Raw genomic sequence first — 115,343 nt, forward strand, 5'->3', positions numbered from 1 at the left:
ATACTTCCAAATTGACATCTTGGGTTAAAAATGTATATGGTGATGAAACACCGGATTATTTGAATAAAGGTAAACTTTCCGAGTCAACATCCCGTTCTCAAGGGTGGACGGTCCGGAACCAGTTGACTTACGCGCGGGGCTTTGTTGACAAACATTACGTGAATATATTACTTGGGCATGAGGTATCTTCCCAGAAAGGTTATAGCTTTGCCAGTATGCTTCCGGAGTGGAATCCGACATATGGTGTCGGGACATACCCGGATTTAACGGGAATAGAAATCAGTTCAAAAGTGTCCTTCACGAGCTTAGGACGCCATGGAGAATCTCAGGATAGAAGTGTTTCTTTCTTTGCCACGGGGTCTTATAGTTACGAGGATCGTTACATTGTTGCCGGTTCGGCTCGTTTGGATGGTGCGGATATTATCGGTACGAAGAATCGTTTCTCTCCATTATGGAACGTGGGTGGAAAATGGAATTTGCACAATGAATCTTTCATGGAAAATGTGTGGTTTGTTAATCAATTGGCTTTGAGAGTTTCTTATGGATTTACCGGAAGCATAGACCGGAATGCTTTGCCATTTTCGCTTATGATCAGGAATTACTCGAATTATTATTATGATGGAATGGAGTTGATGGATGAATATGTGCCGGGTAATCCTTCGATCAAGTGGCAACGGAAAGAAGATCGTAATTTCGGGTTCGATGCCTCTTTAGTAAATAACCGGATTAATGTAAGCGTGAATTATTATAATAATGACACGAGAAATTTGTTGGATGACAAGATACTGGGGTATTCATCCGGGAAGAAGAGTATCAAGGCAAACGTGGCATCGTTGAGAAATACCGGTTGGGAGTTTTCAGTTAAAACTTTGAATATCCGAACGGATGATTTTAGCTGGACGACCTCTTTTAATTTCGCGACCAATAAAAGTGTTGTGACGGAAACTTATTACAAGAGCGTGGATGAACTGCCCGTGAGTGTACATTCCAACATGAGCTATTTGTACAGTTTGTATATTGAGGATGAACCGGTGTCTGCGTTTTATGGTTTTAAATATGCAGGCGTGGATCCGGCAACAGGGGGAGCTTTGGCTTATATCGATCGCTTGGATGAGGAGGGGAATCAGTTGGGAAGTTTGTACAAGGACGGACGGTACGTGGTGAATATGGATGCAAATCCGACAGGCCAAGAGAAGATGTTAGCCAGAGTATTTTTAGGTGAAAAATATCCGCCTTATACCGGAGGTTTCAGTACTTCATTTACTTATAAAAGCCTCAGTCTTTCTACTAATTTTTCTTTTATGGCGGGGCATCTTATTCCATCATTCCAAAGTATGACGAGTAGCGGAGATATTTATGCTACTTCACAGAATGTATTGGCAATGGAAGCTAATCGGTGGAGGAAACCGGGAGATATTACGGATAAGCCTAAATATCAGTCGGATAACTCTTCTTATTTATATGATATTTATGATTTTAGGTTTGAAAAAGGGAATTATCTGAAATGCACGAATATTTCTTTGGGGTATAATCTTTCACCTCGTCTTTGTTCTTTGTTGCGTTTGACTCGGATGCGTCTGAATTTTAATGTGTCTAATGCGTTCACGTTAACCAAATACAGGGGGATCGATCCCGAGAATAGAGGAGCTTTCGGGTATCCTAGTGCAAGAAGGTATAATTTTTCGGTTTCTATTGGTATATAAAATGAAAATGACTATGAAGAGAATATTATTATTTATATTGGCAATAGGTCTTTTTATGACCGGGTGTAAAGATTTTTTGGATATGCCGCCAAAGAATGTAAAAGTTATTTATACAACTGAGGACGTGAAGGAAGCTATGAGCTTATTTCTAGTTGGAACGACAAAATCGAATGCGGGAGGATATAGTCCAAAGTCGTTAGACAACCTTGTTTATTATGGGGGAGGAAGAATTATTTATCCTTTTTCCCGGTACGTGAATATTTGTGCGGCGATGGCATCCGATGACGTCGAGATGTTGGGGTTCGTGAACGAAAATATGAGTAGTCCAGCCCGTGGAGGCTCTACTTATGCGAGAGAGTTTAGTGAAATTAGAAACTGGGAGAGTTATCGGTTCGCGAATCAGACTTGGAAAGCGGCTTTTCTGGCGGTGGGATATTTGAATAACGTGTTAAATGATTTGAGTAAGGTGCCGGATTATGACAAAACAGAACACGAAAGGATTTCTGGGGAAGCGAGGGTGATTCGGGCATATTATCTTTTTAGGTTAAATGCTCTTTTTGCTCCTTATGACAATAATAATTACGGTATTCCGATGACGCTTGATGCCGAAGTGACTAGCGGTAGTTCCAGATGGAAGCAAACAGATATTTACAAGACTTTGATTCATGAATTGACGGAGGTATTGGAATACGAAACGGTGCCTAAGGTTTCGTGGAATATATTCTATAACGAGCGAATTATTAAAGCAATTCTGGCGCAAATTTACCAATATAAAGCAGAATCATGTGCCGGAGAACCCGATGATTGGAGTAAGGCGGAAACTTATGCCCGGGAGGCTCGTGACGGAGCTCGGATTGAAAACACTGTAGACGAACAAAAGGAGTTGAATTATGCTCCGGCGGATAAAGCTTATTATACGTTAGATAAACCTCATTTGTTTGCTTTGTTAAGAATCGCTCACCCGGGAGACGGGGGGAATAATTACGCTCCTTGGGGTATACCCTCTGATCCGCAACAAAAGGTAAATCCGGAATTGTTTGCGATGTATGATGCAGAAGATATTCGTGTTTCAGTTTTTTTCAAAGTCGTAAATAACTCTCCTTGTTGGGTAAAATTGCAGAGCCGCGGTAGCGTGGATGTTTGTAGTGAGTCCCATCCTTTGTTCCGGTTTTCGGATTTACTTTTGATTGAAGCCGAGGCTAAGGCTCGGCAAAATGATCCGGAAGCTCTTTCACTGTTGAATGAGTTCAAGAGTAGTAAGATACCGGGATATGCCGGTTATCAAGGCAATGATGTATTGGATGAGATTTTACGGGAACGGCGTAAGGAGTTTGCTTTGGAAGAGCAGATGCGGTGGTTGGATATGAAGCGCTTGGGTGTATCGGTGAGTCGGGAAGCTTTGGACGATGATAATAAAGTTCAAGTTTACACGTTAGAAGCAAATGATTACAGGTATGCATTGCCTATTCCGGAGGAATCGGAATTGATGTATAATAATATTTCTCAAAACCCGGGTTGGCCGGCAAGTAAAGAAGATTAAATTGTTGTGATATGAAAAAGATTTTACAATATATATTGATGTCAATTCTTTTTTGTGCTTGTGCAAAAGAGAAAACTACAATTTGGGATTTTGAAGCATCCGTGGATGATATTTCGAGAATCGAATTGCGGGCAGATCATAAAACGCTTTTGCCAAACGGGGAGGCAAAAATGGAGTTTTATCCGTTTGTTTATGGTAAAAAGAACGTGATGAAGTATGGAAAAGATGAAGAGGGGGAGTATATCTCAGAAATGGTTGAGGAAGAGTATCTGATTCCGGATGACCAGTTGCCGAAAGGATGCGTTAAGGTATATGATCAGGCGGGGAATGAAATAAAAGAAAATGTTTATTCTACAACAACGGAGATTCCGGGGACGGTTTTAAATTTTTATGCGAAGGCAGGTGCGATTGAAAGTAATCGTTTGCCGATAACAATCCGGGATTTACCGGATGAATCGTACGATGAAATCGTCGTTCCAGTGATATTCCATATGTTGCTGCCGCCCGCATCGGCCGGTCCGACGTATGACATTTCTCAAGAATATATGGAAAAAGTTTTGGAGGGGGTAAATAATATATTTAATAGACGGATAACGACAGATCCGAATGGAGGAAACGTGAAATTGACATTTAAATTGGCAGTTTATGATCCTTCCGGGGTGAAATTGCAGGAGGCGGGAAAGAATGTGATAAATTTGTCGGAGTCTAATATAAAATATATAGAGGATCAAAGTACCAGTACTGCAAGTTATGTCACTGGATATGATAAATTTATCGTGAGATATAAAAGTACGTGCATTTGGAATCCTGAAAGATATTTGAATATCTGGTTGACAAGATTTTCAATGTATTCAGATGAAGCCGGGACGTATTCTTATGAAACTGCATCGCCTACTGTGATGCACTCAGATTATGATATTGAGTCTATTCCCGGATTGTCTGATGTACAAACAAAAGATAGATTTACTTTATCCGATGTAACGAGTTGTTTGGAGGTTGGTGTGCTTGTAAATTATATGACTTTTTTAAACCCGTCGGTACAAGGGACAAATACATTTACACTAGCAACTGTATTGGCTGAATATTATGGTTTGTTATCAACGAATACACGTTATTATAAGAATTTGAATTCTGATGGGGATATTGATTATTGCCCCGACACGTATACTTCTTATGCTAATTATTATCCTTTGGTGTTCAAAGCAAATAATTTAGAAGGTCAACCAGAGGAACTCGAATTGGAATGGTTTACCTCATTTAACGTGATAGACCGGTATAGTCGTAAAAATTCCGTGAGTATTGATCAAGCATTGCGGATGCGTAAAGTGTTGAAACAATGTCCGTCCCGTTGGGCATATAAATCCGATTGGGCGTTTACCGGGAAGTAATAATTTTAATAGTGTGTGTGAATCTCCCTCCTGTCAAACGGACAGGAGGGGAGATTTTTACTAAAAATCGAAGTTATGAAAAAGAATTGGTATGTATTAATATTCTTCCTAATTATAGGATGTTATGGAGGAAATGAAGAGTTTTTGAATGAAGAAAAGGAAATAGAAGAATTGCAAGGTTCTATTTCTCGTTCTATTAATTTGTGGTCTGATTCGTGTGATATTTGTAGTGCTTTTAATAAGACATATGGTCAGTATAGGGAAATAATGGATGAAGGATACAAAGTTTATAAGGAAAAAAAAGGATGTTGTAAAGATTGTTTCAATCTTGATTTTAACAAGTATGTAGAGTTTCATAATAATTCATATGGCGATAGGATTAATGCACAAATAAAGGCTATTGAGTATACTGGAAAAATGACGTGTCCACAATGTGAAGTATTTATGGATGTTAGAAATTCAATCACGTCTGCATTGTATTCATGGTTGAGGAATATTGAATGGTCAGTGGGCTGCGCCCTAGAGGTTGCGGGCATTAGAAAATGTAAGAATTGGCAAGAAACTCCAAAGGATTCGACGGGTGGAGGTGGAGGAGCACATGATTTTAAACTTCCCGATATTGTGGGAACATATAAATATACTTTAAACCGAAGTACGCAAAAATTATTGGAAGAAATTGGTGGAGATGTTGAAACAACTTGGTTGATGAATGAATTTGACGAATATTTGTTAAGGATTTGTTATGCTTTTCAACAAAGTGATGATCCGATTAGTGCGAATAGAGTTAAACACTTGGGTGGTCAGATAGATTCTGAAGGTAGATTTTATTTGGTCGCTTTTAAAACTTTATATGATTATTTATCAGAAGCTTATTTTGAGCCGGAGTTGTTAACGATTTCAGAATTACAGGCTAAAGGGCGTGATTATCGTGCTATTGTTATAGAGAAAAGTGTTGTGACTTCATCTTATGATGATAACATATTTGGTGACCTTTGGGGATATTTAGGATTTGTCAGTGATAGAACAACTTCATTAACTGAATTTTATTGTTGGAGATTTTAATGTGAGATTTGGCTTTATGTTAAAATAGCGATATTGTGGAAGATAATGTTTATGAGTAAAATGATATTGTTTTTTGCAAATATATAAAATTGTACCTTCAAAAGAACGTTTTTGGGCATAAATTGTTCCTTTGAAGGTACAGTTTTAATGTGATAACGGTGTTATCGAGTATAAAAATCTATTTGCTTCTTAATCGCACGGGTGCAAACCGGACAGAAGTCGTTGCCGGATAGGGTGTTCATCAGACAGTCGGGAACGGGACGGTAGACTCCTTTTTCAACGTAACCGCCGCCTTCATAGACACCGAGTTTTTTCAGGTTTTGGCGATCGATAGGAGTCGGGACCGGGGTATCCTTGTCGAGCATGTCTTTCCATTTTTTGTTGAAATTGACAAGGGTGGTTAAGTTGGGTTCCCAAGGTTCGACGCCTTTGGGGTACATGTCGTTGTAAGAACTGCCGATTTCGACATATTCGTCGCCCAGACCGGCAAAAAGATGTCCGAACTCGTGGACGTAAACTTTGGCGGCGTGCAGGTTACCGTTGATGCTGATGCCGTAGTGATTGTAAATAGCGCCTCCGCCGTATTTCTGGGTATTGGCTATGATATAAATAAAGTCGTAAGGCACATTGGCGGCAAGGTCCCGCAGACTTTTGTGGTCGTAAGTCATGATATACCGTTCGGAATCGAAGGTATAGAATGACGAATTCAATACCGTGTTTTTCCAGATGTATTCACCGGGGATGTCAACGCCGGATTCCTGTGAAGGGGCGAGTACGGCACGGACGTTAAAGCGGTTGCGATTTTCTTTATAAGGGGAGAAACTGAATAACCCTTCCACGAAGCGTTGGCAATCTGCTTTGAATTGTTCCATTTCTTCCGCAGTGTATCCTTCGGGAAGAAGTACGATGTCTACTTTATGGGCGGGATTGCCGATGTAGAGCACGTCGAACGCGGGGTATTGTAAGCGACGGTCCTTTTTGATAAAATAGCTGTCAACATCCACGGTGTATTCGAATTTCTTCACGAGTTTGCCTTTCTTGTTCCGGCTGCATATCTCGATGCGAACGTCATTTTTCGGGAAGGGCATTACGACAGTTTCCAGACAACAACGGCGTGTTGTCTTCGCCTCGTCGGTGGTTTGCCATTCGCCGAAAAGGGTGCAGTACCCGCGGGAATAGATAAGTTGGTTGGTGGCTGCGTCGTACACGTTCACGTAGTAATTCCCGTAGAACATGGTGTCAATTAAATTAACCTTAGAACCACCCCAGTAGGGTTCTTCGAGAAGTTCCTCGAAATAAATTTCTTCATTCTGACTATCGCCACAATGGGCATAATCCATGCGTAATGTTTTGTTGTGGAAATACTTGTCGAATTGAGCCCACGAGAAGTTCGCTTGTAAGAGCAATACCATGCAGGCGATAAGAGTTATTCCTTGTTTCATAGACTTGTTATTTTTTAATATAAATTTTGTACAAAGATAGTTTTTTACTATTTTTCGACACAGAAAAACTGTGTAAAATATACTATTTAGTATGCTAGGGGACGAGTTATTGATAGAACAGTTAAACCGGAAGGAGGTTAAGGCTTTTAAAGAGTTGTTTGACCGCTTCTATCGTTATCTCGTTTTGTATGCCATGAAGTGGGTGGAAAGACAGGAAGAGGCAGAGGATATAGTGCAGGATTTGTTCGTGCAAATATGGGAACGGGACACTTGCTACAGTTCTTATTACGGTTTCAAGAATTTCTTGTATAATTCGGTAAAGAATGCTTGTTTGGATTTCCTGAAACATCGAGAAGTGGAGGGAAAATATATAAAATACACGCTTCGGCATACGGAACCCGGGGAAGAGCCCGAGTTGGAGCTAATGAAGGATGAGGTGTACCGTCGTCTTTATCAGGTGCTGGACGAACTGCCTAAACGGTGTAGGGAAGTATTCAAGTATTATCTGGAGGGGAAAAAGAATAGCGAGATTGCAGAAATTCTCCAAATATCAGAGCTGACCGTGAAGACTCAAAAACGGAATGCGATGAGTTATATCCGTGAGAAATTGGGGACAGCGTATCTGTTATATGTTTTATTTCAATCCGGTTGCATGTAGTTTGGAAATTTCTTTGAAAAAAACTTCATTTTTTTATACTCCTTTTTTTAGCTGTTGTCGTCTTTGGTGTAAAATAACATCAGAGATATGAAGCATTACGATGATAATATAATACGACTTATTCAACTTTACCTCGTGGGTGGCTTATCGAAGGAGGAAGAGGTGAAGTTGGAGGAATGGTTGCGGCAGGATCCTTCACGGGAAAAATTCATGCGAGAAATCCGTGAGGGGCAAAACGTGGGACAGAATTTTAGTACTTTCGAGAATGTGAATAAAGACTTGGCATGGGGAAGTGTCGTTCGGAAAGGGAAAATCGAGATAAACAGATCGCGTCGCTTGGGGTGGTACAAGTTTGTGGCTGCCGTGATGGTACCGTTAATGATTATCGGTGCCGCGTATTATATGAGAAACTATACAGCCTCGGATCAGCAGCAAAGTGTAGAAATCGCCGAGATTACCCCGGGCAAGGGGAAAGCTATTCTTCGCCTGAATGATAACCGGGTGATAGAATTGTCAACCGAACAGGAAAAGCAATTGGATGTTGCCAAAGGAGTTGCCGTGAAGAGTGATGCCTCGGGAATGGTGTATCCGGAACAGGTTGCCGCGGGAGTAACGGAGTATAACGTGTTGGAGGTTCCTCGCGGCGGGGAATACACGGTGACTTTATCCGACGGGACAGTGGTGTATCTGAATTCGGGAAGTACATTGCGTTATCCGGTTGCTTTTGGTGCGGATTTGCGAGAGGTTTCTTTTTCCGGGGAAGCATATTTTGAGGTGGCGAAAGATGCGGAACGTCCGTTTTACGTTGTGGTGGATGACATGAAGATTAAGGTTTACGGTACTTCGTTTAACGTGAATACTCATTACACCGGAAAGGTGCAGACTGTTTTGGTGGAAGGAAAGATCGGGATAGAAACACCGGTTTCCGGGAAGGAATACGAGGTGAGCCCGGGGCAAATGGCATTGTATAACAGTCAGGAGCAGACGATGAATATTAATAGTGTTGATGTTCGTCCTTACGTGGCTTGGAAAGATCGGGTTTTCGCTTTCGAGAAAATGAGCCTTGAGGATATCATGACCACGCTTTCCTTGTGGTATGATGTGGACGTGTTTTACCAAACGTCTAGTTTGAGAAGCCTGCATTTTACAGGGCATTTGGGACGGTATGAAGATATATCCACTATTTTGGATGCGATTTCGGGGGTTACGCGAGTAAACTTTACAGTGAAAGGACGCACGGTTATCGTGTCGGAATAAAAACAGCGGGAAGTGTTGCGAGCACTTCCCGTCATAAATGATAATTACACAATAGGCTTATGTTGCGAGCATTACCTATTGAGAATACTAACATTAAAGTACAAAAGTATGGAAAAAAAACGATTATGTTCTCGGGTTTATTTACCTCGCGGGCAAAAAATGTGGAAGATTATGAAAATTTTTATTTTATTCATGTGTTGCTTCACCTTCACTCTTTCAGCCAAGAGCCTTGCTCAACAAGAAAAAGTGAATCTTGACTTGCGGGAGGTATCGGTAGACATGTTGTTCAGTGAGATTCAACGACAGACTAACCTGCATTTTATTTTCAATAACGAGCAGACGGTGAACTTGGACAAGTTGACCGTAAAAGCCAAGGATGAAACGGTGACTTCCGTGTTAGACCGTGTTTTTAAAGGAACCGGTTTCACGTACACGTTCCGGGATAAGATTATCATGGTTCGTTATGCGGGTGTTCCTGCGGAACAACAGCAAGAGAAGTTTATGGAAATAAAAGGTGTCGTGAAAGACACGAAAGGAGAGCCGGTTCCGGGTGTAACGGTGCTTATCGTCGGTACCCAGTTGGGATGTGCGACGGACGAGAAAGGTGAGTTTCAATTGAAAATTGCAGAACAAGACAGTGTAAAACTGCAATTCTCGTTTATCGGAATGAAGACCAAGGATGTCATGTTCAAGAAAGGCGACAAGAGTCTGAATATCATGATGGAAGATGAAGCCGAGAGTTTGGGTGAAATTGTCGTGACGGGGTATCAACAGATCGAGAAACGGAATTTGACCAGTTCCGTGGTGACGGTAAAAACCAGTGATTTGAAGACTATCGGGGCATCCAGTATCGAACAGATGTTGCAGGGTGTTGTTCCGGGATTGTCTGTTGTGAATACTTCTGCAGGACCGGGTGCGGCTCCGAAGATTCGGATTAGAGGTTCTTCAACGATATCCGGAAATGCAGAACCCTTATGGGTATTGGATGGTGTTATTCTGGAAAATTCTGTACCTGTTTCTGCTGCAGATTTGAATAGTCCGGATGTGATGAATATGTTTAATACTGTTATTGGTGGTGTAAGTCCTAATGATATAGAAACTATCACGGTGTTAAAAGATGCTTCGGCAACTGCAATTTACGGTACTCGTGCTGCCAACGGGGTTATTGTAATAACTACTAAACGCGGTAAAAGAAATAGTTTTAATATTTCCTACCAACATACATCAGCGGTAAGTATTCGCCCGAGTTATAATGATTTTGATTTATTGAATTCAAAAGAAAGGATCGAATTAACCAGACAATACTCGGAAGACGGACTCTGGATCATGGGAACTTGCGGTTTGGAAGGATTATTGCAAGCTTACGCCCTAGGAGATGTGTCAATAGAGGATTTGAATCGGGAAACCCGGGCAATGGAAAAAAGAAATACAGATTGGTTTAAAATATTGTTTCGTAATGCATATACTCAGACTCATGATTTAAGTATTTCCGGAGGATCGGAAAAGACAGATTACTATATTTCTTTAGGTTATAATGGAGAAGATGGGGTGGATAAATCCACTAATTATCAGAATTATAATGGAATGTTGAAAATAAATAGTGAGTTGTTTCAAGGTGTAAACTTAGGGGCTTTATTACAATTGAGTCGTAGAGATCGGGAGAATTATCATAGTGCTATTGATCCTTTTGAATATGCTGTTTCTGCTTCTCGAGCAATTCCGGAACGGGATGATTCCGGTTTGTATTATTACCAGAGTACCCAAAGAGGAATGTTGTTGTTCAACGTGTTGAATGAACTGAATAACACTCACAGCGAAAGTACACAGACGGATGTTAAGGGGATCGTTGATTTATCAGTTAATCTTTACCGAGGTTTGAAATATAAAGGATTGTACAGTTATTCATCTTCCCATTCCACGGCTATAGATTATGCAACAGAATACAGTAACTATATAGCTCAAATCAGAGGATATAATTATGGAGATACTTCTGATAAAGATTTGATTAAAAACTCCGTATTGCCTAATGGAGGAGAATTTAATGAGACTGTTTATGAACAGAGAACTTCTTTAGTCCGCAATAGCTTGGAGTATCGTGGGACATTAGTTCAAGATTTGAATATTGATGTAATGCTTGGACAAGAATTTCGGACAACGAAATATAAAGGGATGGCAACAAATTCTTATGGCTATTATAAAGATAGAGGGGAAATTTTTTATGAGCCTTCATTAAGTTCAACAACGGGGCATTTGAAACGAAATAAGGTTACTCGTGATTTGTTGGAAAGATCGAATATTTCTTATTACGGCGTTTTGTCTTTGATGTATAAAGATCGTTATGTGTTGAATGGTAATATTCGTTTTGACGGGTCAAATCTTTTTGGTTCCAATCCGAAATATAGGTATTTACCTTTATGGTCTGTATCTGGGAAATGGACAGTAAGCGAGGAGGATTTCTTGAAAGAGGAAGATTGGTTAAGTAATTTGGCATTGCGTGCTTCATTCGGGTTGAGAGGGAATATCGTGGAAGACAGTAGTCCTTTATTAATAGCTTCTGCTTTACCGCCTAATCCTAATACCGGATTATTGGAAATGGAAATACAACAGGCTCCTGATCGTGATTTGAAATGGGAAACGACATCTTCATTGAATATTGGGTTGGAATTAGGACTATTTAAGAACAGGTTAATGCTGGATGTAGACTATTACTTGGACAAGAGTGAAGATTTAATTGCCTATTTGGATGTTTCTTCTGTAACCGGTTTTAGCGGACGTAACGTGAATTATGCAGACATGCGTAATCATGGTGTGGATATATCTCTGACCGGTAGGTTAATACAGAAGAATAATTGGGATTGGGTATTGGCGTTAAACCTAGGATACGTGAAAAATAAGGTAACAAAATCTTACGTGACGCCTCAAGCAAAAAATTTGGTGAGAAGTACATATACCCCGGGTGATGTGATGGAAGGAAAAGCGATGAATGCCATGTTCTCGTATCATTTTGCCGGACTGGATGAGGGAGGAACCCCGACGTTCTATGCTGCAGACGGGAATATTTACGGTGTGGATGATGCTGAATTCCTGAGTATTCCGATGGATGTGGCGGGTTTAAAATACGAAGGCGAGCGTGATCCGATTTTGACGGGAGGAATAAACACCAATCTTCGCTATAAGAATCTGAGTCTATCCATGTTGTTTGCTTTCGGCTTGAAGAATGTGGTTCGTTTACCCCAGTTAGCCTATGATAACTATCCGGACGGAGAACAGAATGCAAACAAATCCATTATGAACCGTTGGCGTCCCGGGCAGGATAACACAGGGAAAACAATTCCTCGTTTGAACACGGGAAGTAATTACGTAACTGTCGGAACTGAAGATGTATATGTGATCGATATGTATAACAAGAGTCAAGAGGCTGTCGTGCCGGGAGATTATCTGCGTTTTAGGAATTTAATGCTGGAGTATCAGTTGCCTAGAAAGTGGTTGGATAAGATTGTATTGGGCGGTCGTACTATGGGAAATGTTGCGTTGAAATTTCAAGCCCAGAATTTGTTTGTGGTGGCGAATAAAAAATTGAAAGGATATGATCCGGAGACCGTAAATTACACGACAAATGGTTATGGAGCATTGCCTTTGCCCCGAACATTTACATTTGGCTTGAACGTTAATTTTTAAAGCGAAGAGTTATGAGAAAAAATAGTTTATATAATTTGTTGTTGGTGGGGGTATTGTGTTGTGCTTGTAATAGTTATCTGAACGAAATACCACAGAATAAATTAAAGCCGACGACCATTGATGATTACGAACAATTGCTGAACAGGGGATATATTTCGAAACAAATTATGCCGTATTTGGACGTTTTGTCTGATGATGCGACTTTGGTTCCGGAGTTTTCTGCTACATTGAGTAATACTCGTGCTGCTGATATTTACGCGAGTGCTTACACGTGGAGTAGCAGTCACGAAACATCGATGCCGGATGGAGATAAAGCATTTGAAGCATTTTATAGTAGTGCTTATTATGCCAACGTGGTGCTTGAAAATATAGATGAGGCAACCGGTATTAATACAGACGAGGAAAAAACAAAAGAGTTGCAGGGAAATTTGAAGGGGGAGGCTTATGTTTTGAGGGCTTATTCGTATTTCAATTTAGTTAATTTGTATGCTCCTGCATATAATCCGTCAACTTGTGCGACCGATCCGGGAATTCCTATTAACTTGACAACAGATGTGGATAGAAAGCCTTATTTGCGTAGCACGGTGGAAAAAGTATATGTACTTATAGAGGAAGACTTGAAAGAAGGTATTCGTTTAATGGAGGAAAATCCATATGACAGAGGTACGAAACTCCGTTTTAATGCTCTTTCTGCCAGAGCTTTGCTGGCTAGAGTTTACTTGTACATGCAGAAATGGGATTTGGCGATTGAACAAGCGAATCTCGTGTTAAAGGAGAATTCGAGTTTATTTGATTTGAATGTGGCATATCTGCAAAATCCGTCGATAAATGCCAGCGATGTTTTAAGTGCTTATTATATGTCAGATCAAATGGCTGGGAAAGATTATTTAGCCGTGGATAATTCGAATGTGTTGTTTGTAAGCGGAATTACCGAAAATATCATGGCTTTTGCGGCGCGTAGTTACATGACTGCTTTTGCTGTTAATGAGGATTTGCATAATTTGTATGAGGATGGTGATATACGTCAAAATTATTTTATAAGACAAGTCCGGGAGTTTGGTGACGATGGAATGGTGTACAAATATATTTTTGCCAAGAATCGATATATAGATTATCCTATTGGTAATTTTACGTTTGAAATAAACGGATCTACAGGGTATTCGCGTGTAATCCGGACTGAAGAAATGTATCTGATCTTGGCAGAGGCTTACGCTCATAAGAGTGGCGGACTCGGAAATGCAATTGCCGCTTTAAATACATTGCGACAGGCAAAATACATTGCGGAAGATTATAATGAATTGCGGGAGGAAGATTATACACAGAACACTATTCTTGATAGAGTTTGGTTGGAAAGAAGGTTGGAACTCTGTTTCGAGGGACACCGTTGGTTCGATCTGCGGCGTACAACCCGTCCGGTCATGGAGCGTAGAGGTTATGGAACACAGCAAGCGTCATTGATAGAAAATGATCCTCGTTATGTGTTGCAGATTCCTCAAAAAGAGCTGAATGTTAATCCTGAAATAGGTATTAATCCTAGATAAATACTATAGATATGAAAAGTAAATATATATTGTTATTAGGAATGATCGTTTCATTCATTGCATGTCATGACGAAGATTCTTTGAAATCGGAATACGAGTATGACGGACCAATCCCGGCAATTGCTGACGGACCTTCCGAGGCGCAGAAACTGTGTTATAGTTTGTATCAGAAGTATGATTTGCATACTTATTATACTTTGGCCGGTGACGAAGCATTACGAACTCCGGTGGGGTGGACTCAGACGGCTATGTTTGAGTATTATGCCGAATATTATAACCCGGATATTTATCCGATGCAGGCTGCGGACGAGATGACTTCGGAATCTTTTTTGAAGTTAATGATAAAGTTTCTCGATCTTTTGCCGGAGGATTTAGCAAAAAGTATTTCTAAACGCCATGTTTTGGTAAAGTGTAATCTTGTGCAAGACGACTATTATCTTCCTTGGCCATTGACTATTGCTTACACGGATGAAGCTCAACAGGGAATTATTTATTGGGGGGATATGACTGATGAAATCGGAGAGCAATTGGATTTGTGGAAATATAGTATAACTTCTGCTTATTTTGAAACGAGGACATCAACATATTTTCATAACTATTTGCCTGTGCCGAGTGAATTTGCAAATGTAAGTGCCGGAAAATATTTATATGATTATACAACGGACGAGGAGCAATCAGAAGTATTTGATAATCTGTTCACGGAAGATGGTGATTTGAATATGGATTTTCTCATGAGCAATGGTTTTGTGGATCCTTTTGGAATGATTAAATCCGGCTCCGATAAATATCAGTTTCTTGATATGACAACTTATGCGACGTGGATTGTTAATAATCCTTTAGAGGAAAGACAAAATGCATTGGATAATTATCCATTGGTTAAATTGAAATATGATTTAACGATAAAGTACTATAAAGAGAATTTGAAGCTTGACTTGGAAACTTTTGGCAAATCCTGGTTAACGGTAACTATTGACTAGATGCAAGAGCGGGTTTTCCTATTTTTGATTTAAAACAAATACGGTAATGTTGTTGCGAATGAGAAATAAGATACAGGAGATCAATATATTGATGGAATTTTTAAGTAATAAATTTGAAAAATGAATGGAATGAAAATACTGTATGGGATTATTTGTTTAGGTTTGTTTGTTGCATGTCAACAAGAGGTTGGTTACCGAATTTCCGGTTCAGTACCGGGAACTCCTGACGGGATAAAGGCATATTTATATGATTGGGATACCCCGGTGGATTCTGCCGTGGTGAAAGATGGTAAATTTGTATTGAAAGGGAAAGTGGATGTTCCTGTGCGTTATCAGTTATGGATTGATCTGTCGCCTGAATTGAAAGAGGATTATGAGAAAGATTTACGTGGAACGGATATCTTCATAGATAATACGAATATTCGCTACGATAGCCCCTCTATTGATTCTTTGCCTTCAAGATTGAGTTTCAAGAGGAAAGTGAAAGGAATGGTGACTATTACCGGTTCTCCTGCGCATGATTTGTATATGGGCTTCCAGAAAGAATTGGAGCCGTACGGGGTAAAGCATAATGAAGCATGGAATAAGTACTTGAAGGTTTACCATCTCCCGGCTCTCGACGGCGTGTTTAACACCCGCGAGGGAATCGCTTTGGTGCGGGAGATGCAGGATGCTCAAAAGGGAATGGAACAAATGCAGATGAATTTTGTGAAAACCCATTCTAATTCGCCCGTGGCGGTAGATGTCGCACAAAATATAGTATTTGGCGGGACTCTCTCGAAAGCGGATATGGATAATTTGTTGGCAATTATTGATGCTTCCTTGCATGAAACTCCGGCGTACAAGCAATTGAAAGAGTTCGTTGAGACTCTCTATCCTACAGCTATTGGAGAGAAATACACGGATATTAACTTGTTGGACGAGAACGGCAAGGAGGTGAAGTTGTCCGATTACGTGAAGCCCGGGCAATACAATATGGTGGAGTTTTGGGCTTCTTGGTGCGGTCCCTGTCGGGGAGAAATACCTCACTTGCGCCACGTGTACGATGTCTATGGAAAGGGGAATGACGGGTTGAATATGATCAGTGTTTCGATTGATGAACGGGATAAAGATTGGAAAAAGGCTCTTCAAGAGGAAGGTATGAAATGGATACAGTTGAATGATAATAAGGGATGGTCGGGTGACGTGGTAACAAAATATAAAGTGAATGGAGTCCCTTTCTGTTTGATCCTTGATAAAGAAGGAAAGATTATCGCTCGTGAAGTGCGAGGGTCAGAATTGGATATTGTATTGATCGACCATTTGGGAGATCGTTATGAAAAATAATAGTTTCTCGTAAACATGCAGCGGAAAACCCTTCCCGGTTCTAAAAGAGAACATTGGGAAGGGTTTTGTTTTTATTCCTTGTAATATACCCGTTTTACGCGGTGGGAAATACCCGTGAGAATTTCATAAGGGATGGTTCCCAGTTGTTCCGCCAATTCGGTGACGGGGATGTGTTTCCCGAATATTTCCACTTCATCACCGATGGTGGCATCCGTGTCGGTGACGTCGATCATGCAGGTATCCATACAGATATTCCCGATGATGGGTACCCGTTTTCCTTTCACGAAGACGTGTCCGACACGATTGCTCAAGTGGCGGTTCAGACCGTCGGCGTATCCCACGGTAATGACCGCGATACGGGAGGGACGGGTGGTAAAGCTTTTACGACCGTACCCGATGGATTGTCCTTCCGGTACTTCCCGGATAGAGGAGATGTATGTCTTGAAACTGCTCACGGGTTGGAGGGGGGCATTGGTGGCACTGATCCCGTGTAGTCCGATGCCGAGGCGCACCATGTCAAAATGGTATTGCGGAAAACGTTCGATACCTGCGGAGTTCAAGATATGACGCCATATCTTGTAATCGAATCGGGCTTGTATATGTTCCGTCATACGCTCGAATAACTGGATTTGACCGAGCGTGAATTTGTCGTGTATCGTTTCGTCACTTCCGGCGAGGTGCGAGAAGATCGACCGGATATAGACGGAGCGTTCCGAGCGGAAGAAGTCCAACAACCGGGGTAAATCTCTCTCGTCAAAACCGGAGCGGTTCATGCCCGTGTTCAGTTTGATATGCACGGGAAAACGTTTGATGCCGTGTTTTGCCAGTGAACGGTTGAAGTCTTCAAGAATATCCAAGGCATATATTTCCGGTTCGAGGTTGAACATGATCATATTGTCGAACGCCTCCCGTTCGGGATTCATCACGGCGATAGGAATGGTGATTCCCGCGGCACGTAATTCAATGCCCTCGTCCGCGAATGCCACCATGAGATAATCCACCCGATGGTATTGCAATAGAGAGGCAATTTCCCGGGAGCCGCTTCCGTACGAGAACGCTTTCACCATGACGGCGATGTGCGCGTCGGTCAGGGAACGGAAATGATTCAGGTTATGAACCATGGCGTCCAGATCGACTTCCAGTATCGTACCGTGGGATTGTTTTTGCAGGAATCCGGCGATAAACTCGAATTGGAATACCCGTGCCCCCTTAATCAGAATGACCTGTTCTTTGAAATTCTCCCGTTCTTCTTGGCGCAGGAAATGTTCCGTGTCCTCGTAAAAGCGGGAATTGGGGGCGAAGTCATGGCGGTGGTCACTTAAATGTTTCCCGATACCGATAAATAGTGAAACATTGGCTTGTCGTAGCGTTTCGGCAATGGAAGGATATAAATCGTCGGCTTCTTTGCCGGAATCCATGAAATCGGAAAGGATGACTACCCGTTCTTTCGAGGTGTCTTGTGTAGCCAGAATGTTTAAGGCTAACTGAAACGAGGAAGGATCCGAGTTATAGTAGTCATTCACGAGCGTACAATTGTTGATGCCTTCCTTGATTTCAAGGCGCATGGCTATTGCCGAAAGTTGAGCTACCCGGGAAACGATGATTTCGGGGGCGTATTTTTTCAGCAGTAAAACGCAGACTGCGTTCATGCAGTTCTCGAATGACGCGATGTCGGCGAACGGGATGTCGAGAATGAACGACTGTTGCCCGTGTGTAACTTTTACTTCCCGGTGGTCGAGAGCAATATTCATGGTCTGCACCTGTACGTCAGCTTCAATTTCTTCGCTCCACGTGAAGAATGAAGTGGTGGTGGGTACTTGTGTGCGGATGAATTGCATGACATTTCCCGCTTGTCCGATCACCCACCGGCACGTGGTGAACAGGCGGGCTTTTTCTGCCAGTTTCTCTTCCCGGGAAGAGAAATTCTCGTCGTGGGCATCACCCAGATGCGTGAATATCCCGATATCCGGACGAATCATATGTTGGAGTCGTTGCATTTCTCCCTTTTGGGATATACCTGCCTCGATAATGGCGATGTCTGCTTTCGTGTCGATTCCCAGCAAAGAGAGCGGCACGCCGACTTGCGAGTTGTAACTCCGGGGACTGCGATACACGGCGTGGTCGTTAGCCAATAATTGATATAACCACTCTTTCACGACAGTTTTGCCGTTACTTCCCGTGATACCGATCACTTCCGCCCGTGATTGTTGGCGATGAAAGGCAGCCAGTTGTTGTAGGGCAGTCAGGACATCTTTAACTAGGATGAAATTCGCTTCCGGAAGATGGTCGAATTCTGCCCGGTATTCACTGATAACGAAAGCCCTTATTCCATCAGAGTAAAGCGTTTGTATGTAATCGTGACCGTTGTGGTTATTCCCTTTTAGTGCAAAGAACAGCGTATGCTCCGGGGTGATGATAGAACGGCTGTCAATGCTGTATTCCGTGATTTCGACCGGAATACCTTGTCGTAATTCTCCTTCTATGATGTCGGCAATCTCTTTCATAATTGAAAATTGAAAATACACCAACAAAGCTACGGATTTTAGGTTTTAGATTTTAGATTTTAGAGGGGAAAATTTCTAGCGTTCGTGTAGGTGCATGAATGGGCTTCAATTAGAGTAATGGGGCGAAAAGACGGGCGAGGGATTCGCGGATTTTATCTCTTTTTGGACGGAATTTCCATTGATGGAGGCTGACTTCGTGGCTTTCTTTCAAGTCGTTGAGGAAGTCGGAGCCGAGTTGGCGACTGACGTTACGGTCGTAGAGGATGAGGTTGACCTCGAAGTTTTGCTCGAAGCTGCGGATGTCCATGTTGGCGGTACCGACGGAGGACACGAGCCCGTCCATGACGATTACTTTGCTATGGTTGAATCCTTTGCGATACTGGAATACCCGGACGCCGGCTTCCAGCAGTTCTTCGATATAGGAACGGGTGCACCAGTAGGTCAGCAGGGAATCCGATTTGTACGGTATCATGATACGGACATCGACTCCGCTCATGGCGGCGGTTTTCAGCGAGTTGATGGTGGTTTCCCCCGGCATGAAATAAGGCGTGGAGATGAAAACGTATTTTTTCGCCATGTTGATAAGCGTGAAATAAGCCTGTTGGATGGAAGTCCAGTCGCTGTCGGGTCCGGAAGCCACGGTTTGAATCACCACGTTGCCGTCCGCCTTTTTGTTCGGGAGGTATTCCGCCTTGTTCAGTAGAAGTTCCTGCCGCACGAAATACCAGTCGAAAAGGAACACGACTTGAAGCGAGGTAACGGCTTCTCCTTTGACTTTCAGATGGGTGTCGCGCCAGATTCCTATGCCGGGTAACCCGTACAGGTAACGGTCCGCGAAGTTCAGACCGCCGATGAATCCGGTGTCACCGTCAATGACGATGATCTTGCGGTGATTGCGGTAGTTTGCCTTGTTGGTGAACAAGGGAAAACGCACGGGAAGGAACGGGTAAACCTGTATGCCTGCTTCCCGCATTTCACGGATATAGCTTTTGGGTAATTGCCATGAACCTACGTCGTCGAAAATCACTCTGACCTCAACGCCTTCTTTCGCTTTTTGGATTAAGAGGCTCTTCAATTTGTCGCCGAGTTCTCCTTTCTCGATGATATAATATTCAAGATGGATGTATTTTTTAGCTTTGGCTATGGCTTTGAAAATAGAACCGAAAGTTTCTTCCCCGTTGTTCAGAATCTCTGCCGTGTTGTTGCGGGAGAGAAGTGCTTTGCTGTTATTGAGGAGCAAGGTCATCAAGGGCTTCACGGCTTCCATGTCGGCTTTCTTTAGTAGTTCGGCTTTCTGGATGCGTTGTTTTTGGTCTTCGCTCATGTACTGCAACCACTTGAAGTCACCTAATCCTTTCATGGAGAACATCTTGACCTTGCGATAGTTCATGCCGAAATAGATATAGAACAATAACCCGAAACCGGGTGCGAGCACGAGCACGAGTATCCACGCCAGAGTACGTACCGGATTTCTGTTTTCCAGTATAATCGTGTAAATGATAGCCAAAATAGCCAATATATATAACACGACACCCACGTCTGCCACTATGTTTACCCAGTTCGCCAAATTAATTTTCAATTTTCAATTTTCAATTTTCAATTAAACCGTATCTTTGTTTTATGAATACGATGTTTAATTTACAGCAATACGCATTACAGGAACTAAAAGATACCTACAATGAGCATGAAATAAAATATTTGTGTTCACATCTTTTTTGTAAGATGTTGCATTGTACAAATATAGAAATACATCTTAATAAATACGAATTATTGGAGAAAAGGTTTGTTGATAATTTTGTGGCGATGGTGGCGGAATTGAAGACAAACAAACCGGTTCAGTACGTGTTGGGAGAAACAGAGTTTTTGGGTGTTGATATTCAGTTGAATAACGAAACGTTGATTCCGCGTCCCGAGACGGAGGAGTTGGTGATGTGGGTTGCTGGAAGTGGTTTACGCGCGGGAGCCAAGGTACTCGACGTGGGAACCGGAAGCGGATGTATTATTATAACCTTGGGTAAAATGATACAGGGATTGGAGTTGCATGGTGCGGATATTTCCGCGGAGGCAATCCGTCAGGCGAGAGAGAATGCCCGGATAAACGGGGTAGAGGTGCATTTCTATGAAAGGGATATTTTGCGGCATGAAACGTGGGATTGGCCGGATTTTGACGTCATCGTGAGTAATCCTCCTTACGTACGAATTTCGGAGAAAGCTTTGATGCATGAGCGGGTGTTGGGGTATGAGCCGCATCGGGCGCTTTTCGTGGCGGATGAAGACCCGTTGGTATTTTATCGGGTAATAGCGGAATTCGGGCGTTCGCATTTGAAATCCGGAGGACTCCTGTTTTTCGAGATCAATGAGGCTTTCGGGAAAGAGATGCTCGATTTACTTTCGGGTATGGGATACCGGGAAGTGGAGTTACGGAAAGATATTCATGACAGGGACAGGATGATAAAAGCGAAATGGACGAAGTGATTCAATGATTTACGATTTTAAATTTGATTAAGTGGACGCGAAGAAGGCTTTAAATATAGTGGCGGGGCAATGCAGTAAGAAAGAATATTGCAGTGCTGACGTGTTGGCTAAATTGCGGCGTTGGGAGTTGCCGGAGAAAGATATCGCGGAGATTATGGCATTTCTGGTGAAGAATAGATTTTTGGATGATACCCGTTTTGCCGAGGCCTATGCCCGGGATAAGTTCCGTTTTAATCGCTGGGGAAAACTGAAGATCGCGCAAATGCTGCGCCGGAAACAAGTTGCAGATAGTGTTATTGGGCAAGCGCTTGCCGCGTTACCGGAGGAAGATACGGATGCCACCTGTATGGAGTTATTGCGTCAGAAGAACAAGAGTATAAAGGACGAGGAGCCTTATAAGCGAAAAGCTAAACTCATTCGTTTTGCCCTGAGCCGGGGCTTCGAGTACGAAACGGTTAACCGGTGTTTATCCCATCTCGCTCACTTTCTCTAGGGCGTCCATGTCCGTGATCTTGATTTGCTTGCCGGAGAGTTCCACGATACCTTCCGAGGCAAAGTTGGATAGCGTGCGGATGGCATTGGAGGTGGTCATGTTCGACAAGTTGGCGATATCTTCCCGCGAGAGGCAGATTTTTAACGTGCTGTTGTCATCCTCGAACCCGTAGGTATCTTTCAGCACGAGTAGGGCTTCTGCCAAACGCCCGCGGATGTGCTTTTGGGTGAGGGTTACCGTGCGACGGTTGGAGAATCCCAAGTCCGTGGCAAGTGCCCGGATAACGTTCATGGCAACATCCGAGTTGCTGCGCACGATACCGAATACCAGTTCGGTTTTCATGATACAGACGATAGAATCTTCAAGGGCTTCAGCCGAGGCAATATGGTTTTCCTCGGCGAAGAAAGCCCGATAGCCGATGAAACCCACGGGCTTTGCCATGCGAACGATTTGTTCCCTGCCGGCGATTCCTTTTTTCATGATCTTGGCTTTTCCGGTGATAAGACAAAGCAACCCGAAAGGTTTATTGCCTTCCTCGTATATCAGATCGCCTTTCCGATACATTTTGCAAATGGTGGTCTGGCGAATGATACTTTTACTGCTTTCGTCAAGATTGGCAAAAAGAGAGTTGGGACTGTCAATGCAAATGTTGCAATATTTTTTATGTAATTCTTTGTCTTTAATCGTTCTCATGGCTTGTTCTTTGTCTGTCGTTTACAATTTAGCTGTGAGTGGCATCCGACGCCCGCTTCCGAAGGATTTCTTGCTTACTTTGAGGATCGGGGGACACTGTGCCCGCTTGTATTCGTTGCGATTTACCAGTGCGAGAGTCTTCTCCACGAGCGCGGGGGCGAATCCTTGTTTGATGATATCTTGCTTGGATTGATTGTCTTCGATGTATAATTTTAGAATCGCGTCCAGAATATCATATTCGGGGAGCGAGTCTTGATCTTTTTGATCGGGATGGAGTTCTGCCGAGGGGGCTTTTGTGATGGTGTTTTCGGGTATGAGTTCCCGTTCCCGGTTGATATATCGGGACAGTTTGTACACTTCGGTTTTATACACGTCGCCTAACACGGAAAGAGAACCGCACATATCCCCGTACAAGGTGCCGTAGCCAACAGCAGCCTCGCTTTTGTTCGAGGTGTTGAGCAAAATATGCCCGAATTTATTGGAGATTGCCATCACGAGTGTTCCCCGGATACGGGCTTGCAGGTTTTCTTCCGCCACGTTGAACGGTGCGTCTTTAAAGACGGGTTGCAAGGTGGAAAGGAATGCGTCGTATATCTCTTTTATCGCGAGAGTTTCATGTGCTATTCCCAGATTCCTTGCCAAATCGACGGCATCCTTCACGGAATGGTCGGTTGAGAAGCGGGAAGGCATCAGTATGCCTAACACGTTTTCTTTCCCGAGAGCCTCGACTGCTAACGCGGCAACGAGAGCGGAATCAATTCCGCCGGAAAGACCTAAAACGGCTTTGCTGAACCCGTTTTTACGGAAGAAATCCTTGATGCCCGACACGAGAGCGTCATGAATCAGTGCGATAGAATCCCGTGCAGCCTCTTTTACCGGGGCGAGGTTTTCCAAAGCGTTGGTATCGATGAGTATGAAATCTTCATCAAAGGCGGCTCCTTTGGTTACAAGTACGCCTTTTTTGTTGAAAACGAGAGTGTTCCCGTCGAATATGATAGAGCTGTTGGCTCCCGTGTGATTTAACGCTATCACGGGGCATTTGTGCTCCCGGGCGATGGAAGAGAATACTTCTTTGCGATAGGCATAGCTTTCTGTGGTGAACGGTGTGGGGCCCACGTGAAGGATTAGCGTGTCGGTCTTTTCGATGACGTTTGATTCGTATTCGTCGAAAAGGACACGGATGTTTTGATTCATGTACCGCAAGGGAGAATTCGATTCGTCCGCGATAAAATAGCGGCTCTCGTCAAAAATATCGTAGTCGCTTAGCACGGTTTTGTTGACACCGCCCCGTACTTCACGGTCATACATGAAGAACATGGCGTTGTAAAGTACCCCGTCTTCCAAGTCGAGATTGGGGCAACCCACTAGAGCGGCGATATTTGTACATTGTCCGGCAATTTTTTCGATACTGATGCGACATTCATTCACGAAATATTCTTTCTCGAACAGGTCTTGCGGGTATGCACCGCATATCGCGTGTTCGGGAAACACGACCAGGTCTGCTTTTTTTGATTTCGCTTTTTGTATGGCGGCAATGATAAGGTCCCTGTTTTTGGAGATGTCGCCGATATGATAGTTTATTTGAGGTATTGCTATTTTCATTGTATCCTGCACGTTATATCCCTCGTGGGGATGGTTGATAAATTAAAATGATAACTCTTTGGCAGCTCACTTTGTTATTTGTCGCAAAAGTACGAATTTTGCACAAGATAATAAATAAGTTATTCATGAAGTTTGTTGATAATGGATAAAAAAGAGTTGCGTAAGCAGATAAAGGTTTTAAAAAATCAATATTCCCCGGAACAGAAGGTCGAGATGTCCCGTCCGATTTGGAATGAACTGGAACAAAATGTTTTTTTTAAGGAGGCGCATACCCTTTTGGCGTATTGGTCGATGGATGACGAGGTGTTTACTCATGATTACGTGGTCAAGTGGGCGGGCGAGAAGAGAATTTTGCTTCCTTGCGTGAAAGGGGATGTTCTTGAATTGCGGGTGTTCGAGGGTATGGAATCTTTGAAAGCGGGAGAGTCCTTCGGGATACTGGAACCCGTGGGAGAATTGTACACGGATTACGATTCCATTGATATGATTGTCGTGCCGGGTGTCGCTTTTGACCGGCAAGGAAACCGCTTGGGGCGGGGACGGGGATACTATGACAAGATATTGAAAGAAACTCGCGCGGCAAAGAAGGTCGGTATTTGTTTCGATTTCCAGTTCGTGGAGGAAGTGCCTGTCGATGAGTTGGACGTGCGCATGGATTTGGTTGTACACGGGTAAAGGGCAAGAGGAGGTAAACCTAATACGATAGGTTGTCGATAGATGTCGTGTAATCTTATAGAGAACCCACTGTAATCCTACCCAAGAACTAGGGTAATAAGTACATGTTGCCGATGTTGCTTTGTATTAATTCCGGTGTTTCTATATTGGAGATAATAGGAACGCCGGGGGAAGAACGGGGCAAGACCGGAGATAGGGTAGGATTACGGTATTTCTTGGGTAGGATTACGGTGGGTTCTCTTTAGGCTATGATACAAAAATGGCTGCATCAATTTTGACGCAGCCATTGATTTTCCTTTTTTATGATGATTAAGCTTCTTTCGGAGCTCCTACAGGACAAACGCCAGCGCAAGCCCCGCATGAGATACATTCATCAGCATTGATTTGGTAGTGGTCATCACCCATAGAGATTGCTCCTACCGGGCATTCTGGTTCACATGCTCCACAAGAAATACAATCATCAGTTATTACGTAAGCCATTTCTAAAATTTTTTTTGTTAATAATGCCGCAAAAATATAATCTATAATTGAAACAAAAAATTTTTTTCAGGATAAAAAGGGTTATTTCCCCTTATTTATACCCATTGTAAAATGGAATAGTCCATAAGGTCTATAAGGTCAGTAAAGTTCATAAGGTCATAGGGGGGGGCGAGGGCAAAAGCGCTTCAACGCTTTTGCCCTGATTTGAGTTGTGGTTTCGAGAAATATTTTATACCTTTGCGGCGCATTTTAGAGTACGGGGGAATTTTAAACGTGTAATGGGAACGCGGATATGGCTTAGAACCCCGGGGCAACAATCCGTGTTTGAGTAGCACAACAATTTTAGTAATATGCAAGTATTTGAATTAAAAGGAGAAGTAAGAAGCGACGTAGGTAAGAAAGCTACTAAAGCAGTAAGAAACGAAGAAAAAGTTCCGTGTGTTCTTTACGGTGGTGAGTCTAACGTTCATTTCGCTGTAAAAGAGCGGGATTTAAAGAAACTTCTCTATACTCCTAACGTGTATTTGGTGAATCTCGTTCTTGACGGTAAGTCTTATGATGCTGTGATGAGAGATATTCAATTCCACCCGGTATCTGATAAAGTATTACACATTGATTTTTACCAGACGTTTGAGGATAAACCGGTGGTAATTGAAGTGCCTGTTAAGACGACGGGACATGCTGCCGGAGTTCAAGCCGGAGGTAAATTGGCATTGATTACCCGTAAGTTGAAAGTGAAGGCTCTTCCGAAAGCTGTGCCGGATGAAATTACGCTTGACGTTACTTCATTGGGTGTCGGTAAAGCTATCAAGGTACAGGATATCCATATCGAAGGTATTGATATCGTGAACGCGAAGAGTGTTGTTGTTGCTCAAGTGAAATTGACAAGAGCTGCAAGGGCTGCACAAAGCGCTCAATAGTCGTTTGAAAAAGTAGAAAGATGAAATATCTTATTGTGGGATTAGGGAACATTGGTCCCGAATACCAGAATACACGACATAACATCGGATTTAGAGTGTTGGACGCCTTTGCTAAGGCGTCCAATGCTGTTTTTGAAGATATGCGTTACGGGGCAGTAGCCACGGTGAAGTTGAAGGGGCGGACTCTGATACTGTTGAAGCCGAATACGTACATGAACCTTAGCGGGAAAGCCGTGAGTTACTGGATGCAGAAGGAGAAGATTGATTTATCGAATCTTTTTGTAGTTGTTGATGATTTGGCCTTGCCTTTCGGAACAATACGCCTGAGAAGTAAAGGTAGTGACGGGGGGCATAACGGGTTGAAGAGTATCAACCAATTGTTGGGAACACAGGCGTATACCCGTTTGCGGTTTGGCATCGGTGACAATTTTCCCAAGGGAAGACAGGTGGATTACGTGTTGGGGGAATGGAGCGATGGAGAGGAAGAGCGATTGCCTGCCATGTTAAAACATTGTGGCGAGGTGATTGAAAATTTTGTTTTTATCGGGGTGGATAAAACGATGAGTCTGTTTAATAATTTACGATTTGAGATTTAAGATTTACGATTTTAAATCGTAAGTTTACAACTTGAGTATTGTAATTTAAAGATATAGACAGTGGAGAAGGTTAGAATAGATAAATGGTTATGGGCAGTCCGGATTTTCAAGACCCGTTCATTGGCTGCCGAGGCTTGTGGAAAGGGACACGTGTCTATCGGGGATGCGCACGTGAAGGCTTCTCGTGAAGTGAAAGTCGGGGACACGGTAAAGGTGCGGGTCCCCCCGATTGAAAGGGAATATCTGGTGAAGCAAGTAACGGATAAACGGATGTCTGCACAATTGGCAGTCGATTTCGTGGAAGAAACCACTCCACAGGAAAGGTTGGATATCCTGCGAGGTACTCACATGCAATTCGAGGCTCGTGATAGAGGAACGGGACGCCCGACAAAACGGGATCGCAGGTTGATTGATAAACTTAAAGAACTTTAAATTGTAGATTTTAAATTTTAAATTGCGTTTGTGAGATATGCAATCTAAAATCTAAAATCTAAAATCCAAAATTAGTATGTTAGTTGCGCGGGAAAAAAGAAAGAGTAATGTGGCTGAATATATTTTGTATATGTGGCAGTTGGAGGATATGCTGAGAGCGATGCAGATGGATATTCGGCAAGTGGAACGGAATGTGGTCAGCCAGTTTCAAGTAGATGAGGACACCCGGAAGGAGATCAGGGAGTGGTATGATAACTTGATTGAGATGATGAAGAGGGAAGAGGTGGTAAAAGGAGGGCATCTACAAGTAGTCAAGAATATGGTGAATGAATTGACGGAGTTGCATTACTACCTGTTGCATGAATCGCAAGATATGAAATACAAGCAATTGTTCATGATGACCGCGAACAATTTGTTGGATTACCGCCGGAAAACTAACTTACCGGAAGAGGTGTCCGACGTGGAATTGGCACTTCATGCTCTTTATGGACATTTGATGTTGCGTTTACAAAAAAAAGAGATAAATTCGCAGACGGCCATGGCTATGGAATCGTTTAGCCGGATGATTGCTTATCTGGCGGCGAAATACAAGGCGATAGAAGAGAATGAAGAAAAGATGTTTGATTAATCACAATAGAATGAAGAGAATATTATTTATCACGATAGCTGTTTTGTTTGTCCTGAACGCACGGGCAGAAGAGGGAACCAAGGAATTTAAACAGAGTTTTCCGGCGGCTTCCTTTAATGAATTGATCGTGTCCAATCGTTACGGGAATATCGATATACGTCAGGAAGGAGAGGAGTTTGCTATTACCGCGAGCGTGTGGGTGGAGGCAAAGAATAAAGCCAAGGTGGATGAAATACTTGAGTATATCGCGATAACAGCCAAGGAACGGGGAGCGGCATTGAACGTGGAAACCGTGTTTAAAAAGGATATGAGTTTGAAACAGACGTTCTCCGGCGTTACGGTTAGCGTGGATTATCATATTAAAGTTCCGAAAGGAAAGAAGGTGCGTTTATTAAGTACGGATGGCGGCATCTCTATGAGCGATTTCACGGGAGATTTGAGTGTAGAGATCGTGTCGGGAAATTTTAAGGCAAACACGGTGTTGGGTGGCGAGTTTTCTGTGAAGCAATCCAAGGGGGAATTTGAAGTGGAGAAAGTAGCCGTGTTTAATGGTGAATTCAAATCCTGTAAGGTAAAGATTGGTGAGGGTACGGATATGAAATTGGATTGTAATTCCACGGGGTTGCAGTTGATGGAAGCGAATAATCTCACGCTGAAGACTTCCGGGGGTACTTGTTACTTGGGGATGATCGAGAATTTGAGCGGGAATTCTTTTTACACGAAATACGAGGTGCAGGATATCGGCGGTAGCCTATGGATGGATACGCGTTGGGGAGAATTGAACGTGAGGAATATCAATCTTTCATTCTCTTCGGTAGAGGTAAAGAGTTCTTCAACAAAGGTGGGTTTGACTTTCATGGAGGGGTGCGGGTATGCGCTTGAAATCAACAGGAATAAGAATTTGAAAGTTGAGTTACCGCAAGGTGTTGTTTTGGAAACCAAACCGACGACGAATAAAAATGCTGTTTTGGAAACAGGTTTTGTCGGCGATAAGAAGTTTTCGGGAAGAGTGAATTTGAATATGTCGGGGGGAAGTCTTTTTATTCAGTAAAATGTATCAAACACATATATTTCCAAATGGATTGCGCTTGATCCATAATTATGTTCCGAATAAAGCCGCCTATTGCGGGCTGATTATTAACGTGGGAAGCCGGGATGAACAGGCGGGGGAGTTCGGGATGGCTCATTTTATCGAGCACGTTATTTTCAAGGGAACAGAGAAGCGAAAAGCCTATCATATATTGAGCCGTCTGGAAGACGTGGGGGGCGAGTTGAACGCGTACACGACCAAAGAGGATACCTGCGTGTATGCCACGTTTATGGCGAAAGATTACGAGCGGGCGTTGGAGTTGTTTGCGGATATCGTGTTTCATTCCGTTTTTCCGGAGAAGGAGATCGAGAAGGAGAAAGATGTCGTGCTGGATGAGATTAACTCGTACAAGGATAATCCCGGGGAATTGATTTTCGATGATTTCGAGGAGCTGGTTTATTCCGGTTACCCGATCGGGCGGAATATCTTGGGTGACGAGGCTTCCGTGGAACAAATATCCCGTGAAATGGTACTTGATTTCGTGCGACGGAATTATTTCCCGAATCGCATGGTGATCAGTTCGGTGGGAGATATTGCCTTTGACAAGTTGGTGCGTTTGGTGGAGAAGTATTTTGCCGGTTACGAGAGCGGTCCTTCCTTGCAGACACGGGTAAAGCCTGAAATTTATACTCCCCGGTTCGTGGAGTTGGACAAGGATACGCACCAGTGTCATTGTATTATCGGGAATATCGCTTATGATTACACGCAGGATAATCGGTTGGCATTGTCTTTACTGATCAATCTGTTGGGTGGGGCGGGAATGAACACTCGTCTTAATTTGAATATACGGGAACGCCACGGGCTTGCCTATAATATCGAGGCTTCCTATACGCCTTACTCGGACACGGGGATCGCTATGATCTATTTCGGGTGCGACCCGGAGCACGCGGAATGGTGCCTGAGTTTGTGCAAGAAGGAGATGCGCTCTTTGTACGAGGAGAGGTTGGGACCCGTGCAATTGAAGCGCGCGAAGGCGCAAATGGTTGGGCAGTTGGCTATTTCTTCCGAGAATTACGAGAATCTGATGTTGTCTATCGGAAAGAGTTTTCTGATCTATGATAAGGTGGACAGTCTGGAAGATATTTACACCCAAGTGGATGAGATTACGTCGGAAGTATTGTTGCAAGTGGCGAAAGACATATTTGATATAGAAAAGCAATCGATTTTATTATATAAATAGGAGGTTGTATGTTGGAACTGAACGCAGAATTGGAGCAATATATTTTGGCACACAGCGAACCGGAGAGCGACGTGTTGGCTGAGTTGTCCCGTGCGACTCATCTGCAAGTGTTGCGCCCGAGAATGTTGTCGGGAAACCTGCAAGGGCAATTTCTGAAGATGATGTGCAAGATGCTCGGTGCCCGGAGGGTGTTGGAGATCGGGACTTACACGGGGTATGCGGCGATTTCTATGGCATACGGTTTGGCGGAAGGGGGCGTGGTGCATACGATTGACGTGAATGACGAATTGGAGGATTTCACACGAGGGTTTATCGAGAAAAGCGGCTTGCAGGAACGTGTCGTTTTTCACGTGGGAGATGCTTGCGAGATTATTCCCCGTCTGAATGAAACTTTTGATTTGGTGTTTATTGACGCGGATAAAAGGGAATACTCGGAATATTATCGTCTGGTATTTGATAAAGTCCGGGTGGGAGGGTTAATCATTGCTGATGACGTGTTGTGGGATGGTAAAGTCGCCGATCCTAATGTGAAACCGGATGCCCAAACGAAAGGTATTCTGGATTTTAACGATATGATACAAGCTGACCCCCGGGTGGAAAATCTATTACTTCCTATTCGGCATGGGTTGATGGTGATAAGAAAATCTGAAATCTGAAATCTAAAATCTAAAATTAAAAGCTATCTTTGTTCAATCATCCGATTGAAAGTTGGAATGTGCATTTTCAATTTTCAATTTTCAATTTTCAATTATTATGAAGCAGTACTTAGATTTGTTGGATAGAATTTTGAAAGAGGGGACTGTAAAAGAAGACCGCACGGGTACGGGGACTATCAACGTGTTCGGACACCAGATGCGTTTCAACTTGGAAGAGGGTTTCCCCTTGTTGACCACGAAGAAATTACACTTGAAATCTATTATATACGAATTGCTGTGGTTCCTGCAAGGCGACACGAACGTGAAGTATTTGCAAGAACATGGCGTGAAGATTTGGAATGAATGGGCTGACGAGAACGGAGATTTGGGACATATCTACGGTTATCAATGGCGTTCATGGCCTAAAGCTGACGGAACTTTCTTGGATCAGATCACGCAAGTCGTGGAAGGAATAAAGAATACGCCTGATTCGCGGCGGCTGATCGTTAGTGCATGGAATGCTGGAGATATCGAGAACATGGCATTGCCGCCTTGTCATGCCTTGTTTCAATTTTTTGTGGCGGACGGTAAGCTTTCCTGTCAACTCTATCAACGGAGTGCGGATACATTTTTGGGGGTACCTTTTAATATCGCTTCTTATGCCCTGCTGACCATGATGATCGCACAGGTTTGCGGTTTGAAGCCCGGTGAGTTCGTGCATACGTTGGGTGATACTCATATTTATTTGAATCATATTGAACAGGTAAAATTGCAATTATCGCGTGAACCTCGTCGTTTGCCCCGTATGGTAATCAACCCGGAGGTGAAAAGTATCTTTGACTTTCAATACGAGGATTTCGAGTTGCAAGGCTATGATCCGCATCCGCATATAAAGGGGGCGATATCTGTTTAATTGAAAATTGAAAGTGGAAAATTGAAAATGAAATCATTTACGGTTAAAAATGGGTTAGTGGGAGAAAATCGTAAATTTAAAATGTAAAATTAGAATGGTTTTATCAATTATAGTAGCTGCGGCAGAGAATAATGTTATCGGTAGGGATAATGGGTTGGTGTGGAGGTTGTCGGCTGATTTGAAACGTTTTAAAGCGTTGACAACGGGACACACGATTTTGATGGGACGCAAGACTTACGAGTCCGTGGGGAAGGCATTGCCTAACCGGAGAAATATCGTGATTTCACGGAACCCGGATTATAAAGCGGAAGGTTGTGAGGTCGTTCGGAGTGTGGAGGAGGCTTTGGAATTGACAAAGGGGGAAGATGAGGTTTTCGTGACCGGAGGAGGTACTATTTACAAGGAATTGTGGGGTAAGGCGGATCGATTGTATCTTACTGTCGTGCATCAGGAGTGCGAGGGGGATACGTTAATTCCTTCTGTGGATCCGAATCAATGGAAAGAAGTATTCCGGGAAGCTCACGAGGCGGACGAGAAGAACGAGTTTGATTACACCTTTATTAATTACGAGCGGATAAAGTAATGGATTACCGGATCAACCCGAAATACAAATCACTGGAGAAAGCCATTCTTGATATTCCCCGTCGATTCGAGGTGGAGGGGGAGGTGATCGAGGATAACCGGAATGTAATCAAAATACTGGATGTAGAAGGGGTGCGTGTGAATGTGAAATCATTCAAGGTGCCGAATGTAATCAACCAATTTGCTTACGCGTATATCCGGAAAGGAAAGGCTCAACGTTCTTATGAATATGCCAATTTGTTCCGGGAAAAAGGTATCGGGACGCCCGAACCGGTGGCGTATATCGTGAAACGGAATGCGTGGGGGGTTACCCGGAGTTATTATATTTCTTTGCAGGTGGACTATGATTATTTGTTTCGGGATTTGCGGGAGAAACGTCCGGCTGATCTGGAATTTATATTGAGAGAGTTTACCCGATTTACACATTATTTTCATTCACAATCAGTCTATTTCGTGGATCATTCCCCGGGCAACACGTTAATAAAGCGCACGAGTAATGGTGTGGAATTTAGCTTGGTTGATTTGAATCGGGTGAAATTCATGCATATATCTCCATTCGTGGGGTTAAAGAATTTCTATCGGTTGAATGCTACGGATGATATGATAGAGATTATCGCGGATGAATATGCCCGTTTGACTCATTCGGATTCCAAGGAGATGATTCGTTTGCTCAAGGAATGGACTCATGCTCATGATGAACGGGTGCGTAAGCGGAAAGAGAAAAGAAATAAGGTGCGTTCTAACGCACCCTCTAGTCTGTAAGGTCCGTAAAGTCCATAAGGTCGAACCTCCAGTTCCTAAAGTCGAAAAAAAATGATTTGGATTGTTCCCGGGTATATTTTTGACCTTCTGACTTTATAGACTTTACGGACTTTATGGACTAGAGTGCGTTTTATGCCCTCTTAATTTTCCCGAATTTCTTGATACTCGTGTATTTTCGCCAAAGATTTAATTTCCGTTTTGCTGGCACCCCGTGGCGAGCGATATAATCCCGTGCGGCTTCAAGCATCCGATGTCCGACTTTGCCGTCGAGATAGGGATCGTAATTTTCAATGATCCATTTGCGTTTGGCGATATATTCTTCGTCGTGTAATACTTTTTCCAAAGCCTCGGGGAGTTCTTCCGGGTTTTGTATGTCTAGCCAATAGATGTCTTTCGCTATGGTCTTGTAGGTGATAACCGGTTTATCCAGTAGTAGAAACTCGTAAACGGTGGAAGAGGTATCGCTGATCATCACGTCGGACATGATCTGGTATTTCGTGATATTGTGATCTTCTACCCAAAGCATATTGTCGTGTTGCGCGGCAAGCTCTTTGTACTCCTGCATCCACTCGGCTTTTGTCAAGGGGTGGAATTTCAAGATTAATAGCACGTCTTTCTCTTTTGCCAATTTTACTAACCCTTCTTTGATGAAAGGCAGCGAGGTCAGTGACGGTGAAAAAGTCGGGGCATACAGCACGAGTTTGTTTTTACCGTGTTTTTCCAGCAACGCTTTTTTCTCGGCATCGAAAGTATGAAGATTTTCGTAAATCCAATCTTGACGAGGCCAGCCTGTTTCCACGACTTCGAAATCCTTGTATTTCTTGGCAAGAGCGGTGAAGCCTTTCGTGAATAAGGGACCTTGGGTAAAATACGTGTCGAAATAGCGGCGTATGACCCAATGGTCTTTCTTTTCAGTCGCGTAACCGTGGAATATTTGTATTTTCACTCCCGGCAGGTAATAAGGCACGATATTGCAGGGGACAAAGATAGCTTCGGGGGAGAAATCATAAATCTCTTGGATGCTGTTTGTCCATTTTACTTCGTCCTTTAACGGAAATTCGGGGATGTTTTTTTCTTGAACAAACCACAAAATGGAGTGTCCCCCTTCTCTGTTTGCCTCTGCCTCGATAGGTTGCAGAATATTGATGGCGTATTTTTGCTCACAGAATAATACGATGCGCATTACTGTAGATGTTTAGGTATTCGATTGATAGCGTCTTGAAAATCTTCCACGGTGTCGAGTTCCATGGAGAAATAGTTACTCGTGTCCACGGGATAAAAATAGTGTCCTCGCGTGATCAGGCGTTCGAAAGCAAGTTCGTAGAATACATTATCCAGTCCCTCGTTTACGATCATTTGTTCCAATTCCGTGTAGAGAGCTGAAAGATAAGCGTTCGATATTTTTTCGATACCGATAGATTCGCCGATAGCTTTCTCGATGGAACAGGTTTTGCTGATCTCCGTGATTTGATTCTTCTCGTTCACGATGACTTTGATTTCTTCCTCGCCCAGTTTATGGCTGTCTAATGCCAGACAGTCATTATACGGGGCGTCCTGTAAAGTTTTGATCATACGCGGGTCGTACAGAATATCACTGTCCAGCAGGATGATTTCTTTTTCTTGCAGAACTTCCGGTTTTGCCAACCATAACGAGTATATATTGTTGGTTGACGCGTAGACTTCATTGTAAATGAATCTCACGGGGAGATTCGGATAGGTCGTTTGCACGAAATTTTCGATCATCTCTTTTAAATAGCCCGTGACAATCACAATTTCATCGATACCGTTGACTAACAGACCGTCGATAGCTCTTTGCAGTAGGGTGCGATTGCCGATTTTTAGCAAACATTTCGGGCGGTCGTTCGTGAGAGGGCGTAATCGGGAAGCAATTCCCGCGGCGAGGATAACAGCTTTCATACGTTTCTTTAAAAAACAGAACCACATGACCGGTCTGTCATGTGGTTCTGTATATGGAATTATTTAGAATTTAGCATAACTTCTTTGATCGTATCTATGACCAAGCGATTCTGTTTTTGAGTTCCCAAGGTGATACGCATATGGGTATTGATGTCTTCCTCGTTCATGAATTTGACAATCAATCCTTTTGCTTTTAAGGCTTCTTGAAGTTTAGCTTTCATGGCAATAGGATATTTCACAAGAATAAAGTTGGCTTCTGATTTATACACTTTGAAGCCGTCGAGCACGTTTAATTCTTTCATGTATAATTCCCGGTCTTCTGCCATCAAGTCTGCTATATGTTGATAGTAGTCACTTGCCTTGAACACGGCAACTCCAATTTCTTCCGTGATTCGGTTGTAGCCGAGATATTTCGTACTATAGTTCAAGAACACGGATAAGTCTGCGCCCATGAAAGCGAATCCAAGACGTAAACCCGGCAGTCCGTAAAATTTGGATAGCGTGCGGATTATCAAAAGATTCGGGAATTCTTCAATCAACGGTTTGATATAGCTGGTATCCTTGTTCGCGAAAGAAGCGTAAGCTTCGTCAATCACGATCACCGTTTCACGGGGAATGAAAGAAAGTATCTCATGTAATTCTTCCTTTGTCAAAGAGTTGCCCGTCGGGTTATTGGGGGATGCCATAAGCACCATTTCCGGCTTTTCTTTTTCTACCGATTCGCGAATACTTTGAATATCGTACTTGAAAGTGTTGCCTTCCTCGAACAACGGGTAAAAAATGGTTCTTCCGTTTACTTCGTCGGCGATGGATTTGTAGTACCACCACGAGAACTTAGGAATAAGCAGCGTTTTTTGTTTCGTACCGCCAGCCAAGAAACAGTGTACCACTTGTTTCAGAATGTCTTCACCCCCGTATCCTAGGATTACTTGTTTTTCCGGAATCCCGTACAATTCAGAGATGTAATCGGATAGAATGCTTTTTTTACCCTCGTCGTAAATGCGGGTGTAGAAGCATAATTTATTCGGATCAAAGTTTTTCAGCACTTCGCCGATTTCGGGTGCCGGTCCGTAATTGTATTCATTACGGTCGAGGTAAGTTATTTCTTTCTTCATCAATACAATAAATATATCTTAGACTTTTTTATTCGTCCGGTTTGTTTATAAATAGATATCAATAAACGATCCTTTAATGATAGCCAAAAGTAACTAATTTTTGGAGTATCTCCTACAAACCATTTTTATTTTTTTGTGCTAGTAATCAGTTACTATCATAATATCATGGAATTGTGGTCGTATGCCTTGGAGGAAAATTAAATAACGATCATTTTTTTAAACTAAAATATGGTGTTGAAAATGCAGGTTTCTGTTATTGTTTCTACTTATAATCAGCCGGAATGGTTAGAAAAAGTATTATGGGGATATAATATACAAAGTTTTAAAGAATTTGAGTTGATTGTCGCGGATGATGGATCCGGTAAAGCTACGCGGGAAGTATTGGAACGGTTGACTCCCCGGCTATCTTACCCGCTAAAGCACGTGTGGCATGAGGATAGAGGATTCCGAAAATGTGAAATATTGAATAAAGCGATTTTGGCGGCGAGTACGGATTATTTGGTTTTTACTGATGGAGATTGTATCCCGAGGAATGATTTTATCGAGAAGCACATGAAATTCAGGAAGAAAGGGTACTTCCTTTCAGGTGGGTGTCGCAGGTTGTCGATGGATACTTCCCGTGAGATACATTTGCGGGATATCGAGTCACAGGCTTGTTTTAATATCCGCTGGCTAAAACAGCATGGGATGAGAAATTCTTTCCGTAATAATAAATTGACTCGTTCTTCTTTTAAAGCCTTTCTCTTGAATTTCTTGACAACAACGAAGGCTACATGGAACGGGGGCAACGCTTCCGGCTGGCGGGAGGATATTATCCGGGTGAATGGTTTTGACGAGAGAATGGAGTATGGCGGAGAGGATCGGGAGTTCGGGGAAAGATTGGTAAATGCCGGAATCCGGGGATTGCAAATACGTTATTCGGCTATTTGCTTGCATCTGGATCATGCACGGGGCTATGTGAATGAGAGTGCCTTGCGAAAAAATAAAAAGATTCGGAAGGATACCGTGTGTTTAAAACATGTCCGGACAAATTTTGGAATAGTAAAATCCGAAGATTCGATTTGTTAAATATCTAATCGTGTGTTTTATTGTTCAAAATTGGAATACTTTTTGCTATATTTGTAAATGTAACAAACCATAAAGAGCGGGACATGGTATTTGCAGAATTAAGTTATCAAATTTTTGAGAGGGCAACCTTGTGTTATCATGTGGCTGATAGCACGGATGCCGACATCAAGAATCCATACAAGTTAGAATCTATAGAGTATTATCTGTTCCAAAAGAATTGGGTTGATGCTATTCAATGGCACTTGGAGGATATCATACGCGATCCGGATATTGAGCCTGAATTTGCATTGCAAATCAAGCGTCGAATTGACGAGTCGAATCAAAAACGTACGGATTTGGTGGAGTTGCTGGATGAATATTTTTGGAAGAAGTATGAAAATGTGATCTTGTTGCCTCATGCCACGATAAACACGGAAAGTCCGGCTTGGGCTTTAGACCGTTTATCTATTTTGTGTTTGAAGATATATCACATGGAACAGGAAACGCAACGGGTAGACGTGAGTCAAGGGCACGTGCGTAGATGTGAGAATAAAATGCATATATTATTGGAACAGAAACGTGATTTGATTGTTGCAATCGATCTGTTACTGGAGGATATTGAAGCCGGGAGAAAATACATGAAAGTTTACAAGCAGATGAAAATGTATAACGATCCGGAATTGAATCCTGTATTATATGGAAAAGAGATTTCACGATGCGTGTAAGAAAAGTTTTGGTGATTCGCTTCCGGCGGATAGGCGATGCCGTGTTATCTGTTGTGATATGCAGCACGATAAGGAAGAGTTTTCCTGAGGCGGAGATCCATTATGTCGTGAATGATTATCTGGAACCTTTATTTCAAGATCACCCGGATGTTGACCGGGTAATCACGTTTTCCAGTCGGGAAAACGATCATTTTTTCACGTACGTGAAGAAAGTCTTCCGGTTGATGCGCGAAGAACATTATGACGTGATCGTAGATACTCGCTCCACGTTGAAAACATTATGGTTTAGTATTCTCTCTCCGGGAACAAAATATCGTATCGGTACGCGGAAATATTATAATCTTTTCTTTCATAATTACCGGATAAGGAATCATCAAGATGAAAGTTTGGATGAAGTATCCCGTAATTTGTTGTTGGTTAAGCCGCTGGAGAAAGAAGCACCTTTGGTGTATGATGCGGATTTTCGTTTGCAAGTAACGGAAGGAGAAAAGGAAGAATTTAAAAGATACATGATCGAGCAAGGGATTGATTTTTCCCGTTTGGTTATATTATGTACCCCTTTTACCCGCGTGGTGGATAAAAAGTGGGATATCCGGAAGATGAAGGAAGTGTTGTCCCGTTTGGTCTGGAAATACGATGCTCAATTGATTTTTAATTACTCGAAAGAAGAGAAAGCGGATGCTTTAAGTTTATTTGATGAAATGGGACAGGACAAGCATATCTTCGTGAACGTGGAAGCTGATACATTGCGGAAGTTGGTAGCCATGATCTCGTTATCTGATTTCTTTTTCGGGAATGAAGGCGGTCCTCGTCATATGGCGCAGGCTTGCGGAGTTCCCGGTCTGGCTATATACCCGCCTTGGGTGAACATGCAAAAGTGGCTGCCTTCCCGTGACGAACGCTATCAAGGGGTGAGTCCTTTGGATTTTATGCCTGAATCGGAAAGGGGTATGCTTTCGGATAAAGAGATATTCGATCGTCTTACCGAAGATCAGGTGTGGGGGCGGTTGGATTCCATGTTAAGAAAAATGATGAAGGATATTTAGATACCGTATTATTCATTATCTTTGGTGCCGTAATTGTGGTAAGTAAAATGAATAATATGAAGAATGTATACGTGATAGGGGTTTTCGACCTGTTTCATTTCGGTCATGTCGAGTTGCTAAGACGCGCGAGGGCGTTAGGTGATCGTTTGATCGTGGCTATTAATGGAGATGATATGGTTGCTTCTTACAAACGCAGGCCTTTTTTGTCCGAGCATGATCGACTGGAAGTCGTGAAAGCGTGTCGTTACGTGGACGAGGCTTTTATCATTCGGGAATACGATAATAAAGAATATATCAAGAAATACGGGATTAATGTTATCGTGCATGGTGATGATTGGGATGGAGAGGGGTATCTGAAACAGATTCGGGTGACACCGGAATTTCTGGAAGAGCATCATGTGGAGATGGTGTATTTACCTTACACGAAAGGAATAAGCACGTCGGAATTGGTTGAAAAGATAAGAAGCACGAAATAATGTATTCTAAAATTATAAATGTACCCATAGTTCTTGAGATCGGGGAGAATATTTTCATTCATATGGATGAGATATTGCAGCGTAATCATATTTTTTTCAAGGAGAAAATTTTAGTGACCTCCCCGGAGTTGAAAGAACTTTACAAACAGCAGATAGAGCAATTATCGTTTGATGAGATCATGCTTATTCAAGGCGGTTCTTATGAAGAAGCCCGCAAGGTGATGGGAAATATCACAAATAAGGATGCACTTTTGGTTGCTTTCGGGGGCGGAAGTGTTATTGATGCCGTGAAAATGATTTCGAACGACTTGAATCTAAGTTATATTACAGCACCTTCCACGTTGTCAAACGATGCCATTTATTCACCAATCGCTCGGCTTGTTCAAAACGGGAAAAAGCAAAGTTTCGGGGTAAAGGCTCCGTTAGGTATTATAGCGGATATTGAGATTATAAGGAGATCGCCTAGAAAATTGTTATTGGCAGGGGTGGGGGATTTGGTGTCTAATGCCAGTGCCGTGAAGGATTGGAGATTGGCGAATGCGGAAAAAGGCGAATATATTAATAATTTCGCTTTGACTTTGGCAACTCTCAGTGGTAATTCCGTGATGTCTTACACGATAGACGATATCGGAACGAATCGGTTTATCGGGGATCTGGCGAATGGACTGGTGATTTCGGGATTGGCGATGGTATTGGCGAATAGTTCACGTCCGGCGAGTGGTGGGGAACATCTGGTCAGTCATGCGATTGATGATCTTTACCCGATGCGAACGACTTTACACGGGTTGCAAGTGGCTTGGGGGCATTTGTTGTTAGAACGGGATTATCGCCAAGATGATGATGACTTCGAGAAATTGCGGCTATTCTTTGACCGAATGAAGATCACAGACGAATTGGAGCATGACCTTCACTTTTCGAGTGATGAGATCGCTCGGATTATTGCCCGGGCAAAAACTATCCGGGACAGATACACGATTTTATCTAAATTTTAGCCAGTTCTAAAAGTTTGTCCGCTATTCTTTCGGAAACTTTTCCGTCAACTTCTCCGACGACATAACGGGATAATTCTTCTCGCTTGGTTTTATTTTTGTCCGGATTTGCTAAGTTTTCACGGACATATTGTACCATTTCCTTGTAGTTTTTCGGGGTATCCCCGACTTCCCACAAGTAGAATTTCGAGATATCCAGTCGTTTGCGCACCTTGTGTGGGAATAATCTGTCTATCGGGCGATAGTGTAGAAACATATTGATAATAGCAGGTTTGCCTACCCCCGAAAATTCAAATACCGCACTTGACATATCGGAAATCAATAAGTCTGCGGCATGAAGAAACGGAAGAATATTGGTTTCGTTGAAATTTGCCAGATACACGTTGGGCGAGGTTGCCCATGTTTGTAACAAGTGCAAATCTTTCCGGTATTTTTTACGCAGGAAAAGATGCGAATGCGGTTTTAAAATAATGTTGTATTCGGCAAAGTCCTCGGGGAATTTCTTTCCCATTTTCAATACGGAAGAGGGATAGAATGTCGGGGCGTAAAGTATTGTTTTTTTGTTGGTATCCAAGTGGCGTTCTTGAAGAAATCTTTTCCGGTCATCGTCTGTCAACTTGAAATAGTTGTCCAGTTTGGAATAACCGGAAACATAAAAGATTGATTTTTTCTCGGGGTAGAGTTCGATCAAGTATTCTTCCAAGAATTTGCCATCAAGGAAACGTACATCGACTTCATTAAGTCCCGGTTCGATATTCATAGTCTTACCGCCCCATACTCCATGATTAATAAAAGCGGATTTATCGAATTGTGTATGTATATGGTGAGGAGTATTCCCGAACACGAGCGTGTTACAGAAACAATCTTCTTCTTCAAGTATATAAGTGAAGTTATTTTGCTTGCAATAATTGATAGATTCTTCCCTTTGGTTTATCTCATCACGATCTCTCGTCTTTGGAATAATCACGACATAGGGAACTTCACGTTTGATAAGTTCTCTGATAACGGGTTCAAATTGCGGAGAGTAGTATAATTTTTCGAGATAGAAGCCAATCACGTAGTTTTTCATATTTTATGATACTGTTTACACTAAATAAACCTTCGTTTAATTAATACGCAAATGTATCATTTTTTTACTTTAAACAAATGTATAATGAGATTTTTTTTCTTCACATAATCAATGACTTATATTGTTAGAATAATTATTCCTCGATGAGGCATGTAAATATCATTAAACGAACGTTTATTGATATTATAATGAAGAGAATTATTATTAGGATGCCCAATTTTATAGGTGATTCTATTAACACGATCCCAGCTATTGAAATGGTTGTACAATCTTTTCCTCAAGCTCGGATTACTTTACTAGGACCTTTTTTCCTGCAGGAACTTTTCGAGAATGATCCTCGAATTGACAGTTTTATAGTTTCCGACAAGAGAAAAAAGCATTATTTTAAAAATGTACTCGTTATATATAAAAATAAATATGACTTGGGGATTCTATTTACTAACACTTTTGTTTCAGCATTGATTTTCAAACTGGCATTCGTGAAACAAATTGTCGGTTATCAGAGTGAAGGTAGGGGGATGTTGTTAAACTTTAGATGTCCATTGAATCGTAATGTGCACTATATTAATCGATATGCAATGCTTGTTAATTCTTTTTTGAACAATAAGTTTACGTATTTACCTCCTTTAAAATTATATTATAAACAAGAAAGAAATTTTAATTTCGATAATGATAAGGCTGTCGTAGGATTGTATTTGGGAGGAACGAATAAACGATACAGAAGATATCCAGAGGACCACTCTCTGGCGTTGTTATATCTTCTTAAAGATTATAATATGATTCTTATCGGGGATTCAAATGATGCTATTGTACAATCGTCTTATGCGCACCATGCTAATATGGATAATCTTTTAGATTTTTCGGGTAAAACTTCTGTTGGAGAGTTAATTACGACTATTGCAAATTTGGATTTATTAATTACAATAGACTCTGCCGCGATGCACATTGCTTCGGCCGTAGGGACAAAATTTATAGCACTAATGGGATTATCGACAAGTCCGACATCAACGGTTGTTCCTAAGACTAATTTAGGTGTAATTCTGAAGATTGAAAATAATATGATAGATGAAGCTTGTTATATTCAAAATATTACACCGGAAATTGTTTATCAAAATGTGCGATTGATATTGGATAAGCAGAAAGATTAACGAGATGCAAAATAAAGAGCATATTTTACAGGATTTGGTAAAGATTATCATTCCGATTTATAAAATAGATTTGAATCATTATGAAATGATATCTCTAGGGCAACTTGTACAAGTTCTTAAAGATTATCCCAAGGTTATCATTAAACCGTTCGGTCTTGATATAGAACCAATTCTTGATAAGTTTGAAAATCAATTCCATGTCCAAGATTTTGATGATCATTATTTTTCAGATATTGCCGGATATAATCGTTTGATGTTGACTCCCGAATTTTATAAACAATTTATTGATACAAAGTATATATTGATATATCAGCTGGATGCTTTTGTTTTTAGAGATGAACTGAATTATTGGTGTAAGCTCGATTATGATTACATTGGTGCGCCTTGGTTGTGCAAGTTGAAGTATGAACGGGGATTTATGAAATTATTCTTGAGAACAAGAGGTTTAATTTACTCACTCTTAAAAATAAAACACCGACAGCAATGTTTTTATCGGGTTGGCAATGGAGGTTTTTCTTTGCGCAAGACCGAAGTTTTTTATAAAATAGCAATAGAGAAACAAGAGGTTATTCGGAATTATCTTAAGCATGTTTCTAAAAGTAGTCAATTTAACGAAGATGTATTTTGGGGCTTGGAAGCTACGAAGGATAAAAAATTTCTTGTTCCGACTTGGCAAGAAGCTTTGTTTTTTTCATTTGATTTATTTCCGGAAATAGCTTATTGTAAAAATGGCAAGAGACTTCCGTTCGGTTGCCATCGCTGGAATAAAGAGTTGGATTTTTGGAATAAATATATTGAACTGTGAATGACAAACATCTGTTACTTGATGGTAAATTGTTGTTTCTAATAAATATTTAAGATTGCGTTGATTTCGTGATAATTGTTTTTTCCATTTGGACAAAAATATCACTATAGAAATAGAATAAACTTAACATGAATAATATCATTAGTCTCGTGTTGTTTAAAGCTAACAAGATAGATGTATTGTTCATGATAAAGATTATTGTGGTAAGCGAAATGATTAGGCATGAAAATCTTTTATTTTTCCACATGCGATAAAATGGGACTGCAAAAAGAAATATTATTATTCCGAGGCCGATGATTCCGCCTTGTATCCAGTAATGTATAAACGAGTTGTGTACATTTGTAAACACATCAAGTCCGGCATCAGAATTCACTAACCAATCTTTTACACGATTTTTTGCATATATGCCTAATCCCCAAATAGCAAATTCGTCGGCATGTATAAAACTTTCTCGAATAAAACCAATGCGAGGAGCTATTGTCCCTCCAGTATATATACCTTTTTTGACATTTTCGACTTCTCTTATGATTTCTTCCGTACGTTCTCCGTATTTCTCGTTTGAAGAGTTAAATACTAGTAATCCTCCAATGAACAGTAATAAACCTACCAATATTGCGAGATGTGTGCGTAATGAACTTTGTTTGAAGATATATAAATTCGCTATCATAAATCCTATGAAAAAAGCTAATATTCCGGCTTTCGTTACTGTAAATGATAGGAAAATCACGAGGAAAAGAAACATTATTCCGTACAAAATTTTCATACCACGGTGTTGCTTAATGAAAATCATGAAATATGAAATTAATGCAGTCAAAGCAATATATAGCGTTTGTGGCTCCAAGAATAAGTTACCACCTAAGAAAGACCATTTATTATCACCAAAACGACTTGAGTACAAGAATTCTATTGCTGTTCGTGGGTTTGTAAGTGCTCTTGCTTGAAGAAGGTCATAGGTAATATAAATGTTCATTAATAAACATCCGATACAAAAAAATAAGAGGAAAAGCTCTAGTAAACGAGGAGTTAACCATTTCCTTAAAGTAGTTATATAGACGGGAACTAAAATGAAGTTCAGTAGAATATCTTCAAATACTCCATAATAAGGTTTGTCTGTAATTTCACTCCTCCATTCCATGAATAAAGTTTGCAAGGATATGTATAAAAAATAAATTACAAATATCAAAATATACCCTTTTCCTTCTTTTACATTTTGTATAAACATATTCCAGTTCGTAATTGCACAAAAAAGAATAACTGAAAGTAGGAAGTAATTGAATGTTTTTCCATACAATGGGGCAAGACTTCCTAATAAGAGTCCTATAGATAAAAAGCATATTTTTTGTATCTTTTCCATGACCAAGGGGATACCAATAAATTGAATTTTAAATTCTACGGTTTAGAACATATTATATGTTCTGGGACATCAAAGGTAATGAATAGTTGTGGCTTTATAGATATTTTCTTGATGTAATTTATCAAATCTGTTGATCTTATTTGAAATGAATCTGACTATTTTGACTTGGAGAAGTTGATATATTCCCAATTTTTTATCGTCCCGATATTATAAAGAGAATATATCTTGTATATTTGTATGCCGAATGTATAATATGAGTTGGATGGTGAAGTTTCAGAAATATTTTTTTCTTTCTGTTGCTTTCCTGTTGGGAAGTATTATACCCTTGTATGGTAATGTTTTCAACTTCCTATTGTTGATATTGGTTATATTCATGTTATGGAAGCGGAAAAGCAAAGTGTGGGAGAGTTTACTGGCGGAACGATTGTATATCGGGGTGAATGTTGTATTTTTGCTTTATTTTATAGTACACACCGTGGCTGTATTATTGAAAGGAAATCCGATAGCGGAGCCTAGTTATGGGACGTTTGAGGCTTTAATACTTAATTTCGTGTTAATTCCGGTGTGGGTTGCGACGTGGCGAGAATGGATTACTCCCGGCTTGATTAAAAAATTCCTTTTGTATTTCTGTTCGGGGTGCTTGTTGCTAAATATATATATATTATTTCTTGTGGTTGGAAACAAACTATTTACATCTCCGGGTGAGGCCTTGGAATATTTGTATAACAATCGTTTCGGAGAAAATAGATATGTATTAGGGAGTAAATATTGGTTAGAAGTTCAAGCGATGCTTTTAGCTGTTTCTGCATTGGTTGTTTATTTCTTACTAATAATAGAAAAAGCGTGGAAAAAGAGAGGACTTTTGTTGTGTATGTTTGGGGTGCTTGTGGTGTTTTTGTCCTTTACCGTCACTAAATCTGCTATATTGGGTTTCTTGTTAGGTTTTATCGTGATGAATTTTTATTTGTTCCGAAAACTTTCTTTCAAGCGACAATTTTTGTTTGTTGGCGGTGCTTTGGTTTTCGTGTTGAGCTTAACTTTATTGATGGATTTAAATAAATATGAAGAACGGATACATGAAGTGGGAATTGAGGTGCAAAATGTACGTGAAGGGAAGTTTGTAGGTGGAACAGTTGCTCCGCGGCTTGCGTTTATAAAGGAGAGTTTCAGGCACTGGGATGAGTTTGCCTTGTGGGGATTAGGTGTAACTACAAAACACCGAATAAAGGCATGGTATGAAGCTTCGGATTTGAATATTGCGGTTTTTAATAATGTGAATAATACTTTCCTTCAATATTGGATTACGGCAGGATTGGTAGGTTTAGCTGTCATGATCTTTTTGTTTTTTGCACCACTTTATCGAATGATTAAAAGAAAGAGGTTTTCATTCTTAATCCTGTCTGTATTATTGGTCTTTCTTGTTGTCAGTAATTCGTGTGTCACTTTATCGTGGGCAAATTCACGGGCATTGATGTTGATATTTCTTGCCATGTTTTATTTCTACGGGGATATGTTCTCCCAATTGGAAAACGATATTCCCCAAGAAGAAAAGCCTTCTATTTGATAAGCTTTCCTTTGCGGCTGAGTTTGATCGTGAAGCCGAAATTGTTTTTGAAAAGTTTGCCTAAGTCACTGTATAAGCCTGTTTCTATTGTAAACGGTAATTTGCGGAAAGGAAGAGTCACTTCCAATGCACCGGAGAACTGATCTTTATTGAATTTGTTTCCGTATGTCCCGTAGTTTTTTGAATACGAGAGTAATAATTTGTAAGGAGTTGTTTGCCATGCCATACCTTTTATCCCGACGTGGTGTCCAATGATACGGTTATTGATGATTCTAGTAAGGTTATCGCTTAAACCGGGTGTCATGAACGGGCTGCCGATAACTTGTCCGTATAGAGTCCATCCGTTGGCGTATTCACCGTTATTAAAATAGTTATCACATCCTCCGAGTACTTTCCTCCCGTAGAAATGACTGTTCGGGTCTTGTTTCGCTATTTCTTCCGGTGTTGCAGGTCTGTCATGGCGAGAGCCGGATTGATATTTGGTATAATAGAATTCATATATGACGTCGGATATCCATTGTTGCGGATTTTTTGAACCGTAATAGAAACAATAAGTTCCGTCCGGGAAGGAGCGAAAATCTGTCCCCGAGCCATCTTCGAAAGGGATATCGTGGTAAAATGATAATATGTAATTATCGGCAAGATAATTAATTCTTAGATGTTCCCGTCCCAAATGATTTCCCAAGGCATTGATAGAATCGCTGGTTGTGGCTCCCGCACCGCCGCCATCGGCAAAAATGATGCGGCCGTAATCACTGAAAGAGCCGGGTTGTTTTCCTAGAGTGGGATGTTTGCCTGCCCATTGTGCCCAATGTTCCAATCCGGCAATGATTTCCCAACGGCGATGAGGGGTGATTTTCACGTAAAGAGATTTGTTGTGCAAGCGAATATCTTTCACGTAACTATTGTCAGTCATCATATAATCAGCCCAATTAAATTGGAAAGCGATGATTCCTTTTGTGCCGGGAATATCTATAAAATCACTTCTAAGGTTATAACCCGGGAAAGTTCGGGAATTTCCGGAACGGACAAAATCCCCGTTGGTAGAAGAAACACCGTTATATTCTTCTTCCGGTTGAATCATGCCCAGATCGAGCCGAAGTTTACGCCAGCGGGCACTTACAAAAAGTTGGTCTAAAATAATTTTATTTCCCGGACTGGAGAGATATCCCCCCGCGGATACGCCATAGGCGAATTGAATCTTGTGTTTGTTCGTGAAATCGGAATAGAACCCTAGTTCCAATAAGGTTCCGTTCCCGTTAGGCATAAGTCCATGCCGATTGCTGACAGCCCAAAAGGGTAATGTCTTCTGTGTGGAAGCGAATCCCGATAAAGATGCGTTATAAACTACATCTCGTTTTTGTCCTTGGCCTGAAAAAGAAAACAGGGTTACAAGGATACATACCAAAAAAATCCTCATGTCGCCGATTTATGCACGTCTATTATTAATCTTCAGCGACAAATGTATCTCTTTCTAGCCTAAAAGGCGTCGTTCGATCAAAGAAATATCTTCTTTATAGGTTAATTTAACATTAGAAGGTGAGCCTTGGATAATTTTGATAGAGATCTCCGGTAAATAGCGTTTCACGACACCACAATCGTCCGTGCTGAAAAAACAGGGATCTGTAAGTGCCTTATTATAAGCTTCTCGTAACGTGTTTGCTAGGAAGCCTTGTGGCGTTTGTACTTGAAATAGGGTAGAACGATCGGGGATGGCGTTCACGAATTGTTTCGTGGCATCACTTTGCAAAATGGTATCAGTGGCAGGAATGGCTGTCGTGCAGGCTTCACAATTGTCGAGAGCCTCAATCGTGTCACTGATCATTTGTTGGGTGACTAATAATCGCACGGCATCGTGAATGATGAATTTGCAATTCGTGTCTTGATAGGCGTTTAAGGCGGCTAAAGTGGAATGGTAACGTTCTTTGCCACCCGGGATAATCATTCTTACTTTGCCAAATCTTTCCTTGGTAACAATCTCTTGAGTTTCATTCAAGTAATCTTTATGGACAACAATAATGATTTCGTCAATAAGTTCGTTTTGCTCGAATACTCCGAGTGTATGAGCCAATACTGTTTTCCCTGCAATGGTGATAAATTGCTTCGGGAGTTCGCTGCCTAATCGTCGACCGGAACCACCGGCCAGAATTACTCCAATGCTCTTCATTATAATTGAAAATTGAAAATGAGAGTTTCTCAATCTTTAAGAGGTTTGACAAAGGTAGATTTAATCGGCAATTATAGAATCCGTTAATTCGAATTCCAGTTCGCCGCCGTTTATGATTTCATCATACGTAATCCATGTGCGATCCAAGGGGTCTCCGTTCAATGAAACTCTTTTCACGTAAATGTATTGATCGTTTTCCCTATTGGCTTTTATCACGAAACGGCGATCTTGCCCGAGTTTGATAATTACTTTCTTGAATAAGGGCGTCCCTAACTGGTATTTGGTGTCACAAGGATTGACCGGATAGAATCCTAGGGCAGAGAATACATACCACGCGGACATTTGACCACAATCCTCGTTACCGCACAGACCGTCGGGACGATCCGTGTAAAGTTCCCGGCGAATTTTGTCTATATAGTATTGAGTCTTGTATGGTTTGTCCGTGTAATTGAACAAATAAGCCACGTGGTGAGAAGGTTCATTTCCTTGGGCGTATTGTCCGATTAATCCGCTGATGTCGGGAGAAGCGTTGCTGCCCTCGATGACGGAAGGCAGGGTGAACAAGCTGTCTAATTTTCGGGCGAAAGCTTCTTTGCCGCCGTGTAAAGAGATAAAGCCGTCGATATCATGGGGAACAAACCACGAGTATTGCCAAGCATTTCCTTCCGTGTAATCGTCGTTGCGATGCGTGGACGAGAAAGGGGAGAAAGGAGTTCTCCAACTGCCGTCCGCTAATTTGCCCCGCATCAATCCGGTTGAAGGATCGAAGAGGTTCTTGTAATTTTTAGATGATTCCATGAAAAAGAGATAATCGTTTTCTTTCCCCAAGGCTTTTGCCATTTGCGCGATACACCAGTCGTCATAAGCAAATTCAAGGGTTTTGGATACTGATTCTTTTTCCAGATCACACGGGATATAATTGTATTCCCGGAAAAGTCCCAGTCCGTGTCCTTTGGAAAGGGATGTTTCTTTCATCGCCTCGTATGCTTTTTCCACGTCATACCCCCGGATTCCTTTTAAATAGGCTTCCGTGATAACCGGAATGGCGTGATTGCCTATCATGCAGTGGCTCTCGTTACCCATTAGTTCCCAGTTAGGTAACAACCCGTGAATCTCGTAATGCCGGATGAAAGAGTTGATCATATCATTCACCCGATCTTTTTGAGTAATGGTAAAGAGAGGGTGTGATGCCCGGAATGTATCCCACAAGGAGAATACCGTGTATTGATTTTCTTTCCCCACGCTATGAATTTCTCCGTCCGGTCCTTTATAATTCCCGTGTGCATCAGAGAACAAATAAGGGGCAAGGTACGTGTGATAGAGAGCCGTGTAGAATGTGCGCGTTTCCTCTTTTGTGCCGCCCTCGACTTTGATACGCGATAAAGCCCGTTTCCATTGTTGTTTGGCTTCTCTGCGCACTTTATCAAAGCTCCAGTGCGGGAGTTCTTGATCAAGGTTTGCCGCGGCTCCCTCGCAGTTTGCAGATGAAATGCTGACTTTGACCAATATTTTGTTGGTTACCGTACCGAAATCAATCCATGCATATCCTTTATCGGAAACGATTTTTTGTCCGTTTCTCAATAATTGCAACGTGTCAACACCCGCCCAGATGTCAACATCCTGCGAGAATTCCATGAAAAAATAGACATTGTGTTCCCGTGCCCAACCGGTGGATTTTCGATAGCCTTGTATCGTGCGGTTATTGATTTTCTTGATAGAGGTCATTACCGTGCGATCCCAATTTCTTGCCGTGGTTAAATCCAGTGTCAGCCCGTGGACAGCATTAGACGGGTATTGATAGGCGTGCATTCCACAACGGTTGGTGACCGATAATTCGGTTTTTATACCGTTGTCGAAAGTTACGCTATAATATCCGGGTTCGGCTGTCTCGTTGGCATGAGAGTATTTGGCGTACCCGGAAGTGATGAAGTCGATGGCTTTTTCTCCCGGTTGCGGGCGTCTTGTGACGGGTAGAAGTCGGATATCCTGCAAATCGCCGATACCGGTTCCGCTTAAATGTGAATGTGAGAACGAGGATATGATGCTATCACTGTAATGATAGCCGGAACACCACTCCCAACCGCTGCGCGGATTATCCGGGCTCAGTTGAATCCCCCCGAAAGGTACTGCCGCACCGGGGAAGCAATGTCCTTGTCCGGCAGTCCCGATAAATGGATCAACGTAGTCCGTTACTCGTGTTTCTTTTTCTTTTCGACAGGATGTAAAGAACCCGGTAAAACAAAGCAGGAGTAGAAGGAGTCGTGTTTTCATGATATTCGTTTCTAGGCGTTTAATTCATTCCATACAAGCGCGGATGCCCCGTAAATGGCGGCATTCGTGGGTAGTGACGATCGAAGTATTTTTACTTTTTGCTTGAATACATACAACATATTGGCTTCCATTTGTTCCTGCGTGGTCTTGAACAACCATTCACCGGCGTTTGCCACGCCGCCTTGCAGGAATATGGCTTCCGGGCTGATTATGGCAACCAGATTTGCCAATGCTTTGCCCAATTGTTCCCCGGTGATTTTGAAAGCTTCAAGAGCGATGGGATCTCCTTTTTGAGCGGCATCGTATACTTTCTTTGCCGTGATTTCCGTGTAAGGAATATCCCGGAGTGTGCTGGGGGTATTTTCAAGAGCGAGCAACTCGCAAGCTGTGCGTTTGATTCCGGTAGCGGACGCGTAGGTTTCCAAACATCCCCGACGACCGCAATTACAGTACCTGTCACCGCCGCACACGAGCGTATGTCCTACTTCACCGGCCAGACCGTCGTGCCCGTAAACGAGTTTTCCGTTCACCACGATTCCACTACCCAGTCCGGTTCCCAGCGTGATAATCACGAAATCTTTCATGCCTTTCGCCCCACCGTACACCATTTCCCCGATAGCTGCGGCTTTCGCGTCATTCGTGATAAAGGAGGGTACGTTGAATTGTCTTACAAGCAATTCAACCATGGGAATCGTGCCTTTCCATGATAGATTGGCTGCGTTCTCGATCGTACCGTTGAAATAATTACCATTCGGGGCACCGACACCGATACCGACCAGTTTAACGTCCAGTTTGGAGAGTTCTTTTTTTACCACTTTATGTAAGTCCAGAACGAAATCTTGTGGAGTATTGTATGCCGTGGTGGATAAAGATCCGTCTGCCAGACAATTCCCATTTTTATCAATGATTCCGAAAGCGATGTTGGTACCGCCAATGTCAATACCTAAAGAGACAGTAGTTTGCATAAATAATATATAAATTTGACAACAACATGATTTGCATTTTTAACGCGGTTAAAGGTAATAAAAAAATAAGAGACCGATGGGGCGATCTCTTATTTAATTACTAACTACTAACCTAAACATACAAACTTATGAAAAAAAACTGTGTCTTCTATCTGTTTTCTACATTACAAAGATAGGGGGTATTCTATGATTTAATAGTTAATAGTTCGTTAATCTTTTGTGTATATAGATTTAAATCTAATAAACGAAATGCAATAAAAACACGATCAAATTTAGAGTTTCAAATAGAAATCTTTTGTTAATCGAGCGTAACTCTCGTGATAAACGTGACGTTCAGTTTCTAGTGTAATTGTTTCATTTACAATATCTTTTTGTCGCTTGGAAATTTCCATGAGCTTACGCTTCGGGGGCTTGTTCGGGGTTGGGCAAATTGTTGTAAATTTGTTAATAAACCATTTGTGCGATTGCGCTAGTGTTATAAAATGCTCCGCTTCGGGAATCGGTAAGATGATACAAATTTTTCCTTCCGGGGATAGTAGTTTTTCGGAAACATTTAATATGTCCTCGTGCGAGAGGGTCGAGCAATGGCGTGCCATTGTTTTACTTCGTTCCGGGTTTTGGGTGGAGTTGATAAAGAATGGCGGGTTGCACGTGATGATATCATACAGGTAATCCTGTTTGAAATCTTGTACCCGTCCTTGGAAAACTTGAATTTTCTCTTTCCACGGGCAATCTTGCACGTTTTCTTTTGCTTGCTTGCAGGCGGCAGGATCGATTTCTATGGCGTCTATTTGTAATTCCGGGTTTCGTTGGGCTGCCATGATAGCTATAAGTCCTGTCCCGGTCCCGATGTCCAGCAAACGGTGCGTGTCGGTTAAATCTGCCCACGCTCCTAAAAGAACACCGTCTGTGCCGACTTTCATCGCGCATCTGTCTTGACGGAGCGTGAACTGTTTAAATTGGAAGTAATCGTTTGCCATAATTAGTTGCCTTTGCAAGGCTTAAAGTTTATAAGGTTCATAAACTTTATGAACCTTATAAACTTTATAAACTATTTTTCTTCTTCTTTCTTCTCCTCTTCTTCTTCGAGGTTTAGCATGTTTTTCTCCAATAGTAAGTTGTACCATTGAATCATTTTGCGCATGTCTGACACGTAAACCCGGTCTGCATCATATTCCGGAACGACGGATTCAATGTAATTCGTGATAACATTGGAGGCTTCCTTGTGATTGATTGTCGGCTTGCCTTCTTCTTTTTTGTAGATTCGTTTGAATACTTCTTTTAAAGGCATGTCTTCATCTTCCGTGTATATGGAAATATCTTCAAGAGAAATAATTTTCGCGTTAGAATAAGCAGGAAAGCGTTTTCCGTCAAGTAATGATTCTACGATTAAAGCATTCGATGTATTGCTAATTAATTTGTATAATCCCGGTTTTCCTGAGATGGATAAAATTTCTTTCAACATATTGCTTTCTTTTTGTGTTTAAATGAGGGACAAAAATACGAATCAATGTTTAAAACTAAAAACAATGAATTGTTTATTTTTTTCTCACTCTCGTGCAACGTTTGAATAAAAAAGTGCATCTTGCCTGTGAAAAAGGATAATAAACGTGACTAATGGACGAAGCGTGGGTGATAGAGGAATGCCGGAAAGGTAATCCGAAAGCACAAAAGTCTCTGTATGAATATTTCGCTCCCAGAATGATGGGCGTGTGTATCCGTTATGCCGGGAATCGAGATGCGGCAGGAGATTTATTGCAGGATGGCTTCGTGAAGGTTTTCACGCGATTGAATGAATATATGGCGGTTGGTAGTTTCGAGGGGTGGATGCGGAAAATATTTATCAATTGCGCATTGGAGAGGATTCGTAAGGAGAGGATTTTTTCCAGAGTAGTAGAAGGGGAGATTGATGTGGAGGATACGATACCTTCGGTATTAGAGACGTTGACGGAAATGGAGATGTTGCAAATGATCCGGTTATTGCCCGAGGGCTACCGTACGGTGTTTAATTTATTTGCAATCGAAGGATTCTCGCATAAGGAAATCGGGGAGATGCTTCATATCACGGAAGGTACTTCCCGGTCACAATATGCCAGAGCCCGACAGTGTTTACAGGAAATGATCAGAAAGATGTATTGATTATGGATAAAAGAGAGCGATTTGACGATATTTTCCGGGAGCGGTTATACGATTTGAAGTATAACCCGACGGAAGCCGCTTGGGAAGGGATTGCCGCCCGTCTTCCACGTCGTCGTTTTGTCCATAAGCGGGTGTACCGGGTGGTTGCCGTGGCGGCGGTTTTATTGCTTGTGGTTAGCGGGAGCATTTTATATTTGTGGCACGAGGGTGAAGATAATTTTTCTCCCGTTACCGTGTTACAAAACGAGAAAATGAGTCCCGTACCGTTAATCACGAGCGAGAAGAAGATTGTATTAGTCGCGGAGGCTGCTGGAATAAGGGAATTGAAGCCGGTGTCTTGCAAGGAAAATAGTGTATCGCGGGAATTTGTACAAGCGTGTAGTCCGATAAATAGAAACTTGGTGGCTTTGCAACACGAGGGCGAATCCGCGATGATATTAGCCGATTGTGATGTTACTCCTTCGATAAAGAAGAAGGCACGTAAGTGGCGAATTGGAGTGGGAAGCGGCAATTTAGGATTGGCAGGCGTTTCTTTGAATAATGTAGATAATATGGCTCCGTCGCAAGATTTGGGAAACAATACGGATCCTGAAGATAACGATAGACAGCCATTGTCCAGGGCAACATCGACACCCCGTTATGAACCGGAAAAGTCGACTCGGGTAAAACATTTAATGCCTGTATCCATAGGTCTTTCTGTGTCTTATCCGTTAAATGAACGTTGGAGTTTTCAAACCGGATTGACATACACGTATTTACGTTCAAAATGGAAACATGAATCAAGTAGTCGGGTTGTTCAAAAACAATCGCTGCATTTTATCGGGATACCTGTTTCGGTAAATTATAGACTCACGAATTGGTTACGTCCATATTGTTATTTCAATGCCGGAGTATTGGCAGAGGTAAATGTCGCGGGGCGACTTAAAAACTCGTATGGACATGAAGATATACGTGTGCCGGGAATATTGTGGACAACATATACACGCGTGGGAATTGCTTATCCGCTAATCCGTTTTGTTTCGATCTACGCGGAGGGTGGAATGTGTTACTATTTTAATTACAGGGGAACAATTGAAACCGTTCGTTCCGAGAATGCATTCAATTTTACGGGACAACTGGGGTTGCGGTTAAACTTTTAAACACGAGAATATGAAACGATTAAAAAGTTATATGACAGGTGCTTGGAAATGGTTGCTTTCCTCTTTGTGGATTGTATTTGGATTTACGGCTTGTGAAGAAGAATATGAAGCATCTATGTATGGTTCTCCTCATGCCACTTTTGTTATTAAGGGAAAAGTTGAAAATAGTGCTAAACAGGGCTTGCCTAGAGTTCAAATTGTAATACCTTTGTATGAGGTTCGTGATACAGTGGAAGGTGTGCCCGTGAAAAAGGAGTATGGCGATACGTTATATACAGACCAAAGAGGACAATTTTTTTGGGAACGTGTAGATTACCCGGGAGGGAAGGATTTTGAATTACGATTTTACGATATATACCCGCGGGAAGGTTGTGATGCGTGTCAAGCAGATACTTTAAAGGTTAGTTTCTCTCGGGATGAACTGATAAAGGGTGAAGATGATGGCAATTCATGGTATTTCGGACGTGCCGATAAAAATATAACCGTTGTGCTGGAAGAAAAACGGGATGAATGATAATATTAAAAGTAAGGAAAATGAAACGCTTAAAAAGTTATTTAGATAAAAGTTGGAGTGGGCTGCTCTCTTCTTTATTGGCAGTATTAGGATTTTCCGGTTGTGGAGGTTCTGCCGATTCACCGGAGGATATACCTCTTATGTATGGAACCCCGACAGCTTCCTTCTCTATTAAAGGTAAAGTACAGAATTCTGCCGGGCATGCATTGCCGGGTGTCCGGGTTGTTATTCCTAAGGTGGAATTCTATCAGGTTGCCACGGAGAGTTTTATCCCGGACTACCCGATAATCACGGAAGAAAGACGTGATACCTTGTATACCGACGAGGAAGGGCGTTTCGGGCGTAGGTTTTATGATTTCCCGACGGATACCGTGCGGTATGAATTACAATTTTACGATGTGAACCCGCTGGCGGGAGTGCCTGCCTGCGAGCCGGATACGTTAAAAGTAACTTTTACACGTGACGAGTTACAACGGGATAAGAATGATAACGAGTGGAACCGGGGAAATGTAGTGAAAGAGATTACCGTAACCTTGAAAGAGAAGGCAGATGAGTAATAAACCGGGTTTACGGCAACGTTTAGGATTAGAGGCTTTTAGGGCTAAGCGGCAACAGCAGAAGGAATCGCACGAGCTGCGTACTTTATTTTGGGAATGTACGTTGCGTTGTAATGTTGCCTGTCGGCATTGCGGGAGTGATTGCCGTGCATGCGTCGAACAGGCGGATATGCCGAAAGAAGATTTTTTACGGGTGATAGATTCTATTACTCCACACGTGGATACGCACCGTGTGTTTATTATATTCACGGGCGGGGAACCTTTGATGCGAAAAGATCTGGAGATTTGCGGACGTGAATTGTATCGGCGGGAGTATCCTTGGGGAATTGTGACGAATGGTTTGCATCTTTCCCGTCAGCGTCTGGATTCTTTATTGCAAGCCGGAATGCATTCAATCACCGTCAGTCTTGATGGATTTGAAGATGCTCACAACTGGCTCCGTTGTCACCCGCTAAGTTTTCAACGGGCGACCGAGGCGATTCGGATGCTTACCGGGGAGGAGGAGATTATTTGGGATGTCGTGACTTGCGTGAATCAAAATAATATAGAGCAGTTGCCTGCTTTTCGTGATTTTCTTATCGGGATAGGGGTGAGGCGTTGGCGTATATTCACGATATTTCCGGTTGGACGAGCCGCAGAAGTTCCTGAATTACAATTATCCGACAAGCAATTTACCGGGTTGCTGGATTTTATTGTATCTACCCGTCAAGAAGGCAAAATACAACTGAATTTCGCTTGTGAAGGTTTTCTGGGAAGATATGAAATGAAAGCCCGCGACTATTTCTACCATTGCAACGCGGGTATCTCCGTTGCTTCTGTCCGAGTGGACGGTTCTATTTCCGGATGTCCCAGCATCCGGGCAAATTATAATCAAGGTAATATTTATCGAGATGATTTCATGCAAGTGTGGAATGAACGCTTTGTTCCTTTCCGTGACAGGGAATGGGCTCGTCAAGGAGAATGTGCCGATTGTTCCATGTTCCGCTATTGCGAGGGAAACGGGATGCACCTGCACGACGAGGCAGGCAGGCTTCTCGTGTGCCATTACAGGAGAATTGAATAAAATTCATTTTCAACTTTCAATTCTCCATTTTCAATTGTTTTACATTCCCCGTTGTTTCTTGATTTTCTCGTATGCCTCGTTGATGGCCATAAATTTTTTCTCGGCTGCTTTTCGGATATCTTCTCCCATGTACCCTACTTTATCCGGGTGGTTTTCTCTTGCCATTTGCCGATAGGCTTTTTTCACCTCTTCATCCGTGGCGGAAGGTGTTATGCCCAGCACTTGATAAGCCGAATCCGAATCATCGTAATACATGGCTTTGATAGACTGATACGTGGTCGTGTCTATGCCCAGAAGAGCGGATATTCTATCCAGTAAGGCTATTTCGCGGTTGCATACATTACCGTCTGCTTTTGCCAGCCCGAACAGGAAATACAGTAATTGTGTACGCGAGTAGATATTCATGTTCGCGCGTATTTGCATGGCGACTTGATCTACAGCGATCTCCTTGTTTAATAAATCCTTGATGATTGCCACGGCTTCCCGTTCGCCTTCCGCGCCGAAGTTATCACGGAAGAATCGTTTGACGTATTCCAGTTCGCCTTTTGTCACTTTCCCGTCCGCTTTCATGAGGCCTGTCGCCAGCACGACGAGGCTGAAAAGAAAATCACCTCTGCCCGTCGGACCGGACGCGGGGTTTTGTGATTGCTGTTGATTCGTGATCACGGTTGCGGTATCAAATGTCGATCCGATGAAGAAACCGAACAACGCTCCTATGGGGCCTCCCATCGCGAATCCTAATCCCGCTCCTATCCATTTTCCGTATTTTGCCATAATATATTATTGTTTTTTATTCGGGTTGTTTAGTTGTTGAATGATATCGTGTATTTGTTTTACGATCCGATCGTCGTCATTGTTGTAAATGACAAAATCCGATTTTGGCAATTTCTCGCTGTCGGGCATTTGGTTGTTGATACGTTCCATCACTTTCTCCCGGCTGGTAGAGTCCCTCGCGACAACTCGCCGGATGCGGGTTTCCATATCCGTTGAGAGCAAAATAATGTAATCGAAAAGAGATTCAAGCTTGGATTCGAAGAGGATTGCCGATTCGAAAAATACCAGTTTGCTCTTTTGTACCGAGCACCAGTCGCGGAAATCTTGGGTTACAACCGGATGAACAACGCGGTTCACTTCCGTGATGGCACGCTTGTCGTTGAAGATGATAGAAGCAAGTTGTTGTTTATTCAATCCGCCCTCGGGCAAATAGATATTCTCCCCGAAACGTTGTATCAAGGCTTGCCGGATATCTTGATTCCGGTTCATGAGCGAAGAGGCTCTCCGGTCGCTGATGTACACGGGATATCCCAAGATTTCGATTATCTTCGCGATAGTGGATTTGCCGCTACCGATACCCCCTGTCAATCCGATTTTAAGCATGGTTTTATTTTTTCTTTTCGATTAAATATTCAACCGATTCGGGCATGAGCACGAGAGATTTGATATGCGCGGGTTGCTTGTCCACGTTGATTTTGAGGGCTGCCGGGTTGCTTGCAATCTGGTCGTAATCCACCGAGAACGAGAAACTGGTATCCGATACCGATTCGTAACGGCTGAGCCCGATATCAAACGTGAAATCTATATTCTGGGGAAACAGGCGAATCAATAGCGAATCCGGTAAATTTTTCACTTTTATCGTTGCCTTTTTCTTGGCTTCAGTGAAACGCTCCACTTCTACTTTCACTTTTGCCCCGCTCTCCGAGATTTGTGTTCCGGGAATTTCTTCGAAGGAAACACTTTTAGTCACCTCTTTGGATAAGTCCTTTAGTTTTAATGGCGTGGTGTACACTCCTTTCAAGGTATCAAGAATCGTGGCAGGTCCGCTGATATCCACGTGATCGGGTGTCACGGAAATGTCGTTTTTCAACATGTACTGTCTTTTGAGCGTGTAATCGACTCGCGGGATGACAGGGACTTTCTTGCTTCCGAATTGCGAGAACTGGAACGTGATGGTTTCCGGTTTTATATTAATTAATTTGATATCGGAATTGAGTTGTGCGCTGATTCGCTCTTTAATATCAACCGTGCTGATCGTGTATTCCAGCATATCTTTGCGCTCAAGGAGCGAACTCACGTTGATCGCGATGGGTAAAAAAGAGGTACCGATGCTGTAACGCAACAGCGTGAAACCGTGCGCCCTGATTTCTAATGTCATGTTCTTGGGAGGCTCCGAAACGAGTAGTTTACCCTTGGGGAGATCCGTGTATCTTATCGGGTAAGTGAGTTCCGTGGTGTACTCTTTATTCAGCGTGTTGAGAAACCATAGAACCGTGGCAATAATAAGGCAAACCCCATAAGTGAGCACGTTGCGTTTTATATGCAGATCGTGATGGGATTTAAAGAAATTGACAATCTTGTCTATGATGCCGCTCATCTGGAATATCGTTTATAAAATTGACAAGTTCATAAAGTTCATAATCTCGTTACTTTAGAGACTTTATGAACCTTATGAACTTTATAAACTATTTAGCCGCGGGAACGTCTGTCATGTCTTTCACGACAGCTTCCTTGCTTACTTTTAATCTGGCTTGACTTTCAACCTCGATGATCACGGTGAAATCGTTGATCTCCACGATTTTCCCGAAGATTCCCCCGGTCGTCATGATTTTGTCGCCTTTCTTTAGTTCATCCCGGTATTTTTTCAATTCCTTTTGTCTTTTCATCTGCGGTCTGATCATGAAGAACCAGAAAACAACCACGATAAGAATAAGGAAAATGAATTGCATGCTTGCGCCACCGCCCTGAGTAGCTGTCTCTTGTAATGTCAGCATAAAAATTGTGTTCATAAATCTACTTTTTTATTGAGTTTTTATATTTGCAATTATTTTTAGTTCCACTACTTTTTCCGGAACGTTTGCAAAGATATTAATTACTTTGTATTGTTTACCATATCTGCCCGAAGAGTTGAATTCAACTTCAATTTTTCCTTCTCCGCCGGGGGGGATTGGTTTTTTGTCGTACTTCGGAATCGTGCAACCGCAACTGCTTTCCACGTTCAGGATCACGAGACTTTTTTTACCCGTGTTTTTGAAATGAAACGTGTGTGTCACGATCTCGCCTTCCGCCATATCCCCGAAATTGAAAGATTTATCTTTTATTTCAAATTTTGCCGTGGCGGTAGAGTCGTTTACCGCGGTTCGTGTGCTTGCCGGACTCTCGTTTTGTTGTTTGTCTTTTACTTTCCCCTCGCAGGAGCAGAGCAAGAGCGCGATGCCCGAAAACACGTAAAATATTCTTTTCAGCATATTTTTCATTTTGCCAACGAAAGTACGATATAATTTTAAAAAATGAGGTGCTTCATCGAATAATTTTTATCCCGGATATTTTTCATCGTTTCGATACCTATATCGAGATGCTCCCGGACAAAGTTTTGCGTGACCGCCTTGTCCGACTCCGTGGTTTTTATGCCGTCCGAAATCATGGGACTGTCCGAAATCAGCAGTAATGCTCCCGTCGGGATGCGATTGGCAAATCCCACTGTAAAGATCGTGGCTGTTTCCATGTCTATCCCTAGAGCTCTGGTTCCCACGAGATACTCTTTGAAGTGCTCGTCAAATTCCCATACCCGTCGGTTCGTGGTGTAAATAACTCCCGTGTAATATTGCTTGCCGTGCCTCGTGATCGCTTTCGAGCAGGCTTTCTGGATGCTGAAGGCGGGAAGTGACGGTATTTCCCGCGGCAGATAATCATCCGAGGTACCTTCGCCCTTGATCGCCGCGATGGGGAGAACGTAATCTCCCACGTGGTGTTTGGTTTTTAATCCCCCGCATTTCCCGAGGAATAGAACGGCTTCCGGTTCGATAGCCGTGAGCAGGTCTAACACGGTAGCGGCGTTAGGACTCCCCATGCCGAAATTGATCATGGTAATCCCGTCGCACGATACGTTGGGCATATTTTTGTCTTCACCCAAGATCGGGGCGTTGTATTTTTCCGCGAACAGTTCAAGGTAATAATCGAAATTCGTGAGCAGAATGTGCTTCGAGAAGTCCTTTAACGGACGTCCCGTGTAACGTGGTAACCAATCGTCTACAATATCTTTCTTTGTTTTCATCAAACTTTTAGTTTTTGCCTTTTAGTTTTTACCTTTTATCTTTACTTTTGTTGCCTTAAAAGTAAGATTTTATTACCGAATGACAAAGAAAATACCGGCTGAAAATTCTCGGGCAGGCATAGAGGATTTGAAAGAAATTCGAATTGAAGATTATACTTATGATCTTCCGGAGGGGCGTATCGCCAAGTTTCCCTTGGAGCGACGCGAGGCTTCGAAATTGTTGATATACGAGGACGGGGAGATTGGCGAAAGGCATTTTTATGATGTACCCGCGATGCTGGAACCGGACATGATGCTGGTATTCAATAACACGAAAGTGATTTATGCCCGTGTGCTTTTTCAAAAAACGACGGGTGCCGTCATCGAGGTTTTTTGCCTCGAACCCCATTCGCCTGCCGATTACGTGCAGAGTTTCGCTTCTTATGGGCGATGCGAGTGGAAGTGCATGGTCGGGAATCTGAAAAAATGGAAAGAGGGGACGATATATTGCCATTATCAAGTGAACGGGGTTGATTACCGGTTGGCTGCCACGCTAAAATCACGGGAAGAGAACGACGTGATTGTCGAGTTCACGTGGGATGCTTCGCTTAGTTTTAGCGAGGTGCTGGAGTGTTGCGGGCGTATACCTATTCCCCCTTATTTGAACCGGGACTCCGGGGAGGATGATAAAATCCGTTACCAGACGGTTTATTCCAAGAACGAGGGTTCGGTTGCTGCCCCTACAGCCGGGTTACATTTTAGTGTCCCTGTGCTGGATGCTTTGCGGGAGAAAGGAGTCGCAATAGAAGAGTTGACACTGCACGTGGGGGCCGGGACTTTCCGCCCGGTGAAAAGCGAAACTATCGGTGGGCATGATATGCACACGGAACATATATCCGTGCGTCGGGAAGTCATATCGCGTTTGTACCATCACCCGGAAAAGATTGTTGCGGTGGGAACAACTTCCGTGCGGACACTGGAAAGCCTTTACTGGATGGGGGTAAAGCGGTTGACGGGAGTCGATGATTTCAATTCTTTGGAACAATGGGAAGTCTATTCTTTACCAGCATCTTACAGTGTACGGGAAGCCATGGGAGCGTTGTTGACGTGGTTTGACGAGCACGACACGGAATTATTGAAAGCGAAGACCACGATTATTATCGTGCCCGGTTATACTTATCGGGTGATCTCGGCGATGTTTACTAATTTCCACCAACCGCAAAGTACTCTGTTGTTGCTCGTTGCGGCGGCTATCGGTGAGGATTGGCGGAAAGTGTACGACTACGCGTTAGCGCGTGATTTCCGTTTCCTGAGTTACGGGGACAGCAGTTTTTTGAAAGTACGGACAACTAAAAGCGTGGAATAAAATGAAAAGTTTGAACCTTCCTTCTTTTGATTACAAGGTGAAGAAGCAGAACGGACAGATTTGGATATTCGATATTATCCGAAAGCGTTACGTTGTGCTGACCCCGGAGGAATGGGTAAGACAACATTTTATTCATTTTCTGGTAGCGTGTAAGCATTACCCCGCTCAATTGATCGCCGTGGAGAAGGAAATACAAGTATGCGGGATGAAGCGCCGCTTTGACGTGGTGTGTTACGATCGTCAAGCCAATCCCTATCTTATCGTGGAGTGCAAAGCTCCTTCCGTGGCATTATCACAGGTCGTTTTCGATCAAGCTTTTCAATATAATTTATCTATTGCAGCCCGTTTCGTTGCTATAACAAACGGTTGTGAGCATTTCTGCGGTGAGGTTGCCCGGGAAAACGGCTTTCGGATCGTTCTGGAGATTCCTGATTTCGGGGTGTAGACAATTATTGTTTTGACAGAACATGCCCACGGCATTATAAATGAAATGCCGTGAGTATGTAACATGTCCTTTTTTGTACGAAATTGCAACCAACTTGGAGGCGAACTCTACTGTTTTTCAATAGAAAGGCTGCATGCCATCCCCATGTCATTAAACCAACGATTAATGACAGTCAAATATAGATAATTTTTGCGAGAATCCTACAAAACAGCCTATTATTATTTTATATTGGTAATCAAATACTCGCGTACTTACAACATTATTATTATCTTTTAGCAACAAGCGGCAAATTGATAATTATTAATCGTTCGTTTAAAGCGATTTTTGAACTATTCTTACACTGTTATTAGTGTGTTCCCCACGTGTTCAGTTATTTTGTAATAATTATTAATGATGCTACAAGTGTTTAGGTTGATATCAAATCTTTTGTAATTCTCGTGGAAGTATCATGATTTTTCAGCTGCAATAGGAGTTTCATGGAAGTATGATAGGAGTATGATAGAAGTATCTCCCAGTGAACTATAAAAGAAACGATTCGAATATAGCTGCGATGCAACTGATTATCTTATATATATGGTAGGATTATAACCTCCCCTCTTCATAAGAGGGGAGGTGGAAAGAGGAAATGTTTTTTATATCCTACTTTAATTCTTTCGTGTCGTTTTTGAAATAATTGTCCAGTAATCGGAAGGCAGCGGCGAAAGAACTTTCTTCATTGCTTAATACTTTTTCTTCAGCCTGTTTGATTTGTTCTTTTTGGCTTTGGTAGAAACGGTTTCTTAATTGCTCGTCTATGGTTTCGTACATCCAATATTTGGCTTGTTCGCTGCGTCGCGTGTCGAAATACTTGTTTTGCTGGGTAGCGCTACAGTATTGAAGTATATTTTCCCATATTTCCTTGATTCCGGTTTTCTCGTAAGCGGAACAGGTCATCACCTTGGGTTCCACTCCCGATTCGTGGGGAGGGAACAAGTGTAGGGCGTTTTGTAATTGCACTTTTGCCAACTCGGCACGGGTGATGTTGTTACCGTCTGCCTTGTTGATAATGATGCTGTCCGCCATTTCCATGATACCTCTTTTGATGCCTTGCAATTCATCTCCGGCCCCGGCGATTTGTACCAGCAGAAAGAAATCGACCATGGAATGAACGGCTGTTTCGCTCTGACCGACTCCCACGGTTTCAATCAGTATAATATCGAATCCGGCAGCCTCGCACAGAAGCATGGCTTCTCGGGTTTTGCGGGCAACCCCGCCTAATGACCCTGCTGAGGGGGAAGGGCGGATATAAGCACGAGGGTCGCATGCCAATTCTTCCATGCGGGTTTTGTCACCTAGTATACTTCCTTTCGAACGTTCGCTGCTGGGGTCGATGGCAAGTACCGCGATTTTGTGTCCTTCGTTGGTGAGGAATTTACCGAAAGCCTCGATAAAGGTACTTTTCCCCGCACCGGGAACCCCCGTGATGCCGATACGCACGGATTTGCCCGTGTTCGGGAGGCAGCGGTTAATGACATCTTGTGCCATTGCCTGATGATCTACGCGGGCACTTTCCACGAGGGTGATCGCTTGGCTTAATATGTTGATATCCCCTTTTTGGATACCGGAAAGGTAATCATCCACGGATAAGACTTTTTTCTTTAGATGTTTCAATCTTTCCGCGATTGCTGGGTTCACCGGGTCCGGTTGTTCTATTCCCTTGTTGACGGCTAATCCTTCATAGCACGCTTCATTTTCAGGATGTTCTATATCTTGTTGCATATCGTTTTTGATTTTATCCTTGACAAAGATAGAGTTAATGTTGAGAAGTTACAAGCAAAAATGTGGATATGGTTTGATGTTTTCGTGAGAGATGATATTTTATTTTTGCACGGGGGAAAAACACGAGATGCTGAAGTATGAAAATGACATATTGTGACGGAGTAATAGTTTTTTCTTATATTTGTGATATTATTAATTGGTGTGTACTATGCACGAGAAGAATTATTTGCAGGAATTGAATCAGCGGGAAGATAAGGGCTGGAGGGCTTTTTATTCCGATTATTATGTGGCGTTATGTTCTTATGCCAATAGATTTTTGCGTATCCCTTCCGATGCCGAGGATGTAGTTCAAGAAACATGTGTCAAAATTTGGGAATCTGACAATAAATTCGCGACCATGAAAGAATTTACATGGTACGTGTATAAGTCCGTGTACACGAATGCAATGTGTCATTTGCGGACAAAGAACCTTCACCGGAAGTTGCTGCAAAATTTGGAGCAGGAAGAGGTTGTTATGCCTGAGGCGGATTTTATATTGACTATTCGGGAAGAGTTGATTCGGCAATTGCACGTGTATATAGAGGAGTTACCTAAAGAGGCGCAGAAGATTCTGAAGCTAAGTTTGGAAGGTATGTCCGGTAACGAGATTGCGGAAAAATTGAATATTAGCGTGCACACGGTGAAATCGCAGAAGAATAGAAGTTTTAAATATTTGCGGGAAAGATTGTCGCAATCTTATTATATATCATTGCTTTACGCTATTTTGTTCGAATCTTATTTTTAGAATAATCAAAAAATGTCACTTTTTTTTGCGTACCAAATTCGTTTCCATGCATTATATAGACAAAATGTGAAATACAGGTATGTATGGAAAATGAATTTAGTTATATTATTGAACTGTTTAGGAAATCGTATGGCGGGATTTTAACCCCGGGGGAACGGGAGGAGTTGGAACGGTTGTTGGAAAACGAGCAATTGCGACATGTTTGGGAAGAACTCGAACGGGGTGATTTGGCACGGGAAAGTGTGAGGAACGGGGATTTGTTTTCTTGTCAACGGGGATTTTCGGAATTCAAACGTCTTCGAAAAGTACGCAAATACAGGAAATTACGACAATATGTAGCTATAGGAGTCTCGGCGGCAGCCATTCTTCTCGCGGTAAATATGGTGTTCACGTGGTTGCCTTCTTTGAAGAAGAATGTAAAACAGAATTTGTTCGCCACGGTTCCGGATATATTTCCCGAGAGGAATAAGGCTTATTTGCTTTTGGGTTCCGGGGATACGGTGCGTGTGACGGGTGATAAAAAAGTATTTCAAGATAAGAACGGGGCACAGATCAAGTATGATAACGGTGCTTTGGCTTATTCTGCCGGGGAGGAGCCGGAAGAGGCCGTGTACAATACGCTGATGGTTCCCGTGGGAGGGGAGAGTATGGTGACGCTTGCGGATGGTTCTAAAGTGTGGTTGAATGCAGATACAAGGTTGAGATACCCGACTCATTTCACGGGGGACGAGCGGAGAGTGGAGCTGGAGGGAGAGGCCTATTTTGAGGTGAAACCGGGGAGCAGTCCTTTTATCGTTCACACGAGCGAGGGGGATGTCCGGGTGTTGGGGACTTCTTTCGGTGTTCGTTTTTTTGAAAAAGAAGGTATGTTGACCACGCTGGTATCCGGTAAGGTGCTTTACCGGGGACGGGACAGTGTTGTACTGGAACCGGGAGAACAGGTTGTTGTCACGGTAACGGGGGAGGTTCGAAAACGGGAAGTGGATGTGGACGAGTACGTGGGGTGGAAGAACGGGACGTACGTGTTTGACCGTCGTTCTTTGGAGGAGATCATGCGTGATCTGGAGCGTTGGTACGGGGTTAAGGTCGTGTTCGTGCAACCGGAATTGGGTGCGTTACCTTTCACGGGGTATATAAAACGATATGATAAGATCAATACTTTCTTGAAATTGCTGGAAAGTACGGGAGAGTTGAGTTATAAAATAGAAGGTAAGAATATAATGTTGTATAAAAAATAAAACGGAAAGGGGAGATTTCGTTTTCCTAGGACTGATCTCCTTGCTTTCCGCAATTTTATTACTAATTAAATAATTCGCAATTTATGGAAAAAAAACGTATCGAACAAACAATTCGAAAACCATTGCTATGTCGGCATCGAAAAATTTTGAATGTTATGAAGTGGAAGATTTTGTTTATATTCTTTTTCAGTGTAAAATTGTCCGCGAGTAGTTTCTCGCAAGATGTGAAAGTTACGCTGGAACTGGAGCAGGTGAGCGTAAAGGAGTTCCTGAAAACTGTTCAGCAGCAGACGGGAATAAATTTTCTTTATAATGCCAATCTGATAGAGAGTATTGACCGGGTAAACGTGTACGCGAGGGATAAGGAGTTACGGCTTGTTTTGCAGGAAACTTTGAGTCCGATGGGATTAGTGTTTGTTTTCCAAGAGGGAACGGTTATTATCAAGAAAGCGGAGGAAAAGAAGCAACCCAAGCAGAAGTTTGTGGTCGGGGTGGTTCGGGATGAAGTAAAGAATCCTCTGCCGGGTGTGACCGTGCAACTGAAAGGGTTGAACGTGGGTACAGCCACGGATGCCCGTGGGTTTTACAGGATATATTTGCTCGACACGACGCGCAGTGCGGCATTGGTGTTTTCTTTCGTGGGTATGGAAACCAAGGTGGTGCAATATAACGGGAGAGATACGATTGATGTTGTCTTGAAGGAGGATGCCAAGAATATAGATGAGGTTGTTGTCACGGGGTACCAAACGTTGAAGAAGCGTTCACAAGCGGGCTCGATCAGTACGGTGAAAGCGGAAGATTTGTTGTTGAACGGTTCGCAGACGTTGGAACAGGCGTTGCAAGGGAAGGTGCCGGGTATGATGGTGATGAATAGAAGCGGTTTGACGGGAACCCGGCAACGGGTGAGAGTGAGGGGTACTTCCACTTTGCTGGGGAATGCCGAGCCGGTATGGGTGGTGGACGGTATTATTCAGGAAGATCCCCTGCCATTTAAGTCGAATGATTTTAATAATCTGAATCAAGATAACATGGATATGATCAGGAACTTTGTGGGAGGCGCGATTTCTTGGTTGAACCCGAATGATATTGAAACGGTCACGGTGCTGAAAGATGCCGTGTCAACGGCTATTTACGGCGTGAAGGCGGCGAACGGCGTGATCGTGATTTCCACGAAGAAGGGAAAAGCGGGGCGGATGTCTGTAAGTTATACCGGTAATATGTCGGTTACTCCCCGGATGACTTATAACAGGTTGGAATTGATGAATTCCCAAGAGCGAGTGGCGGTGTCAAGAGAGGCTTACGAGAAAGGATTGGTTTTGGCGGATGGAGGAAATTATGATATTGGCTATACCGCTTTGGCTCTCGCTTACAAGAAACAACAGATTTCGTTGGATGAGTTTACAAAGGGAGCCAAGGAATTGGAAAAGAATAACACGGATTATTTTGATATTTTGTTCCGTAATGCTTTTAGCCATAATCATACGGTGAGTATATCCGGAGGTTCGGATAAATCAACTTATCACGCTTCTATCGGGATTAGTGATGTGAATAACACGGCGAAAGGAAATGACCAGCTTCAGTATATGGCAAATATTTCGGCTGGAACAATTATGTGGGATTGTTTGTCTGTTAATTTTGCATTAGGCGCCAGTTATGCAGAAACAAATGCTTTCGTGGGGGAAGACCCGTATTCTTATGCTAGCAAGACGAATCGGGCGATTAAATGTTATAACGAGGATGGAAGTCTTTTTTATTATAAGCATGAAGGGGATAGATTTTTATATAATATTGTGAATGAATTGGAGCAGAGTGGAAATAAGAATGCTTTGTCTACGTTTAATTCTAGTTTAGCTTTGCGATGGGCTATTATCGATGGTTTGAGTTATAATTTTTCGTTAGGTTACAGTGTTTCTAACTCTACGGGGAATTCGTGGTACACGGAGCAATCACATTATATTTCCAAATTGAGGGGTTATAATTTCGAGGAGTATGCGGAAGGTACGGATAAGTACAAGCAATCGGGATTGCCTCATGGGGGTGAGTTGAATTCGACGCAAAATAAGAATGTGAATTGGACGATGAGAAACCAGATTGATTTCACGAAAGTGTTTAACAAGGTGCATTCGGTGAGTGTTGCTGCGGGACAAGAGATGAGAAGCGTGAAACAAGATGGATTCGAAAAGAAGGAGTACGGTTATTTGCATAGCCGGGGAAAGTTGTTCGTGAATATCCCGATAACGATAAATGGGACAGCTAATAGTTTGGTAAGAAATGCCCCAAAGGTTAAGGATACGGAGGAGAATTACATGTCGTTTTACGGGACGTTGAGTTACATGTACGACAATCGTTATGCGTTGAATGCTAGTGTGAGAATGGATGCGTCGAACCGGTTCGGGCAGGATAAGAGTACCCGTTATTTACCGATTTGGTCGGTTGGTGCCAGATGGAATTTAGGTAGCGAGCATTTCTTGGAGCATCAGAATTTGTTGAGTGACATGGTATTTCGTTTTTCTTATGGCTGGCAAGGAAATGTTGTCACGAGCGTAAGTCCGGATTTAATTGCTAAGATTAACGTGTCGGATTCGGACGGATATGTTTTGACGGTAGAGAATTTACCAGCTCCTGATTTGAAATGGGAGAAGGTGCAGAATTTGACATTGGGTATCGATTACAGTTTATTTAGCAATAAAATTCACGGGAGCTTCGATTATTATAGGAAAAAAACGAAAGATATGATTGTAAACCGGGAGGTTCCTTACGTGAATGGAGTAGAGGCACGTCCAATAAATGGAGGTGAGATGACAAATTCAGGATGGGATTTGGGTGTTAGTTTTATTCCTGTTAGGACGAAGGATTTGACGGTATCGGTTGGTTTAACTACCGGTAAAGTGTATAATGAGGTGAAGTCCAAGATTGATCCCACTGGAGCTTGGGATGAGGCGGTGAGTGGAAATTTGAATCAAAAGGGGTATCCTGTTTCCAGTTTTTGGGCTTTCCGTTTTGTTGGTTTGGATCCGGTGCATGGGGGACCGTTGTTTGATATGGAAGGGGCAGAGTTGGAAGATGCTTCGAGGGATGCTACTCTTTACATGGATTATGCCGGTAAGATGGAACCGGATTTTACAGCCGGATTGTCGTTGAATGTTAGTTACAAGACATTTACGTTATCAACGAGTTTTTACTTGAGTTTGGGAAATCAACAATTTTTGGCACCGATTATGACTTCTACGTATGATGGTATACCCAGTGAATACGAGAATATGTCGAAAGAATGGATAAAACGGTGGCGTCAACCGGGAGATGAGAAGAAAACAAGTGTACCTTCGTTACCAGACAAGGTGACTAGTGCAAAACAGATGACGTTTGGAGATAAGGAGTTTTATCCTTACGAAATGTATGGTTACTCGACAGCTCGCGTGGTGGATGCGTGGTTTTTGAAGTGTAGTAATATCGCTCTGTCTTACACGGTGCCAAACAAGAGGTTGCCGAGTATATTACAAAATTTGAGTGTGAATTGTTCGATTACGAATCCTTTTGAGATTGTGAGTAAGGATTTTATGGGACGAGATCCAGAAGTGGCGTTGGGAAGTCAACCTTTGTCCACAACTGTATCTTTGGGTGTTAGTGTAAGTTTCTAAATTAATAATAACGAGTATGAAAATAAGTACACTGCTGATATTGGGATTTGTCTCACTGTTTTTAAGTGGGTGTGATGGTTTTTTGGAAGAGAAGAGTCAGGATGAAGTGCGTCCTTCTACCGTGACGGATATGGAGAAAATTTTACTGGGGGACGCTTATTTTTCAAAGGCTGATGGTTTGTTATTCAATTACGGTACGGATATTTTCTCGGATGATATGATGAATAATGCCGTTATTGATAGTAAGGATCAACGAAAGAAGGATTTGGCTCCTCGTTTCCGCTGGGAAAGAGATATGTTTGACGAATCTTGTGGTTATGAAGATTTGAGTTTCTGGAAGATTCCTTACGAGCGTATAAAAGGGTGTAATTTGGTTATTGAATATATGCCTAATATGCAGGGGGATGAGAGGAAACGGGAGCATATTATTGGTGAAGCTCACGTGTTGAGGGGGTATTATTATATGTTTTTGGTGAATTGTTTCGGGTGGGCTTATAATTACGGTGATCCGGTGGAAAATTTAGGTGTGCCATTGAAGTTGATTTCCGGGGTGACGGAAGAGTTGTTCACGCGTAATACGGTAGCGGAGGTGTACGAGCAAATAGAGAAGGACTTGTTAAAGGGGATTCAGTTGATGGAGGAAAATACTATGGAGTTTTATTTTAATCGTTTGAATGCTGCGGCGGGATACGCTTTGCTGACTAGAATGTACGTATATATGGGAGATTGGGATAACGTGGTGAGGTATGCTAATAAGGTGTTGAAAATGAGACCGGAATTATTGAATTTGAGTAAGCAACAAGTAAACCCGTGGTCTTCTTTCTCGGTTTATGTAGATGTTTGTCCCACAGAGATTTTGTGGGGAATGTCTTGGGATGCGGAGAATAGTTATAATACATGGGGAGATGTAGCACCGTATACTCCATCGAATGATTTGATCGCTGTATTCCAGCAAGATGTGGATAGAGGAGTAGTAGATATACGCGGGGATTGGAAAAATAACCTAAATGCTTATTTAAAGGGAGGGAATATGAAGGTATGGCCCTCTGGTGGAATGCGTTCAATGTGTACGTGGGTGGATAAAGGTCGTATGTCATCGTTAGCGTATAATGGTGGTATTCGTACGGGAGAGATGTATATTAGCCGCGCTGAAGCGTATTGTCAGAAGTATTTGAAATCTGGTAACACGAGCGATGCAGAGAAAGCATTGGAAGATTTGAATACTTTACGGTATAATCGTTTTTACGAGGGATATGTTGAGAAGAAAATGTCTGATTTTGCGAGTGCGGAAGAGTTGTTGAGTTTTTGTTGGAGAGAGCGTCGGAGGGAATTGTGTGGCGAAGGTAATCACCGTTGGTTTGATTTGAAACGTCAGGGAATGCCGGAAATCAAGCATGTTTTCGTGGATAATACCACAGGTGAAGGGACTACTTACACCTTAATGAAGGAGGATAAGCGTTATTTGTTGCCGATACCCCGTAAGGAGATTGATAGATGTCCTACATTGAAACAGAATCAATATTAATGAATGAAGATATGTTATGAAAATGAAGTATATTTTTTTAGGATTAGTATGGTTGTCCGTTATAGGATGTTATGATGAAGACGATATTGTGGTAGATGATAAGCAGGAGTTGACGTACGCATTGGGAGTTGGGCATGATTATGATGAGATTTTGCACGAATGGCATAATAAGTACGGTTTTTACCCGTTGTATGTATTTACGGACAGAGATATTTATTGGAATAATACGATATGGGATAATCCTAATCTGGATGTTTGGAAAGGGAAATGTTTAGGACGTCCGGGAGATCCGGATTATGTCGGTAAACAGGTTGATTTGCTCGGAAAGGTCTTTATGGAGATTTATCCTGATGAATTGTTGAAGCATTTCCCGTTGAAGATGTTGTTGTGTCGAGATTTGTACGAAACGAAATATGCCGTAACCTATGATCCGGTTGCTGGGGCTTGGCTTCCTGGGTATGATTCGACAGCTATATGGACATATCGGGGCTATGATTTTATAGCGGTAAACGGAGCAAGCAAGCAGATGGAGGAGATGACGATGGATGATAAGTGTGATTTGCAAACTTCGTTGAATGCAACTTTCTTGGAATATTTGGGAGTGAAAGGAGTACTTACCGCTCCCGAGGAATTTTTTGAAGTATCGGATTATTGGTACGAATATCTTAGGGGAGATGATCTTTTTGAACAAGGGTATATCATGGATGTGTTGGTGGATGGGGATGAGGAGGAATCTCAAAAGGCAGATTTTGCCTCGTATATAAAGTTGGCCGCTTATAATATGGCAACTTTGAAAAATTCTCCGGATAAAAGTTTGGACGGAGATTCGCGGCCTTCGTGGGTAGGAGCTTTGAATCCAGAGGAGCGGGACGTGAACGGGCTGTGCGGGAGGAAATATGAAATCGTGATACGTTATTTGAAAAGTTTGGGGATCGATACGGGTAAATTGCAGTATCCGGTTCTGGATTAGACGAGTGTTTTTGTTTAAATGATCGTGTTATCCCGGAGGGCGGTTGTCCGTCGGGATAACATTTAGAGAGTGTTGTATGTAAATTTTTATGTATGTTGGAAGATGCTATAATAAAAGTGGAACATTTGTCGCATCGTTATGATGTCCAGTGGGCGGTGCGGGATGTTAATTTTGAGATTACTCAAAAGGGGATATACGGTTTGTTGGGTTCCAACGGTGCCGGAAAGTCTACTATCATGAATATTATATGTGGTGTGATAAAACCCACGGAAGGCGTTGTGCTGGTCAAAGGAACGGATATAACGAGAGATCCCACGGGGGTAAAATGTCATATCGGTTTTTTACCCCAGAAACCGCCTTTGTATGATGAATTAACCGTGGAGGAGTATTTGACTCATGCCGCCGAGTTGCGATGTGTTCCCGATAGGGAAGTGAAAGAGGCCGTGTCCGATGTTATGGGGTTATGTGCTATATCTCATTTCCGGAAACGGTTGATCAAGAATCTTTCCGGAGGGTATCAGCAACGCGTGGGAATAGCGCAGGCGATTATTCATAAGCCGGATATCGTTATTTTTGATGAACCTACCAATGGATTGGACCCGAACCAGATACTGGATATCCGTCGATTGATTAAAGGAATCGCGGAGGAACATACGGTCATCCTTTCAACCCATATATTGTCGGAGGTGCAGGCTATTTGTGATTATATTTTTATGATTGACGCGGGACAGGTCGTGTTTACCGGTAGCGTGAATGATTTTGATAATTATATTCTTCCCAGCACGATATATGTAGATTTCACGGAGGAAATACCCGGGGATAAATTGAAGCATATACCGGGAGTGTTGCAGGTGGAACACGTGGAAAAGAATCGTTACCGGATACGTTTTTCCGATGCTAACGAGGTGATGGAGCATCTCGTGGAAGAGGCTGCCGCTAATTGTTGGCATATGTGTGAGATGAGGTTGGAGAAAATTTCTCTTGATCATGTTTTTGCCGAATTGTCTAAAAAGAAACGTTAGTCAAAATTAAAGAAGAAAATTATGGGTATTATATATAAAATAGCACGGGCTGAATTACGAATGCTTTTCTTTTCACCGATAGCGTGGCTTTTGTTGTTGTGTTTTGCCGTGCAGAGCGGGATGCAGTATATCTATATGTTTGATTATCTCATGTATTCCATGAAAGAGTACGGGGGCGTGTGGGATGCCACGAAATCTCTTTTCGTGAACCAGAACGGGATATGGTATTACGTGCAGGGTTTTCTGTATTTTTATATTCCTTTATTGACAATGGGGATTGTAAGTAAGGAGTTTAACAGTGGTTCTATCCGGTTGTTGTATTCCTCTCCGATCAGTAGCACACAGATCATACTCGGGAAATATTTCGCGTTGGTTTTTTACGGGATGATCATGATGGGGGTACTGGTGCTATATGCCTTAATAGGGTGGGGAACGATTGAAAATTTTGAAGGAGGTCTGGTGTGGAGCGGTTTGTTAGGATTGTTCCTGTTGACATGTACTTATTTGGCTGTCGGTTTGTTCGTATCGAGTTTGACTTCTTACCAGATTATCGCGGCTGTCGGTACGTTTATGGTATTGATGTTATTGAGTATGATCGGTAGATTCGGTCAGCAATATGATTTTGTTCGGGAGATTACTTACTGGTTGTCGATTAACGGGCGTGCCGATACATTTTTGAACGGCATGTTGTGTAGTGAGGATTTACTTTATTTTCCTGTTGTTAGTGCCACATTTCTGGCTCTGGCGGTAATTCGGTTAAACGCGATTCGGCAAAAGCAGCGTTTCGTGATTACCTTGGGTAAAAACGCGATAGTGCTGGGGATTGTCGCGCTCGTGGCGTATGGCTCGTCGCAGCCGGCGTTGACCGTGTATTACGATGCTACCAGTACGAAAGAAAATACGTTGACGCCCGCCAGTCAAGAGGTGGTGAAAGAAGTGAAAGGGGGGATGACGATTACCGCGTACGTGAATATTCTGGACCCAAGTTATTGGGAATATAAATATCCGGATTTTATTATGGAGAATATACGTTATTTCCGTAATTATACCCGGTTCAAGCCGGATATTAAATTGAAAACGGTTTATTATTATGCAGAGCCGGATGAGGATAAAAGGAAAGAAGATCGTGACGGTACGGTCACCCGGGCGAAAGCGATTCGGATTTGTGAACAGTATGACTTGGATAGCAATCGTTTAAAGACGAGGGAGGAGATTGATCAAATGGTTGACCTGTCAGAAGAGGGATACACGTTTATCCGTCAGATTGTCCGGGATAACGGGCAAAAAGACTGGTTGCGGACTTATAATGAAGGTATTTCCCGACAACCGACGGAAGCGGAAATCACGGTGGCTTTCAAACGAATGGTGATGCCTTTGCCTAAAATCGGATTTGTTACGGGGCACACGGAGCGAGGGATGTATGACAGGACTCCTTATGGCTATCAGTTTATTGCCAGTAACAGGAAAGTGCAGTTGTCCGTTTGGAATCAAGGGTTTGATGTCATGGAGATTACCTTGGAGCGGGAGGTGCCGGAAGATGTTGATATAATGATTATCGCGGATCCGAGAGATGTTTTTTCCGAAACGGAGGAAGCTGTTTTGCAGGCTTATCTGGATCGGGGTGGGAATTTGTTCTTTTTGGGAGAACCCCGGCGGAGGGAAATGCAGAACCCGATGTTGCGGAAATTGTTCGGCGTGGAATTAACCCCGATGTTAGCACAGAATGATATTCGGAATAAAGCATTACCGTCTAATGTACTTTTCTGTTTGCCGACCGGGGAGGCTAAAAGGAAAATGTATTATTTGAACCGTTCAAATCAGGTTATGCCCACGGCTGCGGGAGTGGAGCAAGTCGAGGATAAAGGGTATGATATGTTTCCGATCTTGCAGACCGATACGCTCACTCCTTGTTGGACGGAACTTGAAACGACCGACTTCGTGGATGATACTATTCGTTTTAATCCTTCAATAGGGGAGATTTCGAAAGAGTTTTCGACAGTTGTCGGGTTGACGAGAATGGTCGCCGGAAAAGAGCAAAGAATAATTATATCCGGTGATGCGGATGTGTTTGCCAACAACGAGTTTACAGCCAAGAGAGGCGTATCTAATAATAACACGTATTTGTTATTGGGAGGTTGTTACTGGATGTCTTACAATAAAGCCCCGATAGATGTTCGCCGTCCGAGAGCAAAGGATAACAGCGTATGTTTGTCGGTAAGAGGGTATTCAGTGATTCGTTGGGGTATCCGTTGGGGTATTCCCGTGCTCGTGGTGTTGGGAGGTATTTTCATGTGGGTGAGAAGAAAAAGCAGGTAAATTAGTTTAATATTAAGGTGTTATGGAAGATTGTATTGTAAAAGTAGAACATGTTTCTCATCGTTATACCGTGCAATGGGCTGTTAATGATATTAGTTTCGAGATACCCCGCAACGGGATATACGGGATGTTGGGTTCCAATGGGGCGGGCAAGTCTACTTTAATGAATATATTATGTGGAGTATTGCGCCAGACCAAGGGGGACGTGTTCATTAATGGCGTGAATATGCGTGAACATCCGATAGAGGCTAAAAAGCATATCGGTTTCATGCCTCAACAACCTCCTTTGTATAATGACATAACGGTGGAAGAGTATTTATCTTACGCTGCCGATTTGCGGCATATACCGCAAAGGAAGGTGAAGGAAGCCGTGGAACGGGTGTTGGCCTTGTGTGATATTACGCATTTCCGGAATCGGTTGATTAAAAATCTTTCCGGGGGATACCAGCAACGCGTGAGCATTGCTCAAGCTCTTGTTCATAAACCGGCTTTGGTGATATTTGATGAACCGACGAATGGACTGGATCCCAATCAAATACTTGAAATCAGAAATTTGATCAAGACGATCGCTAAAGATTGTACGGTGATTCTTTCCACTCATATCTTGAAAGAGATACAAGCTATTTGTGATCATATTTTGATGATTGGACAGGGGAAGTTAGTTTTTTCCGGTACCGTAGAGGAGTTTGATAATTATATCGAGCCTGATACACTTTTAGTTACCCTTAGAAATGCACCCTCGGTAAGCGAGTTGTTAGAGATTGAAGGGGTGAAAGAGGTGGAAGAAATAGGGAGTGCTTCTTTCAGAATTTATTTTACCCAAGCTCAGGAGGTGATGGACCGATTGATTGCACGGAGTGCAACCCAACATTGGGCGATGACTGAAATCCGGTTGGAGAAGAGTTCTTTAGAGAGAATTTTTGCTGAATTGTCCCAAAGTGTTCAATAAATTAAAATGTCAATTATGAAAATGATATGGAAAATAGCGAAAAAGGAATTGCAGTTGTTATTCTTTTCGCCTGTCGCATGGTTTTTGTTGGTTGTATTCACGATTCAAGCGGGGATGGTTTTCGTGGGGAATTACCACAATTACATGAAAAGTAACGAGTTCGGGAGCGGAGTCCAATTTATGGTTTCTTTTTCTTTGTTCGTGAGAGCCTTGTGGGGGCAGGTTTCCGCTTACCTATACTTTTACATCCCGTTGTTGACGATGGGGTTAGTCAGTAAGGAATTAAGTAGCGGATCAATCAAATTGCTGTACTCTTCTCCCGTGTCGAACACGCAGATTATCTTGGGAAAGTTTTTTTCGATGGTGGGATTCGCGTTTGTGATGTGCTTGATGTTAAGCGTTTACGTGATCGTGGCATGGTGTACCGTGCAGGACTTCGAGTGGGCGGTGGTTTTGACCGGTTTGCTCGGACTTTTTTTGTTGACGTGTACCTATGCCGCCGTGGGAATTTTTGTATCCAGTCTGACTTCTTATCAGTTTGTTGCGGCTGTCGGGACGTTTATCGTGTTGATGTTCTTGAGTTTGATCGGGGGATGGTGGCAAGAATATGATTTTGTTCGGGATGTCACCTACTGGTTGTGTATCAACGGACGGGTAAACACGTTTATAATGGGTATGATATGTAGTGAAGATGTATTGTATTTCCCTTTGGTAACAGCTTTGTTTCTGGCATTGACAATCATTCGTTTAAATGCCGTGCGGCAAAAGATAAAGTTTTCGGTAACTATGGGGAAAAATATTGTTGTCATACTGATAGCATGCTTGTTGGGATATTTCTCTTCCCGTCCGAAATTAATGGCTTATTATGATACTTCTTCAACCAAATGGAATACGTTGACGGAGGAGAGCCTGCGTATTGTCGAACAATTGGATGGGGATCTGTTTATCACGGCTTATGTCAACGTGCTGGACCCAAATTATTATAGTTACGCTTTTCCCCGTTTTATCCAACGGAACCGGAGGATTTTTGAACGTTATGAACGGTTTAAACCGGAGACAAAATTGAAAGTTATTTATTATTACGATACGATTACGGAGGCTGACGGGGGATGTCGTTTATTCAAGGAGAACAAGGGAAAGAGTATGTGGGAATTGGCTAAAAAAGTTTGTGAAGATACAGGTATGGATAGTACTCGTTTGAAGACTCCCGAGGAGATAAGAAAAATGCTGGATCTGACTGGTGAACGAACTTTTGTTTGGCAGATTGTTCGGGAGAACGGGCAAAAGACTTGGTTGCGTACGTTTGATGATCCGATGGATATATTCCCTCATGAATCGGAAATTAGTGCCGCTTTGAAACGGGTGGCTTCCCCGTTACCCAAGATCGGATTCGTGACAGGATACGGAATGCGTTCTATTTATGATTCTTCTCTGCGGGGGTATGATCGGTATTTTACGGTAAAATATGCCCGCTTGGGAATGATAAATCAAGGATTCGATGTGGAGGAAGTGGATTTGCATCAGGAGATCCCCGCGGATATCAATGTATTGACCATAGCTGACATGCGGGAACCTTTTTCGGAAAAGGAATTGGGGGCATTGAAAAATTACGTGGATCGAGGTGGAAATTTATTTATTTTGGCAGAGCCCAGACGTCGCGAGGTGATGAATTTGTTTTTGAAGGATTTGTTTGGTGTCGAATTGACCGAAGGTGTGTTGGTACAACATCGGAAACCGGAACAACGTCCGGAAGAGTTGTTTTGTTTAATGACCGGGGAAGCGGCAACGTTAAGTTATCATTACGGTTCTTTGTCTTACGCGCTGATGCCGACAACGACCGGTATTGAGATGGTTGAACCGAAAGGATTTGTAATGACACCGATATTGAAAACGGACACGCTGGCGAACGAATTGAAAAAGAGAGAAAACCGATCATATCGAGTGTGGAATGAATTGGAGTCATTAAATTATGAAGATGAACCGTTGAAGTACAACCCGGCGGCGGGCGAGGTGGCTAAGGAATACTATACGGCAGTCGCTTTGTCCCGTAAACTGGGAGAACGGGAACAACGGGTGGTTATTATGGGAGATTCCGATTGTATCAGTAACGGAGACAGTCAACGTTGTGGTGGTGTGACTTTGTTACATGGGACGTATCATTATCTTTCTCATAATGAGATGCCGGTAGATACCAGAAGATCAATGACGACCGATACGGTTGTTCATATTAATAAAACGAGTTTTAAAGTATTGAGGACAGGTCTGATGATTCTTTATCCTTTATTTTTCTTGGGGATGGGGCTTTTCTTTTGGATCAGAAGGAGGGGAAGATAGTTTATGGATTCATCGTATAAAAAATGAGTGTTTATGAGAGTGATATTTTTATTTATAATATGTTTTGTATCATTGGTCTGTCGCGGACAGGAGGAATTTACCATTTCCGGTACGCTGAAAGGTTTTACCGATGGAAATATTTTTATTTTGAAACCCAACGGGAACGAGTGGGACACTCTGGCGGTTGCGAGAATGGAAAAAGGAAGTTTTGAGTTACGAGGGAAAGAGAGTGGCATAGCCATGGCAGATTTGGTGATCGCCGGACAAGGGGAACAGAAGTTTATGCTTGAAAAGGGGCAGTTTATTGTTCGTGGAGAGAAAGGGAATATAAGTATCGAAGGTGGGGAGGCTCAGAAATTGTATAACTGTTTTCAAGCAATTTCTTCGGCAATGACTCGGAAGGAAGATTTGCTGACTAAAAAATATTATGCCGCGAAAGAAAATAAAGATGAGAGGGTTATGAAACAGCTTCTGGATGATCTCGAGCAATTGCTCTTGGAGTGGCATATGAAGGAAAATGATTTGATTAAGGCAAATCCGGATGCTTACGTGTCGGCTTTTGTGATCTATACAGCGATGAATACGATGCATTTTGAGAATTTTATGCTTGTGTCATTGAAAAAACATTTGAATTACGAGTTGTTGCGGGAGAAATTTATGCTGTTGGGAGAACAAGGGAAAAAAACGGAATATGGAAGAATTGTTGCGGATTATATCGCGGAACAGGAGCGGGTTGTGATAGGTGCGTTAGCCCCGGATTTTGAGATTACGACGCCGGACGGGGAGAGTATATCTCTTTATGCTTTGGACGGGAAAGTCAAGTTAATTGATTTTTGGGCTTCATGGTGTGGTCCTTGCAGGCAGGAGAATCCTAATGTCGTGAAAATTTATAATAAATTTCGAGGTAAGGGATTAGAAATTCTGGGAATATCCTTGGATTCCGATAAAAAAGAGTGGACGGATGCAATTCGAAAGGATGGGTTGAGATGGAAACATGGGGCTGAGCTGAAAGGTTGGAAATCGTCAGTCGTGCAATTATATAAAGTGAGAAGTGTACCTTGTACGATCTTGTTGGATGAAAATAATCGGATTGTAGCCAAGAATTTACGAGGCAAAGAATTGGAAAAGAAAATAGAAGAGTTATTGAAAAACGAGTGACAAGCATTCGTGCTTGTGTAAGATAAACTTCAAAGATTTATTTATGAGAATGTTAGATGATGTTTATTCACGTTTGAAAAGCGTGAAAAGAGGGGGTGTCGTGTTTTTAGCGTGCACGTGTATCCTTGTTTCGAGTACGTTGGACGGGATGTCACAACGAAAGACATGGTCTTTGCGTGCATGTATCGAGCACGCCAGAGAGCATAATCTCCAAGTAGAGTATGCCCGGGTATCATTGGAAAATACTTTGGTCGAATCTTCCCGGGCGAAAGCTCAACGTCTGCCGTCGCTTGATTTTTCTTCAACTCAAGGTTGGGGACACCAGAAAAAGGCGGGTACAAACGGGACGTTGAAATCGTCAAGTGCCTACACTGGTAGTTACTCGCTGAACGGGAATATGACATTCTACCAAGGGGGGAAACTCTCCCGTTCCATCCGGCAGCAAGAGCTGTTGGAAAAAGCGGTGACACAAGATGTGCTTGTCGCCCAAAATGATATCGAGCTATCGGTGACGAAGGCGTACCTGCAAATCCTGTACGCGAACGAGACTTTAAAAACGGACAAGCAGACGCTGGAAAGCTCCGGTGAGCAACTGGCACGGTCGCAAGCCTTGCTTGATGCGGGTTCTATCAGCGCGAGCGATTTCGCGCAAATGGAAGCGCAGTATAGTAGTGACCGGTATCGGGTAGTACAAGCCGAGAACGATCTGGCTTTTTTCAAGTTGCAATTAAAGCAACTTTTAGAACTGGAACCGGAAGAGGAATTTGACGTCGTGTTCCCGGAACTGGAGGAGGAAAACGTGCTTGTCTTGATTCCCGGTCTTCAAGATGTTTACCGGGAAGCGTTACGGTTGATGCCGGAGGTGAAAAGCAGCCAGTTGAACGTAGAGTCGGCAATCGTGGGTGAAAAGATAGCCCGGGGGGATTACTTGCCGAGTGTCTCTCTCTCGGCTTCCGTTTCCACCGGGCACGATTCCAAGGGTAGCGGTTCCTATTTCTCTCAAATAGACGATCGTTTGGTTGAGAACATCGGGATTAATATCAGTATCCCGATCACGAACCGGAAGAAAGCCCGTTTGAATGTTTCAAAAGCAAGACTTCAAACCGAACAGTCACGTTTAGACGAGCAGAATACCCGTAAAAATTTGTTGCAAACGGTGGAATCATTACATCAGGATGTTGTTGCCGCCCAAAGCCGGTACATGGCAGCCAACCAACGGGTAAAATCGGCTTACACGAGTTACCGGCAGGTACAGGAGGAATTTGATGCGGGGATGAAGAACCCGGTTGATTTGCTGGTGGAGAAGAACAATTACCTGTCCGCGTTGCAGGAACAGATACAAGCGAAATACCAAGCGGTTCTCGCTTTCAAGTTGTTGAATTTTTACAGGAATGAACCGATTGATATATAATAAAATAATTGAAAATGAAAAAGATAGTTGTAACAATAGTGATTGCCGTGGGGATTATTTTGTTGTTTTTCTCCTTTCGGCCGAGAGAGAAAGAAACGGTGAATTACGAGGTGTTCGAGGTTAAAAAAGGGGATATTCGTAATACTGTTACTGCCACCGGTACGATAGAGCCGATCACGCAGGTAGAAGTCGGGACACAGGTTTCCGGCACGATAGCCCGTATTCTCGCGGATTATAATTCGGAAGTGAAAAAGGGACAGCTTATCGCTGAACTGGATAAAACCGTGCTGGAATCGGAATACGAGTCACAGTTGGCAACCCATTATTCCAACCAGAACGAGTATGACTACCAGAAGAAAAATCACGAGCGTCTGGCGGGATTGCACGCCAAGAATCTGGTTAGCGATTCGGATTTTGAAACCTCTGAATACCAGTACGAGAAAGCCCGCCGGGCTTTGGAGAAATCTCGTTCTGATTTATTGAAAGCGAAGACGAACCTGAATTATTGCATGATATACTCGCCGATAGACGGGGTGGTTATTTCCCGAGCGGTGGACGAGGGGCAGACGGTGGCGGCGATGTTCAACACGCCGAAGTTATTCGTGATAGCGAATGATTTGCGAAAGATGCGGGTTATTGCCGACGTTGACGAGGCTGATATCGGTCAGGTGAAAGAGGGGCAGAAAGTGATCTTCACCGTGGACGCCTTCCCGGACGAACATTTCGAGGGTTCCGTGACGCAGGTGCGTTTGGAACCGATCGTGACGTCGAACGTGGTTACTTACGAGGTGGTGATTGACGCGCCGAATCCGGATTTGAAGTTGAAACCGGGTTTGACGGCGAGTATCACGGTGTTAACGCACGAGAAAGCGGATGTTTTGATGATTCCCTTGCGTGCCTTGCGCTTCCAGCCGGAAGAAGAAACGGTGGAAATAGTGGTACAAGCCGGAACGGCAGGGAGAAAATCTGTTTGGATACAGACGGCCGAGGGATTAAAAAGTAAAAACGTGCTTACCGGGATTTCGGATGGAATTTACACGGAAGTCACGGAGGGTTTGCAAACGGGTGAGAAGGTGATTACCGGGATACATTTATCCGCTAAAGCAACTGAATCCATAAAGTCGAAGCCGGGTGGAAATCCCTTGATGCCTAACATGACCGGACAGCGGCCACATTAGTCGTATCTAATTGTATCATAGTTATATGAATCTACAAGTGAAAGATATAATCAAAATAGAAAATCTTTGTCGGGATTTCGAGGTGGGCTCGGAAACTGTACACGCCTTGAGAGAGGTATCTTTCTCGATTCGGGCGGGAGAATTCGTGACAATCATGGGAACAAGCGGCTCGGGCAAATCCACGTTGTTGAATATGCTGGGTTGTCTGGATATTCCCACGTCCGGCGAGTATTACTTGGACGGGAAGCCCGTGCGGGAAATGGGGAAAAATGACAGGGCTTCTTACAGGAACTTGAAAATAGGATTTATTTTTCAATCCTACAACCTGTTACCCAAGACTACGGCACTGGAAAACGTGGAATTACCCTTGTTGTATAACCCGTCCATTTCCAAACGGGTAAGAAAGGAAAAAGCGTTGAACGCCTTGAAAGCGGTAGGCCTGGAGAACCGGGTGAATCATCGCTCCAACCAGATGTCCGGGGGACAGCAACAACGGGTGGCAATCGCCCGTGCCATGGTGAACGATCCTGTTATTTTGCTTGCCGATGAGGCGACGGGTAACTTGGATACCCGCACCTCGTACGAGATTCTGGCTTTATTCCAGCACCTGCACGCCGAGGGGAGAACGATTATCTTCGTGACGCATAACCCTGAAATAGCGGAGTTCAGTAGTCGCAACATATTACTCCGTGACGGTCGGGTTGTCGAGGACAAGAAAAACTCGAGAATCGGTTCCGCCCGGCAAGTGTTGGAGGCGTTACCCAAAGAAATTGATTAATTCACGATTTATGAATTACGATTTACGATTAATAAAAGCGTTGGTTAGGGAGGATGATAATCATAAATCTGAAATCATAAATCATAAATCTAAAATGAATAGATGAATTACGGGAATTTAATAATTATAGCCCTTCGGGCTTTGAGTAATAATAAATTACGTGGGTTCTTGACGATGTTGGGTATCATTATCGGGGTGAGCTCGGTAATTTCGATGCTTGCCATCGGTGAAGGCTCGAAGTATAGTATAGAGAAACAAATAGAAGAACTGGGGGCTAACATGGTGGTTATCAACCCGACGAATGCCATGGTGGGAGGAATCCGCCAGAACGGCGTGATCGTTCAGACTTTAAAGTTGGAAGATTACCGGGCAATCGTTTCGGAAGTTCCTTATTTGGAAAACTGTTCTCCTTACGTGACGAAATCCGGGCAAGCCATTTACGGGGCGAGTAACACGCCGACCTCGATTTACGGGATCAACGAGGATTACATGGATATTCGCCGCTTGACGGTCAACCGGGGGGAAATGTTTAGTGATCAGGACATGAAGAATGCCGCCAAAGTGTGCGTGGTGGGGCAGACGATCGTGGATAACCTGTTCAAGAACGGGGAAGAGCCTCTCGGGCAGATTATCCGCTTTGATAAAGTGCCTTTTCGTATTGTTGGTGTTTTGGCTCCTAAAGGTTATAATTCCATGGGGCGGGATCAGGATGATATCATCGTGGCTCCTTTCACGACAATACAGAAAAGATTGTTGGCAATCCCTTACATGCACGGTATTTACGTTTCCGTGATTGACGAGCGATACACGAACAAGATGATACAGGAAATCACGGGAGTATTGCGACAGACGCATCGTATTCCCGTGGGGCAGGAGGATGATTTCACCGTTCGTTCGCTGGAAGAGATGAGTAAGGTACTGACGATGGCGACCAAGGTTTTAACTATTCTTTTGGCTTGTATCGGGGGAATCTCCTTGCTTGTCGGTGGCATCGGAATCATGAATATCATGTATGTTTCGGTCACGGAACGTACTCGTGAAATCGGTTTACGAATGTCTATCGGTGCCAAGGGGCGGCATATCTTGTTCCAGTTCTTGATAGAGTCAATTATTATCAGTGTTTCGGGTGGAATTATCGGCGTGGGGTTGGGGATCGGTGTATCATTGGTATTGCGTTCCCTGTTGGGATGGCCGGTATCCGTGTTATTGTACTCAGTGGTGATTTCGTTTATCGTTTGTACGTTCACGGGTGTTTTCTTCGGTTGGTATCCCGCCCGCAAGGCATCCCGGTTGAACCCGATAGATGCTATTCGTTACGAGTGATTCATGTTATAAATTTAAAGTGATGGAAAATATACCTTTTTTAGGAACCGCTATCGCGAGCATGACGCTGGCACTCGTGTTTTACTCGATTGGTACATGGGCGGAACGAGTGCAAAACGAGTTACGATTGTGGCATATTGTCTTTTTCCTGTTGGGATTGACTGCCGATACGTTCGGTACGACAATAATGTCCGATATCGCCGGAGAGGCGGGGAATGAAAATATCCTGCATAGTGTAACCGGATTATTTGCTTTAATTTTGATGGCAATCCATGCGGGATGGGCAATCTTGACTTACTGGAAAGGAAGCCAAAAAGCTAAACAGAATTTCAGTAGATTTAGTGTTCTTGTTTGGGCGTTTTGGCTGATCCCTTACGTGTTAGGGATTGTGCTGGGTATGAAGCATTAATAGGGAGAATGTTACTTATCCCGAGCATAATCGCAGTATACTGGGAGCTTATATGCTAATATCCCGGTTGGTTTTAGGGATATTTTTGATGAAAATTCCAGTATAAGTTTACTTAGGTTTCCGGTAAACTTTTTTTTAGGCACGGTGAGTATGCGATAAGAGTCCGTTGAGATAAGGGAGTAATAAGGGAACAAAGACGTTTCACCTTCGATACAAAGACGTTTCAAAGACGTTCACGAGCGGCTTTGCACCGGCTTTGAAGCGGTTTTGTACCGGTTTTAATCCCTTTCTTTAACAGTATTACTTCGGATTTTCTCTAGAAAAAGTTTACTACTGTAAACCAAAGTAAACCGATGGTAGAAAATGATAATCGTATAACATTGAAAATACAACTAATTGACTGAATAGCTAAGTGTCAAAAGAGACTGCCCATTTTTGGACAGCCTCGTGGTTGGTTGCATTTATTTGTCGGGGAAGGTGGGTCTGAATTTGATCACCTTGCGTGATTCCAGTTGTTCCCGTTCTTTGGTATAAAGATTATATGTAACGCGAGGGGGGAGTTCATACGAGAAGAACGCCCCGAATCCCATTAACGTTATTCGTTGTCCTGTTTGCAGAGCTTCGGTGATGCAATCTATCGTGGCTTGCACCGCTTTCAGTGCCTCGCCCTTCGAGAGCCCGGTTCGGTCTGCTACTAATAATGAAAGTTCTCGTTTATTCATATCTTGTTTTTCTATATCGAATTATTTTGAAGATTTATCTCTTACGCATCGTACTCCCCCTGTTTCGTTGGAATTATTAATCAGGAATAGCATTTCTGCCGCAGACGTAACAGAGAAACCATGCCGATAGCCCCCTGTCGGGTTCATGGAAAAGCGGGTTCTTGACATGTGATTACTCCATTCCCAACCGCCATCATTTTTTACACGTGACAGCATAAGAGCTAGTTCTCGTTGATTTGGTACACGCCAACCGGGTGGACAAGGTGACTTGCCGGAGTTGACGGCATCACGGATTTCAATCCAATTGGCACTCTTGCTTAGTAACAAGTGTGAGCCCGGGTTTACTTCAAAATTCCACCATGGTAAGTTGTCTGCCTGCCGTTCGTGGTGTTCGGGCAGTTCTTCTTCCTGCGAGTAAGCACGGATGGATTTTTCGTCTAGGTACTCGAGGGAGAGTACATGGGTGGTGGCGTCGTATGTGGCAAAATCTTGGGGTATTGTTGTGGCATCATCCGGAGCAATACCGAGATTACGTACACAGCGGTAATTAAATGTTTTACTTTTGTTATAGGAAGTTACTGTATTCATCTCACCGATAGAGGAGCCTTCGGAAGACCATAGTACGGTGGGGTTGTCCCAGTATTCATAACGGGGGAACCAGTCTGAACCTATATTTACACTGTAACGTCCCGGTACGGTGCTGCTGACATACCAGTCTTCAATCCACGTGGAGCCTTTGAAAAGGCGGGCGTCGGCGTCAAATGAATTTTCTCCGATCCAAAGGTCTGTCAATTGATCGATGGCAGCTAAGTACCAGCGTACTTCATCGGCATCAATTTCCCCGTCTCCGTCTAGATCCCGATTTCGTTGCATGCAATTGTAGCGGGCGTAATTGTATGCTGTTTTCATTTCATTGGTTGTCGGTTCAATATAAGTATCCCAACGGGGATTTGTACTTGTATTCCATAATTTTGTAGTATTGGAACGACCGTTTCGAGAATCATTATAGGTGGGTGTGGGTTTCTCTGAATTGGCGGTTTTTTCCTTCCAGAACGGGCATTTATCTGTTTCCTGTACACATTCTGTTCCCCATGCCGTTTGCAACCCTTCGCCTGCCGAGATGTTATACATCGTTTGAATGGATTTTTGCCGGAACGAAGTAACGGCGACGTGCCTCACGCTTTCCCCGTCCGGGCTGTATCTCGTGTTGGAGAGGATATTCATGATTCGTTCCGGTTGATTGACAAATTTTTTCCATAAAGTTGTGCTGTTGTCTCCTGTTTCCGGGTTTTGTGTGTAATAATTTTCCTCGATAAAAGCCGTGAATGTAATTTTAAACCCTCCGTCGAAAAGAGTTCCCTTGTTACTGTTATTGTTTGCAATATATATTTCTTTGTTTCTTTTTAGAATCCGTACAAGTTGAGCCACGTTTATAAGTTTGGCGTTTGTTATTTGACAATCCAAAGCCTCGATTTCCTCGTCTGTATAGCTTTTCGCATCTCCGGGGTATTTTTGGAATTTGGTATCATAACCGGAACCATTTTTGGTGTTAAGTAAAAACTTGATCCATTTGTAGTCTTGAGGATTTTGCTCCGGCATCCCTTCGCTGAAAGCGGTTTTTACATACCACGTTAAACTCGGGTCTATTTGTGCTTGAGTGAAAGTAATGCATCTCGTTTCATAATGGGCATCTAAGTTAATGATATTGTCGGCAATAGTAATCTCGCCTTCTGCACCGGGTTGGTTCTCTTTTCCATCGTTAACTTCAACAATGATACTTTCGGCACTGTTGATGGTAACCGTGTACGTGTAATGTACATTGCGGTTGGTGTTAAAATCCTCGGCGCCATTCACGAACCCCAAGTGTATCGTGTACACGACATTCGCGGAAACTTCTTGTATTTCACCATATTTGTACGTGATGTTTCCTTTTAGTATCACATACGTGGAGTTGGGGTCAGCGTATTCGTATGCCCCGTTGGTTACGGTTTGTCCGGGTTTGCCGTCCGTCACGGGGTTCTTGAGTTGTTTTTCCCGGTAATTATATTGTTCCTCCGGGGTCAGAGGGGTGCCGTCCTCTGTCATTGTTGGAATGGATTTGATGGGTGATTTGCGATTTTCTGCCACGTAAAAAGAAAAGGTCTTCCCAAAATTGTCACCTTCACCCTCGTAGTTTGCCCACGATGTTTCGAAATAGTCCGTGTCAGCGCCTTCTGGATCGGATGCATTGGGTAGTAAATAGACCTTTTTGGAGGCTTTGACAACTTTCCATTCCGTGGGAGTGAAGGTGATTCCTTTTTTGGTTTGGATGTTGAACGTGATTTTGGCATCGACGCGTTTCAGAATGATATTGCCGCTTATTTCGCCCCCGACGGGGATGTCCACTTTTTTAGGATTCCCGGATGCATCTTCGTGGGTGCCACTCATGAGAAAGGCTGTTCCCCGGGCAATCGTTTCTTGTTGCAAAGAGGCTGTTAGTGCTTGTAATTCCTCCAGATTACTTATCTCGTCCAACACGGCGGGGGTGATATCTCTCATGGCGTTAGTTGAAACGTTAGCGATATTCGCGATTGCCCAAATCGTTTTCCCGCTTCCGGATACGGTTTCGATAGTAACTTTGCCGCTCGTGAGTGTGTTGTTGATGTCATCCTTTTCCATTTTATCCTGTAAGTTCCCGTATTCGAAAAATTGGCTTTTAGACAGAGAACCATCGGCATTAAAAATGAAAACGTACAGGTTGTTCACCTTGTGTTCATCTTTGACGGGCGAGGTTGCTCTGGATAGTTGTGACGAGTTAGCTACCCCGAAGTTTAAATTTACTTTGGTAGGTTGCCCCTCGATGACTTGTGCGTTTTTTTCCAATATATCGTCTGAACAACCGGTTAGGAAAAGAATACCGGCATACGCTAGATATATTAAATGGTAGATGGTTTTCATGGTTATATATTTTATTTAATCAAACGGGGGAATCGTTACAGGGGTGTTTGTCCAATCGTCAACAATGTATGAAAGTCCTACATTGCTAGGGGTAATCGTCATTTTTATATTTACCTGCGTGTTGCGGGTTATTGATGTCAGGTTTAACGGAAGCGGTTCGTAGGTGTATCCGTCGACAACGATGGCCACCGTGTATGCATCGGTATCCGTGCCGGTATTCTCGTAAATATATACCGTTTTCATGAATGAGGTTCCGGCTTGAACGACTTGATTTATATTATTCATGTTTAATGGATGATAATTCAGATCTGCCGGTCGTGATTCTTGGGGGAATAAAAATGTTTTATCCGGTACGAACGTCCCCAGTTTGATTTGTTCGAGCGTGATGTCTTTGTCGCTCTTGTTCGTGAACATGAAATTTAACTTGACAACGGAACGGATGATGGAGAAATTTAATTCTTGCCCGTTAGTCCGTATCGATTGATTCAAGAATTGTTGTGCGATGGGGAATGGTGGCTCAATGATTCCGTTTGCGGTTGTCATGACGTGTCGAGTCAGTAGGTCGAACGATGGTGTTTGCCCGACATTGTAGGGTGTCCAATCCGTAATCCCTGATTTATCGGCATTGGCGATGATATAGAAATCCGCATTTCCCACGGGTACATCGAATATTGTGAACGTGCGGGAGGAGAGTGAGGCATTGTAGCTTAGTTCGGGATAATATTCATTTTTTACGACCGTGCCGTTTTGAGCGATGATTACACGGATGGATTGAATACCTTCACCCGAATCGGTGTCGTAAGTTTCGCTAACGGAACGCGTGTTGAATGTCAACACCACGGAAACCTTTTCTTCTTCTTGTGCCTTGTCTTTGATGCAGGATGTCAGCAAAAGAATAAACGCGAATATGATGAAGTTGAATCTGTTTTTCATAACAAGTTCTTCTATATGATTAATGGAAATCTGGTGTCACGTCATTGATATACCACTCGGGCAAGCGGATTTCCACTTGCAATGGAGTGAATTCAATAAGGAGCGGGAGCAGGGCTTCCTGTTTGTAAATATCCACTTTAGGATTTTCACGCAGGAATTCCGCAATGCTTTTGGAGGCAATGACGTTGCCCTCTCGGTTCAGAACTTCTATTACCATTGCACATCCACCTTTGTACCTGAATATGTTTAAGTCTGTTGATTGCATGACGTGAGTGTTTTCATCGAACACGAATTCCGGGTGATGGGCGCATAATTCTCCGCACGATTCGTTGGTGAAGTTCGTGTGTGGATAGACGTTTTTTAGCACGACGGAAACGGACGGATTAGCTGCACGTCCCGTTCCGGCGTATCCCACTCCCCGGACTTCCACGGATACTTTCAGGTGGGAACTTTTGAATTCTACCGTGTGGTCTGACCAACGGTCTTTAAGTACCTCGATGACATGGCAGCCCATGTAAAGGGGGTCTTGACCGGGCACTTTATCTTTGTCTTGGTTGGGGTGCATTGCCATGATATTTTGCAATGAACCGCATTGAATATCTTTTATTGTTGTGCGTTCACCCGCGTTGCCTACCGCGACGAGGTGGTATTGACCGGACGGTAAGTTTAGTTTGGTTCCTTGATGTTTTTTTAGGGTACTTTGATTTAATACTTTGGTGGTTACCAAGTGGTGGTCGGCATCGAAAACATACAGGTCAACCTTGTTGATTTTAGTATGAAATATATCTTCTTGACCATCCCCTTTATATATAAAGGTAAGGCGTGTTTTCTCGCAATCATCAAGATCTTCTTTTATGCAGCTTGTATTCACACTGATAATTAATAGAAGCAGTAATATTTTCTCAAAACGTTTCATCTTGTTGTACTGTATGTATGTAAAATTTGAAAAAGGAACGCCCCTTCGCCTCGTGGGGCGTTCCCGGGAGTATCTTTGGCGTGTGGTGCCGAAGATATTAGTGTCTTATTTCCATTCAACGGTTACATCCTGGATAACCCAAGGTTCAACCACAATCGTGGCGTTAACCGCGATTAAGGTATTACCGGTGATATCTCCGGTGATATTTTCATCTGTTACTTCTAATTTGGTGATTCGATATAGCTTCCCGGCTTCGAATTTGAAATTTTCTTCTCCGTTATATTTCGAAACTACGGCAAAACGAATCGGTGAGCATGTGCCTGTTTTTAAGGTTGCCTCGGTAAAGGCTAATGTGATGATTGGTTTGTTGTTGTCTGCATTTACAAAGAAGTTGTATGCATAGCATTTTTCTGTTGTAGGGAAGGTGGCGCCAAAAATTGTTGCAGGTGTTTCTAAAAAGTCTCCCATGGACAATACTTCGGCTGCGGCTAAAACAGTTTCCGCATCATCTGATTCAATGACTTGTGAGTTACTCGCTGTTACGGTGTTATTCGCTAATGCTCCATTTTCGCAGTATCCATTCAGGAAAATTCCGGCGAAATTAAGAGTGGCATATTTGGAAGTTTCCGTTGTTGCCGGTTGGGTGGGATTTTCTGTTTGCATTAGTTTGATCCCGGATGCTTCAATACGGGCCACGATGGGTTTAACGGTAACTGTTGTTTTGTAGAGGTCATATTGAAGAGTTTCTCCCGGTTTTGTTGTTACATTGGCAGGTGTTAGTGTTGTTGAAGAGCCGTAGCAAGTAACATTTGTTTCTTTGGCGGTTTCCGCCGTGGCGGTGGAGTTATAGGCGGAGTTGTTATTGATGATAACTTCCACTCCGGTACAGCTTGTCGGTACATCAAAGAACGTGAACTTATTGGCATCCACAACGCTTGTGAAAGTTTTTTCGATATCTGTTCCCAATAACTTCACGTAAATGTGAGAGGGGGTAATTGCTAATGTCCCTCCATGCTCTCCGGTCGTGGGAGTCTGTTCAGCTCTCGACAATTCGGGATTTACGATGTTTAAAGAGATTGCTTTCAGACCGCTGGGAGTGGCTTCTTCTTTGTCATTGTTGCAGGCAAATAGTCCTAGACTGGCAACTGCGATTAATAAGTACTTGTTTAATTTCATAATCTAAAAATTTAATGTAATTTGATGTCAATTCAATCTTTTATGGTTCTTGTATATATGTTTCTAGTTTTTGAAGATTCTCTCGAGCCTCGTTATCGCCTTGTGTAGCGGCTTTGACGAGGTACTGTTTGGCAAGTTCCCATTGTTCGTCCCGGGCATAAACCACGCCGAGCGCACCCCACGTGTCCGGATCGGCTTTGGCTTTTTCAAGACGGTTGATTGCTGCCCGGATATTGCCTTTTTGCAAATCGAGCCGGGCGGCATTACTCGCTGCGATTCCGTTCTCCGGATAGGCCTCGGCTGCCGTGTGGATAATTTGTTCTTGGAGGACAGGGTCGTTCCCGTATGCTTGGGCTACGAGGTATATCTCGTACAGGCTTAATAGTTTCGGGTTGGTTTTAATTACTTGTTTCGCCTCTTCCAAGTTGAAATTTCGGACTTCGTATTGTACGCGATAGTCGTTTTTCCGTAACGGAGGATAGCATTCATTTAGCAATCGTTTGTAGATTTCCCCGTCATTATCCAGTTTTTTGAAGCTTTCTTCACATTTATCCGGAGCTGTACAATTATCGATGATAGCGAGCACTTTGTTCTGGTGCAGGAGTTTCGGGCGTTTTTCTACCTCTTCGCGCAGTCCTTGCCAGTCTTCACCTTTCCAGTCTGCGTGAATCTGTTCCGGAGCGATTTTGAGTTCGTCTTGCAGGTATCGGGCAAGTGCTTCGGCTCTGGCCTTGGAGATGGTGAGATTATATTCGCGGCTACCTTCCGGGGAGGCGTATCCCGTGATGTAGATAGCCTTGATCATGGCGTTCTTATCATCTTGGACTTCTGTTATAGATTGTTTGATGGCAGCCAGTTCTTTATGATTGTTTTTGTATTCCGGTAGAATTTTCCGGCTGTCTTGACGGAACTGTAATCTGGCTTCGCGGCTCTTTTCCCTTGTTTTGATGATTTCCTTTTTCGGTTGTTTGAAATCGAGGGTAAATATCGGCAAGGGCGAAGCGAGGCAAGACGAAGCGATGATATCTGTCGCACCTTGATTGTAACCGGCTGCCATGCAATCGGTACACCCGCTTACTTCTTCCCGGATGATTAATTTGCTGCCTCTCATCCATTGTTGGAAAGGGATTGAGGCGGTGTAGTTTATTTCCTGTTTTTCCCGGTTGTAACGGCGTATAACAGTTTGTGCCTTGTAAGGATAAGGTTGCCCTGTGAGCCGCTCTACGCGTTGATGCACCAGAGCGCGTGTACGCCCGTTGATGATAATAGCCGGTAATTCCTGACTCTTGCTTTCGTCTTTCGAAATAATGACAGGAATCAGCCGGATGCTGTGTTGTCTGCGGACTTTTATTTGGCTCACATCGAGATTTATACAGACGTCCACATCGGCTTTATTTTTTTTCATTTCGTTATTCAATACCCGAATATTTCTCAGGTATTCTTTCTGACTCCACGCGCTGCCACTTCCTAAAAGCAATATTAGTATGGTATATATCATTCTTTTCATGGTCGTGTCTTCTATTATTTAATGAGGTATATAATGGATATGGCGACTTTGGTGATTCCCCAGTAGTTTTTATGTCCCTTGTATTTCCACTCGCCACATTTTTCGCAATTATATTTGTCATAGTTCACGCGGATGTAACCGCCCCCGATGCAGGTTTCAAGGTTTAGGCGTTTGCTTAACAACCATTGATAACCGTAAGTTAATCCTCCTCCGTAGAATCCTCCCTCGTACCTTTGATGTTTCAGCCCGGGGAGTAGCCCGAACGGAAGTTTTACATTGCCGGCATTGAGTTGTCCGCCAAGCAGATGTGTGCCGAAAAAATGACCGTTGAAATTCTCGCAAAGCCAATAGCGAAATTCGGGTTGAACTAGCCAATGTTTCCACTTTTTATTATTAGAAAAGGACCATGGGTTATAATTCCCTGATAAATCAAATGTGGTCTTTTTACCTAATTTGAATTCTATGCCGATATTGGCGGTTGCAGTAGCCCAATAGACAGCATTTGTCTTTATCCCGACTTTTTGAGAGAAAGTTTGCCCGCTACTAAAAAGTAATAGACCTGTTACTAATAATAACCATCTTTTCATTTCCTGTATTTTTAATCTAATGAATTTTGCGATTATCTTCTGGACGATTTTGATGCAACCGAAAAAATGACCATACTGCCTTGTGATATGTATAAATACATATCATTGCAAATAATAAACTTTCGGTAAACATATAGCTGATTCTCATATAGTTAAATTAAATAAATTTTAAACACCGCATTATTAAAATCATTCCGACTCTTTGTAAGAGGCGGAATAGATAGTTGTTTTTGTTTTAATGCACTGTAAATTATATATTTATGAATTTGAATAGAAGTGTTGATTCCGGTATTGTAAACAATCTGGTATTTATTGGATTGTTTGAGAATATAATGATTTTGTAATACACTATATTTCAGTGTAATATATAGTAATGATGAATTTCATGATATTAAATCATGAAACTATATTGCAAACGTGTTGATACATAGTAGATAATGATTGTTTGCTGCTCTTTTTTTTACAGTTGTATCAAGAAAAGTTAGGTTAAATAATATTAAATCACAAGAGTATTTATCATATAATGATGAAAAATATTTATTTTTACACCACAGAAAAGGAATATTCCGCCTCTTACAAAGAGGCGGAATGTTAATATATATGAAGAGCAAAATGTTGCTGTAAAAGAATGGAAAGCAGGCTACAGGGCGATAATCTCTTCATTTGCCTTATCTATCACGGAATGGTCAAGTGATGCAAGATAGATATTTGTTGTATGTGTGGATGTATGTCCCATGCCTTGACTGATGACCGATAAAGGAATCCCCTTGTGATGTGCAATTGTGGCCCATGAATGACGCGCAACATAGGATGTTAGTGCAGGAGATATCTGAAGGATATCTGATAATATTTTGAGTCGTTTATTGTATAAACGTTGTGCGCTTTCATACTGACGATGAATGGGAATATGAGTTTTGGTTATGATGGGTAACAAATAATGTTTATCGGTTATTGCCGAGTATTTTTTTATGATATCTAAAATTTCCGGGACAAGCTTGATTGTTAATGTTTGGCGTGTCTTATGTCTGGTGTATACGAGATAATTATCTTGTATAGAAGATTTCAATAAGAAAGCCATATCAATAAAAGCCATACCGCGAGTGTAGAAGCTAAAAAGGAATAGATCACGGGCAAATGAAAGACTCTTGTTGCTGGATAGATGCAGTTCTATTAACTGTTGAATTACAGATGCATTAACCGCCCTTTTTTTTGTTTTGGGTATACCGGTATAGACGAAACGAAACGGATTTTCATCTTTTAACAGGTGATCCTCAACCAGAGCTTTGTTATAGACAGCGCGCAAAGTTCTCATGTAAAAAGAAATCGTGTTTGGTTGGATGTTTTTTTGTTTGAGGTAGTTTTCAAATTTCTTAATCATGTTTGAGTTTATATCCTTGAAGTAAATTTCCGACCGTTCACAAAAAGATTGAAATGTATGTAAGGTGGTTTGATAATTTCGTGCCGTATGATTTTTTCCTCGTTGGAGCAGTTCCTTGATTTGTTTTTGCATAAAGGGGAAGAAATTGCCACTCTGACGGTTATTATAGTGTGAAAGAATGTCGTTTGTCGTGAAAGAATGTCGTTGCTCAAGTTGATAAATGATGGAGTGTAATAATTGTTTTGATTTAAGAATTTCTTGTTGGACTTCTTTTAAATAATTGAATCGCGTATTATCGTTTTGTAATATGATCTCTTCATTTAAAGGTTCCCATTCATGAGAATACAATTTGTAAGGGAGGGTGATTGTTTTCACTCGTCTTTGGTGAATAAGTTGAATATAGAGAGAGGCTTGTTTCCCTAGTTTTATTGATGTCCTGAGTTTGAATTTTATTGATGCCATGGTTATTACTTGTATTAGTTAATATGTATACGGGAAAATAATTGTACTGATTTGATAATCAGGTTAATTTTGTTGAAAAGATGCTTTTTGAAAGCATAAAAAAAAGCTTGGGGTTACCCAAGCTTTTAGAAATATGTCGTTTAGACTTTATTTTTTCGCATGCATAATTGCAGCCTGCGCCGCAGCCAAGCGGGCGATTGGAACGCGGAAGGGTGAACAAGACACGTAGTCCATTCCCACTTTGTCGCAGAAGATGACGGAAGAGGGTTCTCCCCCGTGCTCTCCACAGATTCCGAGTTTCAGTTTGCTGTTAGCTGAACGTCCTTTTTCGGCACCCATTTGAACTAATTGACCAACACCTTCTTGATCCAGTACGGCGAACGGATCGGTTTTCAGAATGCCTTTCTTGATGTATTCGGGTAAGAATTTACCGGCGTCATCACGAGAGTATCCGAATGTCATCTGAGTCAAGTCATTCGTACCGAACGAGAAGAACTCGGCAACTTCGGCGATCTGATCGGCTGTCAAAGCAGCGCGAGGTATTTCGATCATGGTTCCTACCATATAATCTACCTTGATGCCCTTTTCAGCGAATACTACGTCGGCAGTGCAACGGATGATGTTAGTTTGTTGTTTCAATTCTTTCACGGTACCAACCAGCGGAACCATGATTTCCGGTTTCGGGTTCAAGCCTTTCAATTTGAGGTTACAAGCGGCTTCGATGATGGCACGAGCCTGCATCTCGGTGATTTCCGGGTAGGTAATACCCAAACGGCAACCGCGGTGACCTAACATCGGGTTGAACTCGTGTAGGGCGTCTACTTTTTCTTTCACCACTTCTACAGAGATACCCATTTTCTCTGCCATGTATTTTTGTGATTCCGGCTCATTGGGAGTAAACTCGTGCAATGGCGGGTCTAACAAACGAATGGTAACACCAAATCCGTCCATGGCTTCAAGGATTCCCTCGAAGTCGCTTCTTTGCATCGGGAGGATTTTTGCCAATGCGATACGGCGTTCCTCGACAGTGTCCGAAAGGATCATCTCGCGCATAGCGTCGATACGGTCACCTTCGAAGAACATGTGTTCCGTGCGGCACAGACCGACACCTCTAGCCCCGAAATCACGAGCGACTTGCGCATCGTGGGGAGTATCGGCATTTGTTCTCACGTACATACGCGTGTGTTTCTCTGCCAGTTCCATGATAGCCTTGAAATCCTTGTCCAAAGATGCTTCTGCTGTAGCCACTTTACCCAAGTAAACTTCTCCCGTGGAGCCGTTCAATGAAATCCAGTCACCTTCATTGATGGTAATGCCTTTCACTGTGAACGTGCGTTTGTGGTAGTCTACCACGATTTCTCCGGCACCGGATACGCAGCATTTACCCATACCGCGGGCAACCACGGCAGCGTGGGAGGTCATACCCCCGCGAGCGGTAAGGATACCTTCGGATACGTTCATACCGCGCAAGTCTTCCGGAGAAGTCTCCAGACGAACCAGAATTACTTTTTCTCCTTTGGCTTTCCATTCTTCTGCCTCGTCGGCGAAGAATACGACACGTCCTGTCGCGGCACCCGGGGACGCAGGTAATCCTTTGGTTAATACTTTTGCTTTTGATTGTGCTTCTTTGTCGAATACCGGGTGAAGCAATTCATCCAGTTTGGCTGCTTCCAGACGGAGTAGTGCAGTCTTCTCGTCGATCATTCCTTGTGCCAACATATCGACGGCCATTTTTACCATGGCAGTACCGGTACGTTTCCCGTTACGGGTTTGCAACATCCATAATTTACCGTCTTGGATGGTAAATTCAAGGTCTTGCATATCGTGGAAATAGTCTTCCAGTTTTTGTTGAACGGCGTCCAACTCCGCGTAAGCGGTCGGCATAGCCTCTTCCAATGAAGGATATTTGGATTTACGATCTGCCTCGGAGATATTTTGCATTTTTGCCCAACGGCGAGAGCCCTCGATCGTGATTTCCTGCGGGGTACGGATACCTGCAACCACGTCTTCTCCTTGTGCGTTGATCAAGTATTCACCGTTGAAGATGTCTTCTCCGGTAGCGGCGTCACGAGTGAAGGCAACCCCGGTAGCGGAATTGTCACCCATGTTCCCGTAAACCATAGCCTGCACGTTCACGGCAGTTCCCCATTCCTCCGGGATTTGATTCAATTGACGATACAGGACGGCACGTTCCGTCATCCATGAGTCGAACACGGCACAGATTGCTCCCCATAATTGCTCCCACGGGCAGGTTGGGAAATCTTTACCGGTTTTTGCTTTAACGACACTTTTGAAGCGGCGAACCAGTTCTTGCAGGTCTTCGGCGGTGAAGTCCGTGTCGTTGGTAATATTTTTTTCTGCTTTTAATTTATCGATCTCGACTTCGAACGGGTTGTGTTCTCCTTTTCCGGCAGCAACGCCCATTACCACATCTCCGTACATTTGCACGAAGCGACGATAGGAATCCCAAGCGAATCTGGCATTACCCGATTTCTCGGCAACGATTTTAACGGCGTCGTCATTCATACCCAAGTTAAGCACCGTGTCCATCATACCCGGCATGGATACTCGGGCTCCCGAACGCACGGAAACCAAAAGAGGGAATGCTTCTCCCTTTGATCCGAATTTGGCGTTCATTAACTTCTCGGTGGCCTCGATACCGGCTTTCACGTCATTTTCGATTAATTTGATAACAGAGTCGCGTCCTTCTTGGTTGTAAAGGGTACAAACTTCTGTCGTGATAGTGAATCCTGCAGGTACAGGAACTCCGATGAGATTCATTTCGGCAAGATTGGCGCCCTTACCTCCAAGCAGGTTTTTCATGTCTGCTTTTCCTTCTGCTTTTCCGTCGCCAAAGGTGTAAACGTACTTCGTACTCATAGTTCTGTTAGATTTTTTGCGTTTACCTCCTGACATTCAGGAGAATTTGTTTATATGATCATTCTTTGTTAAATATTCCTATCTTAGGGGTGCAAAGATAGTTTTTTTTCTTGAATAATGGAATAGAAGATTTTAGTTAAAATTTACGCGAACGTTTGTTATTATTCATAAAGTGAAAGAAAATGATTGTCGTGAATAAAAAATAGTGTCCGATGTTAAATTCTAAACAAATAAATGTTTATTTTCGCGGGCTGTTAATTATTGCGATAAACTAATGTTCGAACGAGATCAAAAACGATATAATGACTACCCGACCTATTTCCGAACGCTTTTTGGCGAAAGGGTTCAGAAATTGTCGATCGACGGGGGATTTACCTGTCCTAACCGGGACGGGAGTAAGGGTATCGGGGGATGCTCGTTTTGCAATAATGACAGTTTTAATCCTGATTATTGCCGTGCCGTGGAGGGTATTACCCGACAGATCGAGGAAGGTATCCGTTTTTTTGGCCACAAGTACAATAAACAAAAATATCTAGCTTATTTTCAGGCATATTCGAACACGTACGCGCCGTTGGAAGTGTTGAAACAACGGTACGAGGAGGCTTTGGCGCATCCGATGATAGCGGGGCTTGTGATTGGCACGCGACCGGATACGGTGAATGATGAAGTGTTGGATTACTTGGAACTATTGGCCCGGGAATATTATGTTTGCGTGGAGTACGGGGTGGAGTCGGTAAACGATGAAGTGTTGCAAAGGGTGAACCGGGGACATGGTTTCGCGGCTTCCGAAAGGGCGATACGTGGCACGGCGGGACGGGGAATTGCCATTGGCGCTCATTTGATATTCGGTTTGCCGGGAGAGAGCCGGGAGTCTATGTTGGAGGGAGCCGTACGGTTGTGTGAGTTACCGATACAAGTGTTGAAATTGCATCAGTTGCAGATCGTGAAAGATACCCGTATGGCGGAGGAGTACGCCGAGAAGCCGTCGGCATTCCAATTATATACACAAGAAGAATATTTGGATTTCGTGGTGGAGGTGATTGAACGGATACGTCCGGATGTGTATTTGGAGCGATTTGTTAATCAGTCCCCTCCGGAATATTTAATTGCTCCCAAGTGGGGAATTAAAAATTTCGAGTTCACGGCGAAGTTGGATAAACGGTTGAGGGAGTTGGATACGTGGCAGGGGAAAGAAAGATAAAAGTTAAAAACTAAAAAAATGAGAAGATTCTGTGAATGCCGATGGAATGATTCAGTGATGATGAAAAAAGAGTGTAAGAATTGTGCGGTCGGAATCTAAAATTTAAAATCTAAAATGGATAAGGTTGGACAGGAAAAAGTGTATGAAACGTTGGCGGCATTGGGAATAGAGTATGATTACGAGGAACATCCTGCAGCTCCGACAATAGAGATCGCGAAACAGTATTGGAAAAATTTGGACAGTACGCATTGTAAAAATCTGTTTTTCCGGAATCACAAGGGGAATAGGCATTATCTGATTATTTTGCATTGCGACCACGCGATGGCGATTCATGATATGGAGAAGATATTGAAACAAGGGAAACTGAGTTTCGCTTCTGAAGTGCGTATGGAGAAATACTTGGGGGTGCGTCCCGGTTCTGTAAGCCCTTTCGGGTTGCTGAATGACGAGGAGCATCACGTGTATGTCTTTCTGGATAAACATTTGCAGGAAGCAAAGAAGTTATCCTTCCACCCAAACGATAACCACGCGTCTTTAGCGATAAAACTGGAAGATTTTGTCCGTTACATGGATTACACGGGTAACTCTTACGAATGGATAGAATTATATTAATTATGGAAAGAATCATTTTCAATTTTCAACTTTCAATTTTCAATTAACATGATGAGTGTAGCACAAGCAGTAGAAGGAATCATAAAACATAAACCTTATTTGTCGGAGGCTTTGGCATCCGGGATCATTAATATTTCGGCATTGGCGAGGCAGATTCAGCCGGAATTGGAGAACGTGTTGGGGAAACCGCTTAACGCGGGAGCGATCGTGATGGCATTGAATAGATTGGCTCCTTACCTGCAGGTGCGGGAGCAGGTGCAATTGAAAAAGTTGCTGAACAACATGGGGGATATTATTTTGCGGAGTAACCTGTGCGATTACACGTTTAAAAATTCCAACACGTTGGTTGATTGTCATATCCGGGTACTGAAATCCATATCCCGCCGGGAGGAAGTGTTTTACACGATGGTGCAGGGTGTTTTTGAAACCAACCTTGTCGTGAGTGAGGTGATGGGGGAGCTTGTGGACGAGTATTTCAAGGAGGAACAATGTATTTTCAAGCAGAACGGTCTTTCGTCCGTGACGTTGAAATTGCCCAAGGGAAATATCCTGCAACCGGGTTTTTATTATTGCATCATGAAAGAGTTGTCGTGGGAGGGTATCAACCTGACTGAAGTTATTTCTTCAACGAACGAATTTACCGTGGTGGTGGATAACTCTTTAATAGATAAAACGTTTGTGGTTTTAAAAAATATCAGCCGGAAGTAATTGAAAATTGAAAATTGAAAATTGAAAATGAAATGCAATGTGTTTTCCGTTAAAAATACTAATTTTGCGGGGAATGAATAAATTAGGAGTAAAGAAATAATTTTCAATTGATAATTATGTTTGAGAATCTATCAGATAGGTTAGAGAAATCGTTTAAGATTTTAAAAGGGCAGGGAAAGATTACCGAAATTAACGTGGCAGAAACGTTAAAGGAGGTAAGACGTTCATTGTTGGATGCCGACGTGAACTATAAGATTGCGAAGGAGTTTACCAACACGGTGAAAGAAAAGGCTTTGGGAATGAATGTGTTGACTGCCGTGAAGCCGGGACAAATGATGGTGAAGATTGTTCACGATGAGTTGATCCGGTTGATGGGCGGTACCCATGTCGATATTAATATAAAAGGGAATCCTGCGATTATTTTGATGTCAGGTCTTCAAGGTTCCGGTAAAACGACGTTTTCCGGTAAATTGGCGAACCTGTTGAAAACGAAACGGGGGAAACATCCTTTACTGGTTGCCTGCGACGTGTACCGTCCGGCTGCTATCGAGCAGTTGAAAGTGTTGGGAGAGCAGATTGGGGTGCCGGTATACAGCGAAGTGGGAAATAACGATCCCGTGAAGATTGCCCAAAACGCCGTGAAAGAAGCCCGAGCTACCGGAAAAGACGTGGTTATCGTCGATACTGCCGGACGTCTTGCTATCGACGAGCAGATGATGAACGAGATCGCGGCAATCAAAAAAGCGATCGAACCGGAAGAAACCCTTTTCGTGGTGGATTCCATGACCGGACAAGATGCCGTGAACACAGCGAAGGAGTTTAATGACCGCTTGAATTTTGACGGGGTTATACTGACGAAGTTGGACGGTGATACTCGCGGTGGTGCCGCTTTGTCGATTCGTACGGTTGTAAACAAACCGATCAAGTTTGTCGGAACGGGCGAGAAACTGGAAGCCTTGGATGTATTCCATCCCGAGCGTATGGCAGACCGTATCTTGGGTATGGGGGATATCGTTTCTTTGGTGGAGAAAGCACAAGAGCAATTTGATGCCGAAGAGGCCATGAAATTGCAGAAGAAGATAGCCAAGAACCAGTTTAATTTTAACGACTTCTTGAGCCAGATACAGCAGATCAAGAAAATGGGTAACATCAAGGATCTGGCATCCATGATTCCCGGTGTGGGCAAGGCATTGAAAGACGTGGATATTGATGACGATGCGTTCAAGGGTGTCGAAGCAATCATTCACTCCATGACTCCTGCCGAACGCGAGAACCCCGAATTGCTGAACGGCTCTCGCCGAAAACGTATTGCCATGGGTAGCGGAACCACTATTCAAGATGTAAATCGCCTCTTGAAACAATTTGACGAATCGAAGAAGATGATGCGTATGTTGTCCAAAGGCGGTAAGATGATGGGAAAGGCGCCAATGAGGAGACGCTAGGAATTTTAGATTTTAAATTTTAGATTTTAAATTACCACGTGGGACTAAAACTGACTTGTGGGTTTAAAATCTGAAATCTAAAATTTAAAATTGACTTGTAGAATTTAAAATTTAAAATCTAAAATTTAAAATTAATTAGATGGAAATTATTGACGGTAAAAAGATTGCAGCACAAATAAAACAGGAACTTGCGGACGAGGTGGCTCGTTTTGTGGCGGAGGGAAAGAAAGTTCCTCATTTGGTGGCTGTGCTTGTAGGAAATGACGGTGCCAGTGAAACTTACGTGGCTAGTAAAGTGAAAGCCTGTCAGGCGGTTGGGATGAAAAGTTCGGAACTGAGATACGGTAATGATATTACAGAAGAGCAGTTACTGGAAGTTATAGACAAGTTGAACGATGATCCGGATGTAGACGGGTTTATCGTGCAATTGCCTCTCCCGAAGCATATTTCCGAAGAGAAAGTCTTGAACCGTATCAATCCGGATAAGGATGTCGATGGTTTTCATCCCTGCAACGTGGGACGTATGGTGTTGGATTTACCAACCTATCTGCCTGCTACTCCGGCGGGAATCGTGGAGTTGTTAGCCCGCTACAATATACCGACGGAAGGAAAACATTGCGTGGTGGTAGGACGAAGTAATATCGTCGGCACCCCGATGGCTATATTGATGTCACGCAAGTCCAAGCATGCCAATTGCACGGTAACCCTGTGCCATAGCCGCACGGCAAATTTGAAAGAGATTACTTTGCAAGCCGATATCTTGGTTGTTGCGATCGGTGTGCCTCATTTTTTGAAAGAAGACATGGTTAGAGAGGGAGCCGTGGTGGTAGACGTGGGTATTCATCGTCTGCCGTCCGAAACGAGCAAAAACGGCTGGCAACTCGTGGGGGACGTGGATTACGAGCACGTGGCTCCTAAATGTTCTTATATAACTCCGGTTCCCGGTGGCGTGGGACCGATGACTATTGTAAGCCTGTTGCAAAATACGGTGAAGGCTTGCAGGGCAAAACATTAAACAATTGAAGATGGAGAATTGAAAGTTGAAAATGGCTTCCCTAGTCATTCCAATTTTCAATTTTCAACTTTCAATTTTCAATTCGTGTTATGGTTCTCAATTATATCTGGATATTCTTTTTTGGTGCGGCATTTCTGGTGGCTCTCTGCAAGTTGCTCTTCATGGGTGACACGGAAGTTTTTTCTGCTATCGTGAAAGCTACTTTCGATATGTCGAAAACGGGTTTTGAAATCTCGTTAGGTCTGACAGGAGTATTGACTTTGTGGATGGGAATCATGAAAATCGGAGAACGAGGAGGGGCGGTGAAAGTGATGTCATGGTTGATCAGTCCTTTCTTCCGGAAATTGTTCCCGGAGTTACCGCCTGATAGTCCGGCATACGGTTCCATCATGATGAATATAGCTGCGAATATGCTGGGACTGGATAATGCGGCTACGCCCGTGGGATTGCGGGCAATGCAACAGATGCAGGAGGTGAACCTGCGAAAGGACAGGGCGTCCGATGCACAGATCATGTTTTTGGTGTTGAATACTTCCGGGCTGACGATTATTCCCGTGTCGGTGATGGTCTACCGGGCACAGATGGGAGCAGCCAACCCGGCGGATATATTTATCCCGATTCTTTTAGCCACGTATGTTTCCACAATTGCCGGGTTGATTGCGGTGGCGATTTATCAGAAATTGAACTTGTTCAACCGGGTAGTAATGGCTTATCTCGGGGGAGGTACTTTGGCCGTAGGTGGCTTGATTTGGTACTTTTCGGGTTTGGATAAAGAAACGATCACTACTGTCTCAACGGTAGCCAGTAATGTGATTTTGTTTTCGATTATCGTGTCTTTTATCGGCATGGGGGCATGGCGTAAAATTAATGTATACGATGCTTTTATCGACGGGGCGAAAGAGGGATTTTCCATTGCGGTAAAGATTATTCCTTACCTCGTGGCGATACTTGTCGCCGTGGGTGTGTTCCGGGCAGCCGGGGCAATGGATATGCTGATGGGCGGTTTGGAGCGTTTGTGTTTGGCGTGTGGCTTGGATGCTGATTTTATCCCCGCTTTGCCGACAGCGTTGATGAAGCCTTTAAGCGGTAGCGGGGCGCGGGGATTAATGATTGATACGATGAACACTTTCGGGGCGGATTCTTTCGCGGGAAGACTGGCTTCGACTTTTCAAGGTGCCACGGACACAACCTTTTATATTATAGCTGTTTATTTTGGGGCAGTGGGAATCAAGAATACCCGATACGCCATTCCCTGCGGGTTGATAGCCGATTTGGCAGGCATTATAGCAGCTTTGGTGATGGCATATTTGTTTTTTGCATAATTCGCAACAATCGGGTAAATAAATTACATTTGTCGTAATGATTTTATGACTTATTTGTATTATTATTGTATTGCTAATTTTATATACACGAAAAAGTGGCTTTGCATTGGGATGAACAATTTATGAGACAGATCAACTCGAAAGAGCCGAAAGCTTACCGGGAGGTGTTTAATGAATTTTACAATTCATTGGTCTACTTCGCCATGCGTTATGTTGAGCGGGTGGAGATAGCCGAGGATCTGGTGCAGGAACTTTTCGTGAATTTATGGGAGAGTAAGACCGTTCATACTTCTTACAATGGTTTCAAAACTTTTCTTTACACGTCCGTGAAACACGCTTGTCTGGATTATTTGAAACACAAGAACGTGGAAGGGAAGTATATTTCATATATGTTGGAGCATCCCGAAACGGAAGAGGAACTGGCGACAAAGATTACCGAGGAGGAGATATATCGCTTGTTCCTAAAAGTGCTGGAGGAATTGCCGGAGCGTCGTAAAATTGTTTTTAAATTACATCTTCAAGGGAAAAAGAATGAGGAGATTGCCCGCTTGTTGCGAATATCGATAGAAACGGTAAAAACGGCAAAAAAAGAATCTATACGCTATTTCAAGAAGCGTTTGGGCGATGCTTTTTACATGTTGGGCTTTCTAGCAGGAGGAATATAAATTTAATAGGAGAACCTAGGGGATTTTTCTCGAAAACGATTCCCGATCGTCTGTTACCGGAAGCGTACACGGGGAATAAACCATGAATAAAGCCGATAGGAGTCGGCTTTAACTCGGTTTTGACTTGACTTTAACTCGGCTTTATACGATGATCGCGGGACGTCTTCTTTTAGATTCCGGTAGAAAATGAGTATAAAGATAGGTTGTAAATGTTAAATTTTTGCCTTTCCGATCCCCCTAAATTGAATGGTTGTCGTTCTAAGTATAAAATAAGCGAAAATGGATAATAGTAATTACAGAATAGTAGAACTTATTCAACGGTATTTTGCCGAGGATTTGGATGCCGCCGAGAGAGAGGAGTTGGAGAAATGGTTGGCTACACATCCCGAGGACAGAGAGATGTTTGAAAAGATCCGGGAAGGGAAAGCTTTGGAGGCGAGAGAGGTTGCATGGGACAAGATGGATCGAGTGAAGGCTTTGCGGCAATTCGAGAGAAAGGTCGGATACAGAAAACGTTCTTTGACTACGCGTGTGATGAAATACGCGGCTGTGATTATGATTCCGTTGTTGGGAGTGTTGGCTTGGAATCTGACGAGGGAGGTGAAACAGGTGAACTCGTCGGTGTCGCTGGCAATTGTGCCGGGTGCATCCAAGGCTGTCCTGATACTGGAAGACGGGGAAGAGGTTGCCTTGGAATCTATGGAGGGCGATCGTTTGGATATTTCGCAATCCGGGGTAAGGGTACAAAGTATGGGAAGCGGTATAGTGTATTCCGATACGATCAAGAAAAGGAGTGGTAAGAGTTTTAACCGCTTGAATACGCCGAGAGGTGGAGAGTATAACGTGATACTGGCTGATGGTACGCGGGTGTATTTGAATGCGGCGTCGAGTTTGAAATATCCGGTCGTGTTCGACGAAAAAGAACGAACGGTATATCTTTCGGGAGAGGCTTATTTTGATGTGGCGAAAGATGCTAAGCGACCATTTTACGTGATAACGGATGTCACGAAACTGGAGGTTTACGGGACGTCGTTCAACGTGAATACCCGGTACGGGAACGGGGTACAGACAGTTTTGGTTTCCGGCTCGATAGGGGTAGAGGGGCGTATGATAAAACGGGTGTACCGGGTTGAACCTTCCGAGTTGATCGAGTTTTCGTCAGACGGGGAGTTTGTTAAACGGGAGAAAGTGGATGTGGCTCCTTACGTGGCTTGGAGATACGGGCAGTTTATGTTCGAAAACGAGAGCTTGGAGCATATCATGAATACGCTTTCGTTGTGGTACGACGTTGATGTGTTTTACTCGAACGAGAGTGTTAAAAAACATCGTTTCACGGGGCATATGAAGAAATACGAAGATATTGATACGATTTTGGACGCGATAAGTAAAATTATGGGAGTTACGTTTATAATAAAGGACAAAACAATTACAGTGATGGAATAAAAACGGAAGGTGTTCCACCACCTCCCGTTGAAAGTATGCCTTAGTTATTGTTCCACCAATGCGTAAGGCTAGTATTAATGATTAATCTACAAATTTATGAAAAAAAGTCGATTATGCCCTCACCCCTATCCGGGAATAGGACGAAAAATTTTTCTGATTATGAAGTTATGTCTATTTCTATTGGTTTTCTTTACTTTCTCGTTGACCGCTAACGTGCGGGCACAGAAGGAAAAGGTGAACTTGAGTTTGAAAGAGGTATCGATGAAAACTTTGTTTGAAGAGATACAACGGCAAACAAGTTTTTATTTCGTGTTTAGTGCAGAACAAACCCAAAGATTGGGGATGTTTACCGTTGAGGCAAAGAACGAGAATCTGGAAAATGTATTGAACCGGATTTTTGCCAATACAGGATTTGTTTACGAGTTTAATAAGGATTTAATTATAATACGCCCGAAAGCTGATGTTGCGCAAGCGAAGAAAGAGATTCGGGTAGTAGGGAAAGTTACGGACGAGAAAAAGTTTCCGTTACCCGGTGTGACCGTGCAGTTGAAAGGTTTGCAACTAGGTACGGCGACGGACAAGGACGGGAATTATTCCATCCGTTTCGTTGAGTCGGACAAAGGCATGATTCTGGTATACTCGTTTATCGGAATGGAAACCCAAGAAATTAAGTACACGGGCAAGGACACGATCAACGTGGTGATGCGGGAAACCGTGGCGGAATTGGAGGAAGTGGTGATCAACACAGGATACACGAGGGTGGATGCCCGCAAGAATGCCAGTGCGATCACAACGATTAAAGCGGAAGATATCATTACTCCCGGTTTGCAGACGATTGACCAGATGTTGGAGGGATATGTCCCCGGTATGATCTTTATGCAGAATACCGGACAGATTGGTGCGGCTCCCCGTTTGAGAATCCGTGGTACTTCTACCGTGTTGGGTTCGCAGGAACCGCTTTGGGTCGTGGACGGGGTTGTGGTGAAAGATCCGGTGGATATAGACCCGCAGGATATTAATGACCTTGATTTTGTGAACTTGTTAGGTAACGCTATTTCCGGATTAAATCCGGAGGATATCGAACAGATCGACATCTTGAAGGATGCTTCTGCCACGGCTATTTACGGTAAAGAGGCTGCGAACGGTGTAATTGTGATTACGACCAAAAAAGGTAAGCAAGGACCTCCGACGGTGAGTTACTCGCTTTCCGGTTCATTTACACAACGCCCGAGTTATAATGACAGGAGCGTGAATATGATGAACTCGAAGCAGCGAATAGATCTTTCCCGGGAGATGATTGAAAAAAAGATGGCTTATCCTTCTAACACGATGTGGGTGGGGTACGAGGCGGCTTACCGGGAGTATCTGAATGGCCGGATCAGCTACGAAGAGTTTGAACGGCAAGTGAATTATTATGAAACGCTGAACACGGATTGGTTTGATATTTTGATGAAGAATGCTTTCTCTCACAAGCATACTTTAAGTCTTTCGGGAGGTTCGTCCGCGTTGCGTTATTATGCTTCTTTGGGGTTGAACAACACGGAAGGAAATGTACGCGGAGAGTTGAACCGGGGGTACACCACGAATCTGAATTTATCAGGGAGTTTCGATAAGTTTACCGTGAGTTTCGGGTTGCAGGGGAACGTGTCTAAGAAAAAATACACACCAAATGATGTGGGTGTTACCGAATTTGCTTATAACACGAGTAGGGCGGTGCCCGTGCGTAATCCTGACGGGAGTTACTGGTATTATGGGAAAGCAATGACATTGCCGGGAGAAGACGGACCGTCTTATTATATGGTAAATATTTTGGAAGATAGGGATAATACTTCACAAGAGATCAATCAGAATGGTCTGACGTTTCAGGCAACAGTGGATTATCAGGTTTTGCCAGCCTTAAAATTAGGGGTACTGTTATCGTATGCTTTCTCGAATTCAAATTCGGAAGTCTGGCACGGGGAAAATTCTTATTATTCCCGGAGTCTGGCAAAGTTTGAAGGAGCGACGGAAGTGAATTTTAAGAAGAATAGTACTTTGCCGATCGGTGGGGAACTTAAAGAGAGTCGTACGGAGCGGAATGCTTATACCGTTCGGGGGCAGGTAGAATACCGGGAAGCCTTGGATAAGGATGAATTCCACGTGTTAAATGTAAATGCCGGGGGAGAGATCAAATCAAACAAGTATAACACTTATGCTAAGACAACTCGGGGATACATGAAAGAGAGAAGCAAGATGGTGGCATCTGTCGATTTTTCAGAATATCCGAAATATTTGGAGTGGTTAAGAACTCCGGCGGCTTTAGGACAATACACGACACAGAATTCACATGATGTTTCAGTTTATTTGACCGCGGGGTATAGTTATAAGAATATATATAATTTCAGTTTCAATGCTCGTGCGGATTTTTCTAATGAATTCGGAAATAGGGCGAAGGATAAATTTTTTCCGATATGGGCGGTTGCTGGACGTTGGAATTTGTCGGAGAATGTGTTGAAGGAGGTGTCATGGATTAATGACCTTTCCTTACGAGCTTCTTTCGGTTATCAGGGGAATGTACCTCAGGTATCGCCTCGGTTAGTTATTAAAAAGGAAGCAAGTAGTACGCTGTTCAACGAATTGTATTCTTCCGTGTCGCAATTCCCGAATCCGGACTTGAAATGGGAGAAAACGGCAAGTACAAACGTGAGTGTTGATTTTGCGTTGTTCAAAAGAAAGATAAATGGTTCTTTATCTTATTATTACCGGAAAACCACGGATGCTTATATGCAAAAAAGTATTTCGGAAGTGAATGGGGTGACAGGGTACACTGTGAACCAAGGAACAATCACGAATCAAGGAGTAGAGATCTCTTTGAATTTTACACCTATCAACACGATGGGGGCAGACGGAAAAGGTTTTCGTTGGCGTTTTGATCCCCAGTTAGGGCAAGTGATGAATAAATTGATCGATAAAGCCGTGAAAACGAAGGATAAAACGGTACGGGATGATAAAGATATTACTTACTCGGATTACCTGAATGGTACGGTGCAAACTGTGAAACGTTCGTTGAATGGTTTTTATTCTTACCGTTTCATGGGCTTAGATCCGAAAGACGGGCGTCCGATGTTCCCGAACCTGGAACAAACGATAGGGGAGGGGGATGACGCTGTTGATTATGGAGAACAGTTTAAGATAATGACAAATGAAGAGCGATATATGTCGGTTATGGAATATTCTGGTACACGAGTACCTTATTTGCAGGGCGGTATATTGAATAGTATCTCGTATAATCGATTTACACTTTCGATAAATCTATCGTATAGTCTTGGTTCTAAAGTGCGTTTGTTGAAATTGTACTCGGGGATTTCAGGAGAGAATTCAACTTTAGCTCCGAGTCCGATGGAAAATGTTCGGAAGGAGTTTTTGAAACGTTGGCGGCAGCCTGGTGACGAACAGTATACAAATATCCCGAGTATATTGAATAATTCGGAATTTATGCTGACTGTTGGTGCGAGTGGGCCTTGGTGGTTGAAAGATGCATATAATGAATCTGTCGATAGAAAGAAGATTGCCGAGAATATTTGGCAAATGTATGATTACTCGAATATCAGAGTTGTAAGTGGTGATTATTTGAAGATTCAAAACGTTTCAATCCGTTATAATTTGCCCGAGGCTATTTGTAAGAAGATTCACATGAAATCAGCTTATGTGTCTTTAACCGGAACTAATTTGCACACGTTCTGTAGCAAAAAACTGAAAGGTCAGGATCCGACTACACAATCGGGAAGTGCCTCTACGATATCGATGTCGTTGCGACCGACATATTCATTTAGTTTAAATGTTTCATTTTAATAGAAAGAATATGAATAAAATATATCTATATGTGATAGCGTTACTTTTGGTAATTTCTTCCTGCGGTGAGTTTCTGGAGGAGGAGTCACAGAATTTGAGTTATGTTCATACAACTCAGGATTTGGATGAGTTGTTGATCGGAAACGGATACTTGCAGAAAAATACAACCGGAGATCCATATCGTTTTGTATGGTTGGATATGATGGATGATGATGTGACACATTTTTTAATGAGGGCTCCAACGGATTACAGTACCGTTATCTTTAATTTTATGCGGTATTTTTACAGATGGGATTCTTATCCTTTCAATGACGACCAACCCAATTTGTGGGCTGGTGCGATGGGGTGGAGTAAGCTCTATAGCTGTATAGGTATGGCGAATGTAATTTTGGGTGAGATCGAACGATTCAAGGATGAAAAGGAGTATAGCCGGATTAAGGGTGAAGCTTTTTTCCTAAGAGCATTTTATTACTTCTACTTGGTCAATATCTGGGGACATCCTTATAATCCTTCATCGGCTTCCTCGGATTTAGGTGTGCCGATTAAATTGACGGATTATATTGAAGATAAAGGATATAGTAGGAATAGCGTAGAAGAATGTTATCAACAGATAGTAAAAGATGCTAAAGAAGCAATTGTTTATTTGGAGGGGGTTGTACAACCTTCGACTCGGAGAGCGAATCAAAATGCCGCCCGTGCTTTATTGGCTAAAACGTATTTGTACATGAATCAGTATGAGTTAGCGTTGGAGCAATGTAATGCTATTTTGGAGAAACCGGGTGATTTGGTTTTGTATGATTTGAATGCGATGACTGTGAGTGCTTTTTATACTATACAGAGAAAACAAATATCAAGTGAGTGTGTTTTTACGAATAGTTATGGTCCGACGTTGTTCCAGACTACGGCAGAATCCATAGCAGTTTCTTCAGATTTACTAAATTGTTATGATGCCGTGAATGATTTGAGGTTTAATTCGGGTAAGGATTCTCACTTCTTTAGGTATTATTCAGGAAGTTATTTTGGTTGGGTAAAATCCGGTAATAACGAAGTACATAGTATTAGTCTGTCTTTTCCGGAGGTATACTTGAATAAAGCAGAGGCTTTGGCGATGTTGGATCGACCAGATGAGGCTATCGAAACGTTACAAGAATTACGAGTAAAGAGAATGCTTGATGCCGGAACAATAAATTTGACGGGAGAAGACTTGGTTAAATTTATCAGGGAGGAACGGCGTCGGGAACTTTGTTTTATGGGACAACGCTGGTTTGATTTGAAGCGTTATGCGGTACATCCCAAATATCCGAAAAAGACAAGGATAGAACATCCTTACTATACTTGGACAGGAAGTAGTGTCATGCTTGAGAAAACATATGTATTAGAGGAATACCCGGGTGATGGAGGATGGTTGATGCCATTCCCGAGTAGTGCGCTTATATCGAATGAAGGGGCTTTGAAAAACAATATGCGTCCGGAGAGATAAATGTGAAAAATATAAAGAAAGAGTATGAAAGCAAAAATATTATTTTTAGGATATATATGTGGGTTATTTCTTTTTGGCAGTTGTTATAAAGAAAATGATATAAGCCCGTCGTACTTGGATCGGAATTGGTATGTTCTGGAAGATTCTGAAAATCCATTGGATCATCAAAGGTATCTAGTGTACAAAGAATATGGAATTCCTATCTTTTATAAAGATACGATAGGAAGTCAAAACCGGGGGGTAGATGCTTTCGGGGAACCGGTGATATATTACGAGGTGATTAATCCGGATTACACGATCGAGACTATGTTTAAGAAAACAACGTTTGAGTTGAGTGAGCAAGAGGATGATTTAATAAATGGAGTGAAATTGATTGGCGAAAGAGTGATGCCGGAGTTGATTTCTCCTGTATTATACCCGCGTTGTTTCTTGCTAGTGAAAAAAATAACTTTATCGAATGTGTCTTCTTATGAAGCAAATTGTTTCCGAGGGATGATGACAACGTTGGTTTCTTGCGTGGAAAAACTGAAAGACATGAGTGATGCGGAATTGAAACGGTTAGCAATGGAAGTTGTTGGGGAACAGATTGGGGCATATTTGGCAGATAGTTGTATGGTGGAACTGGAATCATTCATTAATGTATCGAGAAAAGAAGTGAATCCGACAGGAACTTTGTACTCATTCCGATTGCTGTTGAATTCTAGCCCTAAAATGGCTCCTGTGGAGAATTACGGATTCTTATCTTTTGATAGAAAAGAGGCCAATAATGCAAATACTTGTTTTACTGTAACGGAACAGCGGGACGTGATGGATTACGTGACCGAGGTGTACATGAATGACGATGTGGCTTTCAAGGAGAAATATAAAGATTATCCTTACGTGCTAAAAAAGTATGACTTGATGAAGAAAGTCGTGGCGGATATAAAAGCCAGATTTAAATAGTGTTGAGTTTTATTGATATGATGTTTTTCAAGGTGTTATCCTAAAGATAACACCTTGAATTAAAAACTCTTTGTGTTTAAAAAGAGGGGTGTTTGGTTCGACGTATTAAAAAAAGATGTATGAGTAAATGGTTAGTATGGGGTGTGTGGTTAGTGTATTTGTTGGCTTGCCCTTGTTCTGCGGATGCCGGATTCTGGAAAAAGAAGAAGAAAGGCAAGGCGGAGGTAAAGGTGGAGTTGAGCGAGTACGATAAATTATTTAAAGGGAAAAGATATGAAACCGCTATCAGTAAATTTATGGCGGTACATAAAATGGACGGAAAGGTTTATTTGGAATATCCTTTGCGACTGATGGGGAGAGAGTTGTTACTTGCTTCTACGACTACGGTTTCCACGGATAACACAGTATGCACGAATGGTTATAAAGAGAATACTCCCTTGCATGTCCGGTTCACGTTGGAGAACGGTATGGTACAGTTGAGGAAGGTGAATGCTTGGATAGCTGCGGATGGGGATAAAGAGAAGATGGAACAGATTATTCGACAGAATTACAGTGATCCGGTAGCGGCGGCTTACAAGGTATTGGCGTATACGCCGGATAGTTTGGCGGTGGTGTTCGAGATGACGGGGATGTTTTTGAACGAAGAACCTCAGTTGTCACCGATACCCGACGAGAGTGGGGGAATGAAGGTGACGGCTTCTTATAATGGTAATCTGTCTTCTGTGCTGGAATTAAAGGCGTTTGAAGATAACGTGTCTGTGAAATCACGATTGATGTATAATTATTCGGTTACTTATGACCGGATGGCGTTGGTGAAAGATCAACCGCTGAACGTGGAGGTAACCCGGACTTTGTTGTTGTTACCGGAAAAGAGGATGCGTCCCCGGATTTCTGATTTGAGATTAGGGGTATTTCTGACGCAAAAGCGTTATCTGTCGGAGCGGGGTGAAGAGGTAAGAAAATGTACTTATGCCAATCGTTGGCGTTTGGAGCCTCGGGACGAAGAGGCTTATCGACGGGGAAAACCGGTAGAACCCGTGAAGCCTATTGTTTTTTACGTGGATACACTTTTCCCGGAGGCTTGGAAAAAGCCGATACGGGAAGGGGTATTGAAATGGAATCGTGCCTTTGAGAAGATCGGTTTTAAAAACGTGATGCAAGTACGGGATTTTCCCCGGGATGATCGTTCGTTTGATCCCGATAACTTGACGTATTCCTGTATTCGCTACGTGCCGACAGGGGTGGCTAATGCC

Annotated in this window: 98 protein-coding genes (2 of these 98 only partly in view); 65 read left to right on the forward strand and 33 right to left on the reverse strand. The window is 42.8% G+C overall.

The genetic code is table 11. The features are described 5' to 3' along the window. The 4 genes from ACK8P8_RS08485 to ACK8P8_RS08500 all read left to right on the forward strand — a co-directional run. Nucleotides 1-1,703: the final stretch of a SusC/RagA family TonB-linked outer membrane protein gene (locus ACK8P8_RS08485; protein ID WP_410025763.1), read on the forward strand. It extends 1,792 nt beyond the left edge of the window; the window shows 1,703 of its 3,495 coding nt (coding positions 1,793-3,495); its start codon lies off the left edge, out of view; the stop codon is at nt 1,701-1,703. Nucleotides 1,704-1,716: 13 nt separating this feature from the next. Next, complete coding sequence (locus ACK8P8_RS08490; protein ID WP_227216754.1) at nt 1,717-3,243, forward strand: RagB/SusD family nutrient uptake outer membrane protein; 1,527 nt, start codon at nt 1,717-1,719, stop codon at nt 3,241-3,243. 11 nt (nt 3,244-3,254) lie between these two features. Continuing rightward, nucleotides 3,255-4,631, forward strand: a complete 1,377-nt coding sequence (locus tag ACK8P8_RS08495) for a hypothetical protein (RefSeq protein ID WP_227216753.1) — start codon at nt 3,255-3,257, stop codon at nt 4,629-4,631. A gap of 75 nt (nt 4,632-4,706) precedes the next feature. Continuing rightward, nucleotides 4,707-5,693: a hypothetical protein gene (locus ACK8P8_RS08500; RefSeq protein WP_227216752.1), complete on the forward strand. Its 987-nt coding sequence runs from the start codon at nt 4,707-4,709 to the stop codon at nt 5,691-5,693. Between the two features lie 161 nt (nt 5,694-5,854). On the opposite strand, the gene ACK8P8_RS08505 is transcribed toward ACK8P8_RS08500, so the two are convergent. Beyond that, complete coding sequence (locus ACK8P8_RS08505; protein WP_369859028.1) at nt 5,855-7,135, reverse strand: M64 family metallopeptidase; 1,281 nt, start codon at nt 7,133-7,135, stop codon at nt 5,855-5,857. 91 nt (nt 7,136-7,226) lie between these two features. On the opposite strand from ACK8P8_RS08505, the gene ACK8P8_RS08510 reads away from it, so the two are divergent. The 6 genes from ACK8P8_RS08510 (at nt 7,227) to ACK8P8_RS08535 (ending at nt 16,572) form a co-directional block, all read left to right on the forward strand. Continuing rightward, nucleotides 7,227-7,793: an RNA polymerase sigma-70 factor gene (locus ACK8P8_RS08510; RefSeq protein ID WP_369859027.1), complete on the forward strand. Its 567-nt coding sequence runs from the start codon at nt 7,227-7,229 to the stop codon at nt 7,791-7,793. An 87-nt stretch (nt 7,794-7,880) separates the two neighbouring features. After that, nucleotides 7,881-9,050 (forward strand): FecR family protein, encoded by a 1,170-nt coding sequence (locus ACK8P8_RS08515; protein WP_369859026.1) that lies wholly within the window; start codon nt 7,881-7,883, stop codon nt 9,048-9,050. A gap of 171 nt (nt 9,051-9,221) precedes the next feature. Then, nucleotides 9,222-12,728: a SusC/RagA family TonB-linked outer membrane protein gene (locus tag ACK8P8_RS08520; RefSeq protein ID WP_186978229.1), complete on the forward strand. Its 3,507-nt coding sequence runs from the start codon at nt 9,222-9,224 to the stop codon at nt 12,726-12,728. Nucleotides 12,729-12,739: 11 nt separating this feature from the next. Further along, complete coding sequence (locus tag ACK8P8_RS08525) at nt 12,740-14,269, forward strand: RagB/SusD family nutrient uptake outer membrane protein (protein WP_186978227.1); 1,530 nt, start codon at nt 12,740-12,742, stop codon at nt 14,267-14,269. A gap of 11 nt (nt 14,270-14,280) precedes the next feature. Then, on the forward strand, nt 14,281-15,246 hold the full coding sequence (locus ACK8P8_RS08530; RefSeq protein ID WP_186978225.1) for a hypothetical protein: 966 nt from the start codon (nt 14,281-14,283) through the stop codon (nt 15,244-15,246). Nucleotides 15,247-15,375: 129 nt separating this feature from the next. After that, complete coding sequence (locus ACK8P8_RS08535; protein WP_186978223.1) at nt 15,376-16,572, forward strand: TlpA disulfide reductase family protein; 1,197 nt, start codon at nt 15,376-15,378, stop codon at nt 16,570-16,572. 71 nt (nt 16,573-16,643) lie between these two features. On the opposite strand, the gene ACK8P8_RS08540 is transcribed toward ACK8P8_RS08535, so the two are convergent. Then, nucleotides 16,644-19,076, reverse strand: coding sequence for a bifunctional UDP-N-acetylmuramoyl-tripeptide:D-alanyl-D-alanine ligase/alanine racemase (locus tag ACK8P8_RS08540; RefSeq protein WP_369859025.1), 2,433 nt, complete (start codon nt 19,074-19,076; stop codon nt 16,644-16,646). Between the two features lie 109 nt (nt 19,077-19,185). Continuing rightward, nucleotides 19,186-20,655 carry a cardiolipin synthase gene (gene cls / locus ACK8P8_RS08545; RefSeq protein ID WP_369859024.1) on the reverse strand — a complete coding sequence of 490 codons (1,470 nt, stop codon included), beginning with the start codon at nt 20,653-20,655 and terminating at the stop codon, nt 19,186-19,188. A 50-nt stretch (nt 20,656-20,705) separates the two neighbouring features. Here cls and prmC point away from each other — a divergent pair, with 50 nt between their 5' ends. Together prmC and ACK8P8_RS08555 are read left to right on the forward strand one after the other, a co-directional pair. After that, nucleotides 20,706-21,551, forward strand: a complete 846-nt coding sequence (gene prmC / locus ACK8P8_RS08550; protein WP_410025810.1) for a peptide chain release factor N(5)-glutamine methyltransferase — start codon at nt 20,706-20,708, stop codon at nt 21,549-21,551. A 31-nt stretch (nt 21,552-21,582) separates the two neighbouring features. Next, nucleotides 21,583-22,044, forward strand: a complete 462-nt coding sequence (locus ACK8P8_RS08555; protein ID WP_303179736.1) for a regulatory protein RecX — start codon at nt 21,583-21,585, stop codon at nt 22,042-22,044. On the opposite strand, the gene ACK8P8_RS08560 is transcribed toward ACK8P8_RS08555, so the two are convergent. Both ACK8P8_RS08560 and ACK8P8_RS08565 read right to left on the reverse strand, forming a co-directional pair. Next, on the reverse strand, nt 22,018-22,737 hold the full coding sequence (locus tag ACK8P8_RS08560; RefSeq protein ID WP_186978209.1) for a Crp/Fnr family transcriptional regulator: 720 nt from the start codon (nt 22,735-22,737) through the stop codon (nt 22,018-22,020). The genes ACK8P8_RS08555 and ACK8P8_RS08560 overlap by 27 nt on opposite strands. A gap of 21 nt (nt 22,738-22,758) precedes the next feature. Next, nucleotides 22,759-24,339, reverse strand: a complete 1,581-nt coding sequence (locus ACK8P8_RS08565) for an NAD+ synthase (protein ID WP_369859022.1) — start codon at nt 24,337-24,339, stop codon at nt 22,759-22,761. A gap of 141 nt (nt 24,340-24,480) precedes the next feature. On the opposite strand from ACK8P8_RS08565, the gene ACK8P8_RS08570 reads away from it, so the two are divergent. Then, nucleotides 24,481-25,014, forward strand: a complete 534-nt coding sequence (locus ACK8P8_RS08570; protein ID WP_186978205.1) for a 5-formyltetrahydrofolate cyclo-ligase — start codon at nt 24,481-24,483, stop codon at nt 25,012-25,014. Nucleotides 25,015-25,323: 309 nt separating this feature from the next. On the opposite strand, the gene fdxA is transcribed toward ACK8P8_RS08570, so the two are convergent. Next, nucleotides 25,324-25,494 carry a 4Fe-4S ferredoxin gene (gene fdxA / locus ACK8P8_RS08575; RefSeq protein ID WP_186978203.1) on the reverse strand — a complete coding sequence of 57 codons (171 nt, stop codon included), beginning with the start codon at nt 25,492-25,494 and terminating at the stop codon, nt 25,324-25,326. Between the two features lie 350 nt (nt 25,495-25,844). Between fdxA and ACK8P8_RS08580 the strand changes: the two genes are divergently transcribed. The 10 genes from ACK8P8_RS08580 (at nt 25,845) to ACK8P8_RS08625 (ending at nt 33,232) form a co-directional block, all read left to right on the forward strand. Beyond that, on the forward strand, nt 25,845-26,414 hold the full coding sequence (locus ACK8P8_RS08580) for a 50S ribosomal protein L25/general stress protein Ctc (RefSeq protein ID WP_186978200.1): 570 nt from the start codon (nt 25,845-25,847) through the stop codon (nt 26,412-26,414). Nucleotides 26,415-26,434: 20 nt separating this feature from the next. Continuing rightward, nucleotides 26,435-27,010, forward strand: coding sequence for an aminoacyl-tRNA hydrolase (gene pth, locus ACK8P8_RS08585; RefSeq protein WP_186978198.1), 576 nt, complete (start codon nt 26,435-26,437; stop codon nt 27,008-27,010). 60 nt (nt 27,011-27,070) lie between these two features. Beyond that, complete coding sequence (locus ACK8P8_RS08590; protein ID WP_303179734.1) at nt 27,071-27,442, forward strand: RNA-binding S4 domain-containing protein; 372 nt, start codon at nt 27,071-27,073, stop codon at nt 27,440-27,442. Between the two features lie 76 nt (nt 27,443-27,518). Continuing rightward, complete coding sequence (locus tag ACK8P8_RS08595) at nt 27,519-28,070, forward strand: DUF4924 family protein (RefSeq protein WP_186978194.1); 552 nt, start codon at nt 27,519-27,521, stop codon at nt 28,068-28,070. Nucleotides 28,071-28,080: 10 nt separating this feature from the next. Further along, nucleotides 28,081-29,121: a DUF4097 family beta strand repeat-containing protein gene (locus ACK8P8_RS08600; protein WP_186978192.1), complete on the forward strand. Its 1,041-nt coding sequence runs from the start codon at nt 28,081-28,083 to the stop codon at nt 29,119-29,121. Between the two features lie 37 nt (nt 29,122-29,158). Then, nucleotides 29,159-30,340: a M16 family metallopeptidase gene (locus ACK8P8_RS08605; RefSeq protein WP_369859021.1), complete on the forward strand. Its 1,182-nt coding sequence runs from the start codon at nt 29,159-29,161 to the stop codon at nt 30,338-30,340. 8 nt (nt 30,341-30,348) lie between these two features. Next, nucleotides 30,349-30,996, forward strand: a complete 648-nt coding sequence (locus ACK8P8_RS08610; protein ID WP_186978188.1) for an O-methyltransferase — start codon at nt 30,349-30,351, stop codon at nt 30,994-30,996. Nucleotides 30,997-31,093: 97 nt separating this feature from the next. Then, the gene (locus tag ACK8P8_RS08615) at nt 31,094-31,888 is read left to right on the forward strand and encodes a thymidylate synthase (protein WP_186978186.1); all 795 of its coding nucleotides are present in this window, start codon (nt 31,094-31,096) and stop codon (nt 31,886-31,888) included. Between the two features lie 94 nt (nt 31,889-31,982). Beyond that, nucleotides 31,983-32,471, forward strand: coding sequence for a dihydrofolate reductase (locus tag ACK8P8_RS08620; protein ID WP_186978184.1), 489 nt, complete (start codon nt 31,983-31,985; stop codon nt 32,469-32,471). After that, nucleotides 32,471-33,232 (forward strand): hypothetical protein, encoded by a 762-nt coding sequence (locus ACK8P8_RS08625; RefSeq protein WP_227216735.1) that lies wholly within the window; start codon nt 32,471-32,473, stop codon nt 33,230-33,232. Before ACK8P8_RS08620 ends, ACK8P8_RS08625 begins: the two co-directional genes overlap by 1 nt. A gap of 130 nt (nt 33,233-33,362) precedes the next feature. On the opposite strand, the gene ACK8P8_RS08630 is transcribed toward ACK8P8_RS08625, so the two are convergent. Genes ACK8P8_RS08630 through ACK8P8_RS08640 form a run of 3 tightly spaced genes read right to left on the reverse strand, consistent with a single transcriptional unit; the run spans nt 33,363 to nt 36,264 of the window. Then, nucleotides 33,363-34,415, reverse strand: a complete 1,053-nt coding sequence (locus tag ACK8P8_RS08630; RefSeq protein WP_099294191.1) for a CDP-glycerol glycerophosphotransferase family protein — start codon at nt 34,413-34,415, stop codon at nt 33,363-33,365. Next, on the reverse strand, nt 34,415-35,149 hold the full coding sequence (locus ACK8P8_RS08635) for a phosphocholine cytidylyltransferase family protein (RefSeq protein WP_186978179.1): 735 nt from the start codon (nt 35,147-35,149) through the stop codon (nt 34,415-34,417). The genes ACK8P8_RS08630 and ACK8P8_RS08635 overlap by 1 nt, the downstream gene beginning before the upstream one ends. Before the next feature lie 59 nt (nt 35,150-35,208). Next, nucleotides 35,209-36,264: a pyridoxal phosphate-dependent aminotransferase gene (locus tag ACK8P8_RS08640; protein WP_186978177.1), complete on the reverse strand. Its 1,056-nt coding sequence runs from the start codon at nt 36,262-36,264 to the stop codon at nt 35,209-35,211. A 228-nt stretch (nt 36,265-36,492) separates the two neighbouring features. On the opposite strand from ACK8P8_RS08640, the gene ACK8P8_RS08645 reads away from it, so the two are divergent. The 5 genes from ACK8P8_RS08645 to ACK8P8_RS08665 all read left to right on the forward strand — a co-directional run bounded on the left by ACK8P8_RS08645 (nt 36,493) and on the right by ACK8P8_RS08665 (nt 40,550). Further along, nucleotides 36,493-37,332 (forward strand): glycosyltransferase family 2 protein, encoded by an 840-nt coding sequence (locus ACK8P8_RS08645; RefSeq protein WP_222621213.1) that lies wholly within the window; start codon nt 36,493-36,495, stop codon nt 37,330-37,332. Between the two features lie 83 nt (nt 37,333-37,415). Continuing rightward, nucleotides 37,416-38,036, forward strand: a complete 621-nt coding sequence (locus ACK8P8_RS08650; protein ID WP_186978175.1) for a DUF4254 domain-containing protein — start codon at nt 37,416-37,418, stop codon at nt 38,034-38,036. After that, complete coding sequence (locus ACK8P8_RS08655; RefSeq protein WP_186978173.1) at nt 38,027-39,082, forward strand: glycosyltransferase family 9 protein; 1,056 nt, start codon at nt 38,027-38,029, stop codon at nt 39,080-39,082. Before ACK8P8_RS08650 ends, ACK8P8_RS08655 begins: the two co-directional genes overlap by 10 nt. A gap of 56 nt (nt 39,083-39,138) precedes the next feature. Continuing rightward, complete coding sequence (locus ACK8P8_RS08660) at nt 39,139-39,558, forward strand: FAD synthase family protein (RefSeq protein WP_099294185.1); 420 nt, start codon at nt 39,139-39,141, stop codon at nt 39,556-39,558. Then, complete coding sequence (locus tag ACK8P8_RS08665) at nt 39,558-40,550, forward strand: iron-containing alcohol dehydrogenase (protein WP_186978171.1); 993 nt, start codon at nt 39,558-39,560, stop codon at nt 40,548-40,550. The genes ACK8P8_RS08660 and ACK8P8_RS08665 overlap by 1 nt, the downstream gene beginning before the upstream one ends. On the opposite strand, the gene ACK8P8_RS08670 is transcribed toward ACK8P8_RS08665, so the two are convergent. Continuing rightward, nucleotides 40,540-41,616, reverse strand: a complete 1,077-nt coding sequence (locus ACK8P8_RS08670; RefSeq protein WP_186978169.1) for a CDP-glycerol glycerophosphotransferase family protein — start codon at nt 41,614-41,616, stop codon at nt 40,540-40,542. The genes ACK8P8_RS08665 and ACK8P8_RS08670 overlap by 11 nt on opposite strands. Nucleotides 41,617-41,804: 188 nt before the next feature. Here ACK8P8_RS08670 and ACK8P8_RS08675 point away from each other — a divergent pair, with 188 nt between their 5' ends. Both ACK8P8_RS08675 and ACK8P8_RS08680 read left to right on the forward strand, forming a co-directional pair. After that, complete coding sequence (locus ACK8P8_RS08675; RefSeq protein ID WP_186978167.1) at nt 41,805-42,764, forward strand: glycosyltransferase family 9 protein; 960 nt, start codon at nt 41,805-41,807, stop codon at nt 42,762-42,764. 4 nt (nt 42,765-42,768) lie between these two features. Further along, nucleotides 42,769-43,569 (forward strand): DUF5672 family protein, encoded by an 801-nt coding sequence (locus ACK8P8_RS08680; RefSeq protein WP_186978165.1) that lies wholly within the window; start codon nt 42,769-42,771, stop codon nt 43,567-43,569. 49 nt (nt 43,570-43,618) lie between these two features. Here ACK8P8_RS08680 and ACK8P8_RS08685 read toward each other — a convergent pair whose 3' ends face one another. Next, nucleotides 43,619-44,923 carry an O-antigen ligase family protein gene (locus ACK8P8_RS08685; RefSeq protein WP_186978163.1) on the reverse strand — a complete coding sequence of 435 codons (1,305 nt, stop codon included), beginning with the start codon at nt 44,921-44,923 and terminating at the stop codon, nt 43,619-43,621. Nucleotides 44,924-45,185: 262 nt separating this feature from the next. On the opposite strand from ACK8P8_RS08685, the gene ACK8P8_RS08690 reads away from it, so the two are divergent. Continuing rightward, a complete protein-coding gene (locus ACK8P8_RS08690; RefSeq protein WP_255469613.1) occupies nt 45,186-46,487 on the forward strand; it encodes an O-antigen ligase family protein in 1,302 nt (433 codons plus the stop codon). On the opposite strand, the gene ACK8P8_RS08695 is transcribed toward ACK8P8_RS08690, so the two are convergent. The 6 genes from ACK8P8_RS08695 to ACK8P8_RS08720 form a co-directional block, all read right to left on the reverse strand. Continuing rightward, nucleotides 46,480-47,907: a capsule assembly Wzi family protein gene (locus ACK8P8_RS08695; protein ID WP_369859020.1), complete on the reverse strand. Its 1,428-nt coding sequence runs from the start codon at nt 47,905-47,907 to the stop codon at nt 46,480-46,482. The two genes, ACK8P8_RS08690 and ACK8P8_RS08695, sit on opposite strands and share 8 nt — an antisense overlap. 54 nt (nt 47,908-47,961) lie before the next feature. Then, on the reverse strand, nt 47,962-48,654 hold the full coding sequence (gene ispD / locus ACK8P8_RS08700) for a 2-C-methyl-D-erythritol 4-phosphate cytidylyltransferase (protein WP_292269624.1): 693 nt from the start codon (nt 48,652-48,654) through the stop codon (nt 47,962-47,964). A gap of 60 nt (nt 48,655-48,714) precedes the next feature. Beyond that, nucleotides 48,715-50,925, reverse strand: a complete 2,211-nt coding sequence (locus tag ACK8P8_RS08705; protein WP_369859019.1) for a GH92 family glycosyl hydrolase — start codon at nt 50,923-50,925, stop codon at nt 48,715-48,717. Between the two features lie 11 nt (nt 50,926-50,936). After that, the gene (locus tag ACK8P8_RS08710; protein ID WP_369859018.1) at nt 50,937-51,890 is read right to left on the reverse strand and encodes an ROK family protein; all 954 of its coding nucleotides are present in this window, start codon (nt 51,888-51,890) and stop codon (nt 50,937-50,939) included. A 272-nt stretch (nt 51,891-52,162) separates the two neighbouring features. Beyond that, a complete protein-coding gene (locus tag ACK8P8_RS08715; RefSeq protein WP_369859017.1) occupies nt 52,163-52,870 on the reverse strand; it encodes a tRNA1(Val) (adenine(37)-N6)-methyltransferase in 708 nt (235 codons plus the stop codon). 71 nt (nt 52,871-52,941) lie between these two features. Continuing rightward, nucleotides 52,942-53,355: a DUF5606 family protein gene (locus tag ACK8P8_RS08720; protein ID WP_186978153.1), complete on the reverse strand. Its 414-nt coding sequence runs from the start codon at nt 53,353-53,355 to the stop codon at nt 52,942-52,944. A 152-nt stretch (nt 53,356-53,507) separates the two neighbouring features. Between ACK8P8_RS08720 and ACK8P8_RS08725 the strand changes: the two genes are divergently transcribed. Genes ACK8P8_RS08725 through ACK8P8_RS08745 form a run of 5 tightly spaced genes read left to right on the forward strand, consistent with a single transcriptional unit; the run spans nt 53,508 to nt 57,302 of the window. After that, nucleotides 53,508-54,029 carry an RNA polymerase sigma factor gene (locus tag ACK8P8_RS08725; RefSeq protein ID WP_099294158.1) on the forward strand — a complete coding sequence of 174 codons (522 nt, stop codon included), beginning with the start codon at nt 53,508-53,510 and terminating at the stop codon, nt 54,027-54,029. Between the two features lie 2 nt (nt 54,030-54,031). Further along, on the forward strand, nt 54,032-55,168 hold the full coding sequence (locus tag ACK8P8_RS08730; RefSeq protein ID WP_227216721.1) for a porin family protein: 1,137 nt from the start codon (nt 54,032-54,034) through the stop codon (nt 55,166-55,168). Between the two features lie 10 nt (nt 55,169-55,178). Continuing rightward, the gene (locus ACK8P8_RS08735; RefSeq protein WP_369859016.1) at nt 55,179-55,682 is read left to right on the forward strand and encodes a radical SAM-associated putative lipoprotein; all 504 of its coding nucleotides are present in this window, start codon (nt 55,179-55,181) and stop codon (nt 55,680-55,682) included. Nucleotides 55,683-55,702: 20 nt separating this feature from the next. Continuing rightward, a complete protein-coding gene (locus ACK8P8_RS08740) occupies nt 55,703-56,239 on the forward strand; it encodes a radical SAM-associated putative lipoprotein (protein ID WP_176555154.1) in 537 nt (178 codons plus the stop codon). Next, the gene (locus ACK8P8_RS08745; RefSeq protein ID WP_099294150.1) at nt 56,232-57,302 is read left to right on the forward strand and encodes a TIGR04133 family radical SAM/SPASM protein; all 1,071 of its coding nucleotides are present in this window, start codon (nt 56,232-56,234) and stop codon (nt 57,300-57,302) included. Before ACK8P8_RS08740 ends, ACK8P8_RS08745 begins: the two co-directional genes overlap by 8 nt. Nucleotides 57,303-57,341: 39 nt before the next feature. Here the strand turns inward: ACK8P8_RS08745 and ACK8P8_RS08750 are convergent, their stop codons facing one another. From ACK8P8_RS08750 to ACK8P8_RS08775, 6 genes are all read right to left on the reverse strand, one after another. Continuing rightward, a complete protein-coding gene (locus tag ACK8P8_RS08750) occupies nt 57,342-58,076 on the reverse strand; it encodes a TerB family tellurite resistance protein (RefSeq protein ID WP_369859015.1) in 735 nt (244 codons plus the stop codon). A gap of 6 nt (nt 58,077-58,082) precedes the next feature. Next, on the reverse strand, nt 58,083-58,679 hold the full coding sequence (gene coaE / locus ACK8P8_RS08755) for a dephospho-CoA kinase (RefSeq protein WP_369859014.1): 597 nt from the start codon (nt 58,677-58,679) through the stop codon (nt 58,083-58,085). Nucleotides 58,680-58,683: 4 nt separating this feature from the next. Beyond that, entirely contained in the window at nt 58,684-59,673 is a 990-nt protein-coding gene (locus tag ACK8P8_RS08760; RefSeq protein ID WP_369859013.1) for a CdaR family protein, read from the reverse strand. Nucleotides 59,674-59,761: 88 nt separating this feature from the next. Continuing rightward, nucleotides 59,762-60,085 carry a preprotein translocase subunit YajC gene (gene yajC / locus ACK8P8_RS08765; protein ID WP_099294143.1) on the reverse strand — a complete coding sequence of 108 codons (324 nt, stop codon included), beginning with the start codon at nt 60,083-60,085 and terminating at the stop codon, nt 59,762-59,764. Between the two features lie 12 nt (nt 60,086-60,097). Then, nucleotides 60,098-60,544 (reverse strand): DUF1573 domain-containing protein, encoded by a 447-nt coding sequence (locus ACK8P8_RS08770; RefSeq protein ID WP_099294761.1) that lies wholly within the window; start codon nt 60,542-60,544, stop codon nt 60,098-60,100. 35 nt (nt 60,545-60,579) lie between these two features. Then, nucleotides 60,580-61,350 (reverse strand): AMP nucleosidase, encoded by a 771-nt coding sequence (locus tag ACK8P8_RS08775; protein WP_099294142.1) that lies wholly within the window; start codon nt 61,348-61,350, stop codon nt 60,580-60,582. A gap of 79 nt (nt 61,351-61,429) precedes the next feature. Here ACK8P8_RS08775 and ACK8P8_RS08780 point away from each other — a divergent pair, with 79 nt between their 5' ends. Beyond that, nucleotides 61,430-62,695 carry an S-adenosylmethionine:tRNA ribosyltransferase-isomerase gene (locus ACK8P8_RS08780; protein WP_186978142.1) on the forward strand — a complete coding sequence of 422 codons (1,266 nt, stop codon included), beginning with the start codon at nt 61,430-61,432 and terminating at the stop codon, nt 62,693-62,695. Nucleotide 62,696: 1 nt separating this feature from the next. Next, nucleotides 62,697-63,140 (forward strand): type I restriction enzyme HsdR N-terminal domain-containing protein, encoded by a 444-nt coding sequence (locus ACK8P8_RS08785; RefSeq protein WP_369859011.1) that lies wholly within the window; start codon nt 62,697-62,699, stop codon nt 63,138-63,140. A gap of 639 nt (nt 63,141-63,779) precedes the next feature. Here the strand turns inward: ACK8P8_RS08785 and meaB are convergent. Beyond that, entirely contained in the window at nt 63,780-64,898 is a 1,119-nt protein-coding gene (gene meaB / locus ACK8P8_RS08790; RefSeq protein ID WP_222621212.1) for a methylmalonyl Co-A mutase-associated GTPase MeaB, read from the reverse strand. Between the two features lie 208 nt (nt 64,899-65,106). On the opposite strand from meaB, the gene ACK8P8_RS08795 reads away from it, so the two are divergent. From ACK8P8_RS08795 to ACK8P8_RS08865, 15 genes are all read left to right on the forward strand, one after another. Then, nucleotides 65,107-65,682, forward strand: coding sequence for an RNA polymerase sigma factor (locus tag ACK8P8_RS08795; RefSeq protein ID WP_099294140.1), 576 nt, complete (start codon nt 65,107-65,109; stop codon nt 65,680-65,682). Nucleotides 65,683-65,765: 83 nt separating this feature from the next. After that, the gene (locus ACK8P8_RS08800; RefSeq protein WP_292271418.1) at nt 65,766-66,920 is read left to right on the forward strand and encodes a FecR family protein; all 1,155 of its coding nucleotides are present in this window, start codon (nt 65,766-65,768) and stop codon (nt 66,918-66,920) included. Nucleotides 66,921-67,075: 155 nt separating this feature from the next. Continuing rightward, on the forward strand, nt 67,076-70,558 hold the full coding sequence (locus tag ACK8P8_RS08805) for a SusC/RagA family TonB-linked outer membrane protein (RefSeq protein WP_227216712.1): 3,483 nt from the start codon (nt 67,076-67,078) through the stop codon (nt 70,556-70,558). A gap of 16 nt (nt 70,559-70,574) precedes the next feature. Beyond that, on the forward strand, nt 70,575-72,083 hold the full coding sequence (locus ACK8P8_RS08810) for a RagB/SusD family nutrient uptake outer membrane protein (protein ID WP_227216711.1): 1,509 nt from the start codon (nt 70,575-70,577) through the stop codon (nt 72,081-72,083). Between the two features lie 16 nt (nt 72,084-72,099). Further along, nucleotides 72,100-73,053, forward strand: coding sequence for a hypothetical protein (locus tag ACK8P8_RS08815; RefSeq protein ID WP_099294136.1), 954 nt, complete (start codon nt 72,100-72,102; stop codon nt 73,051-73,053). Nucleotides 73,054-73,148: 95 nt separating this feature from the next. Further along, a complete protein-coding gene (locus tag ACK8P8_RS08820) occupies nt 73,149-74,075 on the forward strand; it encodes an ABC transporter ATP-binding protein (protein WP_227216820.1) in 927 nt (308 codons plus the stop codon). Nucleotides 74,076-74,096: 21 nt separating this feature from the next. Beyond that, nucleotides 74,097-76,391, forward strand: coding sequence for a Gldg family protein (locus ACK8P8_RS08825; RefSeq protein ID WP_255302096.1), 2,295 nt, complete (start codon nt 74,097-74,099; stop codon nt 76,389-76,391). Nucleotides 76,392-76,413: 22 nt separating this feature from the next. Continuing rightward, nucleotides 76,414-77,340, forward strand: a complete 927-nt coding sequence (locus tag ACK8P8_RS08830; protein WP_410025773.1) for an ABC transporter ATP-binding protein — start codon at nt 76,414-76,416, stop codon at nt 77,338-77,340. Nucleotides 77,341-77,355: 15 nt separating this feature from the next. Then, entirely contained in the window at nt 77,356-79,674 is a 2,319-nt protein-coding gene (locus ACK8P8_RS08835) for a Gldg family protein (RefSeq protein ID WP_227216707.1), read from the forward strand. A 33-nt stretch (nt 79,675-79,707) separates the two neighbouring features. Continuing rightward, nucleotides 79,708-80,832, forward strand: a complete 1,125-nt coding sequence (locus ACK8P8_RS08840; RefSeq protein ID WP_410025775.1) for a redoxin domain-containing protein — start codon at nt 79,708-79,710, stop codon at nt 80,830-80,832. Between the two features lie 43 nt (nt 80,833-80,875). After that, nucleotides 80,876-82,243, forward strand: a complete 1,368-nt coding sequence (locus ACK8P8_RS08845) for a TolC family protein (RefSeq protein ID WP_410025777.1) — start codon at nt 80,876-80,878, stop codon at nt 82,241-82,243. A 14-nt stretch (nt 82,244-82,257) separates the two neighbouring features. Beyond that, nucleotides 82,258-83,421, forward strand: coding sequence for an efflux RND transporter periplasmic adaptor subunit (locus tag ACK8P8_RS08850; RefSeq protein WP_410025778.1), 1,164 nt, complete (start codon nt 82,258-82,260; stop codon nt 83,419-83,421). Nucleotides 83,422-83,458: 37 nt separating this feature from the next. Then, nucleotides 83,459-84,199 carry an ABC transporter ATP-binding protein gene (locus ACK8P8_RS08855; RefSeq protein WP_410025780.1) on the forward strand — a complete coding sequence of 247 codons (741 nt, stop codon included), beginning with the start codon at nt 83,459-83,461 and terminating at the stop codon, nt 84,197-84,199. 102 nt (nt 84,200-84,301) lie between these two features. Beyond that, nucleotides 84,302-85,522 (forward strand): ABC transporter permease, encoded by a 1,221-nt coding sequence (locus ACK8P8_RS08860; protein WP_099294126.1) that lies wholly within the window; start codon nt 84,302-84,304, stop codon nt 85,520-85,522. 22 nt (nt 85,523-85,544) lie between these two features. Next, nucleotides 85,545-85,931 carry an HsmA family protein gene (locus ACK8P8_RS08865; RefSeq protein WP_410025782.1) on the forward strand — a complete coding sequence of 129 codons (387 nt, stop codon included), beginning with the start codon at nt 85,545-85,547 and terminating at the stop codon, nt 85,929-85,931. A 461-nt stretch (nt 85,932-86,392) separates the two neighbouring features. Here ACK8P8_RS08865 and ACK8P8_RS08870 read toward each other — a convergent pair whose 3' ends face one another. The 9 genes from ACK8P8_RS08870 to ppdK form a co-directional block, all read right to left on the reverse strand. Further along, a complete protein-coding gene (locus tag ACK8P8_RS08870; RefSeq protein WP_099294122.1) occupies nt 86,393-86,653 on the reverse strand; it encodes an HU family DNA-binding protein in 261 nt (86 codons plus the stop codon). Between the two features lie 21 nt (nt 86,654-86,674). After that, nucleotides 86,675-89,590: a fimbrial protein gene (locus ACK8P8_RS08875; protein WP_410025783.1), complete on the reverse strand. Its 2,916-nt coding sequence runs from the start codon at nt 89,588-89,590 to the stop codon at nt 86,675-86,677. A 15-nt stretch (nt 89,591-89,605) separates the two neighbouring features. Continuing rightward, nucleotides 89,606-90,523, reverse strand: coding sequence for a hypothetical protein (locus ACK8P8_RS08880; RefSeq protein ID WP_410025784.1), 918 nt, complete (start codon nt 90,521-90,523; stop codon nt 89,606-89,608). Between the two features lie 19 nt (nt 90,524-90,542). Continuing rightward, complete coding sequence (locus ACK8P8_RS08885; RefSeq protein WP_227217420.1) at nt 90,543-91,394, reverse strand: FimB/Mfa2 family fimbrial subunit; 852 nt, start codon at nt 91,392-91,394, stop codon at nt 90,543-90,545. A 150-nt stretch (nt 91,395-91,544) separates the two neighbouring features. Next, nucleotides 91,545-92,615, reverse strand: coding sequence for a hypothetical protein (locus ACK8P8_RS08890; protein WP_410025785.1), 1,071 nt, complete (start codon nt 92,613-92,615; stop codon nt 91,545-91,547). 40 nt (nt 92,616-92,655) lie between these two features. Further along, nucleotides 92,656-94,122, reverse strand: a complete 1,467-nt coding sequence (locus ACK8P8_RS08895) for an OmpA family protein (RefSeq protein ID WP_410025786.1) — start codon at nt 94,120-94,122, stop codon at nt 92,656-92,658. Between the two features lie 14 nt (nt 94,123-94,136). Then, nucleotides 94,137-94,709, reverse strand: a complete 573-nt coding sequence (locus ACK8P8_RS08900; protein ID WP_292271435.1) for a DUF3575 domain-containing protein — start codon at nt 94,707-94,709, stop codon at nt 94,137-94,139. A 640-nt stretch (nt 94,710-95,349) separates the two neighbouring features. Next, complete coding sequence (locus tag ACK8P8_RS08905; RefSeq protein WP_410025787.1) at nt 95,350-96,549, reverse strand: tyrosine-type recombinase/integrase; 1,200 nt, start codon at nt 96,547-96,549, stop codon at nt 95,350-95,352. 147 nt (nt 96,550-96,696) lie between these two features. Continuing rightward, nucleotides 96,697-99,429: a pyruvate, phosphate dikinase gene (gene ppdK, locus ACK8P8_RS08910; protein WP_099294751.1), complete on the reverse strand. Its 2,733-nt coding sequence runs from the start codon at nt 99,427-99,429 to the stop codon at nt 96,697-96,699. Nucleotides 99,430-99,703: 274 nt separating this feature from the next. Between ppdK and mnmL the strand changes: the two genes are divergently transcribed. The 12 genes from mnmL to ACK8P8_RS08970 all read left to right on the forward strand — a co-directional run. Further along, on the forward strand, nt 99,704-100,630 hold the full coding sequence (gene mnmL / locus ACK8P8_RS08915) for a tRNA modification radical SAM protein MnmL/YtqA (protein ID WP_410025788.1): 927 nt from the start codon (nt 99,704-99,706) through the stop codon (nt 100,628-100,630). Nucleotides 100,631-100,744: 114 nt separating this feature from the next. Continuing rightward, entirely contained in the window at nt 100,745-101,242 is a 498-nt protein-coding gene (locus ACK8P8_RS08920; RefSeq protein WP_410025789.1) for a prolyl-tRNA synthetase associated domain-containing protein, read from the forward strand. 48 nt (nt 101,243-101,290) lie between these two features. Beyond that, nucleotides 101,291-101,950: an aspartate kinase gene (locus tag ACK8P8_RS08925; RefSeq protein WP_099294102.1), complete on the forward strand. Its 660-nt coding sequence runs from the start codon at nt 101,291-101,293 to the stop codon at nt 101,948-101,950. 116 nt (nt 101,951-102,066) lie between these two features. Continuing rightward, nucleotides 102,067-103,392 (forward strand): signal recognition particle protein, encoded by a 1,326-nt coding sequence (gene ffh / locus ACK8P8_RS08930; RefSeq protein WP_099294100.1) that lies wholly within the window; start codon nt 102,067-102,069, stop codon nt 103,390-103,392. 139 nt (nt 103,393-103,531) lie between these two features. Continuing rightward, nucleotides 103,532-104,407, forward strand: coding sequence for a bifunctional methylenetetrahydrofolate dehydrogenase/methenyltetrahydrofolate cyclohydrolase FolD (gene folD, locus ACK8P8_RS08935; protein ID WP_099294098.1), 876 nt, complete (start codon nt 103,532-103,534; stop codon nt 104,405-104,407). Between the two features lie 89 nt (nt 104,408-104,496). Continuing rightward, nucleotides 104,497-105,729 carry a spore maturation protein gene (locus tag ACK8P8_RS08940; RefSeq protein WP_099294096.1) on the forward strand — a complete coding sequence of 411 codons (1,233 nt, stop codon included), beginning with the start codon at nt 104,497-104,499 and terminating at the stop codon, nt 105,727-105,729. A 122-nt stretch (nt 105,730-105,851) separates the two neighbouring features. Continuing rightward, a complete protein-coding gene (locus ACK8P8_RS08945) occupies nt 105,852-106,394 on the forward strand; it encodes an RNA polymerase sigma-70 factor (RefSeq protein ID WP_141561002.1) in 543 nt (180 codons plus the stop codon). Nucleotides 106,395-106,673: 279 nt separating this feature from the next. Next, a complete protein-coding gene (locus ACK8P8_RS08950; RefSeq protein ID WP_410025791.1) occupies nt 106,674-107,837 on the forward strand; it encodes a FecR domain-containing protein in 1,164 nt (387 codons plus the stop codon). Nucleotides 107,838-107,996: 159 nt separating this feature from the next. After that, nucleotides 107,997-111,668, forward strand: a complete 3,672-nt coding sequence (locus tag ACK8P8_RS08955) for a SusC/RagA family TonB-linked outer membrane protein (RefSeq protein ID WP_410025792.1) — start codon at nt 107,997-107,999, stop codon at nt 111,666-111,668. Nucleotides 111,669-111,678: 10 nt separating this feature from the next. After that, a complete protein-coding gene (locus ACK8P8_RS08960; RefSeq protein WP_369858985.1) occupies nt 111,679-113,148 on the forward strand; it encodes a RagB/SusD family nutrient uptake outer membrane protein in 1,470 nt (489 codons plus the stop codon). A gap of 24 nt (nt 113,149-113,172) precedes the next feature. Beyond that, nucleotides 113,173-114,090 carry a hypothetical protein gene (locus ACK8P8_RS08965; protein WP_369858984.1) on the forward strand — a complete coding sequence of 306 codons (918 nt, stop codon included), beginning with the start codon at nt 113,173-113,175 and terminating at the stop codon, nt 114,088-114,090. A 119-nt stretch (nt 114,091-114,209) separates the two neighbouring features. Next, nucleotides 114,210-115,343 carry the 5' end (the start) of a zinc-dependent metalloprotease gene (locus ACK8P8_RS08970; protein ID WP_369858983.1) on the forward strand. 1,455 nt of this gene lie beyond the right edge of the window, so only the first 1,134 of its 2,589 coding nucleotides appear in the window; the start codon lies at nt 114,210-114,212; the stop codon falls past the right edge of the window.

The sequence above is a fragment of the Butyricimonas muris genome (assembly GCF_046365375.1).
Taxonomy (GTDB): domain Bacteria; phylum Bacteroidota; class Bacteroidia; order Bacteroidales; family Marinifilaceae; genus Butyricimonas; species Butyricimonas muris.

Excerpts from the sequence above, each read along its gene's own strand:
- ACK8P8_RS08625 (WP_227216735.1), top strand. The coding sequence starts at position 32,471 with ATGGATTACCGGATCAACCCGAAATACAAATCACTGGAGAAAGCCATT.
- ACK8P8_RS08850 (WP_410025778.1), top strand. The coding sequence starts at position 82,258 with ATGAAAAAGATAGTTGTAACAATAGTGATTGCCGTGGGGATTATTTTG.
- ffh (WP_099294100.1), top strand. The coding sequence starts at position 102,067 with ATGTTTGAGAATCTATCAGATAGGTTAGAGAAATCGTTTAAGATTTTA.
- ACK8P8_RS08925 (WP_099294102.1), top strand. The coding sequence starts at position 101,291 with ATGATGAGTGTAGCACAAGCAGTAGAAGGAATCATAAAACATAAACCT.
- ACK8P8_RS08825 (WP_255302096.1), top strand. The coding sequence starts at position 74,097 with ATGGGTATTATATATAAAATAGCACGGGCTGAATTACGAATGCTTTTC.
- ACK8P8_RS08490 (WP_227216754.1), top strand. The coding sequence starts at position 1,717 with ATGAAGAGAATATTATTATTTATATTGGCAATAGGTCTTTTTATGACC.
- ACK8P8_RS08880 (WP_410025784.1), bottom strand. The coding sequence starts at position 90,523 with ATGAAAAACAGATTCAACTTCATCATATTCGCGTTTATTCTTTTGCTG.
- ACK8P8_RS08595 (WP_186978194.1), top strand. The coding sequence starts at position 27,519 with ATGTTAGTTGCGCGGGAAAAAAGAAAGAGTAATGTGGCTGAATATATT.
- ACK8P8_RS08495 (WP_227216753.1), top strand. The coding sequence starts at position 3,255 with ATGAAAAAGATTTTACAATATATATTGATGTCAATTCTTTTTTGTGCT.
- fdxA (WP_186978203.1), bottom strand. The coding sequence starts at position 25,494 with ATGGCTTACGTAATAACTGATGATTGTATTTCTTGTGGAGCATGTGAA.
- ACK8P8_RS08785 (WP_369859011.1), top strand. The coding sequence starts at position 62,697 with ATGAAAAGTTTGAACCTTCCTTCTTTTGATTACAAGGTGAAGAAGCAG.
- ACK8P8_RS08535 (WP_186978223.1), top strand. The coding sequence starts at position 15,376 with ATGAAAATACTGTATGGGATTATTTGTTTAGGTTTGTTTGTTGCATGT.
- ACK8P8_RS08800 (WP_292271418.1), top strand. The coding sequence starts at position 65,766 with ATGGAAAATGAATTTAGTTATATTATTGAACTGTTTAGGAAATCGTAT.
- ispD (WP_292269624.1), bottom strand. The coding sequence starts at position 48,654 with ATGAAGAGCATTGGAGTAATTCTGGCCGGTGGTTCCGGTCGACGATTA.
- ACK8P8_RS08835 (WP_227216707.1), top strand. The coding sequence starts at position 77,356 with ATGAAAATGATATGGAAAATAGCGAAAAAGGAATTGCAGTTGTTATTC.
- ACK8P8_RS08610 (WP_186978188.1), top strand. The coding sequence starts at position 30,349 with ATGTTGGAACTGAACGCAGAATTGGAGCAATATATTTTGGCACACAGC.
- ACK8P8_RS08745 (WP_099294150.1), top strand. The coding sequence starts at position 56,232 with ATGAGTAATAAACCGGGTTTACGGCAACGTTTAGGATTAGAGGCTTTT.
- ACK8P8_RS08895 (WP_410025786.1), bottom strand. The coding sequence starts at position 94,122 with ATGAAAAGAATGATATATACCATACTAATATTGCTTTTAGGAAGTGGC.
- ACK8P8_RS08565 (WP_369859022.1), bottom strand. The coding sequence starts at position 24,339 with ATGAAAATAGCAATACCTCAAATAAACTATCATATCGGCGACATCTCC.
- ACK8P8_RS08690 (WP_255469613.1), top strand. The coding sequence starts at position 45,186 with ATGGTGAAGTTTCAGAAATATTTTTTTCTTTCTGTTGCTTTCCTGTTG.
- ACK8P8_RS08650 (WP_186978175.1), top strand. The coding sequence starts at position 37,416 with ATGGTATTTGCAGAATTAAGTTATCAAATTTTTGAGAGGGCAACCTTG.
- ACK8P8_RS08695 (WP_369859020.1), bottom strand. The coding sequence starts at position 47,907 with ATGAGGATTTTTTTGGTATGTATCCTTGTAACCCTGTTTTCTTTTTCA.
- ACK8P8_RS08680 (WP_186978165.1), top strand. The coding sequence starts at position 42,769 with ATGCAAAATAAAGAGCATATTTTACAGGATTTGGTAAAGATTATCATT.
- coaE (WP_369859014.1), bottom strand. The coding sequence starts at position 58,679 with ATGCTTAAAATCGGATTGACAGGGGGTATCGGTAGCGGCAAATCCACT.
- folD (WP_099294098.1), top strand. The coding sequence starts at position 103,532 with ATGGAAATTATTGACGGTAAAAAGATTGCAGCACAAATAAAACAGGAA.
- ACK8P8_RS08810 (WP_227216711.1), top strand. The coding sequence starts at position 70,575 with ATGAAAATAAGTACACTGCTGATATTGGGATTTGTCTCACTGTTTTTA.
- ACK8P8_RS08730 (WP_227216721.1), top strand. The coding sequence starts at position 54,032 with ATGGATAAAAGAGAGCGATTTGACGATATTTTCCGGGAGCGGTTATAC.
- ACK8P8_RS08635 (WP_186978179.1), bottom strand. The coding sequence starts at position 35,149 with ATGAAAGCTGTTATCCTCGCCGCGGGAATTGCTTCCCGATTACGCCCT.
- ACK8P8_RS08530 (WP_186978225.1), top strand. The coding sequence starts at position 14,281 with ATGAAAAGTAAATATATATTGTTATTAGGAATGATCGTTTCATTCATT.
- ACK8P8_RS08940 (WP_099294096.1), top strand. The coding sequence starts at position 104,497 with ATGGTTCTCAATTATATCTGGATATTCTTTTTTGGTGCGGCATTTCTG.
- ACK8P8_RS08655 (WP_186978173.1), top strand. The coding sequence starts at position 38,027 with ATGCGTGTAAGAAAAGTTTTGGTGATTCGCTTCCGGCGGATAGGCGAT.
- ACK8P8_RS08945 (WP_141561002.1), top strand. The coding sequence starts at position 105,852 with ATGAGACAGATCAACTCGAAAGAGCCGAAAGCTTACCGGGAGGTGTTT.
- ACK8P8_RS08540 (WP_369859025.1), bottom strand. The coding sequence starts at position 19,076 with ATGAAAGAGATTGCCGACATCATAGAAGGAGAATTACGACAAGGTATT.
- ACK8P8_RS08840 (WP_410025775.1), top strand. The coding sequence starts at position 79,708 with ATGAGAGTGATATTTTTATTTATAATATGTTTTGTATCATTGGTCTGT.
- ACK8P8_RS08675 (WP_186978167.1), top strand. The coding sequence starts at position 41,805 with ATGAAGAGAATTATTATTAGGATGCCCAATTTTATAGGTGATTCTATT.
- ACK8P8_RS08570 (WP_186978205.1), top strand. The coding sequence starts at position 24,481 with ATGGATAAAAAAGAGTTGCGTAAGCAGATAAAGGTTTTAAAAAATCAA.
- ACK8P8_RS08740 (WP_176555154.1), top strand. The coding sequence starts at position 55,703 with ATGAAACGCTTAAAAAGTTATTTAGATAAAAGTTGGAGTGGGCTGCTC.
- ACK8P8_RS08560 (WP_186978209.1), bottom strand. The coding sequence starts at position 22,737 with ATGAGAACGATTAAAGACAAAGAATTACATAAAAAATATTGCAACATT.
- yajC (WP_099294143.1), bottom strand. The coding sequence starts at position 60,085 with ATGAACACAATTTTTATGCTGACATTACAAGAGACAGCTACTCAGGGC.
- ACK8P8_RS08685 (WP_186978163.1), bottom strand. The coding sequence starts at position 44,923 with ATGGAAAAGATACAAAAAATATGCTTTTTATCTATAGGACTCTTATTA.
- mnmL (WP_410025788.1), top strand. The coding sequence starts at position 99,704 with ATGTTCGAACGAGATCAAAAACGATATAATGACTACCCGACCTATTTC.
- ACK8P8_RS08860 (WP_099294126.1), top strand. The coding sequence starts at position 84,302 with ATGAATTACGGGAATTTAATAATTATAGCCCTTCGGGCTTTGAGTAAT.
- ACK8P8_RS08965 (WP_369858984.1), top strand. The coding sequence starts at position 113,173 with ATGAAAGCAAAAATATTATTTTTAGGATATATATGTGGGTTATTTCTT.
- ACK8P8_RS08830 (WP_410025773.1), top strand. The coding sequence starts at position 76,414 with ATGGAAGATTGTATTGTAAAAGTAGAACATGTTTCTCATCGTTATACC.
- ACK8P8_RS08750 (WP_369859015.1), bottom strand. The coding sequence starts at position 58,076 with ATGGCAAAATACGGAAAATGGATAGGAGCGGGATTAGGATTCGCGATG.
- ACK8P8_RS08640 (WP_186978177.1), bottom strand. The coding sequence starts at position 36,264 with ATGAAGAAAGAAATAACTTACCTCGACCGTAATGAATACAATTACGGA.
- ACK8P8_RS08580 (WP_186978200.1), top strand. The coding sequence starts at position 25,845 with ATGCAAGTATTTGAATTAAAAGGAGAAGTAAGAAGCGACGTAGGTAAG.
- ACK8P8_RS08705 (WP_369859019.1), bottom strand. The coding sequence starts at position 50,925 with ATGAAAACACGACTCCTTCTACTCCTGCTTTGTTTTACCGGGTTCTTT.
- ACK8P8_RS08845 (WP_410025777.1), top strand. The coding sequence starts at position 80,876 with ATGAGAATGTTAGATGATGTTTATTCACGTTTGAAAAGCGTGAAAAGA.
- ACK8P8_RS08515 (WP_369859026.1), top strand. The coding sequence starts at position 7,881 with ATGAAGCATTACGATGATAATATAATACGACTTATTCAACTTTACCTC.
- ACK8P8_RS08735 (WP_369859016.1), top strand. The coding sequence starts at position 55,179 with ATGAAACGATTAAAAAGTTATATGACAGGTGCTTGGAAATGGTTGCTT.
- ACK8P8_RS08505 (WP_369859028.1), bottom strand. The coding sequence starts at position 7,135 with ATGAAACAAGGAATAACTCTTATCGCCTGCATGGTATTGCTCTTACAA.
- ACK8P8_RS08525 (WP_186978227.1), top strand. The coding sequence starts at position 12,740 with ATGAGAAAAAATAGTTTATATAATTTGTTGTTGGTGGGGGTATTGTGT.
- meaB (WP_222621212.1), bottom strand. The coding sequence starts at position 64,898 with ATGCAACAAGATATAGAACATCCTGAAAATGAAGCGTGCTATGAAGGA.
- ACK8P8_RS08960 (WP_369858985.1), top strand. The coding sequence starts at position 111,679 with ATGAATAAAATATATCTATATGTGATAGCGTTACTTTTGGTAATTTCT.
- ACK8P8_RS08900 (WP_292271435.1), bottom strand. The coding sequence starts at position 94,709 with ATGAAAAGATGGTTATTATTAGTAACAGGTCTATTACTTTTTAGTAGC.
- ACK8P8_RS08770 (WP_099294761.1), bottom strand. The coding sequence starts at position 60,544 with ATGCTGAAAAGAATATTTTACGTGTTTTCGGGCATCGCGCTCTTGCTC.
- ACK8P8_RS08760 (WP_369859013.1), bottom strand. The coding sequence starts at position 59,673 with ATGAGCGGCATCATAGACAAGATTGTCAATTTCTTTAAATCCCATCAC.
- ACK8P8_RS08905 (WP_410025787.1), bottom strand. The coding sequence starts at position 96,549 with ATGGCATCAATAAAATTCAAACTCAGGACATCAATAAAACTAGGGAAA.
- ACK8P8_RS08815 (WP_099294136.1), top strand. The coding sequence starts at position 72,100 with ATGAAAATGAAGTATATTTTTTTAGGATTAGTATGGTTGTCCGTTATA.
- pth (WP_186978198.1), top strand. The coding sequence starts at position 26,435 with ATGAAATATCTTATTGTGGGATTAGGGAACATTGGTCCCGAATACCAG.
- ACK8P8_RS08710 (WP_369859018.1), bottom strand. The coding sequence starts at position 51,890 with ATGCAAACTACTGTCTCTTTAGGTATTGACATTGGCGGTACCAACATC.
- ACK8P8_RS08780 (WP_186978142.1), top strand. The coding sequence starts at position 61,430 with ATGACAAAGAAAATACCGGCTGAAAATTCTCGGGCAGGCATAGAGGAT.
- ACK8P8_RS08805 (WP_227216712.1), top strand. The coding sequence starts at position 67,076 with ATGAAGTGGAAGATTTTGTTTATATTCTTTTTCAGTGTAAAATTGTCC.
- ACK8P8_RS08665 (WP_186978171.1), top strand. The coding sequence starts at position 39,558 with ATGTATTCTAAAATTATAAATGTACCCATAGTTCTTGAGATCGGGGAG.
- ACK8P8_RS08500 (WP_227216752.1), top strand. The coding sequence starts at position 4,707 with ATGAAAAAGAATTGGTATGTATTAATATTCTTCCTAATTATAGGATGT.
- ACK8P8_RS08720 (WP_186978153.1), bottom strand. The coding sequence starts at position 53,355 with ATGTTGAAAGAAATTTTATCCATCTCAGGAAAACCGGGATTATACAAA.
- ACK8P8_RS08520 (WP_186978229.1), top strand. The coding sequence starts at position 9,222 with ATGAAAATTTTTATTTTATTCATGTGTTGCTTCACCTTCACTCTTTCA.
- ACK8P8_RS08660 (WP_099294185.1), top strand. The coding sequence starts at position 39,139 with ATGAAGAATGTATACGTGATAGGGGTTTTCGACCTGTTTCATTTCGGT.
- ACK8P8_RS08890 (WP_410025785.1), bottom strand. The coding sequence starts at position 92,615 with ATGAAATTAAACAAGTACTTATTAATCGCAGTTGCCAGTCTAGGACTA.
- ACK8P8_RS08670 (WP_186978169.1), bottom strand. The coding sequence starts at position 41,616 with ATGAAAAACTACGTGATTGGCTTCTATCTCGAAAAATTATACTACTCT.
- ACK8P8_RS08715 (WP_369859017.1), bottom strand. The coding sequence starts at position 52,870 with ATGGCAAACGATTACTTCCAATTTAAACAGTTCACGCTCCGTCAAGAC.
- ACK8P8_RS08950 (WP_410025791.1), top strand. The coding sequence starts at position 106,674 with ATGGATAATAGTAATTACAGAATAGTAGAACTTATTCAACGGTATTTT.
- ACK8P8_RS08620 (WP_186978184.1), top strand. The coding sequence starts at position 31,983 with ATGGTTTTATCAATTATAGTAGCTGCGGCAGAGAATAATGTTATCGGT.
- ACK8P8_RS08645 (WP_222621213.1), top strand. The coding sequence starts at position 36,493 with ATGGTGTTGAAAATGCAGGTTTCTGTTATTGTTTCTACTTATAATCAG.
- prmC (WP_410025810.1), top strand. The coding sequence starts at position 20,706 with ATGTTTAATTTACAGCAATACGCATTACAGGAACTAAAAGATACCTAC.
- ACK8P8_RS08795 (WP_099294140.1), top strand. The coding sequence starts at position 65,107 with ATGCACGAGAAGAATTATTTGCAGGAATTGAATCAGCGGGAAGATAAG.
- ACK8P8_RS08775 (WP_099294142.1), bottom strand. The coding sequence starts at position 61,350 with ATGAAAACAAAGAAAGATATTGTAGACGATTGGTTACCACGTTACACG.
- ACK8P8_RS08630 (WP_099294191.1), bottom strand. The coding sequence starts at position 34,415 with ATGCGCATCGTATTATTCTGTGAGCAAAAATACGCCATCAATATTCTG.
- ACK8P8_RS08600 (WP_186978192.1), top strand. The coding sequence starts at position 28,081 with ATGAAGAGAATATTATTTATCACGATAGCTGTTTTGTTTGTCCTGAAC.
- ACK8P8_RS08955 (WP_410025792.1), top strand. The coding sequence starts at position 107,997 with ATGAAGTTATGTCTATTTCTATTGGTTTTCTTTACTTTCTCGTTGACC.
- ACK8P8_RS08865 (WP_410025782.1), top strand. The coding sequence starts at position 85,545 with ATGGAAAATATACCTTTTTTAGGAACCGCTATCGCGAGCATGACGCTG.
- ACK8P8_RS08615 (WP_186978186.1), top strand. The coding sequence starts at position 31,094 with ATGAAGCAGTACTTAGATTTGTTGGATAGAATTTTGAAAGAGGGGACT.
- ACK8P8_RS08870 (WP_099294122.1), bottom strand. The coding sequence starts at position 86,653 with ATGAATAAACGAGAACTTTCATTATTAGTAGCAGACCGAACCGGGCTC.
- ACK8P8_RS08920 (WP_410025789.1), top strand. The coding sequence starts at position 100,745 with ATGGATAAGGTTGGACAGGAAAAAGTGTATGAAACGTTGGCGGCATTG.
- ACK8P8_RS08725 (WP_099294158.1), top strand. The coding sequence starts at position 53,508 with ATGGACGAAGCGTGGGTGATAGAGGAATGCCGGAAAGGTAATCCGAAA.
- ACK8P8_RS08875 (WP_410025783.1), bottom strand. The coding sequence starts at position 89,590 with ATGAAAACCATCTACCATTTAATATATCTAGCGTATGCCGGTATTCTT.
- ACK8P8_RS08510 (WP_369859027.1), top strand. The coding sequence starts at position 7,227 with ATGCTAGGGGACGAGTTATTGATAGAACAGTTAAACCGGAAGGAGGTT.
- ppdK (WP_099294751.1), bottom strand. The coding sequence starts at position 99,429 with ATGAGTACGAAGTACGTTTACACCTTTGGCGACGGAAAAGCAGAAGGA.